Origin of the sequence: Mesoterricola sediminis, from assembly GCF_030295425.1 — a bacterium.
In the GTDB taxonomy this organism is placed as follows: Bacteria; Acidobacteriota; Holophagae; order Holophagales; family Holophagaceae; genus Mesoterricola; species Mesoterricola sediminis.
In genome coordinates this window covers 2806184-2918315 of record NZ_AP027081.1, presented here as the reverse complement: position 1 = coordinate 2918315, position 112132 = coordinate 2806184, and the positions used below count along the sequence as shown (strand labels likewise).

Annotated in this window: 98 protein-coding genes and 4 pseudogenes (2 of these 102 cut by a window edge); 39 read left to right on the top strand and 63 right to left on the bottom strand. The window is 70.5% G+C overall.

Annotated features, from left to right (window positions below):
- A protein-coding gene (locus R2J75_RS12840; RefSeq protein WP_243333040.1) for a thiolase C-terminal domain-containing protein crosses the window boundary here: on the bottom strand, positions 1 to 525 show its 5' end (the start). The gene continues 717 nt to the left of window position 1, outside the view; only the first 525 of its 1242 coding nucleotides appear in the window; the start codon lies at positions 523 to 525; its stop codon lies off the left edge, out of view.
- Between the two features lie 50 nt (positions 526 to 575).
- Positions 576 to 1568, bottom strand: coding sequence for a 3-oxoacyl-ACP synthase III family protein (locus R2J75_RS12835; RefSeq protein WP_243333038.1), 993 nt, complete (start codon positions 1566 to 1568; stop codon positions 576 to 578).
- 286 nt (positions 1569 to 1854) lie between these two features.
- Here R2J75_RS12835 and R2J75_RS12830 point away from each other — a divergent pair, with 286 nt between their 5' ends.
- Positions 1855 to 2649 carry an alpha/beta fold hydrolase gene (locus R2J75_RS12830; protein WP_243333036.1) on the top strand — a complete coding sequence of 265 codons (795 nt, stop codon included), beginning with the start codon at positions 1855 to 1857 and terminating at the stop codon, positions 2647 to 2649.
- Between the two features lie 876 nt (positions 2650 to 3525).
- Here the strand turns inward: R2J75_RS12830 and R2J75_RS12825 are convergent.
- Together R2J75_RS12825 and R2J75_RS12820 are read right to left on the bottom strand one after the other, a co-directional pair.
- On the bottom strand, positions 3526 to 4836 hold the full coding sequence (locus R2J75_RS12825; protein ID WP_243333034.1) for an acetyl-CoA hydrolase/transferase family protein: 1311 nt from the start codon (positions 4834 to 4836) through the stop codon (positions 3526 to 3528).
- 12 nt (positions 4837 to 4848) lie between these two features.
- A complete protein-coding gene (locus R2J75_RS12820) occupies positions 4849 to 6021 on the bottom strand; it encodes a TetR/AcrR family transcriptional regulator (protein ID WP_243333032.1) in 1173 nt (390 codons plus the stop codon).
- Between the two features lie 248 nt (positions 6022 to 6269).
- Here R2J75_RS12820 and R2J75_RS12815 point away from each other — a divergent pair, with 248 nt between their 5' ends.
- The gene (locus R2J75_RS12815) at positions 6270 to 7286 is read left to right on the top strand and encodes a 3-oxoacyl-ACP synthase (RefSeq protein WP_243333030.1); all 1017 of its coding nucleotides are present in this window, start codon (positions 6270 to 6272) and stop codon (positions 7284 to 7286) included.
- A 280-nt stretch (positions 7287 to 7566) separates the two neighbouring features.
- Here the strand turns inward: R2J75_RS12815 and R2J75_RS12810 are convergent, their stop codons facing one another.
- The 4 genes from R2J75_RS12810 to R2J75_RS12795 form a co-directional block, all read right to left on the bottom strand.
- Positions 7567 to 8466, bottom strand: a complete 900-nt coding sequence (locus R2J75_RS12810) for an alpha/beta fold hydrolase (protein WP_243333029.1) — start codon at positions 8464 to 8466, stop codon at positions 7567 to 7569.
- 124 nt (positions 8467 to 8590) lie between these two features.
- Positions 8591 to 9226, bottom strand: a complete 636-nt coding sequence (locus R2J75_RS12805) for a TetR/AcrR family transcriptional regulator (RefSeq protein ID WP_243333027.1) — start codon at positions 9224 to 9226, stop codon at positions 8591 to 8593.
- A gap of 53 nt (positions 9227 to 9279) precedes the next feature.
- Positions 9280 to 9738 carry a cache domain-containing protein gene (locus R2J75_RS12800; protein WP_243333026.1) on the bottom strand — a complete coding sequence of 153 codons (459 nt, stop codon included), beginning with the start codon at positions 9736 to 9738 and terminating at the stop codon, positions 9280 to 9282.
- An 85-nt stretch (positions 9739 to 9823) separates the two neighbouring features.
- Positions 9824 to 11629 carry an AMP-dependent synthetase/ligase gene (locus R2J75_RS12795; RefSeq protein ID WP_316410321.1) on the bottom strand — a complete coding sequence of 602 codons (1806 nt, stop codon included), beginning with the start codon at positions 11627 to 11629 and terminating at the stop codon, positions 9824 to 9826.
- Between the two features lie 60 nt (positions 11630 to 11689).
- Between R2J75_RS12795 and R2J75_RS12790 the strand changes: the two genes are divergently transcribed.
- The 5 genes from R2J75_RS12790 to R2J75_RS12770 all read left to right on the top strand — a co-directional run bounded on the left by R2J75_RS12790 (position 11690) and on the right by R2J75_RS12770 (position 18107).
- Entirely contained in the window at positions 11690 to 12604 is a 915-nt protein-coding gene (locus tag R2J75_RS12790; RefSeq protein ID WP_243333022.1) for a tyrosine recombinase XerC, read from the top strand.
- Between the two features lie 65 nt (positions 12605 to 12669).
- Positions 12670 to 15138 carry a Tex-like N-terminal domain-containing protein gene (locus tag R2J75_RS12785; protein WP_243333020.1) on the top strand — a complete coding sequence of 823 codons (2469 nt, stop codon included), beginning with the start codon at positions 12670 to 12672 and terminating at the stop codon, positions 15136 to 15138.
- Positions 15135 to 15725, top strand: coding sequence for a hypothetical protein (locus R2J75_RS12780; RefSeq protein ID WP_243333018.1), 591 nt, complete (start codon positions 15135 to 15137; stop codon positions 15723 to 15725). The genes R2J75_RS12785 and R2J75_RS12780 overlap by 4 nt, the downstream gene beginning before the upstream one ends.
- A complete protein-coding gene (gene lepB / locus R2J75_RS12775; protein WP_243333016.1) occupies positions 15722 to 16570 on the top strand; it encodes a signal peptidase I in 849 nt (282 codons plus the stop codon). The genes R2J75_RS12780 and lepB overlap by 4 nt, the downstream gene beginning before the upstream one ends.
- A 46-nt stretch (positions 16571 to 16616) precedes the next feature.
- A complete protein-coding gene (locus tag R2J75_RS12770) occupies positions 16617 to 18107 on the top strand; it encodes a Ppx/GppA phosphatase family protein (protein WP_243346287.1) in 1491 nt (496 codons plus the stop codon).
- A gap of 97 nt (positions 18108 to 18204) precedes the next feature.
- Here R2J75_RS12770 and R2J75_RS12765 read toward each other — a convergent pair whose 3' ends face one another.
- A complete protein-coding gene (locus tag R2J75_RS12765; protein ID WP_316410320.1) occupies positions 18205 to 18549 on the bottom strand; it encodes a hypothetical protein in 345 nt (114 codons plus the stop codon).
- A 279-nt stretch (positions 18550 to 18828) separates the two neighbouring features.
- Between R2J75_RS12765 and R2J75_RS19935 the strand changes: the two genes are divergently transcribed.
- Complete coding sequence (locus R2J75_RS19935) at positions 18829 to 19323, top strand: GxxExxY protein (RefSeq protein WP_394365843.1); 495 nt, start codon at positions 18829 to 18831, stop codon at positions 19321 to 19323.
- Here R2J75_RS19935 and ruvB read toward each other — a convergent pair.
- The gene (gene ruvB / locus R2J75_RS12760) at positions 19217 to 20236 is read right to left on the bottom strand and encodes a Holliday junction branch migration DNA helicase RuvB (protein WP_243333011.1); all 1020 of its coding nucleotides are present in this window, start codon (positions 20234 to 20236) and stop codon (positions 19217 to 19219) included. The two genes, R2J75_RS19935 and ruvB, sit on opposite strands and share 107 nt — an antisense overlap.
- A gap of 81 nt (positions 20237 to 20317) precedes the next feature.
- Between ruvB and R2J75_RS12755 the strand changes: the two genes are divergently transcribed.
- A complete protein-coding gene (locus tag R2J75_RS12755; RefSeq protein ID WP_243346285.1) occupies positions 20318 to 21844 on the top strand; it encodes an ATP-binding protein in 1527 nt (508 codons plus the stop codon).
- The gene (gene ispF, locus R2J75_RS12750) at positions 21841 to 22323 is read left to right on the top strand and encodes a 2-C-methyl-D-erythritol 2,4-cyclodiphosphate synthase (protein WP_243333007.1); all 483 of its coding nucleotides are present in this window, start codon (positions 21841 to 21843) and stop codon (positions 22321 to 22323) included. Before R2J75_RS12755 ends, ispF begins: the two co-directional genes overlap by 4 nt.
- On the opposite strand, the gene R2J75_RS12745 is transcribed toward ispF, so the two are convergent.
- Positions 22307 to 22774, bottom strand: coding sequence for an Hsp20/alpha crystallin family protein (locus tag R2J75_RS12745; protein ID WP_243333005.1), 468 nt, complete (start codon positions 22772 to 22774; stop codon positions 22307 to 22309). The two genes, ispF and R2J75_RS12745, sit on opposite strands and share 17 nt — an antisense overlap.
- Before the next feature lie 199 nt (positions 22775 to 22973).
- On the opposite strand from R2J75_RS12745, the gene R2J75_RS12740 reads away from it, so the two are divergent.
- Positions 22974 to 26069, top strand: a complete 3096-nt coding sequence (locus tag R2J75_RS12740; RefSeq protein ID WP_316410319.1) for a two-component regulator propeller domain-containing protein — start codon at positions 22974 to 22976, stop codon at positions 26067 to 26069.
- 20 nt (positions 26070 to 26089) lie between these two features.
- Positions 26090 to 26803, top strand: coding sequence for an efflux RND transporter periplasmic adaptor subunit (locus R2J75_RS12735; protein WP_316410318.1), 714 nt, complete (start codon positions 26090 to 26092; stop codon positions 26801 to 26803).
- Here the strand turns inward: R2J75_RS12735 and R2J75_RS12730 are convergent.
- Entirely contained in the window at positions 26775 to 28160 is a 1386-nt protein-coding gene (locus tag R2J75_RS12730) for a CCA tRNA nucleotidyltransferase (RefSeq protein ID WP_316410317.1), read from the bottom strand. The two genes, R2J75_RS12735 and R2J75_RS12730, sit on opposite strands and share 29 nt — an antisense overlap.
- Complete coding sequence (locus R2J75_RS12725; protein WP_243332996.1) at positions 28160 to 29149, bottom strand: HAD family hydrolase; 990 nt, start codon at positions 29147 to 29149, stop codon at positions 28160 to 28162. Before R2J75_RS12725 ends, R2J75_RS12730 begins: the two co-directional genes overlap by 1 nt.
- 69 nt (positions 29150 to 29218) lie before the next feature.
- On the opposite strand from R2J75_RS12725, the gene R2J75_RS12720 reads away from it, so the two are divergent.
- From R2J75_RS12720 to R2J75_RS12710, 3 genes are read left to right on the top strand one after another with little or no spacing between them, the layout of a single operon-like run.
- Positions 29219 to 30259: a cysteine desulfurase family protein gene (locus tag R2J75_RS12720; protein ID WP_243332995.1), complete on the top strand. Its 1041-nt coding sequence runs from the start codon at positions 29219 to 29221 to the stop codon at positions 30257 to 30259.
- A gap of 43 nt (positions 30260 to 30302) precedes the next feature.
- Positions 30303 to 31481: a class I SAM-dependent rRNA methyltransferase gene (locus tag R2J75_RS12715; protein ID WP_243346282.1), complete on the top strand. Its 1179-nt coding sequence runs from the start codon at positions 30303 to 30305 to the stop codon at positions 31479 to 31481.
- An 11-nt stretch (positions 31482 to 31492) separates the two neighbouring features.
- On the top strand, positions 31493 to 33652 hold the full coding sequence (locus R2J75_RS12710; RefSeq protein WP_316410316.1) for a S9 family peptidase: 2160 nt from the start codon (positions 31493 to 31495) through the stop codon (positions 33650 to 33652).
- A gap of 255 nt (positions 33653 to 33907) precedes the next feature.
- On the opposite strand, the pseudogene R2J75_RS19930 reads toward R2J75_RS12710, so the two are convergent.
- From R2J75_RS19930 to R2J75_RS12695, 4 genes and pseudogenes are all read right to left on the bottom strand, one after another.
- Positions 33908 to 34102 (bottom strand): annotated as a pseudogene (locus tag R2J75_RS19930) (GxxExxY protein); the annotation flags it as partial.
- Positions 34103 to 34238: 136 nt separating this feature from the next.
- Positions 34239 to 35007: pseudogene (locus R2J75_RS12705) on the bottom strand (IS5 family transposase).
- Positions 35008 to 35095: 88 nt separating this feature from the next.
- Positions 35096 to 35911 (bottom strand): tRNA 2-thiocytidine(32) synthetase TtcA, encoded by an 816-nt coding sequence (ttcA, locus tag R2J75_RS12700; RefSeq protein WP_316410315.1) that lies wholly within the window; start codon positions 35909 to 35911, stop codon positions 35096 to 35098.
- A 6-nt stretch (positions 35912 to 35917) separates the two neighbouring features.
- Positions 35918 to 36430: an RrF2 family transcriptional regulator gene (locus R2J75_RS12695; RefSeq protein ID WP_243331852.1), complete on the bottom strand. Its 513-nt coding sequence runs from the start codon at positions 36428 to 36430 to the stop codon at positions 35918 to 35920.
- A gap of 170 nt (positions 36431 to 36600) precedes the next feature.
- On the opposite strand from R2J75_RS12695, the gene R2J75_RS12690 reads away from it, so the two are divergent.
- Positions 36601 to 37029: a nuclear transport factor 2 family protein gene (locus R2J75_RS12690; protein ID WP_243331855.1), complete on the top strand. Its 429-nt coding sequence runs from the start codon at positions 36601 to 36603 to the stop codon at positions 37027 to 37029.
- An 11-nt stretch (positions 37030 to 37040) separates the two neighbouring features.
- Here the strand turns inward: R2J75_RS12690 and R2J75_RS12685 are convergent, their stop codons facing one another.
- Entirely contained in the window at positions 37041 to 37865 is an 825-nt protein-coding gene (locus tag R2J75_RS12685) for a sulfurtransferase (protein WP_243331857.1), read from the bottom strand.
- Positions 37866 to 37963: 98 nt separating this feature from the next.
- On the opposite strand from R2J75_RS12685, the gene R2J75_RS12680 reads away from it, so the two are divergent.
- From R2J75_RS12680 to R2J75_RS12670, 3 genes are read left to right on the top strand one after another with little or no spacing between them, the layout of a single operon-like run.
- On the top strand, positions 37964 to 39718 hold the full coding sequence (locus R2J75_RS12680; RefSeq protein ID WP_316410314.1) for a PAS domain-containing hybrid sensor histidine kinase/response regulator: 1755 nt from the start codon (positions 37964 to 37966) through the stop codon (positions 39716 to 39718).
- Between the two features lie 3 nt (positions 39719 to 39721).
- Positions 39722 to 40870 (top strand): SEL1-like repeat protein, encoded by a 1149-nt coding sequence (locus R2J75_RS12675; RefSeq protein WP_316410313.1) that lies wholly within the window; start codon positions 39722 to 39724, stop codon positions 40868 to 40870.
- On the top strand, positions 40867 to 41148 hold the full coding sequence (locus R2J75_RS12670; protein WP_243346612.1) for a GIY-YIG nuclease family protein: 282 nt from the start codon (positions 40867 to 40869) through the stop codon (positions 41146 to 41148). Before R2J75_RS12675 ends, R2J75_RS12670 begins: the two co-directional genes overlap by 4 nt.
- Here R2J75_RS12670 and R2J75_RS12665 read toward each other — a convergent pair.
- Positions 41117 to 41773 (bottom strand): HAD family hydrolase, encoded by a 657-nt coding sequence (locus R2J75_RS12665; RefSeq protein WP_316410312.1) that lies wholly within the window; start codon positions 41771 to 41773, stop codon positions 41117 to 41119. The genes R2J75_RS12670 and R2J75_RS12665 overlap by 32 nt on opposite strands.
- A gap of 60 nt (positions 41774 to 41833) precedes the next feature.
- Here R2J75_RS12665 and R2J75_RS12660 point away from each other — a divergent pair, with 60 nt between their 5' ends.
- The 4 genes from R2J75_RS12660 to miaA are packed head-to-tail and all read left to right on the top strand — an operon-like array spanning position 41834 to position 45078.
- Positions 41834 to 42433 carry a hypothetical protein gene (locus R2J75_RS12660; RefSeq protein ID WP_243331867.1) on the top strand — a complete coding sequence of 200 codons (600 nt, stop codon included), beginning with the start codon at positions 41834 to 41836 and terminating at the stop codon, positions 42431 to 42433.
- Between the two features lie 38 nt (positions 42434 to 42471).
- Positions 42472 to 43848, top strand: a complete 1377-nt coding sequence (gene purF / locus R2J75_RS12655; RefSeq protein ID WP_316410311.1) for an amidophosphoribosyltransferase — start codon at positions 42472 to 42474, stop codon at positions 43846 to 43848.
- Positions 43845 to 44195: a hypothetical protein gene (locus R2J75_RS12650; protein ID WP_243346609.1), complete on the top strand. Its 351-nt coding sequence runs from the start codon at positions 43845 to 43847 to the stop codon at positions 44193 to 44195. The genes purF and R2J75_RS12650 overlap by 4 nt, the downstream gene beginning before the upstream one ends.
- Positions 44188 to 45078 (top strand): tRNA (adenosine(37)-N6)-dimethylallyltransferase MiaA, encoded by an 891-nt coding sequence (gene miaA / locus R2J75_RS12645; RefSeq protein WP_243346607.1) that lies wholly within the window; start codon positions 44188 to 44190, stop codon positions 45076 to 45078. Before R2J75_RS12650 ends, miaA begins: the two co-directional genes overlap by 8 nt.
- Before the next feature lie 97 nt (positions 45079 to 45175).
- On the opposite strand, the gene R2J75_RS12640 is transcribed toward miaA, so the two are convergent.
- The 18 genes from R2J75_RS12640 to flgB form a co-directional block, all read right to left on the bottom strand.
- Complete coding sequence (locus tag R2J75_RS12640; RefSeq protein ID WP_243331875.1) at positions 45176 to 45922, bottom strand: lysophospholipid acyltransferase family protein; 747 nt, start codon at positions 45920 to 45922, stop codon at positions 45176 to 45178.
- A gap of 42 nt (positions 45923 to 45964) precedes the next feature.
- Positions 45965 to 46648: a hemerythrin domain-containing protein gene (locus R2J75_RS12635; RefSeq protein WP_243331877.1), complete on the bottom strand. Its 684-nt coding sequence runs from the start codon at positions 46646 to 46648 to the stop codon at positions 45965 to 45967.
- Between the two features lie 69 nt (positions 46649 to 46717).
- Positions 46718 to 46942 (bottom strand): membrane protein insertion efficiency factor YidD, encoded by a 225-nt coding sequence (yidD, locus tag R2J75_RS12630; RefSeq protein WP_308220515.1) that lies wholly within the window; start codon positions 46940 to 46942, stop codon positions 46718 to 46720.
- Between the two features lie 86 nt (positions 46943 to 47028).
- A complete protein-coding gene (gene ispG, locus R2J75_RS12625) occupies positions 47029 to 48126 on the bottom strand; it encodes a flavodoxin-dependent (E)-4-hydroxy-3-methylbut-2-enyl-diphosphate synthase (protein WP_243331881.1) in 1098 nt (365 codons plus the stop codon).
- A 54-nt stretch (positions 48127 to 48180) separates the two neighbouring features.
- On the bottom strand, positions 48181 to 48879 hold the full coding sequence (locus R2J75_RS12620) for a response regulator (protein ID WP_316410310.1): 699 nt from the start codon (positions 48877 to 48879) through the stop codon (positions 48181 to 48183).
- A 55-nt stretch (positions 48880 to 48934) separates the two neighbouring features.
- The gene (locus tag R2J75_RS12615; RefSeq protein ID WP_316410309.1) at positions 48935 to 50242 is read right to left on the bottom strand and encodes a flagellar hook protein FlgE; all 1308 of its coding nucleotides are present in this window, start codon (positions 50240 to 50242) and stop codon (positions 48935 to 48937) included.
- A gap of 12 nt (positions 50243 to 50254) precedes the next feature.
- Entirely contained in the window at positions 50255 to 50911 is a 657-nt protein-coding gene (locus R2J75_RS12610) for a flagellar hook assembly protein FlgD (RefSeq protein WP_243331888.1), read from the bottom strand.
- Between the two features lie 40 nt (positions 50912 to 50951).
- Complete coding sequence (locus R2J75_RS12605; RefSeq protein ID WP_316410308.1) at positions 50952 to 52805, bottom strand: flagellar hook-length control protein FliK; 1854 nt, start codon at positions 52803 to 52805, stop codon at positions 50952 to 50954.
- 169 nt (positions 52806 to 52974) lie between these two features.
- Positions 52975 to 53478 (bottom strand): con-10 family general stress protein, encoded by a 504-nt coding sequence (locus R2J75_RS12600; protein ID WP_243331893.1) that lies wholly within the window; start codon positions 53476 to 53478, stop codon positions 52975 to 52977.
- Between the two features lie 158 nt (positions 53479 to 53636).
- On the bottom strand, positions 53637 to 54170 hold the full coding sequence (locus tag R2J75_RS12595) for a hypothetical protein (RefSeq protein ID WP_243331895.1): 534 nt from the start codon (positions 54168 to 54170) through the stop codon (positions 53637 to 53639).
- Between the two features lie 7 nt (positions 54171 to 54177).
- Entirely contained in the window at positions 54178 to 54642 is a 465-nt protein-coding gene (gene fliJ, locus R2J75_RS12590; RefSeq protein WP_243346604.1) for a flagellar export protein FliJ, read from the bottom strand.
- A gap of 1 nt (position 54643) precedes the next feature.
- Positions 54644 to 55987 carry a FliI/YscN family ATPase gene (locus R2J75_RS12585; RefSeq protein WP_243331900.1) on the bottom strand — a complete coding sequence of 448 codons (1344 nt, stop codon included), beginning with the start codon at positions 55985 to 55987 and terminating at the stop codon, positions 54644 to 54646.
- On the bottom strand, positions 55987 to 56733 hold the full coding sequence (locus R2J75_RS12580; protein WP_316410303.1) for a FliH/SctL family protein: 747 nt from the start codon (positions 56731 to 56733) through the stop codon (positions 55987 to 55989). The genes R2J75_RS12585 and R2J75_RS12580 overlap by 1 nt, the downstream gene beginning before the upstream one ends.
- Positions 56723 to 57727 (bottom strand): flagellar motor switch protein FliG, encoded by a 1005-nt coding sequence (gene fliG / locus R2J75_RS12575; RefSeq protein ID WP_243331904.1) that lies wholly within the window; start codon positions 57725 to 57727, stop codon positions 56723 to 56725. Before fliG ends, R2J75_RS12580 begins: the two co-directional genes overlap by 11 nt.
- A 1-nt stretch (position 57728) precedes the next feature.
- Positions 57729 to 59408 carry a flagellar basal-body MS-ring/collar protein FliF gene (gene fliF, locus R2J75_RS12570; protein WP_243331907.1) on the bottom strand — a complete coding sequence of 560 codons (1680 nt, stop codon included), beginning with the start codon at positions 59406 to 59408 and terminating at the stop codon, positions 57729 to 57731.
- 31 nt (positions 59409 to 59439) lie between these two features.
- Positions 59440 to 59754: a flagellar hook-basal body complex protein FliE gene (gene fliE / locus R2J75_RS12565; RefSeq protein ID WP_243331909.1), complete on the bottom strand. Its 315-nt coding sequence runs from the start codon at positions 59752 to 59754 to the stop codon at positions 59440 to 59442.
- 121 nt (positions 59755 to 59875) lie between these two features.
- The gene (gene flgC, locus R2J75_RS12560; RefSeq protein ID WP_243331911.1) at positions 59876 to 60301 is read right to left on the bottom strand and encodes a flagellar basal body rod protein FlgC; all 426 of its coding nucleotides are present in this window, start codon (positions 60299 to 60301) and stop codon (positions 59876 to 59878) included.
- A complete protein-coding gene (gene flgB, locus R2J75_RS12555; protein WP_243346600.1) occupies positions 60301 to 60711 on the bottom strand; it encodes a flagellar basal body rod protein FlgB in 411 nt (136 codons plus the stop codon). The genes flgC and flgB overlap by 1 nt, the downstream gene beginning before the upstream one ends.
- A 121-nt stretch (positions 60712 to 60832) precedes the next feature.
- Here flgB and R2J75_RS12550 point away from each other — a divergent pair, with 121 nt between their 5' ends.
- A complete protein-coding gene (locus R2J75_RS12550) occupies positions 60833 to 61168 on the top strand; it encodes an STAS domain-containing protein (RefSeq protein ID WP_243331914.1) in 336 nt (111 codons plus the stop codon).
- Between the two features lie 18 nt (positions 61169 to 61186).
- On the top strand, positions 61187 to 64258 hold the full coding sequence (locus tag R2J75_RS12545) for a BamA/TamA family outer membrane protein (protein WP_243331916.1): 3072 nt from the start codon (positions 61187 to 61189) through the stop codon (positions 64256 to 64258).
- A 1-nt stretch (position 64259) separates the two neighbouring features.
- Here R2J75_RS12545 and R2J75_RS12540 read toward each other — a convergent pair whose 3' ends face one another.
- The 5 genes from R2J75_RS12540 to R2J75_RS12520 all read right to left on the bottom strand — a co-directional run bounded on the left by R2J75_RS12540 (position 64260) and on the right by R2J75_RS12520 (position 73297).
- A complete protein-coding gene (locus R2J75_RS12540) occupies positions 64260 to 67301 on the bottom strand; it encodes a serine/threonine-protein kinase (RefSeq protein ID WP_316410301.1) in 3042 nt (1013 codons plus the stop codon).
- 132 nt (positions 67302 to 67433) lie between these two features.
- Complete coding sequence (locus tag R2J75_RS12535; protein WP_316410300.1) at positions 67434 to 68843, bottom strand: hypothetical protein; 1410 nt, start codon at positions 68841 to 68843, stop codon at positions 67434 to 67436.
- A gap of 71 nt (positions 68844 to 68914) precedes the next feature.
- The gene (locus tag R2J75_RS12530) at positions 68915 to 69967 is read right to left on the bottom strand and encodes a metallophosphoesterase (protein ID WP_316410299.1); all 1053 of its coding nucleotides are present in this window, start codon (positions 69965 to 69967) and stop codon (positions 68915 to 68917) included.
- A 2-nt stretch (positions 69968 to 69969) separates the two neighbouring features.
- Positions 69970 to 72324, bottom strand: coding sequence for an ATP-dependent DNA helicase (locus R2J75_RS12525; RefSeq protein ID WP_316410298.1), 2355 nt, complete (start codon positions 72322 to 72324; stop codon positions 69970 to 69972).
- 19 nt (positions 72325 to 72343) lie between these two features.
- Positions 72344 to 73297: a diguanylate cyclase domain-containing protein gene (locus R2J75_RS12520; protein ID WP_316410297.1), complete on the bottom strand. Its 954-nt coding sequence runs from the start codon at positions 73295 to 73297 to the stop codon at positions 72344 to 72346.
- Between the two features lie 163 nt (positions 73298 to 73460).
- Between R2J75_RS12520 and R2J75_RS12515 the strand changes: the two genes are divergently transcribed.
- The 3 genes from R2J75_RS12515 to R2J75_RS12505 are packed head-to-tail and all read left to right on the top strand — an operon-like array spanning position 73461 to position 76677.
- Entirely contained in the window at positions 73461 to 74369 is a 909-nt protein-coding gene (locus tag R2J75_RS12515; protein WP_243331942.1) for a nucleotide-binding protein, read from the top strand.
- Entirely contained in the window at positions 74366 to 74896 is a 531-nt protein-coding gene (locus R2J75_RS12510) for a helix-turn-helix domain-containing protein (protein ID WP_243331943.1), read from the top strand. The genes R2J75_RS12515 and R2J75_RS12510 overlap by 4 nt, the downstream gene beginning before the upstream one ends.
- Entirely contained in the window at positions 74893 to 76677 is a 1785-nt protein-coding gene (locus R2J75_RS12505; RefSeq protein WP_316410295.1) for a TolB-like translocation protein, read from the top strand. Before R2J75_RS12510 ends, R2J75_RS12505 begins: the two co-directional genes overlap by 4 nt.
- Positions 76678 to 76724: 47 nt before the next feature.
- Here R2J75_RS12505 and R2J75_RS12500 read toward each other — a convergent pair whose 3' ends face one another.
- From R2J75_RS12500 to R2J75_RS12490, 3 genes are all read right to left on the bottom strand, one after another.
- Positions 76725 to 77231 (bottom strand): hypothetical protein, encoded by a 507-nt coding sequence (locus tag R2J75_RS12500; protein ID WP_243346594.1) that lies wholly within the window; start codon positions 77229 to 77231, stop codon positions 76725 to 76727.
- The gene (locus tag R2J75_RS12495) at positions 77225 to 78625 is read right to left on the bottom strand and encodes an Ig-like domain repeat protein (protein WP_316410294.1); all 1401 of its coding nucleotides are present in this window, start codon (positions 78623 to 78625) and stop codon (positions 77225 to 77227) included. The genes R2J75_RS12500 and R2J75_RS12495 overlap by 7 nt, the downstream gene beginning before the upstream one ends.
- 139 nt (positions 78626 to 78764) lie before the next feature.
- A complete protein-coding gene (locus R2J75_RS12490) occupies positions 78765 to 79865 on the bottom strand; it encodes an OmpA family protein (RefSeq protein WP_243331947.1) in 1101 nt (366 codons plus the stop codon).
- A gap of 108 nt (positions 79866 to 79973) precedes the next feature.
- Between R2J75_RS12490 and R2J75_RS12485 the strand changes: the two genes are divergently transcribed.
- Positions 79974 to 80534, top strand: coding sequence for an HD domain-containing protein (locus R2J75_RS12485; protein WP_243331948.1), 561 nt, complete (start codon positions 79974 to 79976; stop codon positions 80532 to 80534).
- A 3-nt stretch (positions 80535 to 80537) separates the two neighbouring features.
- Here the strand turns inward: R2J75_RS12485 and R2J75_RS12480 are convergent, their stop codons facing one another.
- Both R2J75_RS12480 and R2J75_RS12475 read right to left on the bottom strand, forming a co-directional pair.
- Positions 80538 to 80888, bottom strand: coding sequence for a nucleotide pyrophosphohydrolase (locus R2J75_RS12480; RefSeq protein ID WP_243331949.1), 351 nt, complete (start codon positions 80886 to 80888; stop codon positions 80538 to 80540).
- 23 nt (positions 80889 to 80911) lie between these two features.
- Positions 80912 to 83044 carry a S9 family peptidase gene (locus R2J75_RS12475; RefSeq protein ID WP_243331950.1) on the bottom strand — a complete coding sequence of 711 codons (2133 nt, stop codon included), beginning with the start codon at positions 83042 to 83044 and terminating at the stop codon, positions 80912 to 80914.
- 132 nt (positions 83045 to 83176) lie between these two features.
- Between R2J75_RS12475 and dmeF the strand changes: the two genes are divergently transcribed.
- Complete coding sequence (gene dmeF / locus R2J75_RS12470; RefSeq protein WP_243331951.1) at positions 83177 to 84106, top strand: CDF family Co(II)/Ni(II) efflux transporter DmeF; 930 nt, start codon at positions 83177 to 83179, stop codon at positions 84104 to 84106.
- 55 nt (positions 84107 to 84161) lie between these two features.
- Here dmeF and R2J75_RS12465 read toward each other — a convergent pair whose 3' ends face one another.
- From R2J75_RS12465 to R2J75_RS12455, 3 genes are all read right to left on the bottom strand, one after another.
- A complete protein-coding gene (locus tag R2J75_RS12465; RefSeq protein WP_316410293.1) occupies positions 84162 to 84986 on the bottom strand; it encodes an aldo/keto reductase in 825 nt (274 codons plus the stop codon).
- 46 nt (positions 84987 to 85032) lie between these two features.
- The gene (locus R2J75_RS12460; protein WP_243331953.1) at positions 85033 to 87300 is read right to left on the bottom strand and encodes a response regulator; all 2268 of its coding nucleotides are present in this window, start codon (positions 87298 to 87300) and stop codon (positions 85033 to 85035) included.
- 88 nt (positions 87301 to 87388) lie between these two features.
- Positions 87389 to 88021 carry a hypothetical protein gene (locus tag R2J75_RS12455; RefSeq protein WP_243331954.1) on the bottom strand — a complete coding sequence of 211 codons (633 nt, stop codon included), beginning with the start codon at positions 88019 to 88021 and terminating at the stop codon, positions 87389 to 87391.
- A gap of 264 nt (positions 88022 to 88285) precedes the next feature.
- Between R2J75_RS12455 and recD2 the strand changes: the two genes are divergently transcribed.
- Together recD2 and R2J75_RS12445 are read left to right on the top strand one after the other, a co-directional pair.
- The gene (gene recD2 / locus R2J75_RS12450; RefSeq protein ID WP_394365916.1) at positions 88286 to 90514 is read left to right on the top strand and encodes an SF1B family DNA helicase RecD2; all 2229 of its coding nucleotides are present in this window, start codon (positions 88286 to 88288) and stop codon (positions 90512 to 90514) included.
- Positions 90515 to 90640: 126 nt separating this feature from the next.
- Positions 90641 to 91276 (top strand): hypothetical protein, encoded by a 636-nt coding sequence (locus tag R2J75_RS12445; RefSeq protein WP_243331972.1) that lies wholly within the window; start codon positions 90641 to 90643, stop codon positions 91274 to 91276.
- A gap of 103 nt (positions 91277 to 91379) precedes the next feature.
- Here the strand turns inward: R2J75_RS12445 and R2J75_RS12440 are convergent, their stop codons facing one another.
- The 3 genes from R2J75_RS12440 to R2J75_RS12430 all read right to left on the bottom strand — a co-directional run bounded on the left by R2J75_RS12440 (position 91380) and on the right by R2J75_RS12430 (position 93494).
- On the bottom strand, positions 91380 to 91919 hold the full coding sequence (locus R2J75_RS12440; protein WP_316410290.1) for a hypothetical protein: 540 nt from the start codon (positions 91917 to 91919) through the stop codon (positions 91380 to 91382).
- Positions 91920 to 92162: 243 nt separating this feature from the next.
- Positions 92163 to 92792, bottom strand: a complete 630-nt coding sequence (locus tag R2J75_RS12435; protein ID WP_316410289.1) for a hypothetical protein — start codon at positions 92790 to 92792, stop codon at positions 92163 to 92165.
- A gap of 378 nt (positions 92793 to 93170) precedes the next feature.
- Entirely contained in the window at positions 93171 to 93494 is a 324-nt protein-coding gene (locus R2J75_RS12430) for a hypothetical protein (protein WP_316410288.1), read from the bottom strand.
- Positions 93495 to 93662: 168 nt separating this feature from the next.
- Here R2J75_RS12430 and R2J75_RS12425 point away from each other — a divergent pair, with 168 nt between their 5' ends.
- Positions 93663 to 94247, top strand: a complete 585-nt coding sequence (locus R2J75_RS12425) for a hypothetical protein (RefSeq protein WP_316410287.1) — start codon at positions 93663 to 93665, stop codon at positions 94245 to 94247.
- Positions 94244 to 95122 (top strand): hypothetical protein, encoded by an 879-nt coding sequence (locus R2J75_RS12420; protein ID WP_316410286.1) that lies wholly within the window; start codon positions 94244 to 94246, stop codon positions 95120 to 95122. Before R2J75_RS12425 ends, R2J75_RS12420 begins: the two co-directional genes overlap by 4 nt.
- 158 nt (positions 95123 to 95280) lie before the next feature.
- On the opposite strand, the pseudogene R2J75_RS12415 reads toward R2J75_RS12420, so the two are convergent.
- Positions 95281 to 95715: pseudogene (locus tag R2J75_RS12415) on the bottom strand (M28 family peptidase); the annotation flags it as partial.
- A 117-nt stretch (positions 95716 to 95832) separates the two neighbouring features.
- Here R2J75_RS12415 and R2J75_RS20040 point away from each other — a divergent pair.
- Positions 95833 to 95991, top strand: a pseudogene (locus tag R2J75_RS20040) (IS91 family transposase); the annotation flags it as partial.
- A 1194-nt stretch (positions 95992 to 97185) separates the two neighbouring features.
- Here the strand turns inward: R2J75_RS20040 and R2J75_RS12410 are convergent.
- The 6 genes from R2J75_RS12410 to R2J75_RS12385 form a co-directional block, all read right to left on the bottom strand.
- A complete protein-coding gene (locus R2J75_RS12410; RefSeq protein WP_316410285.1) occupies positions 97186 to 98286 on the bottom strand; it encodes a MutS-related protein in 1101 nt (366 codons plus the stop codon).
- Between the two features lie 314 nt (positions 98287 to 98600).
- Positions 98601 to 99725, bottom strand: a complete 1125-nt coding sequence (locus R2J75_RS12405; RefSeq protein WP_316410089.1) for an IS91 family transposase — start codon at positions 99723 to 99725, stop codon at positions 98601 to 98603.
- A 4-nt stretch (positions 99726 to 99729) separates the two neighbouring features.
- Positions 99730 to 100569 (bottom strand): tyrosine-type recombinase/integrase, encoded by an 840-nt coding sequence (locus R2J75_RS12400; RefSeq protein ID WP_316410090.1) that lies wholly within the window; start codon positions 100567 to 100569, stop codon positions 99730 to 99732.
- 91 nt (positions 100570 to 100660) lie between these two features.
- Positions 100661 to 101434 carry a hypothetical protein gene (locus R2J75_RS12395; protein ID WP_316410283.1) on the bottom strand — a complete coding sequence of 258 codons (774 nt, stop codon included), beginning with the start codon at positions 101432 to 101434 and terminating at the stop codon, positions 100661 to 100663.
- Positions 101435 to 101504: 70 nt separating this feature from the next.
- Complete coding sequence (locus R2J75_RS12390) at positions 101505 to 103484, bottom strand: ATP-binding cassette domain-containing protein (RefSeq protein ID WP_316410282.1); 1980 nt, start codon at positions 103482 to 103484, stop codon at positions 101505 to 101507.
- Positions 103468 to 105498, bottom strand: a complete 2031-nt coding sequence (locus R2J75_RS12385; protein ID WP_316410281.1) for a peptidase domain-containing ABC transporter — start codon at positions 105496 to 105498, stop codon at positions 103468 to 103470. Before R2J75_RS12385 ends, R2J75_RS12390 begins: the two co-directional genes overlap by 17 nt.
- Before the next feature lie 198 nt (positions 105499 to 105696).
- Between R2J75_RS12385 and R2J75_RS12380 the strand changes: the two genes are divergently transcribed.
- From R2J75_RS12380 to istB, 4 genes are all read left to right on the top strand, one after another.
- On the top strand, positions 105697 to 105987 hold the full coding sequence (locus tag R2J75_RS12380; RefSeq protein ID WP_243346735.1) for a hypothetical protein: 291 nt from the start codon (positions 105697 to 105699) through the stop codon (positions 105985 to 105987).
- A gap of 173 nt (positions 105988 to 106160) precedes the next feature.
- Positions 106161 to 107042: a ParB/RepB/Spo0J family partition protein gene (locus R2J75_RS12375; RefSeq protein WP_279342097.1), complete on the top strand. Its 882-nt coding sequence runs from the start codon at positions 106161 to 106163 to the stop codon at positions 107040 to 107042.
- Complete coding sequence (gene istA, locus R2J75_RS12370; protein WP_316410280.1) at positions 107035 to 108468, top strand: IS21 family transposase; 1434 nt, start codon at positions 107035 to 107037, stop codon at positions 108466 to 108468. The genes R2J75_RS12375 and istA overlap by 8 nt, the downstream gene beginning before the upstream one ends.
- Entirely contained in the window at positions 108458 to 109183 is a 726-nt protein-coding gene (gene istB, locus R2J75_RS12365; RefSeq protein ID WP_243346733.1) for an IS21-like element helper ATPase IstB, read from the top strand. Before istA ends, istB begins: the two co-directional genes overlap by 11 nt.
- Positions 109184 to 109231: 48 nt before the next feature.
- Here istB and R2J75_RS19925 read toward each other — a convergent pair whose 3' ends face one another.
- The 3 genes in view from R2J75_RS19925 to R2J75_RS12355 are tightly spaced (at most 2 nt apart) and all read right to left on the bottom strand, a layout consistent with a single transcriptional unit that may run on beyond the window.
- On the bottom strand, positions 109232 to 109519 hold the full coding sequence (locus tag R2J75_RS19925) for a cysteine peptidase family C39 domain-containing protein (RefSeq protein ID WP_394365842.1): 288 nt from the start codon (positions 109517 to 109519) through the stop codon (positions 109232 to 109234).
- Positions 109507 to 110715 carry an HlyD family secretion protein gene (locus tag R2J75_RS12360; RefSeq protein WP_316410279.1) on the bottom strand — a complete coding sequence of 403 codons (1209 nt, stop codon included), beginning with the start codon at positions 110713 to 110715 and terminating at the stop codon, positions 109507 to 109509. Before R2J75_RS12360 ends, R2J75_RS19925 begins: the two co-directional genes overlap by 13 nt.
- 2 nt (positions 110716 to 110717) lie before the next feature.
- A protein-coding gene (locus R2J75_RS12355) for a lantibiotic dehydratase (RefSeq protein ID WP_316410278.1) crosses the window boundary here: on the bottom strand, positions 110718 to 112132 show its 3' end. The gene runs 1807 nt beyond the window's last position; 1415 of the gene's 3222 nt are visible here — the last part of the coding sequence; its start codon lies beyond the right edge, outside the window; the stop codon is at positions 110718 to 110720.

The following is a 112132-nucleotide window of genomic DNA, read 5'->3' as shown; positions in this document are numbered from 1 at the left end:
CTGCATGGGGATCCCGTAGTGCTGCTGGTAGCCCTTGGCGTATTCCGCGAAAAGCATGGGGAAGGACCAGCCGCGGGAGCCCTCCGAGGGCCAGTGGGAGCAGCAGGCCAGGACGTGCGTCATCTGGGGGGTCGGCAGGAGGTTCATCTTCTCGACGCCGATCACGAGGACGTTGCGGGCCCGGCCGGCCTCGACGGCGTAGACGGCGTCGTAGAGGGCCACGGAGCTGGAGGCGCAGGCGCACTCGCAGCGGGTCATGGGCTTGAAGCGGAGGGCGGGGTCGATCTCCGCGGCGAGGGGGGCCACGTGCTCCTGGTTGATGAAGGAGCCCGGGGAGCAGGAACCCACGTAGATGGCGTCGATGTCCTTGGCCTCCAGGCCCGCGTCCCGGATGGCGCCGCGGCCGGCCTCGACCAGGAGATCGTAGTAGGTCCTGGTGTCGGTCATGAGGCCGGTGGCCTTGTCCTTCTTGACGAAGGCGCCGAATTCCGTGTTGTAGGCGCCGATGATGCTGGCTTTGCTCATGTTCTGTTTCCTCCGGTGGGGGTGGGGGAAGATGGGGGTGGAAGGGGGATTCAGGGCATGAAGAACGCGCAGGCGGCCTGGTTGTAGCCCACGCCGGAGCCGACCAGGACGACGCGGTCCCCGGACCGGATCTTCTGCTTCTCGATCGCGTCGTGGAGGGCCATGGGGATGCACGCCGAGCCGGTGTAGCCCCAGTCCTCCATGATGGTGTGGGTCTTCTCCATGGGCAGGCCGAGGTCCTTCATCACCAGCTCGATGGAGGCCTTGCGGACCTGGGTGAAGATGATGAAATCGATCTCCTCCAGGCTGAAGCCGCAGCTGGCGGCCAGCTTGCGGGTGAGCCGGGGCCAGCCCGCGTGGTTGATCTCGGGGGGGTAGCGCTCGAGCATCTTGACGGTGGTGCGGCCCGCCTGGACGGATTCCACGCTGGCCGGCTCGAAGGTGGCGCCCGAGTAGATGCCCCAGTGATGGTGGTAGGCGCCGCCGGCCTGGGCGGCCCCGCCGATGAAGCCCGGCTTGTCGTCGGCCACCAGGACCGCCGCGCCGGCGCCGTCGCCGTAGAAGAAGCCGGTGGGCTCCAGGTCGGCGGTGAGCTTGCTCATCATGTAGACGCCCACGACGAGGACCGTCTTGATGGCGGGGTTCGTGGCGATCCAGCCGGCGGCCGTGGCATAGGCCGTGGGGAAGGAGGCGCAGGCGCAGCCGATGTCGAAGGTCCCGGCGTTGACGGCGCCCAGCTTGTGCTGGAGGACGACGGACGTGGCGGGGGTGATGTAGTCGGGTGAATCAGTTCCCAGAATGATGAGATCCACATCCTCTGGCCGGAGGCCGGCCTTGGCCAGGGCCTGCTGGGCGGCGGGCAGGGCGATGTCCGAAGCCGCCCATTCGCGGGGGGCCAGCCAGCGGCAGGTGATGCCCGAACTGGCCTCCATCTTGTCCACGAACTCGGGGAGGTGGGCGAACTTCACCCGGAGATCGTCGTTGGTGACCTTGATCTCAGGCAGATAGCAGCCGGTTGAGAGAAGTTTGGCGTAGCGTTGCATGGGTGCTCCGAAGGGTTTTCGGCGCGCTGCCACAAGGTCTGGGGCCTCTGGACGCGCCTCGGGAAAGGACCTGGGAGGGGATTTCGAAAAACGAACAGTTGGTTTGCTTTAGACTGGAATTTGACCATGCCCCCCCCGAACTGTGTCAAGCAGAAAAATGAGGAACGATTCAGTATTTTTACATGCTGAAATCACGGTAGTTACAGTTGTGATTTCAGTCTCACCCACCCCGTTTCCAGCCCCGTCCGGGGCCTGCGTTCCACCTCAATCCATCCTGGGAGTTGCCATGCCCACCCTGCGCGTGAACGGCGTGAACCTCTACTACGAATGCCACGGCCCCGAGGACGGGGAACCGCTGGTGCTCAACAACGGTGTTTTCATGAATACCGCCTCCTGGGCCTGCCAGCTCCCGGCGCTCGCTCGCCGGTACCGCGTGCTGACCTACGACATGCGCGGCCAGGGCCAGAGCGAACATCCGGAAGGCCCCTACTCCCTGGAACAGCACGGCGAGGACCTGGACGCCCTCCTGACCGCGCTGGCCTTCGGGCCGGCCCACATGGTGGGGACCTCGTACGGCGGCGAACTGAACCTCGTCATGGGCATCCGTTACCCGCACCACTGCAAGTCGCTCTGCATCATCGCGTCCGTGAGCCACAGCGATCCGCTGCTGGCCGCGATGATCGAGCGCTGGGGCATCGCGGCGCGGCTCGGGGACGGGCCCGCCTTCTTCCGGCTCATCTACGCCGACACCTACTCCGAAGGGTTCCTGCAGCAGCGCCCCGAGCTCATCCCCATGGCCGAGGAGCGCTACGCGAGCCTCGACCTGCGGGCCGCCGATCTCCTCATCGACAGCTTCAGCCGCTTCAACGTGACCGCCGACCTGGGGAAGATCGCCCTGCCCACCTGCATCGTGAGCGCCGAGCTGGACATCCTCAAGCCCCGGAAATACGGCGAGCTCATGCACCAGGCCATCCCCGGCTCCGAGTTCCACGTCGTCCCCGGCGCCGGCCACGTGGTCGTCCTGGAGCGGGCCGCCGAGGTGAACACGATCATCCTCGGGTTCCTGGCGAAGCAGCGCTGACCCGGGGGTTTCGTCCGGGGGGTGGCAGATTGGAGGAGCGGAATCAGCTTGCCCATACGAGGTCTTTCGGCAACCTTCGCGAAAGGACGCGTGCCCGGCGTTCACGTTCTTCAGCCGAAGCTACCGAAACCTGGAATGGGGCGGAAACGGTCCCGCCGATCTGACCAGCCTGCACGCGCCAAGGCCGGGTGGGCCGATGGCGTCCCTGCCTTTGTCCAAGGCCTCCCCGTCCATCCCCGGCTGCTGAAATGGCAGGGATGGGACGGTGCACTCGGATTCCTGATGCGCCGCCCCATCCCAGCTTTTTTGCCGGGGATGGAGGAAATGCGCGGAAATGCCCCTGTTTCCCCGCCCTGAACTGGACCCGGCGGGACCTGGGTTTCTGGTGGCCACCCCTCGCAGCTTCCGCCCAGGAGCCTGGATCATCCGAGGGGAGCGGCCGCTGGATTTCCATCGGGGACAGGGCCCCCTGGGGGCCCCATGCCGGGCCTTGGGACTCCCGCAGGTGCTGCTCCCCTTGCCCCCAGCCCCATCCCCGTTGATCCCAGCCATCGGCGTTCATCCCTGTTGCGCAGGGCCAGTGACGGCATGGGTCGGCGCGCCCATGACCCGCATGCGCCGACCCCTCCGTGCCTCGGCCCTGCGTAACAGGGATGAACGCCGATGGTTGGGATGGAGGAGATGAAGCCGGTCATCACCGGCGGAAAGCGCTGGTTTTGGCACCACTTCTAAATCTGGATCCGGCATCTTGGGCTGAACCGCGAAGCTGACTCCGCGTGACTCGGCGTACGGGTTCCTTGCTTACCCTTGCCAGGACGAAGGATCGGAACAAGGAGGTGCCGGTGATTCGATATACCTGCACCAGCGGGCGCGGCCCTAGAGGTAGCCGAGCTTCTTGGCCTGCTCGGTCAGGTCGCCGCGGAAATCGGGATGGGCCACGGCGATGAGGGCCAGGGTGCGCTCGCGCACGGTGCGGCCCCTCAGGCGGGCCACACCGAACTCGGTGACGACATGGTCCACGTGGGAGCGGTGGAGGGTGACGGCGGAACCGGCCGGGAGGGTCGGGCAGATGGTGGAGACCGTGCCGCCCTTGGCGGTGGCGTAGCAGGCGATGATGCTCTTGCCGAGCCCGTCCGCGCCCGCCACGGCGCCCTGGGCGGTGTCGCTCTGGCCGCCGGTGCCCGAATACTGGTTGGGCCCGATGGATTCGCTGGCCACCTGGCCCGTGAAGTCCACGGAGATGCAGGTGTTGATGGAGACCATGCGGGAGTTCTGGGCCACCACCGCGGGGTCGTTGACCCAGCGGCCCCGCTGGAATTCCACGGAGACGTTGTCGTCGAGCCAGTCGTAGAGCTTGCGGGAGCCCATGGCGAACGTGGTGACGGACTTGCCCCGCTTGAGGGCCTTCCGTTCGTTGGTGATCACGCCCATTTCGTAGAGTTCCATCATGGAGTCCACGAACATCTCGGTGTGGACGCCCAGGTCCCGCTTGTCCTTGAGGGCGAGGGCGGCGGCGTTGGGAATGCCCCCGATGCCCAGCTGCAGGGTGGAGCCGTCCTCGACCAGCTCGGCGATGTGCCCGCCGATCAGGTGGTCCGTGGCGGAGGGCACGGGGGAGGGCAGGGCGGGCACCTCCTGGTCGTTCTCCACGAAGAAGTCCACCTGGGAGACGTGGATCTGGGTGTCGCCGAAGGTCCGGGGCAGGCGGGGATTCACCTCCAGCACCACGCACCGGGCGTGTTCGATGATGTCCTTCTCGTAGGTGATGCCCAGGGCGAGGGACACGAAGCCGTGCTTGTCGGGCGGGGTGCAGGTCCCGAAGAAGATGTCGGGACGCTTGGCGTGGATGCGGTCGGTGGCGGCCCGGTGGAGCATGTTGGGCACGTAGGTGACGAGGCCGGTGCCCCGCTTCAGGGACTCGCGGGAGCCCGGCGCGTGGAACCAGCTGGCCAGCTCGAAGTGGCCCTTCATCGCCGGGTCCATGTAGAACGTGTAGGGCTTCAGGGTGAGGCAGGAGAAGACGCGCACGTTCTCGACGCGGTCGGCGACGAGATGGAACTTCTCCATGCAGCCCTGGGGCTCGGAGGCGCACATGGCGACGATCACGTCGCTGTCCGTTCGGATGTTGGTGACGGCCTCCTCGGCCGCCACGAGCCTGCTTCGGTACAGGTCCTGGGGGGTGGGCATGGAAGGGCTCCTTCAGATGAGGTCGTCCGAGAATCCTCGGGAAAGGTAGGCTCCGATCGTCTCCACGAGGCTGCGCGCGCTGCCCAGGGAGTCGTCGAAGGCGGTCTGGATGCCGAAATAGTGGGCGAGGCCCATGAGGTACTGGATGGCGGTGTCCTCATCCACCTCGGGGGCCGCGAGGGTGGCGCGGTGCCGGTCCGCGCGCCGGTGGTAGCCCGCCCTGAAGCCGTCGTAGTACTCGGTCACGACGGCGGGCAGGACGAATTCCGCCTCGCGGACGATGTTGTAGCAGTTCCGGTCGATGGAGAGGTAGACGATCCAGAGCCAGAGCCCGCGGAGCTCCAGCTCCAGGGCGTTGAAGTCGTCGAGGCCCGTCTCGGCCAGGTTCTTCGAGATGAAGGCGCGGACGTCGTGGCTGACGAGGCGGATCAGCTCGGCGTAGAACGTCTCCTTGGACTCGAAATAGGTGTAGAAGGCGCCCACGGAAAGGTCCGCGCCCGCGGTGATCTCGTGGATGTTCGTCTCGAAGAAGCCCTTCTCCCCGAAGAGGCGGCGCCCGCTGCGCAGGAGGCGCTCCCGGGCGGTCTCCTCCAGGGGAACGGGAAGGGGCGTGGCGGTGCCGCCGAAGACCCGCGCCGGGTCGAAGCCCATGCGCCGGTAGAGGCCCCGGTTGAGGATGGCGCTGACGGAGGGGATGTCGACCTTCGCGCCCTGGAGGGCCTGGCCGACGGCGCAGAACCGGAGGCCGCCGAGGGCGAAGAGGTACTCCGCGAGGCCGACCTCCCGTCCCAGGGCCTCGCCGAGGCCGCGCTGGTAGATCGCGACGAGGCGCCGCTCGTAGTCATAGAACCGGTACTGCCCCTCGCGGAACACGGAGATGAGGTCCGGATGGTCCGCCGAGAACTGGATGATCGCGTCGGAGAAGGCGTGGAGCCGGTCCTCGGTCGAGGCCCCCTGGGCGCCCTCCACGGCCTCGCGGATCTGCTCCAGGACGCGGCCCAGGATGGCCTTGAAGAGGGTCTCCTTGCCGTCGTAGTAGCGGTAGAAGACGCCGTTGGACAATCCTGCCGCACGGCAGATCTCGGCCACCGACACGGTGCCGTACCATTTGCGCGCGAACAGGCTCACGGCCGCGGACACGAGGCGCTCCTCCGTCTTCGGATTTCCTCGGTTCTCCGTTGCCATGACTGGACTCCTTGGCCCACGGGCGCGGGCGGGGGGTGTGAGACCTGATTCGGTATTTGCAAAAGTGTAAAACCGGGGCCCAGAGCGGGCAAGGGATTCCTGGGCCGGGAGATCGCATAAATTTTAATTGCAGAAATCACAATATTAAACGCGTCAATCCTCGTTTTTTCCGCCGGATCGGCTTGACAGTCCGGCGCCGGAGGGGGTAGACAAAATGAGATCCGATTCACTTCTAACAGGGGGCGTTTATGCATGTGGGCATCATCGGCCACGGGACCTGGCTGCCTAACGGGCGCGTGACCGCCGCCGAGCTGGCGGCGGCCACGGGGGTCCCGGAGGCGGTCATCGCGGTCAAGTTCGGCGTCAAGGAGAAGCCGGTCGCCGGCCCCGGCGAGACGACCGCCTTCATGGGGCTCGCCGCCGCCCGGAAGGCCCTGGACCAGGCCGGGGTCGACCCCTCCAGCGTCGACCTGGTGATCTGGTGCGGCGCCCAGCACAAGGACTACCCCTGCTGGCTGGCGGGGCTCTACGTCGCGGACCAGCTCGGGGCGAAGAAGGCCTGGAGCTTCGACATGGAGGCCATGTGCGGCTCCATGATGGCCGCCCTGGACGTGGCCAAGAGCCTCATGCTCGCGCGCCAGGACCTGGACACCGTGCTCCTCGTCAGCGGCTACCGCAACAACGACCTCATCGACATCAGCGTGCCCGAGACCCGGTTCATGATGGACATCGGCTCCGGCGGCAGCGCCCTGGTGCTCAGGAAGAACGCCGGCCGCAACGCGGTGCTCGCCTCGGCCTTCCGCGGGGACGGCTCCCTCTCCGAGATGTGCGTGGTGCCAGCCCTGGGCTCCAAGGCCTGGCCCCCGGCGCCCGGCGACGAGGCCAGGGCCCATTTCGTGGTCCCCGACGAGGAGGCCTTCAAGGCCAAGCTCGGCGAAGTGACCATGCCCAACTTCTACGCGGTCATCCGCGAGTCCATGCGCCTCTCCGGTTTCGAGGGGGACGCCATCGACTACCTGGCCATCCTGCACTTCAAGCGCAGCGCCCATGACGCCGTGCTGGCCGAGCTCGGCCTGCGGCAGGACCAGACCACGTACCTCGACGACTACGGCCACGTGGGCCAGAACGACCAGGTGCTGAGCCTGGAGCTGGGCCTGCGCGACGGCAAGATCCAGGACGGCTCCCGCATCGTGTTCGTGGGCGCCGGACTCGGCTTCGTGTGGGCCTCCACGGTGATCCAGTGGGGCCCCTGGCAGGAAGCCTGACGAGAACCGCCGCCGGGACGGACGATGGCCCGAGGGGGGCCAAGGGCGATCCCGGCGGCGGCCACCCGGACCGCGCCCGAGGCAGGGGAACGCCAGGGCCGCGGCCTGGCCCGAAAGCCGGCCCCGGCCTCGGCGGCTCGGCGAGGGGCTTTCCGACAGGAGCTTCGGCGCGGATCCTCGTTGCGCCGACCGGCGCTTGAGCAAGCCCTCGCCGAGGTTGCCGAGGGCAAGCGGGAGGCCGGTTCGCCTCCAACCCCTGGGGAGGTCGTCCGAATGGCTGCTAGAGGGCCTGGCGGAAGGCCTCGAGGAAGCGGGCGGGGGATTCCTGGTGGGGGACGTGGCCGCAGCCTTCGATCCGGATGAGGCGGGCGCCGGGGAGGGCCTGCAGCATCCGGTCGGCGTAGGCCAGGTCCATCATCCGGTCGGACACGCCCCACACGAGGGTCACGGGGGTCTGGAAGGTGCGGAGCTTCGCCTCGTCCATGACCCAGGGCAGCATGGTGGCGGCGGTGGACGCGAACCGGGCCAGGGGGCTCGTGGGGGCGTCCCGCACCATCTCATCCAGGACGGCGTCGGGCACGGCGGGGCTGCCGGGATCCCGCAGGGCCGCGAAGGCTTCCCGGGCCTCCTCGCGGGTCCGGGGCAGGAGCCTGACGCTGCTGGTGCCGATGAGGGGGCCGCCGTTGATGGCGATGACGCGCTCGACCCAGTCGGGATGGCGGTCGGCGAGGACCATGGCCATCCAGGCCCCCAGGGAGTTGCCGGCGACCACGGCCTTCCGGCCCTTCAGCTCGGAGGCGAGGATGGCCTCCAGCCCGTGGTAGACGGCGGAGGTGTCGATGGGGCCTTCGGCGGGGGCGCTGTCCCCGTGCCCGGCCAGGTCGGGGAGGATCAGCGTGCGGCCTTCCAGGAGCTCCGGGGCCACCCGCGACCAGGTCCCGGCCTGGTCCCCGGCCCCGTGGAGCAGGACGAGGACGGGGCCCTCGCCGCCGACGAAGGCGCTCTGGGGGCCGGAGGGGGACGCCACCTGGATCTGCCGCAGGCCCTTGGAGACCAGGGACCGCCGGGCGGCACGGTTGTACAGCTTCAAGGGGTCTTTCATCACCTTGCGGCCGGCGGCGACGCCCACCGCGCAGACGGTCGCGGCCACGGCGGCGATCAGGATGGTCAGGGTGTTCATGGATTCCCCCCGGCGGCGGACCGGGAACGGAAGGGGCCCCGTCCGCGCCATGAAATAACGAGTGTTTGGTTTGTAGATTGGCGGGCGGGTTCCGGGGCGTCAAGTCCCGGCGTGGCCTGGGGCTTCACGGCCGGCGGGCGGCGTCCGCCAGCATGCCCTTGCGCAGGATCTCGGAGATCTCCGACACCGTTCGTTCCGTCCCCTGGCCGAACTGGTCCGGCACCCCGAAGAGGATTTCCACGGCGAAGTAGTGGAGGAAAACGCGGCTGGCCAGCATGAGGGCCGTGTTCGGCTGGATGCCGGGGGCCAGCTTGCCCTGGAGGGCGTCGTCCGGATAGCGGCGGTTGAGGAAGGCGTTGAAGCGGCTGGACATCTCCGCGTAGAACTTGCGGATGTGGGTGCCGTCGAACTCCACCACGTCGATATAGATGAGCGCGACGTAGGGCCGGAAGGTGCGGATGCTCTCCTCCGTGGCCCGGGCGAGGGCCTCCAGGTCGTCCGGGAAGGCTCCGGCGGCCAGGGCCTTGTTGAAGGGGAATTCAGGGCTTTCGATGGCCTCGAAGTATTGGCCCAGGAGCGTGGTGAAGAGGGTCTCCTTGTCGGGGAAGTGGTGATACACGTTCCCGGTGGAGAGGCCCGCCGCCTCGGCGATCTCGCGGATGCTCGTGCCCCGGTACCCCTGTTTGGAAAAAAGTCGAAGGGCCGCCTGGAGAATGGCGGCCTGGCTGCGTTCGGATTTCTCCCCCTGGGTGAGTTTCAAGGCAGGCTCCTGGTCCCAGGGTAGGTGGCCCTCCCGCCGGGGGTCAAGCTGGGCTACCGCCGGTAGACGCCGCAGCCGAATAAAAGTCCTTCATACCATTCGACATAGGAGGTCTTGGGGACCACCCGGCCGGTGACCGGATCCGGGTAGCGGTAGTCCACCCAGCCCCGCCCCTGGGTGCGGGCGACCCGGATCATCTCCTGGAGGTAGGCCTTCCCGTCCGAGTCCCGGAGGTCGATCCGGTTCTTCCCGACGAGGACGGCGGCGTTGAAGCCGATGGCCTTGCAGACCCCCTTCTCGTCGTAGACGAAGAGGTACATCTCCCCGCCGCTGCCCACGTTGAAGGTGCCGTTGGCCTCGTTGGTCTGGCGGAAGAGGGCCTCGAGCCCGTGGGTCCGGGCGTAGGCGATGGCCTTCCGCACGAGGGCCTGGGCCCGGGCGGGGGTGGCGGGCGGCTGGGCATATGCGACCAGACAAGCGAGCATGAGCGGGAACGGTACTGGGAGTCGCATGGATCGTGCCTCCAACAGTTAGCCGGTGACTCGGGCGGAAGGATGTCCCATGTTAGTCCGGCCCGCTGCCGTTGCAAGCCCGAATTCAGCCGCCGTAGAGGGCGTCGATGCGGTCCCGGAAGGCCTCGTCCACCGCCCGTCGCCGCACCTTCAGGGAGGGGGTGAGGAGGCCGCTGTCCGGGGTCAGCTCCGCGTCCAGGAGGGCGATCTTCTTGACCCGCTCATAGTTGGAAAAGCGGGCGTTGATGCGCTCGACCCTGCGCATGACCTTGGCCACGGCCTCGGGCCGGCCGGCCAGGTCCGCGTCGGAGGTGTAGGGGACCTTCCGGTAGTCCGCCCAGAGGCGCAGGTTGGCGAAATTGGGGACGATGAGGGCGCTGATGAAGTTCCGGCCCTCGCCGATCACGATGGCCTGCTCGATGTACTTGTCCGCCCGGAGGGCGTTCTCCAGGGGCTGGGGGGCCACGTTCTTGCCGCCGGAGGTGCAGATGATCTCCTTCTTCCGGTCGGTGATCCGGACCCGGCCGGCCGCGTCCATCTCCCCGATGTCGCCGGTGTGGAACCAGCCCTCGGCGTCGATGGCCTCCGCGGTGGCCTCCGGGTTGCGCCAGTAGCCCCCCATGATGGTGGGGCCCTGGACGAGGATCTCGCCATCCTCGCCGATGCGCAGGAAGGGGCGGCCCGCCCAGGTGTCCAGGATGGGCCGGCCGACGCTGCCGGGGCACATGTCGCCCTTGCGGGAGAGGGTCAGGAGCGGGCTCGTCTCCGTCATGCCGTAGCCTTCGAAGAGCGGGATGCCCGCGCCCCAGAAGAACTCCAGGATCCGGGGATGGATGGCGGCCCCGCCCACGGCGCACATGTTGATCCGTCCGCCGAGGCGGGCGCGCACCTTGCGGAAGACGAGGAGGTCGCAGACCGCCGCGGCCAGCCGCAGGGGGAGGGGCAGGGGCAGGTCCCGGTAGCGGTACTGGGCCATGCGGGCCCCGAGGGCGGTGATCCAGTGGAAGACGAGGCGCCGGGGCAGGCCCCCGGCGTTCACCTGCTCCCGGACCTTGGCGTAGAACTTCTCGAAGATGCGGGGCACGGCCAGGAGGATCTGGGGGCGGACCTCCTCCAGGTCCCGGGCCACGGTCTGCAGGCTCTCCGCGTAGTAGATGGAGACCCCCGCGTGGAACATGGTGTAGTGCCCGCCCATGCGCTCGAAGATGTGGGACATGGGCAGGATGGAGAGGCACCGCTGGCCGGGCACCACCTCCATGGCCTCCAGGCCGAGGCGGATGTTGGCGGTGAGGTTCCCGTGGGTGAGCATGACGCCCTTGGGGTCGCCGGTGGTCCCGGAGGTGTAGATGAGGGTCAGGAGGTCCTCGGGCCGGATCTGCGCGGCCCGCGCGCGGACCTCGGGGCGGCGGTCCTCCTGGGCCTGGCCCTCGGCGGCGAGGTCCGCCCAGGCGAGGACGGGGCGGGGGCAGCCGGCGGGGACGTCGCCGGCCATGAGCACGGCGGCCTCCAGGTCGGGCAGCCCGGGCCAGAGCTCGAGGACCTTGGCCAGTTGGTCCGGCGTCGAGCAGAAGATCCAGCGGGACCCGCTGTGGTGGAGGATGTGGGCGGTCTGGGGCAGGTTCAGGGTGGGGTAGACGGGCACCGTGACGATGCCCATGGCCGCGCAGGCGTAGTCGGCCACGGCCCATTCGGGCCGGTTCTCGGAAAGGACGGCCACCCGGTCCCCCCGGACCAGGCCCCGGGCGTCGAGGGCCAGGGCGAGGCGCTCCACCCGCGCCTGGATCTCCCGGTGGGAGAGGCAGGTCCAGACGCCGCCGGTCCGGTGCGCCAGGGCGTCGCTGTAATCCCGCTCCAGGGCCGTGTAGAACAGATCAGGGATCGTCTGGATCAATCGGGACTCCTCCTGTCATGGTATCACTCCGCGGGGTATCGTACCCTTCGAACAGGTCCCATGCCGACGCCCGCCCTTTCCGAAGCCCCCGCCGCGTTCCTCCTGGAGGAGCGGGCCCGGGGCGTCTCCCCGCACACGCTCCGCGCCCGGAAGGGCGACCTGGACAAGCTCGTGGCCCACGCCTGCGGCGAGGGCTGGGAGGGGTGGGAGGTGAAGCCTCGGGTCCTTCGGGCCTTCGCGCTGGAGCTCGGCGAGCGCGGCCTGGATCCCGCGAGCCAGGCCCGCATCCTCTCCACCACGCGCACCTTCTTCAAGTGGCTCTTCGAGACCCGGCGGATCGCGGCGGACCCGGCCGCGGGCCTCCGGAACCCCAAGCTGCCGCGGCGCCTTCCGGCCTTCCTGACGGAACCCGAGAGCGGGGCCCTGCTGGAGCTGGAGGAACCCCGGGATTTTCCGACCTCGCGCCTGCGCTGCATCCTTGAACTTCTCTACGCCTGCGGACTCCGGGTGTCGGAACTCACGGGCCTGGATCTCCAGGACATCCTGGCCGAGGCCCGGACCCTGCGGGTGCTGGGGAAGGGGTCCAAGGAGCGGCTCGTGCCCTACCACGAGACCGCGGGCCGCATGCTCGAGGCCTACCTCGTCCACCGCGGCGCCTTCCTCGCGGCCCGGGAGCTGCCGGCCACCCCGGCCCTGCTGATCAACCAGCGCGGGGGCCGGCTCACCCCCGCCAGCGTCCGGACCTTCCTGGCCAAGGCCATCGAGCGGGCCTCGGTCCGCGCCAAGGTCAGCCCCCACGCCCTCCGCCACAGCTTCGCCACGCACCTCCTCAACCACGGCATGGACCTCCGGGCCATCCAGGAGCTCCTGGGCCACGCCAGCCTCAGCACCACCCAGCGCTACACCCACCTCGACCTGGAGAGCCTCGCGCGGACCTACGAATCGGCCCATCCCAGGGCCCGGACCCGGTCCTAGCTCGTACGTGGCCCCTAGGGTATGATGCCCTTTCACCCGCTCAGGTGAGTTTGAAGGGACGTGTCGTGGAGTTGCTGGTCGATCGGATCTGTCAGGAACTTGCCCTGCCCAGGCCGGGCGTGGCCGCCGTGACGGCGCTCTTGAACGAGGGGAACACCGTCCCGTTCATTGCCCGTTACCGGAAGGAGGCCACCGGGTCCCTCGACGAGGTCGCGATCCGGGCCATCGAGGAGCGCCTCATCTATTTCAAGGAGCTCCTGGACCGCCGGGAGACGGTGATCAAGACCATCGACAAGCAGGGCAAGCTGACGCCCGAGCTCAGGGGCCGCATCGAGGCCGCCTGGTCCAAGACCGAACTGGAAGACCTCTACCTCCCCTACAAGCCCAAGAAGCGCACCAAGGCCACCGACGCCCGGGAGCGGGGCCTCGAGCCCCTGCTGGACGCCCTGCTGGCCGACACCTCGGGCGCCGATCCGCTCATGCTGGCCGCCGCCTATGTCAAGGAGGGCGCCGAGGGCCTGGAGACCCCCAGCCAGTGCGTGGAGGGGGCCGGCCACATCCTGGCCGAGCGCCTCGCCGAGGACGCCGACGTCCGCGCCTGGCTCCGCCAGGTCTTCCACGACACGGGCCTGCTCCACGCGGAGCTGCGCGAGGAACGGAAGGACGCCTCCGAGGCCCTCCGCTTCAAGCCCTACTGGCAGTTCCAGGAACCCCTCCGGAAGATGCCCGGCCACCGCATCCTCGCGGTCCGCCGCGGCGAGAAGGAGGAGATCCTCACCGTCAAGCTCACCGTGGACCGGGAGAAGCTGGTCACCGAGCTCGTGTCCCGGGTGAAGGTCGAGGCGGGCTCCGCCTACCGGAACCTCCTCCACGACGTGTGCGGCGACGCCTTCGATCGCCTCCTCGCTCCGACCCTCGAAACGGACGTGCGGGTGGAGGCCAAGAAGAAGGCCGACCTGGAGGCCATCAAGGTCTTCCAGACCAACCTGGACCACCTCCTGCTGGCGCCCCCCGCGGGCCAGCTCTGCACCCTGGGCGTGGACCCCGGCATCCGCACCGGCTGCAAGCTCGCGGTGATCAACCGCCTGGGCCAGTTCATGGAGACCGCCACCATCTATCCTCTGGAGCCCAAGCGGGACCTGGAGGGCAGCCGCGCCGTGCTCGAGCAGATCGCGGCCCGCCACCCCGTGGAGGCCATCGCCATCGGCAACGGCACCGGCGGGCGCGAGGCCGAGGCCTTCATCCGCGAGTGGCTGCGCGATTCCGGCCGGGACGCCGTCCTCTGCGTGAGCGTGAGCGAGGCGGGCGCCTCCGTCTACTCCGCCAGCGAGGTCGCCCGCGAGGAGTTCCCCGAGCAGGACGTCACCGTCCGCGGCGCCATCTCCATCGCGCGCCGCTTCCAGGACCCCCTGGCCGAGCTGGTCAAGGTCGAGCCCAAGAGCATCGGCGTCGGCCAGTACCAGCACGACGTGAACCAGACCGCCCTCAAGAAGGGCCTGGACGAGGTCGTCGAGTCCTGCGTGAACCGCGTGGGCGTCGACCTCAACTCCGCCAGCTACCGCCTCCTCTCCTACGTGGCGGGCATCGGCGAGTCCCTGGCCAAGAACATCGTGCAGCACCGCTTCGCCAACGGCGCCTTCCGGCACCGCGAGCAGCTCATGGACGTCCCCCGCTTCGGCGAGAAGGCCTTCCTGCAGGCCGCGGGCTTCCTGCGCATCCGGGACGGGGAGAACCCCCTGGACGCCTCCGCCGTCCACCCCGAGAGCTACCCGGTGGTGCAGCGCATCTGCCAGGTCACCGGGCGCACCGTGCCCGAGCTCGTGGGCAACGACGCCGTCCTGGACGGCCTCGATCCCGCCACCTTCACCGACGCCACCTTCGGCGTGGAGACCGTGCGGGACATCATCGCCGAGCTCAAGAAGCCCGGCCGCGACCCGCGCCAGCGCTTCGAGGCCGTCACCTTCCGCGAGGGCGTCCACAAGCCCAGCGACCTGGAGGTGGGCATGGAGCTCCAGGGCATCGTCACCAACGTGACGGACTTCGGCGCCTTCGTCGACGTGGGCGTCCACCAGGACGGCCTCGTGCACCTCTCCGAGATCTCCCACCAGTACGTGAAGAACCCCGCCGACGTCCTCAGCGTGGGCCAGGCGGTGCGGGTCAAGGTGCTGGCGGTGGACCTGCAGTCGAAGCGCATCGGCCTCTCCATCAAGGCCCTCCTGCCCGGCGCGCCCCGCCAGGCGGGTCCCCGTCCCGACCGGCCCGCCCGCGGTCCCCAGGGCCGTCCCGAGCGCGGCCCCCAGGGCGGTCCCAGGCCGGATCGCCGGCCCGAGGGACGCCGCGAAGGCCGTCCGGCCAACCCCGAGGGCGGCGCCCGCCCCCGGTCCGGCGCGCCCCGGCCGCCCGCAGGGAAGCCCGCCGGCCAGCCCCAGGGCAGCCCGAAGCCCCCCGCGCCCAAGCCGGCCCCCCAGAAGCAGGGCGGCGCCCCCGCCACCCTCTCGGACCTCATGGCCAAGTACAACCGGGGGCTCCGATGAAGGCCCTCCTCGCCGCCGGACTCCTGCTGGCGGCGGCCGTGGGCTGCGACCGCGCCGCCCGGGGCGAGCGGGTCCGGCCCTTCGCGCCGTGGGAGGCCGGGCGGACCCTGGTCTACCGGGATCCCGCCGACGCCTCCGGCAACCGCCTGCAGGTGCGGGTCGCCCGCACCGAGGACCGCCCGGACGGCCTGCGCGTCACCGAGACCTTCTCCACCCTCTCCGGCCAGGCCCAGTCGATGCTGCGCCTCAAGGACGGCGGCGCCTGGCTCGTCCTGGACGCCAGCGAGGCCCGGGTCCTTCCCGCCGGCTTCCCCGACAAGGTCACCGAATGGACGGACCGCGGCCTCGTGAACCGGGTCGTGGGCCGGGGCCGTCCCGACCTGCCCGGCGTCACCCTGCCGGATCCCGACGCCGTCGGCGTGTGGGTGGAATCCTCCCCCGTCCAGGGGGAGGGCTTCCGCCGCCGCACGCTCCTCCTGCCCGACCTGGGCGAGGTGCAGACGCTGACCTGGCGGAACGGGCGCTGGGAGACCACCAACATCCTGATATCCCAGGGATTCACCGACGAGCGCGAGGCCGTGAAATGAGCGACGAGAGCCAGGAACAGATCCTTCCGGCGGGCGTGGCCAAGGGCGCCGTCCGGGACAACGCGGAGGTCCTGCTCTTCGCGATGCTCCTGATCATGTTCTTCAAGACCTTCGTGGGCCAGCAGTTCACGATCCCGTCGGCCTCGATGCGGAACACGCTGATGATCGGCGACCACCTCCTGGTCAACAAGTTCATCTTCGCGGTGCCCCAGTGGTCCTGGGAGGAGAAGCTCTTCCCCATGCGCAGCCCGGAGCGGGGCGACATCATCGTCTTCCGCTACCCCCTCGAGCGCAACAACGACTACGTCAAGCGCCTCGTGGCCGTCGCCGGCGACACCGTCGAGGTCCGGGACAAGCGCCTCTACGTGAACGGCAAGCTGGTCACGGGCCCCTTCGAGCACCACGTCCTCGACCGCAAGGAAGGCCCCGTCATGGGCCCCTGGCCCCTGGAGCGCGATCCCGGCGTGCGGGACGACATGCCCCCCACCCAGCTCTGGCGCTACGCCGACCCCGAGGTGCTGGCCATGGACCAGCAGGGCCAGGAGCCGCTGCCCGGCGGCTACCGGGACACCTTCGGTCCCGTGAAGGTCCCCGCGGGCCACGTGTTCGCCATGGGCGACAACCGGGACAACAGCTCCGACAGCCGCTACTGGGGCTTCCTCCCCGCCGATCACCTGCGCGGCCGGCCCTTCCTCATCTGGTGGAGCTACCGCGAAGGCGGCAATGACGACACCAATTCCAACGTCCCCCAGGGGCCCACGGACGTCGTGATGAACTTCGTGGACGGCGCCCGCCACTTCCTCACCTGGACCCGCTGGGAGCGCACCGGGCACATTCCGCGCTAGCCACCGCCCCCGGGCGGTGCCACCCTGGCCCTGGACGGGGGACGCCATGCGCATCGCGGCCATCGACGTGGGATCCAACTCCATCCACCTCGTGGTGGTGGAGACGGACGCCCTCGGCAACCAGCGCGTGCTGGCCCGGGAGAAGCACATGGTGCGGCTCGGCCGGGGCCTGATGAAGACCGGGGCCATCGGCCCAGAGGCCTTCCAGGCCGGCCTGGAATCCCTGGCCCTCATGGCCGAGGTGGTGCGGGGCCTCCAGTGCGACACCCTCCTGGCCTGCGGGACCGCGGCCCTGCGGGAGGCGGCCAACGCCCAGACCTTCGTGCGGGAGGCGGCGCGCCTGGGCGTCCCCATCCGCGTGATCTCCGGCGAGGAGGAGGCCAGCCTCATCTACCTGGCCGTGAGCCGGGCCATCCCCTTCCCGGAGGTGCCCTCGGTCCTCATGGACGTGGGGGGCGGCTCCACCGAACTCACCTGGCTCGTGGCGGGCCGGCCCGAGGCCTCCGTCTCCATCCCCTGGGGCATCCAGCGCCTGGCGGACGCCGTGCCCACGGCCAATCCCCCCACCCCCGCCGACCTGGTCCGGGTCCGCAAGTTCCTGCGGAAGGTGGTGCGCAAGGCCCAGGCCGGCCTGCCCGAGGACCTGCCGAAGACCCCCGTCATCCTGGCCACCAGCGGCACCCTGCTGGACCTGGCCGCCGGATCGGGGGGACAGGACACCTTTGACCTGGACCGGCTCCTGGCCTTCAAGCGGCGCCTGTGGAAGACCTCCAGCCAGGCGCGGGTGGCGGAGCTGGGCGTGGACGCCAAGCGGGCCGAGGTGCTCCACGTGGGCGCTAGCTGGGTGGCCTGCCTCATGAAGTGGCTGGGGGCCACCCAGGTCCGATGCCTGCCCGTAGGCCTCCGGGAGGGCATGGTCTGGCAGGCCCTGGCGCGGGGCGGCATGGCCCTGCCGGTGCTGGGGGACCGCCGCCGGGCCTCGGTGGAGGCCCTCGCCGCCAAGCTGGACCCGGATCCGGGGCACAGCCGCCACGTGGCCTACCTCGCGGACCAGCTCTTCACGGACCTCATGCCCGAGTTCGAGCTGGGGGACCCGGAGCGGGAGCTGCTGGGCTACGCCGCCCGCCTCCACGACATCGGCCTTTCCCTGTCCGAGAAGGGCCACCACAAGCACGGCGCCTACCTGATCACCAACGCCAAGCTGGCGGGCTTCTGGCCCGCCGAGTGCGAGGCCATCGCCCAGGTGGTGCGGTACCACCGGGGCAAGGCCCCCCGCATGGCCCACGAGGCCTTCGCGGCCCTCAAGCCCTGGACCCGCCACGTGGTGGAGAAGCTGGCCGCCATCGTCCGCGTCGCCGACGCCCTGGACCGCACCCGCCGCCAATCCGTGCACCAGGTCCGCCTGGACCTGTCCGGGGACCCCGTGCGCCTCCACCTCACGGGCGCCGGCGACCTCAAGCCCGAACTGGAGAGCCTCAAGGACAAGGGCCGGCTCCTCTGGCGCTTGCTGGGCCGCGAGGTGGAAATCGTCCGCTAGCCCAATGTTCCGACCCACACGATCGATCACTCCCGATTACAGCGGATAACTCCACAGCCAGCACGACACTGGCCGATTGAGCGCGTAGAGGCGAGGGTCAGGGCGAGGAAGCAGGGGCAGCATCCCAGGCATCCCCGTTCATCCCCGTGCATCCCCGGCGAATGAAATCGCAGGGATGGGACGGCGCAATCGGGTAACGGATGCGCCGCCCCATCCCGGCTGTATTTCCAACGGGGATGAAGGGGATGCACGGCGATGCTTGGGATAAGTCCAGGGCCGCGGCCAGGTCCTTCCACCGCTCCCTGGGCAGGTCGAGGCTTCCAAGGTTCGTGATCAGGCGCTGCCGGGGTCCCGCTTCCGCCCGGTAGCTTTCAACCAGCTGATGATTGTTGAATGATGTGCCGACCTTGCCCTGGGAGGTCTGCACGGAACGAATGAACATGGCCCCAACGTAGGTCTCAAACCCTTATGAACAATGCCTCATTTCCATGTACCGTCCATCCAGCCGGCATGACTGCTTTTCGACTTTTCGGATTTCGGGGGCCACATCGACACGACTGCATCGTGATCTGGCTGAGGCTATGAGCGGAGGGTGACAAGCGTTCCGGATCCTCATTGATCCTATGAAACGCGGAGGCGCGGAGGATCTCGCAGAGGGTCGCGGAGGAAAGCGCTCCTGGAACCTGCCACCTCCCAATGACACGTCCCAACGGGAGGCGTGATGGGAAGGCATTGGGGAGAGGTCGACGGGGAGGATCATCCGCACAAGGAGATCACCCAGGCCATCATCGGGGAGGCCATCGAGATCCAGAAGGCTCTGGGGCACGGACTCCTGGAAGATCCCTACAAGGTCTGTCTGGCGCACTCCCTGAGACTGGCCGGCCATAAGGTGAAGCGGGAGGTTTTCCTGGATATCGAGTGGAGGGGGCTTGTGGGCTTGATCCTTTCTCCGCGAGCCTCAGCGAGATCCTCCGCGCCTCCGCGTTCCAATAGGATGCTGCGAATGCGCGGCGCCATCAGGCACTGCAGCACAGACTCACTATTCCAGCTCCTCCATGCTCCGGCACGGATGGGTATTAGCCATTACTATCCTAGATTACGAACACACCCTAGCCGAAGAGCCCCTGGGGGCCGGGCTGGAGGCCGAGGTAGCCGTAGGCGGCTTCGGTGGCCTTGCGGCCCTGCTGGGTGCGGTCGAGGAAGCCGATCTGCATGAGGTAGGGTTCGACGAGGTCCTCCAGGGCCCCGCCGTCGCTCTCGCCCAGGGCCGCGGCCAGCGTCCGCACGCCCACGGGGCCGCCGCGGAACTTCACGCAGAGGGCCTCCAGGTAGGCGCGGTCCAGGCCCTCCAGGCCCAGGTGATCGACCTCGTGGAGGGCCAGGCAGGCGTCCGCGGCCTCGGCGGTGATGGTGCCGTCCCCCTTCACCTCGGCGTAGTCCCGGCACCGGCGCAGGAGGCGGTTCACGATGCGGGGGGTGCCCCGGCTGCGCCGCGCGATGGCCTCGGCGCCCTCGGGGGCCATGTGCACGCCCAGGAGCTGGGCGCTGCGGGCGGCGATGACCGCCAGTTCCGCCCGGGTGTAGTAGTCGAGGCGGTGCACCATGCCGAACCGGTCGTGGAGGGGCTTGCTGATGAGCCCCGCCCGGGTCGTGGCGCCCACCAGGGTGAAGGGTCGCAGGTCCACCTTGAGGGTCTGGGCGGAGGGGCCCTGGCCGATGAGGATGTCCAGCTTGCGGTCCTCCATGGCCGAGTAGAGCATCTCCTCGATGGGGGCGGCGAGCCGGTGGATCTCGTCGATGAAGAGGAACTCCCCGTCCTCCAGGTTGGTGAGGATGGCGGCCAGGTCCCCCTTCTTCTCCAGGGCGGGGGCCTGGATCACCTTGCAGGGCACGCCCATCTCGTTGGCCAGCACGTGGGCCAGGGTCGTCTTGCCCAGGCCCGGGGGCCCGAAGAGCAGCACGTGGTCCAGGACCTCGCGGCGCCCCTTGGCGGCGCGAAGGGCGATCTCGAGGCGGGCCTTCACCTTCTCCTGCCCGATGTACTCGGGGAGGCGCTGGGGCCTCAGGCTGTATTCGAAGGGTTCCTCGGGGGCGGCGGGATCCAGGTCCGGATTGCGGTCGAATTCCATGCACCTAGTTTGACCCACGCCCCCCGGCCCCTGTCTAGTCCGGCCAGGGGCGATCCCTTATACTTCCTGACGGGGGGCAGGGTGCCAGAGCGGACTTCCATCGCCATCAAGGACCGGCACGGCTTCGAGCGGGCCGTCCCGGCGCTTCCCTCCATGGTCCTGGGCCGGCACAGCCAGTGCGACGTGATCCTCTCCGACAGCATGGTCAGCCGGAACCACGTGCGCATCTTCCGGGAGGAGGACCAGTGGTGGGTGGAGGATCTCAACTCCTCCCACGGCACCTACTTCCGGGACGAGCGCGTCTCCCGCATGCCCTGGGAGCCCGGCTGCACCCTCCGGGTGGCCGACGGCGCCTACTACCTCACCCTCCGCAGCGAATCCGCCTTCGCCTCGGAGGTGAACCTCCAGGCCATCCTCCGCACCGCGGGCCTGCTCACGGGCGAGGTGGAGCTGGACGACCTGCTGGAGCAGGCCCTGGACCGCCTCCTGGGCATTTCCGGGACCGACCGGGGGTTCATCATGCTGCCCGAGGGCGGGGAGCTGGTGGTCAAGGTCCAGCGCAACCTGGGCGTGAACATGGAGAAGGACATCCACCTCTCCATGAGCAGCGTCCACAAGGTCTTCGAGCAGGGCGAGGCGGTCTGGATCCGCAACGTGGCCGCCGACGAGTCCCTGATGGCCGCGAAGTCGGTGATCAACCTGCAGCTCAAGACCATCCTCTGCCTCCCCCTCCAGGTGCAGGGCGAGCGCATCGGCGTGGTCTACCTGGACAGCCGCCGCATCGCCACGGAGCCCGTGGACCGGCCCACCTTCGAGGCCATCGTCGCCCTTTGCGCCATCGCCATCGAGCGCACGCGCCTGGCCGAGGAGAGCCTGCGCAACCAGGTGCTGGCCACCGTGGGGCAGGTGGCCTCCTCCATCGTCCACGACCTGAAGAACGCCCTGTTCCTGGTGGCCGGCCACGCCCAGATGCTGGAGCTGACCCTCAAGGAACCCGACGGGAAGCACCACGTCGCCGAGATCCTGGCGGCCGTGGACCGGCTCCAGGGCCTCAGCGCCGACATCGTCGACTACGCCAAGGTCCGCGAGCCGCGCCGGGAGCGGGTGGACCTCGCGCCCTACCTGGCCGGCCTCCTGGAGCCCCTCCAGGCCCGGGTCCGGGACGCGGGGGCGAGGCTCGTGTGCCAGGGCGGATCCTGCGCCGCCCACCTGGACCGCCACCGCTTCGCGCGGGTCGTCGAGAACCTGGTCGCCAACTCCCTGGACGCCCTGGAGGGGGCGGAGGGCGGCGAGATCGTCGTCTCCTGGCACCGCCTGGAGGGCGGCATCCAGCTCGGCGTGGCCGACAACGGCAAGGGCATCCCCCGCAAGGTGCTCCGGCGGATCTTCGAGCCCTTCTTCAGCCACGGCAAGCGCAAGGGCACCGGCCTCGGCATGGCGACGGTCAAGAAGATCGTGGAGGAGCACGCCGGCACCGTGGAGGTGGCGAGCGAGGAGGGCTCCGGCACCGCCGTCACCCTCGTCATCCCCGACAGCGCCGCCTCGGTGCGCTCCGCGGGTGCCGCCCAGGATTCGACGGACGAATTCCGGGCCCTGGGGCCGTCATGAGGATCGGCCAGGGCTTCGACGTCCACCGCTTCGCGGATCCGGCCGAGGGCCGGCCCCTGGTGCTCATGGGCTGCGCCGTGCCCCACGACCGGGGCCTGGCGGGCCACAGCGACGCGGACGTCATGCTCCACGCCCTCATGGACGCCCTGCTGGGCGCCGCGGGCCTGGGGGACATCGGCCAGCACTTCCCGGACACGGATCCCGCCTACAAGGGCGCCGATTCCGCCCGCCTCCTGGAGCGGGTGATGGCGGACCTGGGGCAGCGGGGCTGGCGGGTCGTGAACGCGGACGTGTGCCTGATCGGCGAACGGCCGAAGCTGGCCCCCCATCGGGAGGCCATGCGCCGGCGGATCGCGCCGATCCTCGGGCTGGCGCCCGAGGATCTGAATGTGAAGGCCACCACCACGGAGAAGCTGGGCTTCACGGGGCGGGGCGAGGGCCTGGCCGCCCAGGCCGTGGTGCTCATCGACCGAGGCTGATCTCGATCTTGCGGGGCTTGACCTCGGGCACCTTGGAGAGCACCAGGGTGAGGACGCCGTCCTTCAGGTCGGCCCGCACATTGCCGGCGTCCACGCCCTCGGGCAGGTTGAAGGTGCGGGAGAAGGACCCGAAGGACCGTTCGAGCATGAAGGTGTGCTCCCCTTCGGTCCTGGCCTGCGCGTCGCGCTTCCCGGTGAGGGTGAGGCGGTTGCCGGTGAGGTTGATCTCCAGGTCCTCGCGCTTGATCCCGGGCATGTCGGCCTCGAAGACGTAGGCGTCGGGGGTCTCCTTGATGTCGAAGGAGGGGGTGAAGGCGGTCTGGAGGTCCATGTTGAAGTCCAGGTCGCGGAAGGGATCCCACCGCAGGAAGTTGCGCATGAGGCCAAAGGGTTCCAGCGCAGGGGCGACGGCGGTGGGGACGGTGCGGGCATCGCGGCGGATGAGGTTCATGGCAAGCTCCTTTCGGGATGGAAACCGAGGACTCCGGCCGGGCCCTGGACCGAAGCTCCGGTTGACGAAGAAAATATGAGTGTACGCAGCTAACGTGTCAAGCCCCCGGGATCGGATTTTGCCGCAGGGGCCTCCCGCGCACCCGGAGCTGGATTTCCCGGCCCAGGCGCGGCCGCCTGGGGTACATTTGGAAACATCTATGGACTTCCCGGCGAAATCCACGCCCCAGGGGCTCTCGACCGCGTGGAGGGCCCTCGCGCTCCTGGCCGCTCTGGCGGCGGGGTGCGCGCTCCAGGGACAGGTGCAGACCTTCCGGGCCTTCGACGACCGGGACGGGCTGCCCCAGAGCCAGGTGACGGCCCTGCTGGAGGACCGGGACGGCTTCATCTGGGCCGGGACCTCCGAGGGGGTGGCGCGCCTGGGCGCCGCGGGCCTGCAGGCCATCGGCTCCAAGCAGGGGCTCCGGGCCCTGGATGTCATGGCGCTCTTCCAGGACCGGGAGGGCGGCATCTGGGTGGCGGGGCAGGAGGGCGGGGCGGACCGCATCCAGGGCGGCCGGGTCACCCACTACGGCGAGGCGCAGGGCCTGGCCGTGAGTCCCGTCTACGCCATCGCCCAGGACCACGCCGGCACGGTGTACGCCGGGACCCGCCTGGGCGTGTACCGCCTCGTGGGGGGGCGCTTCGAGCCGCTGCCCCTGCCGGGGGACTGGAACCGGCTGCCCATCTTCGCCCTGGCCGAGGAGCCCCGGGGGGGCCTCTGGCTGGCCTCCATCAAGGACCGCCTCGGGCGCTGGGACGGGACGTCGGTGATCCCGGCCAGGCTGCCCACGCCCATGAAGACCCGCTTCCGGCAACTGGCCTGGGACGCCCGGGGCACGCTCTGGGCGCTCAGCTCCGACCTGCTCCTCCGCCGGGAGGGCCCCGGGCGCTGGGTCCGGGATCCCCTGCCGGGCCTGGGCGGCCGGAGCCGCCTGCGCCGCTTCCAGGTGACACGGGAGGGGGAGCTCCTCCTGGCCCTGGACACCGACGGGCTGTACCAGCGGGACGCCGCGGGCCGGGTGCGGGTGCGCACCTATCTGGACGGGCTGCCCAGGGAGGGGGTGGCCTCGGTCCTCCGGGACAGCCGCGGCGACCTGTGGCTGGGGACGGACGGCGCGGGCCTCCTGGCCGAGGCGGTGCCGGGCCTGCTGCGCGTGGACAAGGATCCCCGCACGGGCATCGGCCTGGGCCTCGGCACCGTGCTCACGTTCCAGGAGGACGGGGCCGGGCGGATGTACCTCGGCAGCACCTCCGGCCTGCACCTCCTGGAGCCGGGCCGCGGGATCGTGCGGAGCTGGGACCAGACCCGGGGCCTGCCCAGCAACGAGGTCTGGAGCCTGGCGCCCCGGACCGGGGGCGGGATCTGGGTGGCCACCCTCAAGGGCCTCGTCGCCCTGGACGGGGACCGCGTCCTCAAGGGCCCCCGCGAACTGGACCATGTCTTCGTCAGCGGCCTCGTCCACCAGGGGGGCCGCCTCTGGGTCTGCACCTTCGAGCAGGGCCTGGTCGCCATCGACGGGACGGGCCGCGTGGTAGGCCGCTACCCGGCCCCGGCCGAGGTGGGGGAACCCGCCATCCTCATGGCGCTGCCCTACAAGGGGGGCCTCCTGACGGCCACCCGAGCCGGTTGCTACCTTTTCAAGGACGGCGTCTTCACGCCCGCCCTGCGCGCCACGCCCGTCGGCACCCGCTCCATCGCGTCCCTGTACCTGGGCCCGGGCGGCGAGCTGTGGGTGGGCACGGGCAGCGACGGGGTCTTCGGCTTCCCCCAGGGGGAGGGAGGGCCCTGCGAGATCTGGAACGAGGCCAACGCCCGCATCCACGGCCGGGCGTCATGGATCGCCGGGCTGCCTGGAGGCGCCCTCGTGGTGGGCCACGCGCGGGGCATCGCCGTCCTCAAGCCCGGCGCGACCGGGCGCACCCCGGTCCAGCTCACCCGGAACCTGGGACTCCTGAGCAACGAGACCTCGGATTCGGCGGTGTACCTGGACCGCCAGGGCCGCCTCTGGGCGGGCATGGCCGGGGGCGTCTGCATCCTGGACTCCCGGGCGGACTTCCCCGACCCGGGCCTGCCCCGGCCGCACGTCGTGGAGGCCACGGCCGGCGAGACCCACGTCGGCCATCCCGAGTCCATCGTCCTGCCCCCGCGGTCCGGCACCCTCTCGCTGCGGTTCGACTGCCCCCTCCCCCTGGCCCCGGAGCGGCCCGCTTTCCAGGTCTGGCTGGACGGGGCCTGGCGCGCCGTGGACGACGGCACGCCGGTCTTCCAGATCGCGCACCTCGGGCCCGGCACCCTGAACCTGAAGGTGCGGGCCGGGGACGGGCTGGGCTGGGCCGAGTCGGAGCGCGTGGACATCCGGGTGCGGCCGGCCTGGTACCAGACGATCTACGCCTACCTCCTGTTCGCCCTGGGCGGCGTCCTGGCGGTGCTCCTGGCCATCCAGGGGGCTGTCCGCACCGTCCGGCGCCGGGCCAAGCTCCTGGAGGCGAAGGTGGCTGAGCGCACGGAGGAGCTCACCCTGCGCAACCGGTCCCTGGAGCGGCTCCATCACCAGCTGAAGCGCAGCCTGGAGGGGCGCGTCCAGCTCATGAACACCATCACCCACGACCTGCGCTCGCCCCTCACCACCATCCTGCTGTCCCTGGACCGGCTGGAGACCACGGAGGACCTGGGCCCCGCCGGGAAGACGTCCCTCAAGGTGGTCGGTCGCGAGGTCCAGCGGGTGGAGCACCTGCTCAAGCAGTTCCTCGACAGCGCCCGGAACGAGAGCCTCACGGACGGCCTCCACTTCCGGGTCTGCCATCCCGGGGAGATCCTGGAGGGCCTCGCCGAGACGCTGAAGCTCAAGGCCGAGGCCCGCGACCTCACGGCGCGCATCGACATGGCGCCCGCGGAAGGGGCCTGGGTGCTGGCCGACGCCGAGGCCATGCAGCAGGTGGTCTTCAACCTCATCGAGAACGCCCTCAAGTTCACCCCCGCGCCCGGCGAGATCGGCATCCGCAGCCGCCGGGAGCCCGCGCACTGGATGCTGGAGGTCTGGGACACGGGCCGGGGCATCGACCCCGCCCAGGCCGCCGACCTGTTCAAGCCCTTCGCCCAGGCCGCCGCGGCGGACGCGGGCATGGGGTGGGGCCTGGGCCTGTCCATCTGCAGGGCCCTGGTGGAGGCCCATGACGGTACCATTGACGTGGAGAGCGAGCCTGGACGCGGCTCGGTCTTCCGGGTCCGCCTGCCCCTGGTGTCGGCCCGCTGATCGCGCCCTGGAGTCCCCGCATGACCGCAAGACGAAGCCTCTTCCTCCTCCTCCTCGCCGCCGGGGCCCTGCGGGCCGGTTCCATCGAAGGGCGGCTGATCCCCTTCCGTCAGGCCGAAGTCTCGGCCCAGGTGTCCAGCTACCTGACGGAAGTCCTCGTGAAGGAGGGCGACGAGGTCAAGGCCGGGCAGGTGCTGGCGCAGCTGTTCGGGAAGATGGAGGAGATCGAGGTGCGGCGCGCCAATGCCCTCCTCGAGCGCAAGGAATACGAGGCCAAGGGCGCCACCAGCCTCTTCCGGGACCGGGTCATCCCCGAGAGCCAGGCGCGCGAATCCAGGATCGAGCTGGAACTGGCCCGCCTCAGCCTGGAGACGGCCCAGGAGAACCTCCGCCAGCGCACCATCGTCTCGCCCATCGACGGCGTCGTCCAGGCGCGGCTGCGGGAGGCGGGGGAGGCCGTGAGCACGGCGCAGGCCCTCTTCCGCATCGTCGACCTGGCCAAGGTCTACGTCCTCTTCAACGTCAAGGCCGAGCAGCTGCCCCGGGTGGCCCCCGGCCAGAAGGTGAGCCTGCGCCTGCCCCAGGTGGACGGCGCCCCCGCCCTCACCGGCGAGGTGGTGTTCGTGGACCCCAAGGCGGATTCCGACGGCTGCTTCAAGGTGAAGGCCCTGGTGGCCGAGCCGGGCCCCAAGGTCCGGGCTGGCCTCAAGGTGCAGGTGGAGCTTCCGTCCTGAGCCAGGCCCGCGCCTCGGCCTCCAGGGCCGCGGCCGTGTTGAGGCCGGGGTCCTCCAGGACCCGCTCCATCAGCTGGGCCTGAAGGCGGCCGAGCCACGGTCCGCCCTTGCGCCCCGCCAGCGCCATCAGGGCGCGGCCGTCCAGGGCCAGGTCCTTGACGGCCAGGGGCGGCTGGCCCTCGGCCAGGGCCTCCAGGCGGTCCAGGACCGCCCGGTGCTCCGGAAGCCAGGAGGCGGGGTCGAAGCCCTTGCCGGCCTGGTCCGCCCACCGGAAGGTCGCCCAGCGCGCCAGGGGAAGCCTATCGTCGGCCAGGCGCTTGAGGAAGCGCCGGCAGGCCGCGTCCCCCCAGGCCGGGGCGGGGTGGACCCCGTGGTGGCGCACGAGGGCCGCCACATCGTCCAGGAGCGCGTTGGAGGCGCGGAGGCGGGTGAGGATCTCCCGGGCCGCCGCCTCCGAGACGGCCTCGTGGCCGTGGAAGTGGGCGGCCCCGTCGGCGTCCACGAACCGCTTGGAGGGCTTGCCCACGTCGTGGAGGAGGGCCGCCCAGCGGAGGCCCGGGTCCGCCGGCGCCGCGGCCACCACGGCCAGGGTGTGCTCCCACACGGGGTAGCGGTGATGGCGGTTCTGGTCGCAGCCGATCATGGGGACGCACTCGGGCAGGAAGAGCCCCAGCAGGCCCGTCTCCGCCAGCGCCGCGAGGCCGCGCCCGGGTTCGGGTCCGCAGAGCAGCTTGGTGAGTTCGGCCAGCACCCGCTCCACGGACACCTTGGCGGCCACCGCCAGGCGCGGGGGGACGGCGGCCAGGGTGGCGGCCTCGATGGTGAAGCCCAGCTGGGCGGCGAATCGGCAGGCGCGGAGGGGGCGGAGGCCATCCTCCTGGAATCGGGCGAGCGGGTCCCCCACGGCCCGGATGAGGCCGGCGGCCAGGTCGGCCTGGCCCCCGTGGGGATCCACCAGGGCCTCCCGCCACCCGGGGGTGCCCAGGGCCTCCACGGGCAGGGCCATGGCGTTGATGGTGAAGTCCCGGCGGGCCAGGTCCTCCTCCAGGGTGACACCCAGGCGGACAGCGTCCGGCCGGCGGCCGTCCGTGTAGCCTTCGTCCCCCCGGAAGGTGGTGATCTCGAAGGGCCGGCCGCCCACCATGACCGTCACCGTGCCGTGCTGGAGGCCCGTGGGGATGGCGCGCAGCCCGGCCTCCCGGGCCCGGTCCAGGACGGCCCCGGGCAGGAGGGCCGTGGCCAGGTCCCAGTCGGGGCTGGGCCGCCCCAGCAGCAGGTCCCGCACCCCGCCCCCCACGAGGGCGAGGCCGGACCCCGGTCCCAGGGCGGCGCGGAGGGTGGCGACGGCGTCCAGCATCAGTGGGGCAGGTGGCGGGGCGCCTCGCCGACCTTGGCCTTGAGGGCCGAGCGGCGCTCGTCGATGATGCGCTCGGCGATGCGGTCCACCTGGAGCATGAGCCAGGCCGAGGTCGGACTGTTCTCCGTGAAGTCGGCGGGGCCGAAGTGGTCGATGCGCCCGTCCCGGCGGAGGCGGTCCACCTGCTTGAGGCTGAGGGGGTTCCGGGGGTCGTAGACCGCGTACCCCGTGCCCTGGTTCTGGCGCATGACGGAGAAGGCGGGGACGTCGGAGGGGCCGTCGGCCACGTAGATCATGTTGCGGAAGGGCACGCGGCGGTCCTCGGCGCGCATGGTCGCGTTCACCTCGATGGAGGCGTTCACGTTGCTGCCCTTGTTGATCTCGAAGAGGGCCCGCGTCTTGCTGGTGTTGTCGTAGGCCACGGCGATCTGGGAGATGCCCTCCACCTCCGGCAGCAGGGCCTCGTAGCGGGGCAGGTCCAGGTCCAGGGTGGCGTCGGGGTCGAAGCCCGGCGGGGCGGGGGACTCCAGGAACTCCGAGGCCCAGATCCCCTTCACGAAGGGGCGGATGGCGCTCCCCGCGATCATCTCCTTGAGGCCGGTGGAGACCACGTAGTGCTCCAGCTTCAGTTCGAAGCGGCGCGCCTCGGGATCCTCCTCCAGGTGGGCCTGGATGCGCTCGAAGAAGTCCGGCAGCCCCGGATGGAAGACGATCTCCCGGCCCAGTTCGCGCAGGCGGGCGTTCGTCAGCCCGGGCATGCGGCCGTGGTGCACGTAGGTGAGCAGGTGGTTCAGGTAGGCCGTGTCCGGGTGGAGGGTGACCCCCAGCCGCGCGAAGAACCCCGGCAGGGCGTTGACCTCCCGCCAGAAGGTGGGCTCGTCGATGCCGAAGGCCCGGAAGATCGGCTCCTGCATGTAGCCGGGGATCAGGGTCTTGTCGAAGTCCCACACGATGGCGATGACGTTCTGGGGGTGGAGCGGCGTGGACATGGGACCATCCTAGCGCGGGAAGGCCCGCCGCACCTCCACCGCCCGGGCCAACCCCGGTACCATGGGCGCATGGAACGGCTCTACTTCGACGCCAACGCCTCGGCCCCGCCCCTCCCGGAGGCCGCGGCCGCCGCGGCCCGGGCCGCCTCGGAGCTGTGGGCCAACCCCACCAGCACCCACCGGGAGGGACAGCGGGCCCGCCTCGAACTGGAGGAGGCCAGGCGCGCGGTGGCCGCGGGGCTGGGGGTCCCGGCCGCCCAGATCGTCTTCTGCGCCAGCGCCACGGAGGCCCTCCACCTCCTGATCCGGGGCCTGCGGGACGCCCTGGGCGCCCAGCCCGCCGCCGTCTTCCCCGGCGAGCACAGCGCCTGCCTGAACCCCTTCGCGGACTGGGAGGACGTGCGCTGGCTGCCCTGCGACGTGGCCGGGTGCGCGACCGTCGTCCAGATGGCCGCGAACAACGAGACCGGCCTCCGCTACGCCATGCCGGCCTGCCCCGGCGCGGTGCGGATCATGGACGCGGCCCAGGCCTGGGGCAAGGTGCCCCTGGACCTGGAGGCCTGCGACGCCGCCGTGCTCTCCGCCCACAAGATGGGCGGCCTCCGGGGGGCCGCGGTCCTGTGGATGCGCCCGGGCCTGCCCTGGAAGGCCGTGATGGAGGGCCCCCAGGAGCGGCGCCGGCGGGGCGGGACCGAGGACGTGCCCGCGATCCTGGCCTTGGCCGAGGCGGCCCGGGCCGTGCCGGCCCGCGTCGAGGCCAACGCCGCCCTGGCCCCCCTGCGGGACGCCCTGGAGGCCGAAGTCCTGGCCTGGTCCCCCGACTACGAGGCCATCGGGCGGGGCCGGGCCCGCCTCCCCAACACCTCCGCGCTGCTGCTGCGGGGCCACGCCGGCGAGGCCGTCCAGATCGCCCTGGACCTGGCCGGGTTCGCCGTCTCCACCGGGTCCGCCTGCCACAGCGGCGCCGTCAAGCCCAGCCACGCGGTCACCAGCCTGGGCTACACGGAGGCGGAGGCCCGCAGCGTGATCCGGGTCTCCCTGCTGCCCGGCGCCACCGCCGCCCAGGTGGAGGCCCTGGCGGCGGCCCTGCGGCGGATCCTCCGGCGCTGAGGCGCGGCCGGGGCTTCCGGGGCGTTGGTAGTAAGCTTGGGTCATGGAACGTTTCGAACTCGTCCGACTCCGGCCCGGCAAGGAAGGGCTTCTCTCCAAGCGGCACCCCTGGGTCTTCTCGGGCGCCCTGGCCGCGCCGCCCGCGGGGCACCTGGTCCGGCTCGCCGACGCCAGCGGGAACGTCCTGGCGGTGGGCACCGGCTCCCCCACCAACCCCCTGGCCGTGCGGATCTTCCGGTTCGGGGACCAGCCCCTGGACGCGGACTTCTTCCGGGAACGCCTCACCTCCGCGCTGGCCGCCCGGGACCTGCTGGGCCTGGACGGCCCGGAGGCGGGCTGCCGCTGGGTCTTCGGGGAAGGGGACGGCCTGCCGGGTCTCGTCGTGGACCGGTACGCCCAGGCCCTCGTCCTCCAGGTGGGCACCGCGGGCCTGGAGGCCCTGCGGGATCTGTGGTGGCCCATCCTCGCCGACCTCGCCCGCGCCCGGGGCATCACCGTCTTCGTGGAGCGCAGCCAGGCCGGGCGCAAGGAGGAGGGGCTGGCGCCCGTGAACCGCCTGCTCAAGGGGTCCCTGGCCGGCCCCGTCACCGTGCGGGAGGGCGATGCCCGTCTGTCCGTTGACCTCCTCAAGGGCCAGAAGACCGGCTTCTTCCTCGACCAGCGCGAGCACCGCCTCTTCCTGGGCCGCATCTCCCAGGGCTGCCGCGTCCTGAACGCCTTCGGCTACACGGGCGGCTTCTCCATCCACGCCGGGCTCGGCGGGGCCGCGGAGGTGGCCACCCTGGACATCTCCGGGCCCGCCCTGGACCAGGCGGAGCGGGACTGGGCCGCCCAGGGCCTGGACCCCGCCCGCCACGTGCGCATGGAGGGGGACGCCTTCGAGCTGATGCGGGGCCTGGAGCCCGCCACCTACGACCGGGTCATCGTGGATCCCCCCGCCTTCGCCAAGCAGCGCAAGGACGTGGACAAGGCCTTCAAGGCCTACAAGGATGTGTTCCGCCTGGGCGCCCGGGCCACGGCGCCGGGGGGCGTCCTGGGCTGCTTCTCCTGTTCCCAGCACCTGGACCGGGCGCGGTTCCAGGAGGCGGTGTGGACCGCCCTCCTGGAGGCGGGCCGGGAGGCCCAGGTCCTCGCCCACCTGGGCCAGCCCATGGACCACCCCTACGCCCTCAACCACCCGGAAGGCTTCTACCTGAAGGGCCTCTGGCTCCGCCTCGTCTGAAGGACCCCGCCATGAAACGCCTGATCCTGGCCTTCGCCTCGGCCTGTCTCCTGGCCGCGGCCCCGCCCCTGACCCCCGCGTGGATCCTCGGTCCCGAAGGCCGGGCCGCCTTCGAGCTGCCCCGCGCCCAGTGGCTGGCGGACGGCGGGCTGCTGCTGCAGGCGCCCCGGGCCGGGGACGCGCCCCGGGCCTGGCTCCGCCTGGATCCGGGCACGGGCGAACGCAAGCCCGTCCTGGAGCCCAGCCGCCTTCTGGACGCCCTCCAGGCGGCCACGGCGGCCCCGGTCCGCCCGGCGTCCCTCCCCTGGCCCCTGGCCCTGGACGCGGCGGGGCGCCGGGCCCTGGTCAAGTCCGGCGGGCGCTTCGTCGTGGTGGACCTGGCCGCGGGCACGGCCCGGGCCCTCCCCCGGGCCGACGCCGCGGCGCTCTCCCCCGACGGGGCCCGCGCCGCCTACGCCGCGGACGGCAACCTGCACGTGCTGGACCTGGCCTCGGGCGCGGACCGGGCCCTGACGGTCGACGGCGGCGGGACCGTCCTCAACGGCACCTTCTCCTGGGTGTACGGGGAGGAGCTCTTCGGCCGCACCGACGCCGCCTTCTGGTGGTCCCCCGATTCGCGGAGGGTGGCCTTCCTCCGCTTCGACGACGCGCCCGTGCCCGTGCACAGCTTCACGGATTTCCGCCCCTGGCAGGCGCGGACCCTCACCCAGCGCTATCCCCAGCCCGGCCAGCCCAACCCCCTGGTCCGCGTCGGCATCGCCGCCGTGGACGGGCCCGTGGTCTGGGCCGCCCTCCCCAGGGACGGCTGGGAGTACGTGGGGCGGCTGACCTGGACCCCCGCGGGCGACGCCCTGGCAGTGCAGGTCCTGGACCGGCCCCAGCGGAACCTGCAGCTCCTCCTGGCGGACCCCGCCACCGGGGCGGCCCAGCCGGTGCTGCGCGAGCGCGCCGACACCTGGCTGTACGTGTACGAACCCATCTTCATCCGGGGCGGCCGGGAGTTCCTGTGGCCTTCGGACCGCAGCGGTTTCCACCACCTCTACCGGTACGACCGGGAGGGCCGGCTCCTCAACGCCGTGACCCGGGGCGACTGGAGCCTCTGCCCCTGGGGCGGCGCCGCGGGCCTGGCCAGCGCCGTCGCCGCCGTGGACGAGCGGGAGGGGTGGGCCTACGTCACCTGCCGCGCCGCGGGCATCCTGCAGACCCAGCTCTACCGCGCCCGCCTCGACGGCACGGCCTTCGAGCGCGTCTCCCGGGAGGCGGGGACCCACGCCGTCACCTTCTCCCCGGACCGGCGCTGGTACGTGGACGCCCATTCCTCGGCGGCCGTGCCGCCCTCCCTGAGCCTGCGCCGGGTGGACGGCGGCGCGCCGCGCATCCTGGCCGCGCCCGCGGACCCCCTCGGCCTGGCCACCCCCGAACTGGCCACCTATCCCGCGCCCGGGGGGCTCGCGCTGCCCATCACCCTCCTCAAGCCGCGGTCCTTCGATCCGCACAAGCGCTACCCCGTGATCTTCTCCGTGTACGGCGGCCCCAGCGCGCCCCAGGCCGCGGACGCCTGGGGGCGGAACCTGCTCCTGGACAACCTGCTGACCGACGCCGGCTACATCGTCGCCGTGCCCGAGAACCGGAGCTCGGCGGCCCTGGGCATGAAGTACGAGGGCGCCATCGCGGGCCGCCTCCTGGGCCCCGTCGAGACCGCGGACCTGGAGGCCGCCGTGGCCTGGGTGACGGCCCAGCCCTGGGCGGATCCCGCGCGCCTGGGCGTCTGGGGCTGGAGCGGCGGCGGCACCAGCACCCTGGCCGCCCTCACCCGCACCCGGGCCTTCAAGGCCGGCGCCGCCGTCGCCCCCGTGACCGATTGGCGCTACTACGACACCCTCTACACCGAGAAAGTGATGGGCCTGCCCGCGGACAACCCCGAGGGCTACCGCGCCACCAGCCTCGTGGACGCCGCCCGGAACCTCCACGGCCGCCTCCTCCTCGTGCACGGCACCCACGACGACAACGTCCACCCCCAGAACGCCCAGGCCTTCGCCGACGCCCTCATCGGGCGCGGCCTCCTCTTCGAGCAGATGGTCTACCCCATGCGCGACCACGGCATGGGCGACGTGCCGGCCCTGGTCCACGTCTATGCGACCCTGCTGGACTTCTGGAAGCGGAACCTGTAGCGCCGGGACGGGAGGGTGGCCAAGGTGGGCCGGGCCCGGAAGGCCCTGGCGGCCTGCACTAGGGTGTGTTCGTAATCTAGGATAGTAATGGCTAATACCCATCCGTGCCGGAGCATGGAGGAGCTGGAATAGTGAGTCTGTGCTGCAGTGCCTGATGGCGCCGCGCATTCGCAGCATCCTATTGGAACGCGGAGGCGCGGAGGATCTCGCTGAGGCTCGCGGAGAAAGGATCAAGCCCACAAGCCCCCTCCACTCGATATCCAGGAAAACCTCCCGCTTCACCTTATGGCCGGCCAGTCTCAGGGAGTGCGCCAGACAGACCTTGTAGGGATCTTCCAGGAGTCCGTGCCCCAGAGCCTTCTGGATCTCGATGGCCTCCCCGATGATGGCCTGGGTGATCTCCTTGTGCGGATGATCCTCCCCGTCGACCTCTCCCCAATGCCTTCCCATCACGCCTCCCGTTGGGACGTGTCATTGGGAGGTGGCAGGTTCCAGGAGCGCTTTCCTCCGCGACCCTCTGCGAGATCCTCCGCGCCTCCGCGTTTCATAGGATCAATGAGGATCCGGAACGCTTGTCACCCTCCGCTCATAGCCTCAGCCAGATCACGATGCAGGCCAAAGCCACCTGGGCTGAGAAACTTCGCGCCGTTTTGTCGAACCTGGTGGCCAGCGCCCTGAACTGTTTGAGCTTGGCGAACCCATGCTCGATGGCATGGCGGGCCTTGTATAGGTGTGAGTCCCAGGCCGCCGGATTCTTGCGCCGGGGATGAGGTGGGATGACGGCTGTCGCACCCATGGCCTCGATCGCCTTCCTTACCGGGTTCCCATCGTAGGCCCGATCTCCGGACACGTACTCTGCCTGCCAACCGCACAGCAATCCTTCAGCAGACCGGCTTTCATGGGCTTGCCCCGGAGTGACTGCCCCGGAGTGACCAGGAAATCCAAAGGATTACCGTGGGCATCGCAGATCAAATGGATCTTGGTCGAGCATCCACCCCGAGATCGTCCGAGCGCCTGGTTCCAGAGCCCCCCCTTTTGCCTGCTGAATATTGATGAGCGCGAAGGATGGTGCCATCCAGCATGACCCACTCCAGGTCGGCTTCCTTGCGCAGGAACTCCAGGATCCTTTGCCACACGCCGCGCTTGGTCCAGGCCTCAAATCGCGTGTACACGCTTGTCCAAGGTCCAAATTCCTCCGGCAGGTCCCTCCACGGCGCCCCAGTCCTGTGCCTCCACAGGATCGCCTCCACCATGGGACGGTTGGGGTGACGGGATCGCCCCATCCCTCCACGCTCTGGCGGAAGGAGCGGTTCAAGCTTTGCCCACATGGCATCGGTCAGGAAACGTCTCGGCATCGTTACCCCAGGAAAATTCGTGGTGTACGAGCCTTTACGTATGAGTACAAGTTAACTATTTATCTAATCTATAGATTCCGAACACAGCCTAGGTGATCGGAGGGAGGCGCGCGTCCAGGAGGTGGCTGGTCTTGACGTTCTTCATGGCCTTCAGGAGGGAGAACTTCAGGTCCGGGATGCTCTCCTTCAGGGTGGCCACGAGGGCCTTGATCTGGGCGCGGCGGCTTTCGAGGACGGAGGCGCCGCAGAGGGGGCAGCCGCAGGGCACGAAGGGGTAGCCCTTGAGCCAGGCGAAGCGGCGCAGGTCCTCCTCCTCGCAGGTGCCCAGGGGCCGGATGACCGTGTTGGCCCCGTCGTCGCTGACCAGCTTCAGGGGCATGGTGGAGATGCGGCCCTCGAAGAACTGGTTGATGAGCAGGGTCTCGATGAGGTCGTCCAGGTGGTGGCCCAGGGCGATCTTGGTGAAGCCGTTCTCCTTGGCGTGGGAGTAGAGCACGCCGCGGCGCAGGCGCGAGCAGATGGCGCAGGGGGTCGTGTTGGGCCTGCGGCGCACCAGGGTGTCGATGGGGGCGCCGAGGATGCGGTGGGGCACCCCCATGCGTTCGCAGACCTCGGCGATGCGGTCGGGGTCGTAGCCGGGGAAGCCGGGGTCGATGGTGGCCCCGTGCACCTCGAAGCGGATGGGGGCCCGGCGGCGCAGGGATTCGAGGACGTCCAGGAGGGCCCAGGAGTCCTTGCCCCCGGAGAGCCCCACGAGGATGCGGTCCCCGTCCTGGATCAGGCCGAACTCATGGACGGCCATGCCGACCCGGCGCCGGATCCGCTCCTCGAGCTTCGGCAGGGTCCGCAGGTCCTCCTCGGTGGGGGGCAGGGCGAGGCTGGGGAGGGCGCAGGGGTTGCTCAAGCGGCCTCAGCCCAGCATGGCGGCGCAGCGGGGGCGCCTGCCGGAATCGAGCTGCTCCTGCACGCCCTTGGTGTACTCGGGGCAGGTGCAGTCCGGGCAGGTGTTGCTGCTGCTCTCCACGCAGAGGTCCGCGAGGGAGATGGTGTCCATGAAGTTGGTGATGTGGTTGCTGAGCTGCTTCCAGAGCAGCTCGTTCATCTTGGCGTCCGCGCGGAGGGCGGTCTTCGCGGTGACCGGATCCTCCTTGGCGGCCGCGTAGAAGCTGGAGTCCGTCAGGCGGAGCACGTCGCCCACCGTGACCTGGTTGCAGGGCCGCGTGATGACGTAGCCGCCCTTGGGACCGCGCACGCTGGCGACGATGCCGGCCTTCTTCAGCCGGTTGAAGATCTGTTCGAGGAACGGCAGACTCAGGTTCTGCCGCTGGGCGATGAGATGGAGGGGCACGGGCTGTCCGTGGCTGTGGTGGGCCAGGTCGAACAGCGCCTGCATGGAGTACCTGCCGCGGGCTGAGATCTTCAAGGGGCCTTCCTGTCGAACGGCTCAATATACTGTTCTTGATTGTTTTGGTCAAGTTAGGGGTCTCAACCCGGCTTTTGTCACCAAGAAGGAAAAACTCAAGAACGGTTAAACCCTTCCCGGCCCCGGCGCACTCATGGATCAGATGCCATTTGACAAGCGCGGAGGTCGCGATGCCCAGGGGTGAATCCAAGTACGTGGGGACCATCCGGGGAAACCTTGCCCTCTCGCCTGGGGCGGGACTGGCGCTGGGGCCCGAGGATGCCTGTCGAGCAATCAAGCGAACGGTCAGCGCTTTCACCGAGGCCTGGTACTGGGGCGACGAAGCCGCCCTGCGCGCCACCCTCCACCCCGATCACCTGAACCGGCTCCTGACCCTCGGGGACGACAAGCGCCCGCTTGGCGTCCAGGCCGCCCTGGGCGCGGGCATCGCGCCCGAGCGCCGCACGGCCTCCATCCGGGTCCTCGACCTTCGTCCCGCCTCCGCCAGCGCGGTGGCCGAGCTCCACGGCTGGGTGGTGCACCTCCACCTGGCCAAGGCCAGCGGCGCCTGGCGCGTCGTGAACGCCCTGTGGGAGACCCGCCCCGTCCAGGGCGCGTGACGGGGAAGGGCTCAGGCCCCCGTGGCCCGCTCCCGGCCGCTCCTGCACCATTCGCTCCAGGAGCCGACGTAGAGGGCCGCGCCGCCCAGCCCCGCCGCCTCCAGGGCCAGCAGGGTGTGGCAGGCGGTGACCCCGCTGCCGCAGTGCACGACGAGCCGCTGGCGGGGCGTGTCCCCCAGGAAGGCCTGGTACAGCTCGCGCAGCTCCCGGGCGGGCTTCATGCGGCCGTCGGGGCCGAGGTTCCGCTGCCAGGGCAGGTTGAGGGCGCCGGGGATGTGCCCGGCGACGGGATCGAGGGGCTCCGTCTCCCCCCGGTAGCGCTCCGGGGCCCGCACGTCCAGGATCTTCCAGTCGGGGTCCAGGCGGAGGCGGTCCACGAGGTCGATGTCGGCGCGGGGCAGGAGCCAGCGGTCCTCGGGATAGTCGGGGGCCGGCGGCGGCTGCACGCCCGGGGCGGGCAGGCCCGCCTCCAGCGCCGCCGCCATGCCGCCGTCGAGGACGGAGACGTCCTCGTGGCCGAAGGCCCGGAGCATCCACCAGAGCCGGGCCGCGCCGGCCCCGCCGGAGGCGCCGTCGTAGGCCACCACCCAGGTGCCGGGGACGATGCCCCAGGCCCCCAGTTGGCGGGCCCAGGCCGCGGGGTCGGGCAGGGGGTGGCGGCCGCCCCGCGCGGGGTCGGCGCCGGGCTCCAGGCCCGCGCCCAAGAACCGGTCCAGGTCCGCGTGGATGGCGCCCGGGAGGTGGCCGGCGGCGAAGGTGCCCGCGCCGGCGCGGCAGTCCATGAGGACGAAGGGGGCCGTCAGGTCCTGGGGGGCGACGAGGGCGGGTCGGGACATGGCTTCGCTCCTGCGGGGGTTCCCCCGGGGCGTGCACCTGGGGGACAATCATGATCGCACCTTCCAGCCCACTGCCGGACCCCGGACGAGTCGAGCCCATGACAGAACCGCACCAGCGCACGTTCGCCAACGCCTCCGCGATGCTAGGCGCTCTCTTCGTCCTCTTCGCCTGCGGCGCGGCCATCCTGCTCCTCCGGCCCGCGCCGAGCCCGGTGCTGCTGGGCGCGTGCCTCGCCGCCATGACCGCCACCGGGGTCCTGGGCATCCGCTTCGCCATGGTCCGCGCCCGGGAGGCCGACCTGGCCCTCGGCGAGGGCGAGCGCTACCTGGAGCGCATCGCCGAACTGGGCCGGGACCTGCACGCCATCGTCGACCCCGGCGAGGGGAGCTTCCTCTACGTGGGGCCCGCCTGCGAGGACCTCCTGGGCTTCCGGGCCGACTCGTTCATGGAAGGCGGGCTCGCCGCCTTCCACGCCCTCGTCCACCCCGAGGACCTGCCGGTCTTCGCTGGGCAGCTGGACCTGCTCGCGACGCCGCCCCCCGCGGGCGAGGAGGAGCCGGTGGTGGAGAGCCAGTTCCGCATCCGCAACCACCACGGCGCCTGGCAGTGGGTCCGGGCCCGGCGCACGGCCTTCGTGCGGTACCCGGACGGACGTCCCGCCGAGGTCCTGATGGTGGTGCAGGACGTCACCCGGCAGCGGTCCTTCGAGGCGGCCCTGGCCGAGGCCCACAAGACCGAAGGCCTCGGGGCCCTGGTGCGGGGCACGGTCCACGACCTCAACAACACCCTGATGGGCATCCAGGGCTTCACCGAGATCGCCCTGGAGGGGCACCAGCCCGCGGACGTGCTCAAGAACTCCCTGGAGAGCGTCCAGGCCGGGATCCAGCGGGCCTCCGGGCTCTGCCGCCAGATCCTCGCCTACTCCGGCCAGGGCCGGATCCAGATCTCGGCCCACCAGCTCAACGACGCCGTGCGCGAGAGCCTGGGCACCCTGGAGACCTTCGTGCCGGAGGGCGCCCACCTCGTCCTCGACCTGCAGAGCGACCTGCCCCCGGCCAGCGTGGACCTGACCCAGGCGCGGCACGCGCTGCTGATCCTCGCCTACAACGCCTCCCAGGCCCTGGGCATCCGGGGCGGGGAGATCACGATCCGCACGCTCCTGCGCCACCTCTCCGGGCAGGAGCCGGAGGCCCAGGGGCTCCGGGGCGACTTCGTGTGCCTCGAGGTCCGCGACACCGGGCCCGGCACCGCGCCGGACGTCGTGGCCGACCTCTTCGATCCGCTCTTCACGACCCTCCACCCGGGCCGGGGCCTGGGCCTCTCCACGGTCAAGGGGATCCTCGCCGAGCACCAGGGCGCCGTCCACATGAAGGCGGAGCCCGGCGTCGGCGACGCGGCGGCCCTCTTCTTCCCCGTGGCGGAAAAGGCGCCCAGAATCGACGAGGGGGACGAAGGCACGCCCCTGGCGGGGCTCTCGGGGGTGCTCCTCCTGGTGGACGACGAGCCCACGATCCGGGAGATCCTCCATCAGGGCTTCGAGAACGCGGGCTTCAAGGTCATCGAGGCCGCCGACGGCGTGGAGGGCTTCGCCGCCTTCGTGCGGCACCGCTCCAGCATCAGCGCCGTCCTCCTGGACCTCACCATGCCCCGCATGGGGGGGGACGAGGTCTTCGAGGAGATCCACAAGCTGGCCCCCGAGGTCCCGGTGGTCCTCATGAGCGGCTACAACCGGGACGAGGCCACCGCCGCCCTGGCGGGCCGCGGCCTGGCCGGCTTCCTCAGCAAGCCTTGCAGCATCAAGGAGGCGCTGGCCGCCGTGGTGCGGGCCATGGGCCCCGCCGCCGGGGCCTGATCCGTGGACGGCGCGGCCCTGGAACGGCGGCTCATCGGCCTCTGCCGGCGGCGCTGGTGGCTCCATCGCTGGCTGGATCCCCTTTACGCCCGCGCGGCCCGCAAGGGCGACCTGGCCCTGGTGCGGGAGGACGCGGACCGGCTCGGGGACGCGGCCGATGTCGCCCGGCTCCAGGGCCGGGCCGACGCGGAGGACCTGGCGGAGCGGGCCATGGCCCGCTGGCAGCAACTGGCGGACGGGGGGGACCCCGAGGCCGCCTTCCGCCTTGCGGAGGCCCACCGCACGGGCTTCGGCCGGCCGCGCAACCACTGGAAGGCCCTGGACCACTACCGGCTCGCCCTGGACCGGGGGCATCCGGAGGCCGCGGGGCGCCTCCAGGCCCTGGAAGCCGGTGAGCCCATCGTGGATGGGGCGTCGGAGGCGAAGGCCCGCCAGGCGCTTCTCCGGGCCGTGTACGGGGAGGCGGCGGGCGCCCGCCGGGCCCGGGCGGCGGCGGCCTCGTACCGGGAACTCCGGCGGGAGGGCGTGGGCTTCCGGATGGCCGCGTCCCTGCTGATCGGGGCCGGGGCCCTCTTCGCTTACGTGGCCCTGGACCTCTTCTTCTTCGGCCTGGGCGCCTGGCGACCGGATCCTGCCCGGGTCGCCTGGGGTGTCGTGGGACGCATCCATCCGCCCCGGGGCACCGGTCCCGGCCGGGCCATCCCGGGCTGGCTGCGCCCGGACGTGCGGAGCGTCGCCTTTTCGGTGGAGGACCACATCCACGAGCGCTCGGGCCGCTTTTCCCTGGGGGACTTCCGGGGCCGGGTGGTCTACCTGCTCGTGGTGGACGGCCGCCATCCGGCGGTGCGGGAGTGCCGGCCCTTCATGGCCCACCTGGCCCAGGGGGAGGACCCGGCCGTGGCCGGGTTCGTCCTCATGATCCCCTCCGGCCTGCCGATGGAGGACCTGGGCAGCTACACCCAGGGGTTCCAATGGGCCTTCGATTTCGCGCCGGCCATCGCCGAGGGGCCCAAGGGGGCCCGGCCCCTGGGGACGCTCAGCCGCTTCCCCATGAACTTCGTCATCGACCGGCAGGGCCGGATCCGGCAGCGCTGGCTGGGCTGGAGCGAGGACCTCACCCGGCGGGCCATCCAGGAGGCCCTGGCGGAATGAGCGCGGCCCTCTGGCACCTCTACCTGCTCCGGTGCGGCCGGTGCATCTACACGGGCATCACCACCGACGTGGCCGCACGCACGGCAGCCCATGCGGCTGGCCGTGGCGCCAAGTTCACCCGGGGCCGCGCGGACCAGGCCCTCCTCTTCCAGGCCCCCGTCGGCACCCGCGGCGAGGCCCTGCGCCTGGAGCGCGCCGTCAAGCGGCTCTCCCACGCGGCCAAGGAGGATCTGGCGGCGGGACGGCTCAGCCTGGAGACCCTGCGGACCGCGCCATGACGCGCAGGACGGCCGCCACCACCTCGGCGGCCTCGGCTTCGGGCGTCAGGCGGGGGTGGTCCCCCGGCACGGCGTCCCCCACGCCGATGAAGGGGAGGCCGGCGGCGTCCGCGGCCTGGCGATCGTGGGGCCGGTCCCCCAGGTAGAGGTGGGGTCCCGGGCAGCCCCGCATGGCCTGGCGCAGCAGGCCGGCGCGGTCCAGGGTGGGGAGGCTGCCCAGACGGCGGGCGCGCGGGTCGATGCCCAGCCGTTCGGCCTTGAAGGCGAGGACTCGGGGCGCATTGCCGGAGACCACCCAGATCGGGTGGCCGGCGTCCGCCAGGGCCGTCACCGCCGCCAGGAGTCCGGGGAAGGCCACGGGGGCGGGCTGGGCGGGGGTGAAGGCGGCCTCGAAGGCGCCCAGACAAGCGGCCTCGTAGTGGGCGTAGGCCGCCTCATCCATGGGGGCCCCGAACCGGTTGGCGTGCAACTGGCCGATGATCTCCCAGTCCGTGGACCCGGTGCAGGCCCGCAGCTCCGGCTCCGTGGGGACGCCGCCCCACAAGCGGCCGAGGGCCTGGCGGAGGAGGACGTAGCCCCCACCGAAGTGGCCGAGGGTTCCGTCGAGGTCGAAGCAGATGGGCATCGGACCATTGTGGGGCAAAAAGGGGTGGAGGGGCGGGGGGGCGGAGGCTAACCTGGAGGCATGCGGTTCTTTCAGTTGATCCTGGCTGCGGCATTCCTGTCCCTTCCCGTGACCGCCGCCGGATCGGTTCCCACCACCCTGGACTACCGGGTCAAAGTGCGCCTGCGCGACGCCGCCGCGCCCCTGGAGGGGACCCTCAAGGTGGCGACCCTCCCGCCGATCCAGACCCGCAACCGCGTCAAGAAACCCCGCTTCGTGGCCTGGCGGGTGACCCTGCAGCCGGAAGGCCGCTTCCCGGCCCCGGTGGCCGCGCGCCTGGCGCGCCTCCTCTACCTGGAGGGCCCGGGCCCCGGCCTCGTGCCGCGGGAGGGGGGCATCCGCGTCGGGAGCCGCTTCTGCCGCTTCTGGCAGGCCCAGACCCCCGCCTCGGTGGGGGCCTTCGTGTATCTGGCGGAGATCGGCCCCGATCTGCTCGCCCTGTCCTATCTGAGCGCCAGTCTGCCCGATGGGGAGATCGCCTCCGTGGAACTGCACCTGGACCGGGCGGCCTGCGCCCCGGGCGCGCTTCCCGCGGAGGAGGGCCGCGCGCTGCTGACCTCGCTCAAGCAGTGGGGGGCCCTCCTGGAGGAGTCCCCCATGCAGGAGGAGCGGATCAACTGACCGGCCCTGTTGGGCTATTCTGGATTCACGGGGGGATCATGGCATTTCGCGACGAATGTGGCGTGTTCGGGATCTGGCCGATGCCGGAAGCCTCCCGCCAGGCCTACCTCGGCCTGTACGCCCTCCAGCACCGGGGCCAGGAAGCCGCCGGGATCTGCAGCCGGGACAACGGCCGCCTCCACCTCCACAAGGCCCAGGGCTACGTGGCCGACGTCTTCTCCGAGGCGACCCTGGACCGCCTTCCCGGCGACGCCGCCATCGGGCACACCCGCTACTCCACCACGGGCGGCAACGTGGCCTCCGCGGCCCACCCCTTCGTCGTGGAGGGCCGCTTCGGACAGATCGCCCTCTGCCACAACGGCAACCTCACCAACACCGAGATCCTCCGGCACCGGCTCATCGAGGCCGGGCAGGTCTTCAGCAGCCCCTCCGATTCAGAGGTGATCCTCGCCCTCATCAACCGCGCCCAGGCCCCCAGCCTCGAGGACGCGGTGGTGGAGGCCCTGCGCCAGGTGGAGGGGGCCTTCTCGGTCCTGATCCTCACCGAGGACGCCCTCATGGCCGCGCGGGACCCCCACGGCTTCCGGCCCCTGGCCATGGGCCGGCTCGGGGAGGCCACCACGTTCTCCAGCGAGACCTGCGCCTTCGACCTGCTCGGCGCGGACTACGTCCGCGAAGTGGAGCCCGGCGAACTCGTGGTGGTGGACCGCCAGGGCACCCGCAGCCGCTTCCCCCTGGCGCGGGTCCAGGCCCGGCCCTGCGTCTTCGAGCACGTCTACTTCGCCCGGCCCGACTCGCTCGTCTACGGCCTTTCGGTCATGGCCACCCGCCGCGACATGGGGCGGCTCCTGGCGCGGCGCCACCCGGTGGCCGCCGACCTCGTGGTGCCCGTGCCCGACTCCGGGGTGTCCGCGGCGCTGGGCTATTCCGAGGAGTCCGGGATCCCCTTCGACTTCGGCCTCATCCGCAACCACTACGTGGGCCGCACCTTCATCGAGCCCCGGCAGAGCATCCGCAGCTTCGGCGTGAAGGTGAAGCTCAACCCCGTGCGCGAGCTCCTGCGCGGCAAGCGGGTGGTGCTCGTGGACGACAGCGTCGTGCGCGGCACGACGAGCCGGAAGATCGTCTCCATGGTGCGGGCCGCGGGCGCGGCGGAAGTGCACATGCGCATCTCCAGCCCCCCGACCACCCACCCCTGCTTCTACGGCATCGACACCCCGGACCGGGAGCACCTCCTGGCGGCCCGCATGGACGTGGAGGGCATCCGGACCTTCATCGGCGCCGATTCCGTGGGCTACCTGACCCTGGACGACCTGCAGGCCTCGGTGAAGGACGCCGGCGGCGAATCCTTCTGCTATGCCTGCTTCACGGGCGAGTACCCCGTGACGCCCCGGAGCAAGGGCACCTGCGGATGACGGGAACGGCCGCCGGCCCCGGCGGGAAGCTCCCCGCCCAGTTCGAGGATGGCCTCCGCCTGCTGGCGGCGGCCCTGGCCCTGCGCGAGGACGCCCGGAGCACCGGGGCCGCCGTCACCGCCGCCTGCGCCGCCCTCCAGTGCTTCCTGAAGATCCTGGAGACCGCCGCCGAACGGCGCCTGCCGGACCCCGGCGGGGAGATCGCGCGGCTCCGGGACCAGTGCGCCGCCCTCCTCACCCTCCGCCAGGATCCGGCCTCCGCCCTGGCGCACGCCCTGGAAGCCGCGCGCCTCGCCCGGGACGCGGCCTCCCGCCTCCTGGTGCTCCTGGAGGCCGACCATGGCTGAGGCCCCGGGTCCCATCGCCATCCTGGGTCCCACCGCCTCCGGCAAGTCCGCCCTGGCCGTGGCGGTCGCGGCCCGGACCGGGGGCGCGGTCGTGAACGGGGATCCCTTCCAGGCCTACGCGGGCCTGGCCATCGGCACCGGCCAGCCCACGGAGGCCGAGCGGCACGGCGTGCCCCACCGGGGCTACGGGTGCCTGGACCTGGCCACCGAGGTGAACCCCGCCGGCTTCGGCGCCCAGGTGCGCGCGTGGCTGGAGGAAGGCCCCGCCCCCGTCCTCGTGACCGGCTCCGGCCTCTACCTGCGGGGGATCTGGAACCAGCTGACGGACCTGCCCGAAGTGCCTCCGGCCCTCACCCTGCGGGTGCGGGCCTGGGCCGAGGCCCTGGGGGGCCCCGTCCTCCACCGGTACCTGGCCGCGGTGGACCCGGCCCGGGCCGCCGACCTCCACCCCAACGACCGGTCCCGCATCCAGCGGGCCCTGGCCCTGCACCTGGCCACCGGACAACGCCCGTCCAGGCTTCTGTCCGGCGTCATCCAGGGCGTGCCTCCCGGCTGGCGGGCGATCCTCGTCCTGCCGGGCCGCGAACGCCAGCGTGCCCGCGTGGCAGCTCGAGTCCGGGCCATGGTCCGGGCCGGGTGGCGCCGGGAGGCCGAGGCCGTCCGGGAGGCGGGCCAGGAAGCGGACCTGCGCCGCCTGAAGCCCCTGGGCTACCTCGACTGGCTGGATGCCCCCAGGGGCGCCGAGGCCCGCATCATCCAGGCCACCCAGGCCTACGCCAAGCGCCAGGGCACCTGGTTCCGGAACCAGTGGCCGGAGCTTCCCGTGTGGGACCCCGACGCCGAGCCGGTGGAGGTGGCGATGGCCCGGCTGGGCGTCGCCTGACCCCGCTTCCGACCCCCTCGATCGGTCCCGACCGATTCCGGCGGCCTCCAGGCGCGGGCTGGGCTCCGAGGGGGCAGGCCCCGCGCCCGGCCCCCGGTCAAAGCCGTTCGTGGGCCTGTTCGCGCAGGTTCGCGATCCGGGCGCGCACCTCGGCCATGAGCTCCTCCCGGTTGTCGTAGGCCGCCGGATCCACCGGCGCGCCCACGGCGATGACGTAGGTGCAGGGCCGAACCAGGAGGCTACCGGGCGGGAGCATGGTGTAGGCCCCGCCGATGCCCAGGGGGACGATGGGGGTGCCGGCGTCCTGGGCCAGGGCGAAGCCGCCCTTCTTGAAGGGCAGCAGGTCCCCGGTGCGGGTGCGGGTGCCCTCCGGGAAGATGACGACGCTCTTGCCGCCCCGGATCTGGCGCGCGGCCTCGGCGATGCTGGCCACGGCCTTCTCCCGGTTGCTGCGGTCGATGAAGATGGTGCCGCCCATGGCCGCCGCCCAGCCCACGGGCACCATCCACTTGAGTTCCTTCTTGGAGATGTAGACGGCCGGGATGGGCAGGGCGCCCATGAGGACGGGGGGGTCCAGGATGCTCTCGTGGTTGGCCATGAAGACCACGGGCTGGCGCTGCTCCCGGATCTCTTCGGGAAGGGCCTCCCAGCCCAGCACCACGTTGTGCATGCCGAAGAACCCGAAGACCGAGCGGCTCCACAGGGGCGCGAAGGTCCAGAAGCTGCGCTTGGGCCCCAGGAAGGCCGCGCCCAGGATGATCGCCACCGCGGCGAGGGGGAGCGTGACCAGGCCCCACGCCGTCACCACGACCCGCCAGGGCCAGCTGCTCTTCCATCCTCGCACGGGTCGCTCCTGTGCCATTCTTGCCCGAAAACCGGCTTTTTGCTACCGGGGCAGGGAGCGGGGGAAGAGGATGTGGTTCTCCAGGAACAGGTGGAGGTGCAGGTCCTCCTCCAGGTTCCGGAGGGCGAGGCAGATGAGGCGGTAGTCCCGGCCGGCCTCCGCGGGGATGGCGTAGTCCCCGGTGAGCATGCGGATGGTGTGGAAGAGCTCCTCGGCCACCTCGTGCTCGGCGGTGATGGTGCGGGCCTGTTCCGTGGGGGTGCTCAGGGAGAGGGGCGGCTCGGCGCCGTGCTCGATGGCGCGGATGGCGGGGAAGAGGTTGCGCTCCTCCATCTGGAAGTGGGCGACCAGGTCCCGGGTGAGGGCCGCGATGTGGACCTTCACCTTGATGAGCGTCACCTGCCCGGGGCCGGGCACGGCCAGGGCGCGGTCCACGAGCTTCTGGATGCGGACCAGTTCGTCCCGCGTGAAGGCGTGGTGGTGGGTGACGATGTGTTCGATCAGCTCGGTCAGGGGCGCGTGGGTCCAGTCCCGGCGGGGCTGGGGCGGGTGGGCCGCCAGGTCCCGGGCGGTGGCCTCGGGGTCCAGCCCAAGGGGGGCGCAGGCCTCGGCGAGGGTGAGGGATCCATCCTGGAGCGGGTCGAGACCCAGGCGGATGAGATGGCGAAGGGCCGCCGGGGAGGCGGAGGCCAGGGTATCGAGGGTCGGGGTGGGGTCGAGGGGCATGCCAGGGATCCGGGTCAAGGGCAGGTTTCCAGGATGGACGGTCGGCGTCCGGGATTCAATGGCCGACCCTCAGGGGACCGGATCGGGGCCGTGGCCCCCGAAGGGGTTGCAGCGCAGGATCCGCCAGGTGGTGAGGGCGCCGCCCTTGAGGGTGCCGTACTTCCGCACGCACTCCAGGCCGTACTGGCTGCAGGTGGGCGTGAAGCGGCACTGGGTGGGCAGGAGGGGGCTCAGGGTGCGCTGGTAGGCGCGGATCGCCCCCCGGGCCGCCCAGGCCGTGGGCTGCCAGGGCACCGGCAGGAGGGCCTCCAGGAGGAGGAACCCGCCGAGGGCGAGGAGGGGGTGGGACAGGGCCGCGTCGATCACCCGGCGGCTCCCGCTCACGGCACCTGCTCGGCCTTGAACTTGCGGGCCTCCTCCAGGAAGGCGGGGACGAGGTCGACCTCCTTCACCTTCCGGATGAGCACGCCCTTGCGGTAGATCAGGCCCTCGCCGGCGCCGCCCGCCACGCCCAGGTCGGCGTCCCGGGCCTCGCCGGGGCCGTTGACCACGCAGCCCATGACGGCGTAGGTGACGTCCTCGTGGTTGATCTGCCGGAGCCCCTCCTCGATCTCGTGGGCCACGCGGTTGAGGTCGATCTGGACCCGGCCGCAGGAGGGGCAGCTGACCATGTGGAAGCCGCCGCTGCGCAGCTCCAGGGCGCGCAGGAGCTCATGGCCGATGCGCACCTCCTCGGTGCCTTCGCCGGTGAGGGAGACGCGGATCGTGTCGCCCAGGCCCTCCGCCAGGAGGATGCCGAGCCCGGCGCTGCTGCGGATGGTGGCCCCCCAGGGGGTCCCGGCCTCGGTGATGCCCAGGTGGAAGGGGTAGTCCACCTGCTTCGCCAGGAGCCGGTAGGCCTGCACGGTGCGGACGACGTCGCTGGCCTTGAGGGAGATCTTGGTGGCGTAGAAGCCTTCCTTCTCCAGCATCTCCAGGTGGCGCAAGGCGCTTTCCACCATGGCCTCGGGGGTGGCGCCGGCGAACTTCTCCACCAGGTCCTTCTCCAGGCTGCCGGCGTTGACGCCGATGCGGATGGGGATGCCCTTCTCGCCGGCCTTGTCCACCACGGCCCGGACCCGGTCCTGGCCGCCGATGTTGCCCGGGTTGATGCGCAGGCAGGCGGCACCGCCGTCGGCCGCCACGAGGGCGAGGCGATAGTCGAAGTGGATGTCGGCCACCACGGGGATGGGGCTGCGGGCCGTGATCTCGTGGAAGACCTCGCCGGCCTTCTTGGTGGGAACCGAAACGCGGACGATCTCGCAGCCGGCGGCGGCGTACTCGTAGATCTGGTTGACGGTGGCCTCCACGTCCCGGGTGTCGGTCTTCGTCATGCTCTGGACGGAAATGGGGGCGTCGCCGCCCACCGGGACACCGCCCACGTGGATCTGGCGGGTGCGGCGGCGGGGCGAAAGGGGCTGCAGGGGGAAGTCGGGCATGGGGTCCTCGGCCAGCGGGGCTGGACCTCCAGTCTAGGACATGTTCGTCCGGAACTAACCTCTGAAGGGGGGCCTGCTGGACAGGTCCAGGTCCAGGATGCGGCCCGAGGCGTACGGCTTGGTGATGTACGTATGCAGGTTCTGGATCTTCCGCAGCACCTGGGAGGTCTCCTCCAGGCAGGCCCGGAGGTCCTCCAGGTCCTGGACGGACGGCGCGGTCCGGGCGTGGATGAGGCGGTCCAGCTGGATCTGGGCGGCGGACAGGGGCTGGGCCAGCTCGTGGGCGGCGCCGCCGGCCACCTCGAGCAGGGCGCGGTTCCGCTCGCCCGCAAGGGCGGCCTCCCGCTGTCGGGACAGGCGCACCAGCATGCGCAGCTTCACCAGGAGCTCGGACAGCACGTAGGGCTTGGTGAGGTAATCGATGCCGCCCGATTCGATGCCCGACTTCACCCAGTCCTCGCCGATGCGCACGGCGCTGATGAAGATGAGCGGGGTCGCCGCGTTCAGCGGTCCCTGGCGGATGCGCCGGCAGGTCTCGATGCCGTCCATGCCCGGCAGGCTCACGTCCATGAGGATGCCTTCGAAGACTTCCCGGGCGCAGGCCTCCAGGGCCTCGGCGCCGCTCTGGGCGAGGGTCGTCTGGAAGGGCTGGCCCCGGAGCTCCCGGGCGTGCACCTTCAGGTTTTCCGCCAGGTCGTCCACGATGAGGATGCGGCCGGGGCGTTCGGGGCTGGGGGTGTACAAATCAACCATGGGGCTCCCGGGAAAGGGTAATCCCCCGGGAGCCCCAGATGGTCAAGAATCTTTACTACCGGACGAGGTTGAGCACTTCCTGGAGCAGCGTGTTGGCCGTGGTGACGACGCGGCTGTTGGCCTGGTAGCCGTTCTGGTTCACGATCATGCGGGTCAGCTCGGTGGCCACGTCCACGTTGGACAGTTCCAGGTTGGAGCCGAGGACGCCGCCCCGGCCGCCCTGGTTGGCCGCGCCCACCGCGGCGGTGCCGCTGGCGACGGTGGCGATCCAGTTGTTGCCGCCCACCTTGGAGAGGCCGTTCTCGTTGAGGAAGGTGCTCACCGCCACCTGGCCCATGGGGATGGTCTGGCCGTTGGTGTAGTTGCCGATGATGACGCCGTTCTGGTCGACGGTGAGGCTGTCCACGGTGCCGGCGCCGTAGCCGTCCTGGCTGGTGGCGGACGTGGTGGAGGCGGAGGCGTAGCTGGTGAAGTAGGCGGTGAAGCCGCTCCCCGTGGTGTTGGGGGTGGCCAGTTCCCACTTGACGCTGGCGTCGGCGGCGCCGTTGGCGAAGCCGGTGAAGGAGATGCTGGGGTTGTTGTTGCCCGTGATGGTGGTGGGGGTGTCGGTGGCCAAGCCTCCGGCGGGGATGTAGCCCGTGAGGGCGCCCGTGTTGTCGAACTGGAGGTAGGCGGGGATGCCGGCCACGGCCGCGCCGTCCACGGTGGCGGGGCCCGTCACGGCCCACTGGCCCGCGGTGCCGGTGGGCTGGAAGCTGAGGGTGACGCTGTGGGTGGCGCCCAGGGAGTCGTAGATCTGGACCGTGGACGTGAAGACCGACGTGGTGGCCGCGGCGGAGTTCAGGTTGGCGATGATCTCCACGTTGCGGGTGGCGACGCCGCCGGAGGTCCCGGCCATGTTGAGCTGGATGGGCGTCGGCAGGCCGCCGGGGTTGACGACGCCGTTGGTGGCGTTCCAGCCCATGACCTTGTTGCCCTGGGAGTCGACCAGGAACCCGCTCTTGTCGATGGTGAAGTTGCCGTTGCGGGTGTAGACGGCGCTGCCCTGCTTGTTCTGCAGGGTGAAGAAGCCGTTGCCCTGCATGGCCATGTCCGTGACGTTGCCGGTCTGCTGGAAGGAGCCCTGGGAGAAGTTGGTGGCCACCGACCCGAGGGAGGCGCCGAGGCCCACCTGCATGGGATTGCCGTTGCCCTGGGTCCCCTGGTTGGCGATGGCCGCCGCGAAGAGGTCCTGGAACTCGGAGCTGGCGCCCTTGAACCCGGCCGTGTTGAGGTTGGCCAGGTTGTTGCCGATCACACTGAGCGCGGAGGCGTTGGTGGAAAGGCCGGAGAGGCTCGCGTAGAAGGAAGAATAGAGGCCCATGGCGCGCTCCTGTCAGTTGGAGATCCGGGTGATGTTGGAAAGGGAGTACTGGCTGCCGCCGGCGGTGACCTTCACCTCGTTGTCGACGAAGGAGACGGCCGTGACGGTCGCGGTGGTCGTGGTGGAGGCGCTGATGCTGGTGCCCGCGCCGTTCTTGGCGGTGACGCTCACCGTGTAGGTGCCGTCCGCGAGCTGGTTGCCGTAGGCGTCCTGGCCGTTCCAGGCCAGGGTCGTGTCTCCGGCGGAAAGGGTCACGGGGCCGAGGGTGGCCACCGTGCTGCCCTTGGCGTTCTTGATGGTGAGGACGGCGTCGCCGGCGCTCGCCATGTTGATGCCGATCTGGGCGGAGCCGCCGGAGAGGGCCACCTTGCTGGAGGTGAGCTGGATCTTCTTGCCGATCAGGTCCGCGCTCTGGGCCTGGTAGAGGGCCGCGTTCTGGGTCTGGATGCTGCCGAGCAGGGTGTTGGTGTTCTGCTGGGCCTCCAGGCTCGAGAAGGTGGCCATCTGCTGCACCATCTGGGCGGGGTCCTGGGTGTTGGTCGGATCCTGGTGCTGCAGCTGGGCCACCAGCAGTTTGAGGAAGGCGTCCTTGCCCAGCGTGTTGCTGGCGGTGGTGGACGAGCCCGAGGACGTGGTCGACGAGGTCGTTGGAACGCTGGCGGTCTGCATGGTCAGGTCCTCCGGGGGATTCAAAGCAGGAGTCGTGCCGTCAGGCGACAATCTCGATCCGGTGCGGGTTTGCGGGCGAAGGGGCCGCGGCGATGGGCGCTTCCTGCCCAATTTCGGCGGTCTGGACCCGGGGCGCGGCCGGCGCGGGGGCGGGAGCGGGGGCGGCCTGCTCGCCCTGGCGGCCCTGGTGCAGGTCGAAGCTGCCCAGGGAGAGCCCCTGGTCCCGGAGCGAGGCTTCCAGGGCCGAGCGATGCTCCTGCAGGAGGGGCAGGCTGCTGGGCTCGGTGGCCCAGACGCGGGCGTGGACCTCGGTGCCCTCCACCTTGATCTGGATGCGCACGGCGCCCAGGGATTCGGGGTGGAGCTGCAGGTCGGCGGAGGGGGTCTGGGCCTTGAGGAGCCAGCGCACGCTCCCCTCCAGTTGGGCCGCCACGGGGTTGCGCAGGAAGGCCGCCGTGTCGGAGGCGGCGGCGTGGGCCGCCGGGGCCGGGACCGCCGGCGGGGCGGAAGCCGGCGTGGCCGGGCTCCCGGAGGCCAGGCCGGGCGCGTTGGCGAGGGCCTCATGGGCGGCGGGGGCCGCCGGGGCGGGCAGGGTGGGGGCGGTGGCGGCGCTGGCCGCGGCCGGGGTGGGGCCCGGCGTCTCGCCATCCTGGGAAAGGATTGCCGGGGTTTCCACCGTGGGCTTGGGCCGGTTCAGGAGTTCACTGAGGGCGGGCTTCGACGGGGCGCCGGTCGCGGCCCCCGCGGTGGCCCCCGTGCCTTTGACGGCCTGGAGGCGGAGGCCCGGGAGCTCCGCCTCCAGCGCGGCCTGGGCCTTGGCGGCGGTCAGGGCCGCGGGAACGTCCGCGGACGGCTCGGTGCGGGGCTGGGCCTCCGCGGCCACGCGGGCCTCCGGCGCCTCGGGGACCGCGGTCCGGGGCAGGTCCGTGCGGAGCCCGCCGTGGGCCGGCTCCGGGGCCGGCGTGTCCTCGGCCGCCCCGGGGGCGGGGGGCTGCGCGTCCACCTCGGTCTTCTGGGCGGGGGCCGGATGGGAGTCAACCGGGCGTGCGGACCCCGGCGTGGCGGCGGGCGCTCCCGCTCCGGCGGACGGGGCCTGGGGCGGAGCCGCCTGGGCCGGCGGCGCGCCGGGCTCGGCGGGGGTCTCCGGCGCGGCCGGGGCCTCGGCCCGGGGCGGCAGGGCCGGCCCCCCCGCGATCGGAGCGGGTTCGGAGGGTGGAGCGGCGGCCGGCGTACCGGCGGCAGGCGTACCGGCGGTCGCCGGGGCCGGGGCATCCGGCGCCCCCGCGGCCGGGCTCGCGCTGGTCGGCGCGCCCGGCGTGGGCGCCGGGCTCCCCGGAAGGGCGGCCAGGGCCGCGTCCCCGGTGGGAGGCGTGGGGGCCGCCGACGGGGCGGAGGCGGCGCTTGCCTGGACACCCGTGACGCTGTCCGCCGGTGGGGCGGGGGTTCCGGCGTCGGCCGGGGCGGGCGGGGTCGCGGCCGCCTGGGCGGCCAGGGCCGCGGCCAGGGGGTTGGGCTGGAGGGTTTCCAGGGGGGCCTGGGGTTCCCGGGGGCTGGGATCGATCCCCGATTCCGGGTCCGAGGACGTGGGCCCAGGCGGGGTCGCCTGGGCAGGATCCGCATCGGTCCGGGCCGGCTGGGAGGGGGCCGGCTGAGGTGCGGCCGGCTGGGAGGGGGCCGGCTGAGATACGGACGACCGAGCAGTGGCCGCCGGGGCCTTGGCCTGGGAGGCGTTGGCTGCCGGCTGGGCGGGGGCCTGGGTCCCGGCGTTGGGGGCGCTGGCGCTGGCCAGGGCCCCCATGATGCCGGAGAAGCCGGGCGTGGCCTGGGAGGAGGCGGCTTCGCGGCCCGGCAAGGCCGGGGGCGCTTCGACCGCGCTGCTGATGGCTGGAAGCATGGAACCTCCACCCGGCTCTCGACCGGGTGGCCATCCTCCGCACAGGTTGTGCCGGTTCAACCCGGCAGAATGGGCCGGGTGAAGGGCCCCAGACACAAGCCCCGGTCCCCGCGGGGGGCCGCGGGGACCGGGGCGGTTCGGGGCCGCGGCGGGCGCCGCCCCCGTCGGATCAGGCCAGGCCGGACCCGGGTTCGCCTTCGGGAGTGCCCTCGCCAGGCGCGGCCTTGCGGCTGCGGGAGGCCTCGCCGCCCTTGCGGCCGATCTCCTCCATGTGGGTGCGGTCCTGGCTGACCGCCTCACCGCCCTTCCGGCCGATCTCCGCCATGTGGGTGCGGTCGCGGCTGACGGTGGTCCCGCCCTTGCGGCCGATCTCCTCCATGTGGGTGCGATCCTGACTGACCGCCTCGCCGCCCTTCCGGCCAATGGAGGCCATGTGGGCCCGGTCCTGGCTGACGGCTTCGCCGCCCTTCCGACCGATGGCGGCCATGTGCTCCCGGTTCCGGCTGACGGACTGCCCGCCCTTCCGGCCGATCTCGGCCATGTGCTCGCGGTTGCGACTGACGGACTGACCGCCCTTACGACCGATTTCGGCCATGTGTTCGCGTCCGACGGCCTCACCGCCCAGGGGGGGGGTGGTGTTCATCTGGATATTTTCATCGTTGTTGGCTGCCATGGTGACCTCCACTTCTTCATTTTTCTGGGACCGACCGGGAAAAGGTTTCCGGGGGACTCGTATTAATTGTTTAAAAAAAGAACTAAAAAGGCCCTGCTGATGAAATTATAGGTCGTTCAGTCCAATCCGCCTCCTTGAATGATAGTCCGCTTGGTTTCTCAGGCCTTGGGCCGGGTGATGCCCACCTTTTCGGAAAGCACGGCGGCCAGTTTGGCGTCCTTGGCCGGGTTGTCCTGGCTGGCCAACTGGTCCAGGATCTTGGCCGCCTTCTTCGCCTGCATGCCTGCCAGAAGGCTCACGGCCACCTCCTGGTTGAGGGCGGCCAGCTCCTTCAGGGCCGGGGCGGCGGAGATGGGGTTCATCTGCTCGTAGGTCCGGATGAGCTGGCTGTCGATGGGGGGCCGGGTCCGCAGGGCCTCCAGCTTGGCCATGCCCTCGGCCAGGGTCTTCTCGCGGTTCTGGAGGTCGGCCCGGTCCCGCTCCAGGGTGCCCTGGAGGGTGGCGAGGCGCTCCTCCATCTGGCGGAGCTCGGTCTCCTTCTGGAGGACGGCCTTCTCCCGGACCTGGACCTTGTCGGCCAGGTCGCCGACCTTGATGCCCTCCGCGGGGGTGGGGGTCTGGGCGGACAGCCAGATCACGCCCGCCGAAAGGGCGAGAGGCGCGGTGACCCAGGCGATGTTCTTCATGTTCATGTCAGCCTCACTGGTTGGATGCTCCTGGCGGCCGGATGTGATGCCTCAGGACAGCAATTTCATCCATCTCCTTCGCTTCCTCGCGGAGGACCTCCAGGGCGTGCTGGGCCTGGCGGCGCTCCTTGAGGCGCTGGAGGATCAGGTGATCCTGGTGCGCCTTGACGAGCTGGGCGCGGGCCTCCCGCACCCGTTCGTCTGCTTGACGGACGGCCTCCACGGCCTCCTGGATGCGGCGTTCCACCACCACCAGCCAGCGCTCGATGTCCCGGAGGCGCTCCAGGTCGATCGTCTGGTTGGTTCCCATGCGGCGGCCTTCGATGGCCTGCCGTTGGGTCTGCCGGAGTTCGCCCACCCGGAGCTGGGCCTGGTCCCGGGCGGTGACCGCCCGGGCCATCGCTCGTTTGGCCTCTTCCTCCAGGCTGCGCCGGACCCTGAGCAGGGCTTCCAGGCGGAAACGGAAGCGGGCGGCCACCCTACACCTTGCCCGCCGGCTTCAGGAAGGGCGCCAGGTCGATGCCGAAGATCTGGCCCATGGCCAGGAGGGTCGCGGCCTGGTCGGACCCCTCCGCCACCGCCTGGCGGAGGAAGGCCTGGATGGCGGGCTGGAACTGGATGGCCTGGTCGATGGAGGGGCTGGACCCCTTGGTGTAGGCGCCGATCTGGATGAGGTCCTCGGCGTCGTCGTACGTGGCCATCAGGTCCCGCATCTTGGCGCTGAGCTGCTTCTGCTCGGGGGAGGCCAGGGCGGAGAAGAGCCGGCTGATGCTGGGGAGGACGTCCACGGCGGGGAAGTGGTTCTTGGCGGCCAGGCGCCGGGAGAGGACCACGTGCCCGTCCAGGATGCCCCGGACGGCGTCGGCGATGGGCTCGTTCATGTCGTCGCCCTCCACCAGGACGGTGAAGATGCCGGTGATGGACCCCATGCCCTCGAAGGCGCCGGCCCGCTCCATGAGCCGGGGCAGGAGGGCGAAGACGGAGGGGGTGTAGCCGCGGGAGCTGGGGGGCTCGCCGGCGGACAGGCCCACCTCCCGCTGGGCCATGGCGAAGCGGGTGACGCTGTCCATCATCATGAGGACGTCCTTGCCCTGGCGCATGAAGTGCTCGGCGATGGCCATGGCGGACAGGGCGCAGCGCAGGCGGAGCAGGGGGGTCTGGTCGCTGGTCGCCACCACCACGACGCTCCGGGCCAGGCCCTCGGGGCCCAGGTCGTTGTCGATGAACTCCTTCAGCTCGCGGCCCCGCTCCCCCACCAGGGCGATGACGTTCACCTGGGCCGAGGTGTTCCGGGCGATCATGCCCATGAGGGTGGACTTGCCCACGCCGGACCCGGCGAAGATCCCGATGCGCTGGCCCTTGCCCAGGGTCAGGAGGCCGTCGATGCTCCGGACGCCGGTGGAGAGGACCTCGTTGATGCGCCGCCGCCGCATGGGGTTGGGGGGCTGGCCGTGGATGGGCACCCGGTCCTGCACCTCGATGGGGGGACCGCCGTCCAGGGGGCGCCCCAGGGGATCGATCACACGACCTAGCAAGCTGGCGGACACCGGCAGCTCGGGCTGGTGGCCCAGGGCCTCCACGAGGAGGCCGGGGCGGATGCCCTCCAGATTCTCCACGGGCATCAGGAGGACGCTGCGCTCCTGGAAGCCCACGACTTCGGCGGTGACCTGGCGGCCGTCGGGCATGTGGATGGCCATCTGCTCGCCCACGGAGCCCTCGGGGCCCCGGGATTCCACGATGAGGCCCACCACCTTGGAGACCCGGCCCAGGACATCGCCGGGGGGGAGCTTGGCCACGTCCCGGGCCAGGGCGGACAGGTCCATCAGTAGCCCTCCTGCTCCCGGATCCGCTGGATCAGCTCCAGGAGGTGGCCGCGGCGCCGCTCCACCGTCGCGTCCAGGACGCCGGAGGCGCTTTCCACCCGCAGGCTGCCGCGGGTCAGGCCCTCGTCCTCGCGCAGGGTGACGCCGGCGGGGGCGGCGGCGGAGCCGCCGATCTCCTCCAGGTCCCGGGGGTGGATGAGGACGGTGATGCCCGGGCGGCCCTCCGGATCGTCGGGGCTGGCGGGGAAGGGGTGGGCCTCCAGGACCCGCTCCAGGAGCGGTCGAAGGGTCTGGATGCCCTGCTGGATCTCGCGGCCCGCCAGGTATTCGCCGAAGGCCAGGGCCAGGCCCAGCAGTTCGTCCTGGGCCGCCTTGCCGTGCAGGGACAGGGAGGCGGACAGTTCCCCCAGGGCCTTGTCCAGGCGCTGGATCTGGGCCCGGTACTGGCTCTCCCCGAACGCGCGGCCCTCGGTCTCGCCGGCGGCGAAGCCCTGTTCGTAGGCCTTCCGGGCCACGTCCTGGGCGTCCCGCTCGGCCTGCTGGAGCTTCTCGTAGATGATCTGGTCCACGGAGGCCAGGCGCCGGGCGTCCTCCTCGGGCGTGGTGAACGTGGCGCTCAGGGGGGTGTCGTCGCCGGCCTCGTCCTCGTCCTCCAGGGGCGGGGGGGCCTGGGCCGCGAAGTACGGGAAGGCCTCGATGGCCTCCAGGTCCACCCTGCGGGCCGGGATGAACCGCTCAACTGACATAGTCGTCCCCGCCGCCGCCGCCGATGCTGATGACGCCCTCTTCCTCGAGCTGGCGAACGATCTCGACGATCTCGTGCTGCGCCTTCTCCACGTCCTTGAGCTTCACGGGCCCCATGAACTCCATTTCCTCCTTCATGAGTTCCACGGCCCGGCTGGACATGTTGCGGAAGAACTGGTTGCGCAGCTCCTCGCTGGTGCCCTTGAGGGCGGTGGTGAGGCTCTTCTTGTCCACCCGCTTGAGGATCTCGGCGATGCCCAGGTCGTCGATGAGGAGGATGTCGTCGAAGACGAACATGAGGTCCCGGATGCTGGCGGCCAGCTGGGGGTTCTCGTTCTCGATCTTCTCCAGCACCACCCGGCCCGTGGTCCGGTCCATGCGGTTGAAGAGCTCCGCCACGGCCCGGACGCCGCCGTAGGCCTCGGTGGCGAAGGAGCCCAGGGCCTCCAGCTTCTGCTCCAGGATGAGGGAGATGCGGCGCACCACCTCGGGGCTGATCTCCTGGAGGTTGGCCATGCGCATGGCCACGTCGGCCCGGAGGGTCTCGGGGAGGCTGGCGATGAGGTCGCCGGCCTGGCTTGCGTTCAGGTGGGCCAGGATCAGGGCGATGGTCTGGGGGTGCTCGTTCTGGATGAACTTGGAGAGCTGCTGGGGGTTGGCCCGCTCGATGCTGGAGAACCCGGCCGAGGACTCCAGGGCCTTGGTGAGGCGGTCGATGATCTTGCGGGCGGCCTCGGGGCCCACCGACTTGATGAGGAGCTTCTTGGCGTACTCGATGCCGCCCTGGGCGATGTAGGTCTTCGCCAGGGTCATGGTGTGGAACTCTTCCAGCACCTCGTCGGCCGTCTCGGGCTGCACGTGCTTGGTGAGGGCGATCTCCTTGGAGATGTTCTGGATCTCGTCCTCTTCCAGGAACTTGAAGATCTGGGCGGCGGTCTCGTCGCCGAGGGCGACCATGAGGACGGCGGCTTTCTGGGTGCCGGAAAGCTTGGTCATGCTATCTCCCGTCCTCGATCATCCAGCTCCGCACCAGGCTGGCGATGGTCTCGGCGTCGCCCAGGGTGCTCTCCTGGATGCGCTTCTTGATGAGGCTGCGCCGCTGGGCCTCGGGGGCCGAGGAGGCGCCCTCGGCGTTGAGTTCGGCCTCGATCTCGGCTTCCAGCTCGGCCATGGACTTGACGGGGGTGAACTTGCGGGGAGCCGCGGCCCCGCCTTCGCCCGCTTCACCACCGCCCACGCGGACGCGCAGGGGGGCGGGACGGTTCAGGGCGGCGGAAATGCGCTTGAGCATGGGCAGGATGATGAGGAAGAAAACAGTCAGTCCCAGGATGGAATATAGGACGAACGGCAGCGCCTGCTTGCCCTGGTCGATCCAGAACTGCTTCTTGGCCTCCGCCTCCTCCCGGGGGTTCGTGGTGGGCGCGAAGGGCATGTTCTCCACGGTGATCTTGTCGCCCCGCTTGGGATCCACCCCCACGGCCGCGGCCACCTGGTCGCCGATCTTCTTCAGCTCCTCGGCGGTGCGGGGGGCGGTCTTCTCTACGGGGTTGCCCTTGGGGTCCTTCTCCCACTTGCTGGCGTCGTCCACGATGACGGCCAGGCTCAGGCGGCGCACGTTCCCGGGGGCCTGCTCCACGGACTTGAGGGTCTTGGAGATCTCGTACTGGGTGGTGGTCTCTTCCTTCTTCTTGGTGTCGGTGCCGGGCTGGCCGGGGGTGCCCTGGTTGATGGGGGGCACGTTGGAGGGGGTCCCGGGCACGCCGGCGACGCCGTCGCGCTTGTTCTCCTCCTCCTTGAGGGTCTTGACGCTCCGCTCCACCTGGCCGGCGGGGTCGAAGATCTCGGAATTGGTCTTCACCTTGTCGAAGTCCAGGTCCACCCGGGCGGTCACCCGCACCTTGCCGATGCCCACGACGGGCTCGAGGAGCTCGGTGACCTGGCGGACGAGGTGCTCCTCCTCCTCCCGCTGGGCCTTCTTCTGGGTGTCCGAGGCCCCCACCATGGGATCCCGGCCCGTCCGGCTGAGGATCCGGCTGAACTGGTCGATGACCACCACCTGCTCGGGCTTGAGGCCCTCCACGCTGGCGGCCACCAAGTTGACGATGGCCTGGGTGTTCTCGTCGGGCAGGGCCCGGCCCCCCTTCAGCTTCAGGAGGACGGAGGCCTTGGCCTCCTCCTTCTCGGTGGCGAAGGGGCTGTCGTTCTGGGGGGTGATGTGCACGGTGGCGCCGGCCACCTGCTGCAGGGACTTGATGGTGTCCGCCAGGGTCCCCTCCAGGGCCCGGCGGTAGAGGATCTTCTGGGTGAAGTCCGTGGTGGTCAGGCCCGGGTTCTCCAGCTTGTCGAACCCGATGCCCTCGCCCTGGGGCAGGCCGTCGCCGGCGAACTTGAGGCGGAGGTCGCCCACTCGCTTCGCCGGCACACTGACCGTCCGCTGGTCCTGGCTCAGCTCGTACTTGATGTTCTGCTTCTTCAGCTCCTCCACGATGCGGTTGGCGTCCGTGGGGGGCAGGTTGCTGAAGAGGACCCCCATGGTCTCCTGGCTGGCGAAGATGCCGAGGCCGGCCAGCACGAGGAGGGCGGTCAAGCAAATGGCAGCCACCATCCCCTTCTGGGTGGCGGTCATGTTCTCGAGGGCCTGGGTGAATTGCTGGGTGACGCTGGGTTCGTCGGCCATGGGGTCCTTTCGATGGCCGGAACGCTAGGCGTCACATTTGCATTCGCATCACTTCCTGGTAAGCCGAGACCAGCTTGGAGCGAACGGCCATCATCATCTGGAAGCTGACATCGGCTTTCTGGACCGCCAGAATCGCCGTGTGCATGTCAGTGGAATTCCCACTAATCAAGTTCCGTGCCTCCTGGGTGGAGGCGTCCTGGGCCGCGTTCACTTCCTGGAGGGCCTGCTTCAGGATGTCGGCGAACTGGGAGCCTTCCTGCCCGTCCTGGCCCGGAACCTGGGACTTCGTCCCGGCCTGGGCGAGGGCGTCGAGGGAGGGGAGCTGGCTGGACGAGATGGGGTTCATGGGGAACCTTGACCTTGGACGGATTCAGGATGGGTGCTTTCGGGCCCGAAGGCCAGTCAGTTTTCCGTCACCGGATCCGGGGACCGGACCACGGGCGGCCGAAGCCGGCGGAAATCGCCCACTAGGTAACCCGAAGCAAATCCTGGGCCGAAAGTGTCATGGTCCGGACGGCCCGGATGACGGCCACGTTGGCGTCGAAGCCCCGGCTCGCCTCGGTGAGGTTCACCATTTCCTCCACCGGATTGATGTTGGGGTACTGGACGGTGCCGCTGGCGTCGGCGTCCGGATGGCCCGGATCGTACTTGGTGATGAAGGGTTCGTTCGAGGCCTGGATGGAGGCAACTTTGACCCCCATGAAGGCGGCGCCGTCGGCCGAGGTGCCCAGGTCGGCCACCTGGAAGACGGCGTCCTTGCGGCGGAAGGGGCCCCCCTGGGGGGTGCGGGTGGTCTCGGCGTTGGCGATGTTGGAGGCCGCCAGCTGGGCCCGGAGACGCTGGGCGGCCATGCCGGAGGCGGCGATCTGGTTGATGGCGTCGAAGGTGCTCATTACTTGGCGGCGTCGCGGATGGCGCCCAGGACGAGCCGGAGCTCGGTCTGGGCCAGGTTGGAGGTGAACTGGTAGATCTGCTGGGTCTTGGCCAGGGCCGCGGTCTCGCGGTCCAGGTGGACGTCGTTGCCGTCGTTGCGCTCGTCGGTGATGTCCAGGGGATGGGTGGCCGGGGGGGTGTCGACAGGGCCCGCCACTTCGGCGGCCTGGCCAGGACTGGGACGGAACTGCCTATCCAGCTTGTCCATCTCCGCCTTGAAGGCGGTCTCGAAGTCGAAGTCCCGGGTGCGGTAGCCCGGGGTGTCGATGTTGGCCAGGTTCGAGGCGATGAGGCCCATGCGCTGGGAGGCCAGGGTCATGCCCCGGGCGCTCAGCTGGATCATGGGGTTGTTGGAGACGAGGTCGAACATGGGGTCCTCGGGTGTCCGGAACGGAACCGGTCCCGGGAGGGAAGCAGGGTTCGTGCCGCATCCAGGCCTGTTCCCGCCGGCGCTCCGCCTTGTATACTCGGGGAAACAGCGAGGACATCGCATGAACATCACCCACAGAGACCATCAGGGCATCACGATCATCTATCCCGAGGGGAAGATCACCCTCGGCGACGGGGACCAGGAGCTGGGCGAGGCCGTGCGCACCGCCCTCGAGCGCGGCAGCCGCAAGGTCATCCTCAACCTGAGCAAGGTCAGCTACCTGGATTCCTCGGGCGTGGGCGAGCTGGTGGGGTGCTACACCTCCATCAAGAACAAGGGCGGGGACCTGCGCATCTGTGGCATGAACGCGCGCATCTTCAACCTGATCACCATGACCAGCCTTCATTCCGTCTTCGACGTCAAGGAGACCGAAGAGGAAGCCCTGGCCGGTTTCTGATCCCAGCGGCCGATGCGGATGTCCCGGCCGGCCTTGGTGCTCCTGGCCGTCCCCTTCGTGGGGACCGGCCTGGCTGGGGCGGCGGGTGAACGCATCGAATGGATAGGCGGCAGTGCGGACGATCGAGCTTTCGCCCGCGCTGCCGCCGGCCTCGTACCCGGCAGTGACCGCCTCCCGGACGGGGCCGACCTGGCCACGGTCCTCGCCGCGATCCGGGCCACGGACCGGTTCCGGAGCGTGACCGCCGAGGGGGGCCGCATCCGCCTGGAGCCCTGGCCCCCCCTGGCCGCCCTGGTCTGGCGGGGCGATGCCCCCGCCGGCCTGCGGAAGGGCCTGACCGGCCTGCCCCGCAAGGGGGAGCGGGTCGGGGACGCGCGCCTGGAGGCGCTGCGGGCCCAGGTCCAGGAGCGTCTCCAGGCGATGGGGTGGCCCCAGGCCCAGGTCGCCGCGCGCCACGAGGACGGCGGGGCCCGGGCCGTGCTGGAGGTGGCCGCGGGGGCGCCCCAGGTGGTCCGGAATGTGGAACTCGCGGGCCGGCTCGGGCCCTTCACCCGGGAGGCGCTCGTCGCGGCCGCCCAGGTCGCCCCGGGCCGGACGCTCTGGTGCCGGGAGGTGGAGATCGAGGTCCACCGGCGGCTCCGGAAGGCGATGGTCAAGCGCCGGCGCTTCGAGGCCAAGGTCGAGCTGGCGTGGGATCCCCAGGGAACCCTGCGGATCCAGGTGGACGCGGGCCCCGAGGTGCGGCTCGCCTCCAAGGGGTCCGGCCTGGGCTGGACGACCTCCATCAAGGACATGGTCCCCCTGGCCCGGGCCGAGCGCTACGGACCCGAGCTCCTGGACGAGGGGGAGCGGCGCATCGTGCGCCTCCTGCGCGCCTCGGGCCACCTGGACCCCCAGGTCTCCTACGTGCGGGAGGTGGTCAAAACCGGCCCCGAGGGCCCGGAGGAGGTGCTGGTCACCTACACGATCGTGCCCGGCCCCAAGGCCCGGATCGCGTCGATCGCCTTCGAGGGCAACCGCGCGGTGCCCGAGGCCGACCTCCGCAAGGCCGTCGAGCTGGGCGGGCTCTTCCGGCCCAAGGCGCGGCCCGAGACCCTGGACGCCCTGGAACGCCGGGTGGAGGCCCTCTACGAGGGCCGCGGGTACGTGGACATCCGGGTGCGGCGGCACATCGATCTCAAGGGGGACCAGGCCCACGTGACGCTCCGCGTCCGCGAGGGCCAGCAGCGCCTGATCTCCGCCCTGCGGCTGGAACTGCCGGAGGACGGGCTCGGCGATCCGTGGGGGCTCGCGGAGTGCCTGCCCCTGATGTTCTCCGACAAGGTGGTCCTCGAGGGCGGCGGCGAGATCCGGCGCTACCGGAGCGACCGCCCCGCCATGGCCGGGATCGAGGGCACCCTGAGCCGGGTGCCGGACCCGGGGGGCCAGGTCTTCGAACTGCGGCCCTCCAGGCCGCTGCCCCTGCTCAAGGCCGACGTGTTCCGCGTCTACACCGCCATCCGCCAGCAGCACCTCGTGGCCCTGGGCGTGGTGCGCCCCGTGGTGCGCACCGAGACCGCCGCGGCGCCGGACGGCACGTCGGTGGTGAAGTTCATCGTGCCGCCCCAGGCCCGGGAGACGGTGCGCCGCATCGTGGTCCAGGGGGCGGACCGCACCCGCTCCGACGCCGTCCTGCGCGAACTGGACTTCCACCCCGGCGACCCCCTCGACCAGGAGCGCCTGATCGGGGCCCAGGGCCGCCTGGGCGCCCTCGGCGCCTTCTCCCGGGTGGACGCCTCCAGCCTCGCCGAGCCCCAGGAAGGGCAGCCGGCGCCGGCGGGACCCCCGGTCCCGTGGAAGCCGGGGGACCTCCTCATCCGCGGCGAGGAGCGGTCGCCCTGGGTCATCACCAATGCCTTCGGCTATGACAGCAGCCAGGGCTACTACCTGGGCCAGGGCATCCAGCGGCTGAACGTGGGCGGCATGGGCCGGACCCTGGACCTGAACATCCGCGCGGGCGACGGCACCATCAACAACCCCACCCTCCGGGACATCTTCCGCACGGGCAAGTACACCCGGAGCCTGGATTCGTACACCCTCGGCTATACGGACCCCTGGTTCGCGCCGGGGGCCCTCACGGGCATCCTCCCCGACCGCACGGCCTTCCGGGCCGAGGGCGCCTACATCCAGGAGCAGCGCTACATCTACAACGTGCACCGGCGGCGGGTGCTCTCCAGCCTCCGGTGGAACGTGTCGCCCCGGGTGAGCGTGGAGGCCGGCTACCGGTTCGAGCGGGTGGAGGTGGCGGCCAACGTCCAGGGCATCGATCCGGGCATCCTGGCGACGATCGCCCGCAACCCGGCCCACGCCATCATTTCAAGCCCCTACCTCCAGCTGGTCCGGGATACCCGGGACAACGCCTTCGATCCCACCAGCGGCGCGTTCTCCCTCGCCCGTTTCGAGGCGGCGGGGCAGGTCTTCGGGACCAGCCCCAACGCCAGCTTCCTCAAGCTCGACGTGCGCAACCAGTGGAACTGGGCCCTGGGCTACAAGGCCTCGGCCGGGGTGGTGAGCCTGGGCCTCCGCCTGGGCGTCGCCCGCCCCACGGCCAGCACCTCCCAGGACCTGCCCCTCGCCGAACGCTTCTTCGGCGGCGGCTCGGGCACCCAGCGCGGGGTCCAGACCGACTACCTCGGTCCCGTGGGGCACGTGCCCCTCCTCAACGCGGACGGCAGCACCCCGGTCAACCCCACGCTGCAGGCCATCCCCCTGGGCGGGCAGGGGCTCGTGGTGGCCAACCTGGAATACCGCTTCCCCCTGATCGGGCAGACGGTGTGGGCGGAGGTGTTCGTGGACAGCGCCCAGGTGTACGAGCGCCTGACCCGCTCCGAAGTGGACGCGGACGGCGGCGGCAAGCGCATCACCAACTTCCCCCCCCTGCGCACCTCCCTGGGCATCGGCCTCATCTTCAAGATCGGCGTGCCCATCAAGGTGGAGTACGCCCAGGATCTGAACCGGCTCCTGAAGCGCTACCCGAGCGCGGCCGACCAGCAGGCCGCGGAGGAAACCCAGCTGCGGAACGTCCTGATCTCGGCCGGCTTCCAGTTCTGAGTCAGGCCCCCTGGGCCTGGGCGCGGAGGCGCTTCAGGAGGGCCAGGCCGGGATCGAGCTGGGCCGCGCCGGCGAGGACGGCGCGGGCTTCCGCCTTCAGGGCCGCGGCCCTGCCTGGGCGGGCCTCCGCCTCCTGCAGGAGGCCGGCGGCGTAGCTCAGCTCCGTCTCCCAGCCGTGGCGGCTGTTGAGGTCCCGGGCCCGGCGGAGGTCCAGGAGGGCCTGGGCGAGGACGGGGCCGGGATCCTGGCGCTGGGCGGTCCTCCAGCGGGCCTCGACGAGGCCCAGGAGCCCGGCCTGGAGGGGGTTGTCGTAGAAGCCCCGGTCCAGGGCCTCGGCCTTGCGGCAGGCCCGGAGGCCCTCATGGAGGCTCGCCAGGGGGCTCCGTCCCCGCTGGAGGTCCCACTGGGCCTGGACCCGGCAGGCGAAGGCGAAGGTCCCGTACACCAGGGCCGGGTTCCGGTTCTCTGCGATGCCCCGGCGGGCGAGGTCCAGGGCCCGGGCCAGGGCGGGGCCGGGGTCGCGCCTGGACTGGAGGTCCCATTCCGCCTTGCGGGCGTTGTAGTAGGCGATGTTGTTGAGCAGGGACACATCCTTGGGGTTGATGGCCAGGGCGCGGTCGAAGCTCTCGAGGGCCCGGGTGAACCACGGGCCGGGATCCTGGGCGTGGTCCAGGAGATACTCGGCCTGGGCCCCGGCCAGGCCTCCCATCCAATCGTGGTTGCTGGCCAGGCCGGGCTGGAGCACGACGAGGCGCTGGCCCAGGGCCAGGCCCTCCTCCACCGTCGGCCGGGGGTCCCGGCCCTTGCGCCGGGCGTCGTCGGCGGCGACGAAGCACAGGAGGATGTGGCCGCGGAGGGCGGTGGTGTTGCCGGGCTCCAGCTCCGCGGCTCGGCGGAAGATGGCGGCGCCTTCCTGGATCCAGGGGGTGGGGTCGCCGCCGTGGTAGCGGACGTACTCGGCGTTGGCCCGGAGCAGGCTCGCCATGGCGATGAGGGGGCCGGGGCCGGCGTCGCCCTCCGCGGCCCGCTTGGCGGCGACGAGGGCCCGGCCGTTGGCCACCAGGGGGGACTGCCCCTTGTGCCGCAGCTCCTCGCCCCAGAGGCTCCAGGCCTGGGAGATGGCCAGCTGGATGCCGGAGGCGGCGGGGTCGCAGGCCAGGGCGTCGTCCAGATGGCCGAGAGCCTCGGTGAGGGCGCGGTCGTCCACGCCGGTGCTGTGCCGGCTGGCCAGGCGCATGTTGAGGAGGCAGCGGCGGACATCGGCGAGGAAGACGTCGGGATGGCTCCGGGCGATGTCCATGGCCTGGTGGTAGGCGCGCCGCGCGCGTTCGGAGGCCGCCTCCGCCCCGGTCGTGTCCCCGTGCTGGAAGGCGGTCTCCGCCTCCGCCTGGGCGGCGTCGCCCTGGAGCTGGAAGGCTTCGAAGGAGGTGGGGTCCGCCGCGAGGGCGCTCCGGGCGAAGGCCGCGGCGTCGGCGGGGCGGCCCTCGTAGTAGGCCAGGAGGCCCTTGAGGTAAGGTTCGTCGCCGGCCAGCCGGATGAATTCCAGGGCCGGATCCCGGTACAGCCGCACCAGATCCGCCTCCATGGCCTTCCGGGCGTCCCCCACGGGCTCCCGCGCGGCCTCCGCCAGGCCGCGCCGGTAGAGTTCGCCGAGGGTGAGGCCGAGGGCCTCGGCGACCCGGGGGCCCCGGGCCCCCAGGTTCCAGGCCTGGAGCAGGCGTTCGCGCGCTTCCCGGTACTCCCCGAGGGCCAGGTGCCCGCGGCCCAGGGCGTAGGCGCCGGGGGCGTCGGCCAGCCCCTTCTGGGCCGCCATCTGGACGCGGATGGTGTCCATGGCCCGGCGCACCCGGGCCAGGTCCCGGCTGAGGTCGTGGCGGGGCAGCAGGTGGGCCATGCGCAGGGTGAACTCCAGGTCCTTGACCTGCTCGCCGAACTGGCGGGCGAGGTCGGCCTGGGCCCGGGCGCGCCACTGGAGCCGCAGGCTCCAGCCCACGGTGCCCAGGCCCAGGAGGAGGGCCACGCTGGCCGCGAGGGAGAGGGCCCAGTGCTTGCGGACCCGCTTGGTCATGACGTAGGCCAGGGACGGGGAACGGGCGAGGATGGGCTCCCCCTGGTGGAAGCGGCGCAGGTCCTCCGCCAGGAGCCGGGCGCTGGCGTAGCGCCGGTCGGGCTCCTTCTCCAGGCACTTGTGGACGATGACCGCCAGGTCCAGGGGCAGGTCCGGCACCAGCTTCCGGAGGGACGGCACCTCCCCGTCGGCCAGGGCCGCGAGGGTCTGGGCCGCGTCGCCGCCCTGGATCGGGGGCCGGTTGGCCAGGAGGAAGTAGAAGGTGGCGCCCAGGGCGTAGACATCAGCCCGGGCGTCCACCCGGCCCGTGACCCCCATGGCCTGTTCGGGGGCCATGTACGAGGGGGTGCCCATCACTTTGCCGTCCAGGGTGAGGGCGGCGCCCTCCTCCTCCTTGGCCAGGCCGAAGTCGGTCAGGTAGGGGCGCCAGCCGCCGTCCACCCGCTCCAGCATGATGTTCGAGGGTTTGATGTCCCGGTGGATGAGCCCGGCGTGGTGGGCGGCGTCCAGGGCCTCCGCGGCCAGGGTGATGATGCGCACCTTCTCGGGGAGGCTGAGGTCCTTGCCCAGCACGGCGAGGTTGTCCCCCTCGATGTACTGCATGGCGATGAAGGGCAGTTCCTCGATGTGGCCGACCTCGTAGACCTTGCAGATGTTGGGATGGTCCACCCGCGCCTGGGCCCGGGCCTCCTGCTGGAAGCGGGGCAGGTGGGCGGGGTCGCGGCCCGCCACCAGTTTGAGGGCCACGATGCGCCGCAGGGCCGGGTCGTAGGCCTGGTAGACGAGGCCCATGCCGCCCCGGCCGCGGAGGGGGCCGAGGATGAAGCGCCCGATCTGCTTCCCCGGCTTGCCCTGGCTCTCGGAGATCCAGGGGGGCAGGGGCCCGCTGCGCTCGCCGGCGGGCGCCGGGCCCAGGTGGGTCGGCGCGTCGTCCCCGAAGAGGGGGGGTGGGAAGTTGGCCAGGGTCCGGGCCACGGTTTCCTCCGCCCATCCGGCGGGAAGCTGTGGATCGGAGTCGCTCATCAAGGGTTCCAGGGGGGGGTGGGATCCTTCCATCCTATCCAAGGCCCGGGCGCCTGCCCACGCCTGTGTCAGGCGGGGCCGGCCTCAGGGCCCCTGGAAGAGCCAGGCCACGGCCTTCCGGACCTGGTCGCCGTCCAACTGGACGATCAGGGACAGGAAGAGACGGCGCTCCTGGAGGGTCTCGAACCCATAGGCGTACGAGGTCAGGCCGCCCAGGGGGGCGTCCGCGTTCAGGCGGGAGGCGAAGCGGGTGCTGCGGCTCTCCCGGTAGGCCGCGTCCACGGTCACGGGACCGCGCTTGACGCCGAACCCGACGGTCCAGCCGAGCACCACGCGCTGGGCGCCGGTCCGGGTGTCCACCATGGGCTGGGGCTCCCGGAACCAGCCCACCCGCAGGGGCAGCACGGTCCGCTCGCCCAGGAAGGTGACCCACTCCGCGCCGGTGTGGAAGGTGGTGACCGTGGGGGTCCGGGTGTCCACGGCCAGGTCGAAGTAGTTGCGGCCGTCGTAGTCGGTGCCCTGGTTGGCGAAGGTGGCCTGGGACCAGGGGGTGCGGCTCCAGTCCGCGGTGAGGAGGAGGGTGGGCAGCGGGTGGAGGCCCACGCCCCAGCCCAGGGTCTCGGGCCAGCGCAGCTCGTAGGGGGTCCGGGCGCCGTGGGTGGTGGTGATGAGGCCGGTGGCGGGGTCGGGCTGGGTGAGGTAGTTCTCGAAGGTGTAGGTGGCGGTGAAGGGGGAGCGGTAGACGAGGCCCAGGTTCACGTACTGGGAACGCCAGATGAGGCCGGCGTTGACGTTCCAGCCCCGGAACTGGTTGCGCTGGGCGAGGACGGAGTCGAAGACGGCCGCGCCGGAGGCCGCCTTCTCCGAGGCGGAGCTGAAATCCCAGCGGCCCCGCCAGAAGTTCACCGAGGCGCCCGCGAGGATGCGGGGGCTGAGCTCCAGGCCCAGTCCCGCCGAGTACATGTCGATGCCCCCGGCCTGGAAGATGGCCTGGGTGACGGTCTGGGGCGCGCCCCCGCCGGGGGGCTGCGCGGCGTAGGCCCGTTCCGCGCCGAAATCGAAGTCGAGGATGCGCTGGTAGCTGAACTGCACGGCCGTGTTCAGGCCGTGGCGCTTCCAGGGGATGGCGATGGACACGAAGGAGGGCCGGGTGTGGCTGTCCCCCCGGGAGGCGTCCTCCCGCGTGGTGGGATCCGTTCCTGCGGGATCGGCGAAGCCGGTGAGCCGGAGGCTGCGGCGGTAGCTCTGCCCCGCCAGGGAGACCTCGGGCAGCAGGAGCTGGCCGAGCCCGGCGGGGTTGAAGGACATGGCCGTGGCGTCGTCGGCGACGGCGATGAAGGCGCCTCCCGTTCCCGCCGCCCGGGCTCCGGCGCCGCCGATGGTGAAGGCCGTCCGCGACTGTTCCGCGATGACCGAGTAGACGCTCTGGGCCCCCAGGCCGCCTCCCGCCAGGAGGAGCGTGGCCAGCGTGCGGATCCGGGGACGGGAAGCCATGGCTCCATTGAACGGGAACCCCGCGGCGGGGCGCAAGCGGCAAGTGCGGCGAACCGGTCCCCCCGGGAGGCTCACGGGTCCAGGGGCGACCGCTTGCCGTCGGCGGTGCCGCGCCAGCGGCGGCCGTCGATCTGGAGCCAGAGCTCGCCGGGCTTGCCATCCTTGAGGCCGGCGTCGATGACGTGGACCTTGCCGCCGTGGAAGGCCGTGATGCGGTCGAGGGTGGTGTGCCCGACCACGACCCGCGCGGCCCCGTAGGCGGCCAGGACCGCGTCCACCTCGGCCGCCGTCGCGTCCTTGGCGGACCCGCCGGGCACGAGGCCGCGGTACCACTGGGGGCCGTAGCGCCCGGTGACGGGGCCGGGGCCCTCCTTCAGCTCCTTCCGGAACTGGGCGTTAACGGCTTCGACGCCGGGATAGGCGGCGGCGAAGGCCGCCGACGGGCCCCCGTGGGTGAAGAGGGTGTCCCCGATGCGGATCATCGCCGGCAGGGACCGGAACCAGCGCCCGAACTCGGTGTCGGGGCCGGTCAGGTAGGGGATGGAGAGGGGCAGGGCCTTGTACTTGGGGACCACGTACCGCAGGTCCCCCCGCATGTCCATGAACTCGTGGTTGCCGATCAGGACGTGGACGGCGCCCCCGGCGGCCCGGGCCTGCTGGGCGAGGCTGCGCAGCAGCCAGAGCGCCTCGGTGACCTGGTCCCCGTAGTCCACGGTGTCCCCGGCCACCACGAGGTGGCCCGCGCCGAAGGCCCAGGCGCCCCGGGCGTCCAGGATCCCCTGGGCCTTCAGCAGCGCCACGAGCGCGTCGCGCTTGCCGTGGATGTCGCTCACGGCGGCCAGGGCGCGCACCGCCGGGAACACCGCCGCCTCGGGGGCGGGGGGCGCGGGGTCCAGGCGCAGGGGGGGCAGGCCGTCCACGGCCAGGAGCCCGGAGGGGGGCAGGTCCGCCACGTCCACCTTCCCTTGGCGCCACCGGAGGACGCGGGCCTGGGCCCCTTCCCAGATGACGTGGGGGCCGTCCTCCACGGAGGCCGAGGCCGCGGGGAGGAGGACCGGGGGCGCCGCCGGCGCCAGGGGCGCCAGGAGGGCGGCGAGGACGAGGGCCAGGAGGGATGGGCGCATGGTCAAGGATCGCAGGAAGCCCAGAAGGCCGCCACGTCCGCCAGGATGGACCGGGACACCAGGGCCCGGGGGTTCCCTGGGATCCAGCCCTCCGGGAAGCCGCAGGTGAAGGTGGGATCCAGGAACCGGCCGTCGAGGAAGATGAGGAGGCCCGCGTCCGTGGGGGTGCGGATCACCCGGCCCGCGGCCTGGACCGCCCGGGCCGTGGCCGGGTACGCGTAGGCGTACTCCCGGCCCCGCCCGTACCGGGCCTGGAAGTGGCGCTTGATGGCCTCCCGCTCCAGGTCGAAGGGGGGCAGGGGCGGACCCACGATCACGCACCCGATGAGGGCCTCCCCGGGCAGGTCGATGCCCTCGGCGAGGGAGCCCCCCTGGACGGCGAGGACCACCACGCCCCGTTCCCCCCGCAGGGCCTCCAGGAGCCCCGCCACCTGGGCCGCGGCGGCCCGCCGGGGCTGGGCCCGCACCCGGAAGTCCGGCAGGTCCAGGTGGGGCAGGGTGCGCTCCAGGAGATCGAAGCTGGGGAAGAAGACGGCGTAGTTGCCCCGGCGCAGGGGCAGCACCCGGGACAGGAAGCCGGCGATGCGGGGCGCCTCCTGCTCCCGGCGGCGCCAGAGGGTGCTGATCTGGGGCACGACGAGGAGCTTCCGGCGGGCGGGAGGGAAGGGCGAGGGCACCTCCGCCTCCCGGGGGGCGGCGGCGTCCAGGCCGCAGAGGCGGCGGTGGTATTCGAAGGGCTTGAGGGTGGCCGAGAAGAGCACCGCGGACGCCAGCCCCGCCATGCGCTCCGCCAGGTGCTCCGAGGCCTCGGCGCAGGTGATCTGGAGGCGACCCGGGGGGATCCAGGTGAGGATGTGCTCGGGGCCCAGCTGGCGGAGGACGCCGCAGAACTCGGACCACCCGCGCTGGAGCTCCGCCAGGGGGTGGGAGGGGCGCAGGTCCTGGCCCCGGGCGGCGGCCTCGGCCACGAGCCGGACGAGGCGGGTCTCCTCGGCGAGGAAGGGGCCCGGCTCCACCATCACCTCCCGGTGGGGGCCGTCGAAGCCCTGGAGGAGGGCGGCGCAGCGCCGGGCCTGCCGCGTGAACCTGCCGCGCAGCCCCCGCTCCCAGCCCGGGGTCCGCCGCTTGCGCAGCTCCTCCAGCCAGGCCAGGTCCAGGCCGGGGCTGAACCAGTCCGCGGCCCGGGCCGGGAGGTTATGGGCCTCGTCCACGAGGACGACGGTGCGCCGCGCCTCCTCCGGCGTCCCGAAGAACCGTGCCAGGGTGGCTCCGGGCGCGAAGGCGTAGTTGTAGTCCCCGATGACGACGTCGGCGTTCCGGGCCGCGTCCAGGGCCAGCTCGAAGGGGCAGAGGACGTGGCGGTCCGCGGCCTCGGCGAGGCTGGGCGGATCGGCGCACCCCAGGGCGGCCAGCTCCTCCAGGACCCCGCAGGTCCGCAGGCGGTCGTAGTAGGCCTCCGCCCGGGGGCAGACCTCGGGCCGGCAGTCCACCTCCGGCTGGGGGCAGACCTTCTCCTTGGCCCGCAGGGTGACGGAGCGCACCGGGTGGCCCTGGGCGCGGATCCGCCGCACGCAGTCCTCGGCCACCTCGAACTGGCTGTTGCGGGGCGTGGCGTAGAAGACCCGCAGATCGTCCCGCAGGGCCTTCTCCAGGGCCGGGTAGAGGACGGCGGCGGTCTTGCCCAGGCCGGTGGGCGCCTGGAGGAGGAGGCGTCCGCCCGCTTCCAGGGTGGTCCGAACCTCGTCCAGGAGGGCGGCCTGCCCGGGGCGGGGGTCCGCGAAGGGAAAGGTCAGCGCCGCGGCCAGCTGCCGCCGTTCCGCCCGCCGGGCTTCGGCCCGGAGCCAGGCCGCGTGCAGGGCCCGCACCCGGGCCTCCACCCAGGCGCCGAAGGTCTCCGGGTCGAAGGCCACGGGGAGCACGGTCTCGGCGCCCTCCAGCAGGTCCACCACGCGGATCCGGCAGGCGGGGGCGAGGCCCGTCCCCCGGCCCTGGATCCAGGCGTAGAGCCGAGCCTGCTGGGCGAAGGGATGGTCCGGTTCCTCCGCCAGGGCCTGGAGGAGGAGGGCGGGCCGGAGCGTGGTCTTGATCTCCTCCACCACGGGGGGGTCCAGGGCCAGGAGCAGGTCCATGCGCCCCCGCACCCGCACCTGGAAACCGTCGGCCTCCAGCTCCGCCAGGACGGGCACCTCGGATCGGCTGCCCGGGTGCTCCCGCTCCAGCCGGCGCTGCACCCGCGCGTGGGCCCGGACGCCCAGGGCCATGGGCTCCTCCTCCAGCACCAGGGCCCGCCGGACATCGATGCTGCCGGTGGGTTCCAGGTCGGCGACGAAATCGCGCACGGAGAGGGAGAGGTCCATCCCCTCCATCCTCCCACGGCTATCCCACGGTCTCCCCATGGAACCGGATGCCGCCCCGGCCGGCGCGCTTCACCTGGTAGAGGGCGCCGTCGGCGGCCCGCAGGAGGGCGTCGCTGTCGGTGCCGTCCGCGGGATGGCAGGCGATGCCGATGCTGATGCCCACCCGGCATTCGGCATCGCCGTGGGGGAAGGGGGCGGCGAGGGCGGCGCGGATCTGCTCCGCCACCCGGAGGGCGTCCTCGGGGCTGTGGATGTCCTCCAGGAGCACGGTGAACTCGTCCCCGCCCATGCGGGCCACGGTGTCGGAGGCGCGCACGGCCTCCTGGAGGCGCCGGGCCACGGCCCCGAGGAGGGCGTCGCCGGCGGCGTGGCCGCAGGTGTCGTTGACGTCCTTGAAGCCGTCCAGGTCCATGTAGAGCAGGGCGAAGGCGGTCTCCCGCCGGTGGGCCCGGGCCAGGGCCTGGGCCAGGCGGTCCATGAACAGGGCGCGGTTCGGCAGGTCCGTGAGCGCGTCGTAGTGGGCCAGGCGGGTCAGCTGGTCCTGCAGGCGCTTGAGCTCGGTGATGTCCTCCTTGACGCCCACGTAGTGGGTGATGCGGCCGTCCTCGTCCCGGATGGGGGAGATGGAGCCGAGCTCCCACACGAACTCGCCCGCCTTGGTGCGGTTGTGGAAGAGGCCGCGCCACTCCTCCCCGGCCCGGATCACGTTCCACAGGTCCCGGTAGAAGCTCTCCGTGTTGTAGCCGCCCTTGAGGACGGAGGGCTTGCGGCCGATGATCTCGTCCGGGGTCCACCCCATGAGGCGGGTGAACTTGGGGTTCACGTACTGGATCACCCCATCGGGATCCGTGATGATGACGGACACGGGACTCTGCTCCACGGCCCGCGTGAGGATGCGGAGGGCGTCGAGCGTGTCAGCTGGCAAGCCGGGTCCGTCGGGGTTGAGTCGGGCGGGCGAGGCGTCGGGGTCCATGGTTGATCCCTAGGTTGACTGAGAGCTTAAGGCAAAAGGTGACCAGATTGATCCAATTTAGTTAAAAATTTACAAGTCCTTTAGGCGGACCTCTCCGAACCCGCGCGATTCGTGGAATAAGCCTTTTCTGATAGGGTGATGGCAACAACCTCACAGGGAGCGCATGCTGATCTGGGCCGTGGGTGGAGGCAAGGGGGGGACGGGCAAGAGCCTGGTCACCAGCGGTCTCGGCCTCAAGCTCGCCGAGCGCGGCCAACGGGTGATCCTGGTGGACGCCGATTTCGGCGGCGCCAACCAGCACACCTACTGCGGCCTCCGCCACCCCGCGGCCAACCTGGGGCGGTTCTTCGACTACAAGGCCTCCCTCGACGAGATCATCCAGGAGACGCGCGTGCCCGGGCTGCGGCTGGTCCCGGGCAACCTGAACTCCGCCAACACCGACGGCCTCAACTCGGCCCAGAAGCAGAAGTTCTTCCGCCACCTCAGGGCCCTGGACGCGGACCACGTGATCCTGGACCTGGGCGCGGGCACCCAGTACGACACGCTGGACAGCTACCTCCTGGCCCAGGTGAAGGTGGCGGTGATCACCCCCGAACCGCTCGCCCTGGAGAACTTCTACCTCTTCGTGAAGAACCTGCAGTTCCGGCAGCTGAGCGGCGTCCTCGCCCACCTCAAGCTCCGGGACCGGGCGCGGGAGGTGTGGAAGGCCCGGGCCGCCCACGGCATCGCCACCGTCCAGGACCTGGCGGCCTTCGTGGGCGCCGAGCATCCCGAGTTCGCGGACCTCTACGCCCAGGCCCGGGGCAACCTGCGCATCCACCTGGTGCTCAACGAGGTCCGGGAGTTCAAGCAGGTGGAGATGGCCTCCGCGGCCCGCAGCGCCGTGCAGAAGTTCTTCGGGATCCCCGTGGACTTCGCCGGGTTCGTCCACCACGACAAGGAGCTCTGGCACCTGTTCGGCCAGGGGGCCAGCCCCGTCCTCAAGGGGGCCTCCTTCGCCATGAACCACGATATGGAATCGGTCCTGGAGGGGATCCTCAAGGCCCGGTCGCAAAGGAGCGGCGAGGCATGACCCGGCTGGGCGAGGCGAAGTGCAGGGAGATCCTGGAGGTGGACGCCTCCGCGGGCCTGGAGGAGATCCGGAGGGCCCACGCCTTCCTCCGCGCCCTCTACGGCGGGGGGGACAGCCCCTTCCCGATGCCGTCCATGGACGAGTTCAGCCCCGAGGCCCGGGCCCGCGTCCTGGAGGAGGTCGAGGCGGCCTTCCAGGAGCTCTGCAGCCTCGTGGAACCGGCGCCCCCGCCGCCTCCCGCCGCCCGGCCCCGGGCCCCCGAGCCCCGGGGGATCCTGGACGGTCCGGCGCTGCGGGCCCTGCGCGAATCCCAGGGCCTCACCCTGGAGCACCTGGCCCAGGAGACCAGCATCCGCATCCCCTTCCTGGCGGCCCTGGAGGCGGAGCGCTTCCAGGACCTGCCCGGCGCCGCCGTCATCGTGCGGGGCTACCTCACGGCCTACCTCGCGGCCCTGGGCGTGGACGCCGAGGCCACGGTGGCCGACTACGCGCGGCGGTGCCAGGCCGCCCAGGGGCGCCGGCCTTGACGCAGGGCGGGGCGAACCTGAGGCAGCGCCTGGCCCCGTGGGCCCTGGGCGCGGTGGCCCTGGCCCTGATGGGGGCGGCCATCCTGGACATGATGCCCGCCCGTCCTGCCCCAGCCTTCCTGCGGCTGGACATGCCCCGGGGCTCCCTGGAATCGGCGTTCTTCGGGCCGGATGGCCGGACCGTCTATGTGTCCGTGCGGGTGGGCGGCAAGGAGCCCGAATCCTTCGCCCTGGCCCCGGACGGGGACGGCTACCGGGGCCTGGGCCCGGGCCCGAGCCGCGTGGTGGGGGTCTCGCCCGAAGGCCAGCCGGCCTTCCTTCGGAACCTGCGCCGGAGCCCGGAAGGCCTCTTGGCTGGGCAGCTGGCGGATCGTGCCGGCCGACCCCTGGCCGAGGGGGACGGGGTGCTGGATGCCGCCTGGTGGGCGCCGGGCTGGGCCCGGCTCCGCCTCGCCGGCGGCCGGCTCCGCCTGGAGCATCCCTCCGGCCGGGTGCTGGTCGAGGCCGACGCGGCCCAGACGACCCTCACCTGCCTCCGGGTGGACCCGACCGGCCGCCAAATCGCCTTCATCGCCACGTCGCCGGAGCGGACGGCGGTGCACATGGTGCGGGAGGACGGCCGGGACCGGGAGCTCCTCATCCGCCCCGCGGGGGCCCCGGGTCCCCAGCCCACCGGCCTGGCCTGGGGACCCGACGGCAGGCTCTGGATCTCCGAATGGGAGGGGGACCAGACCTCCCTGTGGGCCGTCGCCGGCTGGGGCGGGCGCAAGCTGATCTGGCGGGGCGACGGCCTGCGCCAGCTCCTGGACGTGGCGCCGGACGGGCGCTTCCTCCTGGCCAACCAGCGGATCCGGCGCCGCGTCATCCTGGTCCGGGGCGGGACCTCCCGGGAGTTCTCCCTGTTCGAGGGGACCCAGGCCGCCGGGCTCAGCTCGGACGGCCGCACCCTCCTCCTCCTTGAATCCCCCGTGCTGGGCGGAGGCCTGGCCCAGGACCGGGGCTACCTGTGGCGGGAGGGGGAGGAGGCGCCCGCCCAGCTGGGCCAGGGCCGGCCCGTCGCCCTTTGGCCGGCCGGCGACCGCTACCAGTGCGTGCTGGCCCACCTGCGGCCCGAGGTGCGGGAGCCGCGCCTGGGGGACGCCCTCCGGGATGCGGACCTGGAGGCGGGCCACCTCCTGGCCTCGGATCCGCGGGGCCAGCGCACCCTCTGCATCCTGCCCACCGCCCAAGGGCGCGGCCAGGTCCTGTCCCTGCCCGAGGGCTTCCAGGCCCTGGGCCCCGTTCACCCGGCGGGCGAGGCCCTCCTCCTGGCGGCGCAGGGCCCGGCCGGCAAGGCCTGGTACCGATGGGTGCCGGAGGCGGGGGCGCCCGTCGCCCTGGGGCCCTTCCTGGACGGCACCGGTGCGGTCGCCCGGGTTTCGCCCGACGGCCAGCACCTCGCGGTCCCCGCGGCCGGCGGCGGCTGGCGCCTGCTGGCGGCGGCGCCCAGCGCCATCGCCCGTCCGGTGCGGGGCCTGCGGGAGGGCGAGCGTGTCGTCGGCTGGACGGCGGACAGCCGGGGCCTGCTCGTGGCCTCCCCCGCCTGGGCCCTGCCCCTGACCCTGGCGCGCCTGGACCCGGACACCGGCGCCCGGACCCCCGGCAGCGCCACCCGCCTGCCGGACGTCTCCGGCCACCAGGCCATCCCCACCGTCTGGGCCACCCCCGGCGGCGGCGCCCTCGCCCTCACCTGCGAACGCCGCATCTCCGAGCTGTTCCGCGTTGAAGGCGTGGGCCGCTAGCCATCCTGTATTGGCCCCGCATTCATTGCGGGGCCAATACAGGATGGCTAGCGGGGTTCGAGGCGGAGCGTGATCGTGGTCGCGGCCGTGAGGTCGACGGAGGTGGTGCCGGCAAGATCGATGGCGGCGACCCCGCGGAGGGCGACGTTCGCGGAGGCCTGGAGGTCGGCGGCGGTGACGCGGAAGCCCGGGAGGACGCGGAGGTCCACGGCCACGAAGGGGCCCTCCCAGGCCTTCCGCCGGAGGTTGACCAGGGCGAGGTCCAGCTGGCCCCGCGCGCGCTGGAACCGCGCCGAGGCCAGGATGGGCCGGCCCTGGGGGGCGATCAGGGCGTCCTCGAACACCCGGTCCGTCTCGGGGTTGGCGGCCACCAGGACGCCAGGGGGGAGCTGGAGGTCCAGGGCCAGGCCCGTCACGGGAGTCGGCGGCGGAACGGCCCAGGTGGCGTTGAGCCACAGCCGGTAAGGGCCCGGCGGGAGCGGCGGGGCCGGCGCGGCGGGACCCGCCGCCACCGCCGCCGCCAGGATCCAGGGGAGGAGGGGCGGCCCTACCATAGGCCCAGGGCGAAGGTGAGGGCCATGGCGGCGTCGTCGACGCCGAGCTGGTGATCGCCCCACAGGGGCCCCTCGCCCAGGGGGGCCAGATCGTAGTCGAAGACCTCGTCGGGGGTGGCTTCAGCCAGCCCCGTGATGCAGTCCAGGATGCGCTTCACGTCCGCCATCCCGTAGGCGGTGGAGACGGGGGCGGCGGCCCGGATGATCTGCCGGTGGGCGCGCAGGGGCACGCCGTCCGGGCCCGGGGCCTCCAGGGTCGCGGTGTAGAGGCCGACCCCCTCGAAGCTCATGGTGCCATTCACCTGCGTCCGGTCCGGGGCGGCCTCGAGGGCCTGGTGGAGGCCCGGCGCCCGCAGGGTCACGGCGAGGCCCGGGGCGGGCGCGGCCGTGGCGGCCACCAGGTCCAGGGCCTCCAGGCTCGTGACCCGGTCCTCCCGCGGGGTGGGGAAGGCCAGGAGCGGGCCGGGACGGAGGAAGACCGTGCGGTGGGCCCAGCCGGCCTCGTCCCCATCCCCGATGCGGAAGTCGAGGCTGTTCGCCCCCGGGGCCAGGCGGAGCCGCAGGGTGAAGCGCTTGTCCTCCAGGGGCACCGCGAAGGGGACCCCCTGGTTGAGGGTGCAGGTGAGGAGCAGGGAATCGGAGGGGGTGCCGGGGGCGTGGACGTCGCCGGCCAGGGTCAGGTCCGCGTCCGGGGTGCCTGCCCCGTCCCCGAGGTCCTCCAGGAAGAGGCGCGGGGCGCGCGCCCGGACCGTCACCGTGCGGGTGGCGCGGGTCTCCTGGCCCGCCCGGTCCCGGGCCACCACGGTGATGGGGTTGGCCCCCTCCCGGCCGAGGAGGGCCCAGGCGAAGGTGCCGTCGGGGTCCACGGGGACCTTGGCGCCGTTCACCCAGACGCTGGGCTGGCCAAGCGGGCTGGCCGCGCGTCCCCGGAGGGTGATCACGGGGGCCGCCTGGACCGCGCCGTCCGGGAGCATCCACAGGTCCAGGCGCGGGGGGGGCTGGGCGGGGCGGACGCGCAGGCTCAGGGGGGCCGAGGCCGCGGGGGCCTGGGTCGCCGTGCCGGGGTAGAGGGCGGTCAGCACGTGGAGGCCCTCGGCCAGCCGGGGCAGGGTGAACACCGCGGGGCCGGAGCCGGCGGGGCGGATGGCGACCACGCGGCCCCCGTCCAGCAGGGTGAGGGGGGGGCGCCGGGTCCCCTCCGGCTCCCGGGAGGCCAGGGTGGCGACCACCTCCACGGGCTGGCCCCAGAGGACGTCCGAGGCGTCCGCCGCCAGCTGGAGCTGGGTGGGCGCCGGCTCCCGGGCCCCGAGGAGGGTGGCGGCCAGCAGGAGGGGCCAAGCGAGGCGGAGGGGGCCAAGTCCCCATCCTGCCGCTTTTCCGACCGCTTCAAGCACCGCCTCGCCACCCTGGAGTCAACGCTCCCAAGTTAGGCGGGACGGCCGAACTGTCAAAAATTATTTATAATTCGATGGGTCCCGGTACGCGAACGGGGCCGGCTGAGCCGGCCCCGTGGCGGGAAGCGTTCGACCAGGCTCAGTCCTTGGCCTTGCCCTCTTCCAGGTCGGTGGTGATGGTGCGGGTTTCAACCTGGGCACCCTTGGCCTTCACCTCGATCTCCACCCGGCGGTTGCGGGCCTGGCCTTCGGCCGTCTTGTTGTCCGCGATGGGCTCGTCGGGGCCCACACCGGCGGTGGTGACGTTGGCGGCGGGGATGCCGGAGGCCACGAGCACCTTGGCGACCGCGTCGGCCCGGCGCTTGCTGAGGGCCTTGTTGAAGGCGGCCTTGCCCACGGAGGAGGTGTGGCCGGTGACGTGGAGGGTGTACTCGCCCTTGAACTCCTTGAGCTTCCCGGCGACCTTCCGGATGGCGTCCACGCCCTTGGCGGGGAGGACGTTGCTGCCGTTGGCGAAGTGGAGGACCGCGTTGTCCAGGGTGATCTTCACGGGCGCGGGGGCCGGGGGCGGCGGGGGAGGAGGCGGCGGCACGGGCTTGGCGACCACCGGCGGCGGCGGCGGCGGAGGCGGGGGCACGGGCTTCTCGACGACGGGCGGCGGAGGCGGAGGCAGGGGCGCAGGGGCGGGCGCGGGCGCCGCCACGGGGGCGGTCTTGACGCCCCAGCGGTAGCCCAGGCCGACCAGCGCCTGGAACTCGGAGCGCTTGGTGGAGCTCGCCAGCTTGACGCCGCGGCCTTCCAGGGTCGCCATGAAGTTGGCGGGCAGCAGGTACTGCAGGCCGACGCCGGCGGCGCCGGTGAAGGTGTTCACGCTCTTGGTGTCCTCGGACCAGGGCACCGTGGTGCGGGTGAGGCCGGCGCCGAGGCGCAGGAAGGGACGGACCTTCTCGGAGGAGGTGTCCCAGCAGTACAGGCCCGACAGGAAGCCCTGGTATTCGCGGCCGCTGAAGTAGGTCAGGGTGTTCTCGGCGGCCATGGTCGCCTTGAGGGCGGAGGCCTCGATGCCCCAGCGGTTGGTGATCCACCAGCCGAGAGAACCGCCGTAACCGGGGCCGTCCTTGACGGGGGAGTAGGAGGGGACGATATAGGCCGCCTGGGCGGAGACCCACTTGGCACCTTCCTGGGCCTGGGCCCCCGTGGCCGCGGCCACGAGCAGCAGTACGCACGGGTTGAATTTCAAGGAGACCTCCTCGGAAAAAGCGGATGGATGGCCTTTAGACTAAAACCAACCTATCCAGTGTCAATTATTTTCACTTCCCTGGTCTATGCTCGAAGACGGGAGGACGCCATGCTCACACGGGACGAGGCGCTGTCGCTCATGCACGAATGGACGCCGTCGGAGCGGCTCCGCATCCACGCCCTGGGGGTGGCGCGGGTGATGGAGGACCTCGCCCGGCGCCTGGGCCAGGACCCGGAGGTCTACGGCGTGGCGGGCCTCCTGCACGACGCCGACTACGACCGCTGGCCGGAGGAGCACCCGGCCCGGATCGTGGCGTGGCTGGAGGCCCGGGGGGAGGCGGAACTCGCCCGGGCCATCGCCGCCCACGCCACAGTGCGCACCGGCGTCCGGGCCGAATCCCTCCTGGAGCGGGCCCTGGTGGCCTCGGACGAGGTGACCGGCTTCGTCACGGCCTGCGCCCTGGTCCGCCCCCAGCGCACCGAAGGCCTCGAGCCCCGGAGCATCCGCAAGAAGATGAAGACCCCCGCCTTCGCCGCCGGCGTGGACCGGGAGGAGCTGATCGAAGGCTTCCGGCGCCTCGCCGAGCTCATCGGCGGCACCGAGGACGAGCACTTCCAGCGCGTGGTGGACGTGCTCCACGCCCACCGCGCCGAACTGGGCCTGGCCTGAGGCTCAGAGCTCCCCGTACTTGCGCGCGTTGCCCCGGGCCTTGTCGGCGGGGTAGCGCGCGGCGTTGAGGACCATCTTGGCCCGGGCGGCCTCCACCAGATCGAAATCCAGCCGGTCCGCGAGGCGCGTGAGGTACAGGAGCACGTCGGCGGCCTCCTGGCGCACCCGCTCCAAGTGGGCGGGCGCCAGGTCCCGGCTTTCGGCCTCCGTGAGCCACTGGAACTCGGCGGCCAGCTCCCCGGCCTCGCCCGTGAGGGCCATGGCCAGGTTCTTGGGGCTGTGGTAGACCTCCCAGTCCCGCTCGGCGGCGAAGGCCCGGAGGGCGAGGGTCAGGTCGGCGAGGGAATCGGCCATGACCCATTATGGCAGGGGCGGGATCAGCGGCGGAGGCCCACCTGGTCGAGGATCCAGGCCAGCTCGAAGGCGCGGTCCTTCAGGGCGTCGTAGCGGCCCGAGGCGCCGCCGTGGCCGGCGGGCTCCATCTTGATCTTCAGGAGCAGGGGGTTGGCGTCCGTCTTGAGGGTGCGCATCCGGGCCACGTACTTGGCGGGCTCCCAGTACATCACCTGGCTGTCGTTGAAGCTCGTGGTGACGAGGATGGAGGGGTAGGCCTTGCGGGCCAGGTTGTCGTAGGGGCTGTAGGCGCGCATGTAGTCGAAGGCGGCCTTCTCGTTGGGGTTGCCCCACTCCAGGTACTCGCCGACGGTGAGCGGCAGGGTGGCGTCCATCATGGTGTTCATGACGTCCACGAAGGGCACGGCGCTGTGCACGGCCTTGAAGAGCTCAGGCCGCAGGTTGGTGACGGCACCCGTGAGGAGGCCGCCGGCGCTGCCGCCCTCGATGACGAGCCGGGAGCTCGACGTCCACTTCTCGCGCACGAGGTACTCGGCCGAATCGATGAAGTCGTTGAAGGTGTTCATCTTCTTCATCAGCATTCCGTCCCGGTGCCAGCCCTCCCCCAGTTCGTTCCCGCCGCGGATGTGGGCGACGCAGAAGACCATCCCCCGGTCCAGGAGGCTCAGCCGCTGGCTCTGGAAGGAGGCCGGCATGCCGTACCCGTACGATCCGTAGCCGTAGAGGAGCAGCGGCGCCGAGCCGTCCCGGGGCGTGCCCTTCCGGTAGACGATGGAGAGGGGGACGCGGACCCCGTCCCGGGCGGTGGCCCAGAGGCGTTCGGTGGCGTACTTGGAGGGGTCGTAGCCGCCCAGGACCTCGGTGGCCTTCAGGAGGGTGCGGTTCCCGGTGGCCATGTCCACGTCGTAGACGGCGGGGGGGGTCACCATGGACTGGTAGCTGATCCGGTAGGTCCGCGACCCGAAATCGGGGGTTCCCGCGGGCCCGGCCGCGTAGACCTGCTCGGGGAAGGCGATCTCGCGCCAGGCGCCCTTCGCGGGGTCGAAGACCCGGAACCGGTCGAGGCCGGCGGTCTTCTCCTGGGCGACGACGAAGTCGCGGTAGCAGTCGATGTCCTCGAGCAGCACGTCCTCGCGGCCCGGCAGGACCTCCTTCCACGCCCGGGGGCCGGGGTTGGCGGCGGGGGCGGTGACGAGGCGGAAGTTGACGGCGCCCCGGTTGGTGCGGATCCAGAAGGCGCCGGCCCGGTGGTCCACGGCGTACTTGTGGCCCTTCTCCCGGGGCGCCACCGCACGGAAGGCGCCCTTGGGCCGATCGGCCCGGAGGCAGCGGGTCTCCCAGGTGTCCGTGCTTCGCGTCTCCATGAGCAGGAAGGCGCCGTCCCGGGTGCGGCCGATGCCGGTGGTGAACAGTTCGTCCGGCTCGTGGCGCACGAGGGTGGGCCGCTTGGCCCCGGGATCCAGGCGCCAGACACGGTCCGACCGCTTGGTGACCGCATCCTCCGTCGCGAAGAACAGGTGCCGGCCGTCGGCGGCCCAGGCGACACTGGTCACCCGCTCCGCCACCCGGGGGCCGACCGCGCCGGTGCGCAGGTCCTTCACGTAGAGCTCGTACTGCCGGTAGCCCGTGGTGTCGAGGGCGTAGGCCAGGCGGTGCCCGTCGTCGCTCACGGCCGTGGCGCCCAGGCCCAGGAACTTGCGGCCCTGGGCCAGGGCGTTGAGGTCCAGGATCACCTGCTCGGGGGCGGCGGGGTCGTAGGCGCCGTCCGCGCCGGCCCGGCGGCGGCAGCGGATGGGGTACTGCTTCCCCTCTTCCGTGCGCTGGTAGTAGTACCAGCCCCGGTTGACCTGGGGCACGGACAGGTCGGTCTGCTTGATCCGGCCCAGCATCTCGGCGTAGAGGGCGTCGGCGAAGGGCTGGAGCTCGCGGGTGACGGCGGCCGTGTAGGCGTTCTCCGCCTCCAGGTAGGCCACCACCTGGGGGTTCGCCTTCTCCCGGAGCCAGAACCAGGGATCGTGGACCTGCTCCCCGTGCCACACGGACACGTGGTCGATCTGCGGGGCGACGGGCGGGGTGGGGGTCTGGGCCATGAGGCAACCGTAGGCGAAGGTGGCCGCGAAGGCCAGCAGGTTACGGGAGGGGCGGGATCGCAGCACGACAGACCCTTTCAAAGGCAGGAATGCCCCATTCTCCCCCCAGGAGAGGGCGGTCGTCCACGGGGACGAAGCCTCCCCGGCGGGGTGGTGCCCGGGATCCGGGTTTCATGGTTTCCTGGGGGGGAGGAACCCATGAACGCCCTGTCCGGTCCCCCCCTCCACAGCCACGCCTTCGATACCGGCAACGCCGCGGGCGAGCGAGGCACCCGCCTCGTCCTGGGCATCACCCTGGCCACCATGGTGGTGGAGATCGCGGCGGGGTGGTGGTTCAACTCCATGGCCCTCCTCGCCGACGGCTGGCACATGAGCTCCCACGCGGTGGCCATCGGGGTCAGCGCCCTGGCGTACCGGGTCGCCCGGCGTCAGGCGGGCAGCGGGCGGTACGCCTTCGGCACCTGGAAGATCGAGATCCTCGGCGGGTTCGCCAGCGCCCTCTTCCTCCTGGTGGTGGCCGCCCTCATGGTGGGGGGCAGCCTCGAGCGCCTCTTCGATCCGCGCCCCATCGCCTACCGGGAGGCCATCGCCGTCGCCATCCTGGGCCTCCTCGTCAACCTGGCCTGCGCCTTCATCCTCGGCCAGTCCCACGGCGGCCACGACCACGGCCACGACCACGGGCATGGCCACGCGGACCTCAACCTGCGCTCCGCCTACCTGCACGTCCTCGCCGACGCCGCCACCTCCGTCCTGGCGATTCTCGCCCTCGCCGGGGGCCTCGTCTTCGGCTGGCGCTGGCTGGACCCCGCCATGGGCTTCGCCGGGGCGGTCCTGGTGGCGGTCTGGGCCCGGGGCCTCCTGCGCGACACCTCCCGGGTGCTCCTGGACGCCGAGAACGACGCCCCGGTGGCCGGCGAGATCCGGGAGGTGGTGGCCGCCCATCCGGCGTGGGGGCCCGCCGTCCAGGTCGCGGACCTGCACGTGTGGCAGGTGGGCAAGGGCCGTTTCGCCTGCATCCTGGCCCTGTCCGGCACCGACCCCGGCCTCGCGCCCGAGGCCGTCCACGCCGCCCTGGCCATCCATGAGGAGATCGTGCACCTCACGGTGGAGCTGAGGGAGGTCCGCTAGGCGGTCTCCCCGCATCCGTCCGGCCGACGCGGGCCTTCGGGGACAGGGCCCGGGTTCAGCGCCGGGGGACGGTGCCGGTCAGGCCATCGAGCCAAGCCATGTCCTCGGCCGAAAGCTGGAAGTCCACCTCCAGATTCTGGCGGATGCGGGCCGGCGTCACCGACTTGGGCAGGACGATGAGGCCCTTCTGGAGGGCGTGGCGGAGGCAGAGCTGGGGGAGGGTCACGCCCAGGCGCTGGGCCAGGCTGGCGAGGTCGGGGTTCGCGAGGAGGCGCCCGGTGGCCAGGGGGGAGTAGGCCTCCACGGCGATGGCCCGCGCCTGGCAGAAGGCCACCAGGGAGGGCTGGGTGTCGCCGATGAAGAACCGGATCTGGTTCACCATCGGCGCCACGTCGCACACCTCCAGGAGGCCGCCCAATTCGGCCTCGTTGAAGTTGGAGACTCCGATGGCGCGGACGCGGCCGTCGGCGTAGAGCCGCTCGAACACCTTCCAGATGGCCTTGTTCTGGGCCATGCAGTCCAGCCCGATGCGGCTCCAGGGCCAGGGGGCGTGGATGAGGTAGAGGTCCAGCTGGTCGAGGCCCAGGGCCGCCATCGTCGCGTCGAAGGCCGCCAGGACCCGGCCGGAATCCTTCTCCTCCGCCGGGAGCTTGCTGGTCACGAAGACCTCCTCCCTGCGCAGGCCGCTGGCGCGGAGGGCCCGGCCCACGCTGGCCTCGTTCCCATAGGCCCGCGCCGTGTCGATGTGGCGGTACCCGCTGGCGAGGGCGCAGGTCACGGCGTCGAAGGCGGCGGGGCCCTCGGGGATCTGCCAGGTCCCGAAGCCGAGGGCGGGCACGGCGACGCCGTTGGAGAGGAGGATGGGGGGCGGGGTGGTCATGGGGCCTCCGGCAGGGCTCCAGCTTGGGGCAGGGCCGGGTCCCGTTTCAAGCGCCCGCGCCGTACCGCCGCCGAAGACCCCCGGCCACCTCGTCCAGGCACGCCCGGAAACGGGCCAGGGCCTCCGCGGGATCCTCCCCCCGGTCCAGGGTCTGCTGCAGGCCGCGGGAGGCCTCCGCGAGGGCGCGGGCCCCGATGCTGCCCGAGGAGGCGATCATGGTGTGGGCCAGGAGGCGGGCCTGCTCCCGGTTCCCCGCCGCCAGGGCGACCCCGATCTCCTCCGCGGCCCCGCACCGGAGGTCCAGGAAGAGGCGCAACATGCGATCGAACAGGTCCAGGTTGCCCGCGAGGCAGGCCAGCCCCGCCTCCGCGTCGATGCCGGGGAGGGCCGGGACGGCCGCCGGTTCCGGGCCCACCCAGCGCGCCAGGCGCGCGTACAGGTCCGCGGGGTCGATGGGCTTGGTGATGTAGTCGTTCATGCCCAGCTGCTCGCACCGGGCCCGTTCCTGGGCCATGGCGTGGGCGGTCATGGCCAGGATGGGCAGGCCCGCCAGGGCGGGGTCGGCCCGCACCCGGCGGGTGGCCTCGTACCCGTCCATGACGGGCATCTGCAGGTCCATGAGCACGGCCTGGAAGCGCCGCTGGCGCAGCAGCTCCAGGGCCTGGGCCCCGTCGTCGGCGAGGGTGACCTGGACGCCCTTCAGGGCGAGGAGTTCGCTGGCCACCTGGCGGTTGAAGGCGTTGTCCTCCACCAGGAGCACCTGGGCCCCCGCCAGCCGCGCGTCCACCTCCGGCTCCGGGGCGGCCTTCGCGGGCTCCGGGGCGCGGGCCCCCCGGCCCCGGTGGACGGCCACGATGGCGTCGAAGAGGCTCGAGGGGGTGACGGGCTTGGGCAGGAGGCCGTCCAGGCCCTCCTCCTGCACCCGGCGCCGCATGGTCTCGTCGCAGAAGGCGGTGACCATGATGACCTTGGGCCGGTGGGGCAGGCCCGGCTCGGCGAGGATCCGGCGGGCCGCCTCGAAGCCGTCCACCTCCGGCATGTTCCAGTCCATGAGGACCAGGTCGAAGGGGCGGGCCGGGCCCGCCTCCCGCAGCCGCGCCAGGGCCTCCCCGGCGGAGGCGGCGGTGGTGCAGAGGTACCCGAGGCTGTGGGCCAGGCCCTCCAGGATGGCCCGGGCGTTGGCGCTGTCGTCGACCACCAGGACGTTCAGGCCGGCGAGGTCCGGCATCTGGACCACCCGGTGCTCCGGCCGCAGGTCGCCGACAGGGAAGGGCAGGGTGAACGCGAAGACGCTGCCCCGGCCCGGTTCGCTCGTGACCTGGATGGTGCCCCCCATGAGCGCCACGAGGCGGTGGCTGATGGCCAGGCCCAGGCCCGTGCCCCCGAAGCGCCGCGTGCTGGAGGCGTCCACCTGGGTGAAGGGCCGGAACAGCTTCGCCGCCTCCTCCGGGGTCATGCCGATGCCCGTGTCCCGCACCGTGAATCGGAGCGCCACGCCCTCGCCGCCGCCGGCCTCCGCCCGCGCCACGGCGACCACCACCTCGCCGGCGTCCGTGAACTTGACCGCGTTGCTGCAGAGGTTCAGGAGCACCTGGGCCAGCCGCAGGGGGTCCCCCACCAGGGAGGGCGGCACGTCCGGGGCCACGTCCAGCATCAGGTCCAGGTGCTTCTCCATGGCCCGGACCCCGGCGACCTGGATCACCCGGTCCAGCACCTCCTCGAGCAGGAAGGGCCGGGCCTCCAGGTCGATGCGCCCCGCCTCGATCTTGGAGAAGTCGAGGACATCGTTGAGGATGCCCAGCAGGGATTCCGCCGCGCGCTTCACCTTGTCCAGGTACTGGCGCTGGGTGTCCGTGAGCTCCGTCAGCAGGGCCAGGTGGGTCAGGCCGATCACCGCGTTCATGGGGGTGCGGATCTCGTGGCTCATGTTGGCCAGGAAGGTGCTCTTGGCGCGGCTCGCCGCCTCCGCGGCGTCCCGGGCCAGCTCCAGGTCCCGGGTGCGCTGGGCCACCTCCCGCTCCAGGTGGGCCTCGCTGCGGGCGAGGCGCTCGAAGATGTCCTTGATGAGCCAGACCGCCAGCACCATGGCCAGGGAGATCGCGAGCCCCAGCACGTCGTCCAGCGCCACGGGCCGGCCCGGCCCCGCGAGGAGGCCCCCCAGCAGGACGATCCGCCGCAGGGCCTGGAGCACCATGGCCACCGAGAAGAGGATCCACGCCGCCATGCGCCCCGTGGTCCGGACGAGGCGCAGGGCCAGGCCCGCGGCCGTGATCTGGAGCACCGCCGACACCGCGAGGAGGAGGATGGATGCCATGGGGCCTCCGGAATCCTGATCTGAAGCGTTGAATCCGCTCTGGATAATAGCGGAATGTCCGCGGATGGGCGAACCCGGTCCAGGCCGGCTAGAACCGCGCCCCCGCGTACAGGGCCACCTCGGACCGGGGCCTCAGGGAACCCGCGGGGTGGGCCGCGTCGGAGGTGGTGAGGAGGGCCAGCCCCGCCTCCACGCCCACGATCGGCCGGATCCAGCCGGCGCGCGCGGGGAGGTAGAGCCCCCCCCGGATCCAGGGCACCGCGGTGGTGGCGGTCTCGGCGGCGTTGGCGGCGCTGGCGGGCAGGTCCACGCGCTGGAAGCGCAGGTCCAGGCCGACCCCCGCCCGGACCCGGCCCGGCGTCCGGTACGAGACGCCGAGGGCATGGTAGCCGCACCGGTAGTTCAGGGGCCCGGAATCGATCCGGGGCAGGCCCGGGGCGGTGGTCGGCTGCACGGAGAACCGCGCCGTGGCGGTGGTGGTGGGCTGGAAGGCGCAGGCGACCTGGAGCTCCCCGCCGTCCGTGTCCAGGATGGTCCAGGCGAGCCGGGCGGACACCACCGTCGTGCCCGCCACCGAGCCCGAGGGCGCGTAGCCCGGCATCCCGTCCGAGGCGGACAGGGAGCCGAAGGTCTGCCGGCCGACCGTCATGCCGTACTCCCACCCCTGGGCGGACAGGGCACTGGCGAGGGTGAGGAAGCACAGGCATCGCAAGGGGAACACGGGAGCCTCGGGGGATGGGGGAGCGCCCTGATTCCACCACGGAACCCGGGGGCGGGGAAGGGGGACGGCCTGGACGCGACGGCAGGTTCCAAGGGGTCCACGCCCTGGCTGCCCAAGGCCTCCTCGGCATCACGGCCCCAGGTCTTTCAGGACCCCGCCCCCTGGGGGGGCATGTTTGCGCCGGGCCGCCCAGGGGTGCCGCGTTCCCGGAACCGCCCTACCATGGATGCGGGAACCCCTCCCGCGCCCCTGCCCATGACCTGGATGCCCGACGCCCCCCTGACGCCCGAACCCGGCGCGGAGCCCCGGCGGGAGCCCCTCGCGGGCCTGGTGGAGCGCGTCACCTTCCACAACCCGGACACGGGCTTCTCCGTGCTGCGGGTCCTGGTGCGGGGGCGCCGGGAGCCCGTGACCGTCATCGGCACCGTGGCCGCGATCCAGGCCGGGGAGCAGATCCAGGCCAGCGGCACCTGGGAGAACCACCGGGACCACGGGCCCCAGTTCAAGGCCGCCTTCCTGAAGGCCACCCTGCCCACGACCCTGGCCGGGATCGAGACCTACCTGGGCAGCGGCCTGATCCCCGGCATCGGCCCGGTCTACGCGGAGAAGCTGGTGAAGGCCTTCGGGGAGCAGGTCTTCGACCTGATCGAGTCGGACCCGGGGCGGCTCAAGGAGATCCCGGGCATCGGCCCGGTGCGGGCCCGGCGCATCATCGCGGGCTGGGCGGAACAGAAGGCCGTCCGCGAGATCATGCTGTTCCTCCAGTCCCACGGCGTCAGCACCGCCCGGGCCGTGCGCATCTACAAGACCTACGGGGCGGACGCCATTCCGCTGGTGACCGAGAACCCCTACCGCCTGGCCAAGGACATCCGCGGGATCGGCTTCAAGAGCGCCGACCAGATCGCGCGCCAGCTGGGCATCGCGCCCGATTCCATGCTCCGGGCCCGGGCGGGGGTCACCTACGCCCTCCTGGAGGCCCTCCACGACGGCCACTGCGCCCTCCCCGAGGACGACCTGTTGGGTCTGGCGGCGCGCCTCCTGGAACTCCCCCGGGAACCCCTGGCGGAGGCGCTGGCCGAGGAAGTCGCCGAGGGGAACGTCATCCGGGACACCCTCGGCGGGCGCTGGTGCGCCTTCCTGCCGCACCTGTGGCGGTCCGAGCGGATCCTCGCAGGCCGGATCCGGGCCCTGGGCACGGGGGCTCCCCCCTGGCCGGCCATCGATCCGGCGAAGGCCCTGCCCTGGGTGGAGGGCACCCTGGGCGTCACCCTCGCCGCCAGCCAGCGGGCCGCCGTCAAGCAGACGCTGGCCTCCAAGGTCATGGTCATCACGGGCGGCCCCGGTGTCGGCAAGACCACCCTGGTGAACGCGATCCTCCGGATCCTCGGCGCCAAGGGCGTCGAGGTGGCCCTGGCCGCGCCCACGGGCAGGGCCGCCAAGCGCCTCTCCGAGAGCACGAACCTGCCCGCCAAGACCCTGCACCGCCTCCTGGAATTCGATCCGGCCGGCGGCGGCTTCAAGCGCGGCCCCGATCACCCGCTCCCCGCGGACCTGGTGGTGGTGGACGAGATGTCCATGGTGGACGTGCCGATGATGGCCTCCCTCCTCCAGGCCGTGCCGGACCGGGCGGCGGTGCTGCTCGTGGGGGACATGGACCAGCTGCCGTCGGTGGGGCCGGGCCAGGTCCTGGCCGATCTCATCGGTTCGGGGACCCTCCCCGTGACCCGCCTCACGGAGATCTTCCGCCAGGCGGCGGAGAGCCGGATCATCGTGAACGCCCACCGCATCAACCGGGGCCAGATGCCCGAAGGGGACGTGCCCCGGGACCGGCCGACGGACTTCTACCTCGTCGAAGCCGACGCGCCCGAGACCGCCGTGGCCCGGATCCTCGAGATCGTGCGCCACCGGATTCCCGCGCGGTTCGGCCTGGATCCCGTCCGGGATGTCCAGGTGCTCTGCCCCATGAACCGCGGCGCGGTGGGGGCCCGGGCCCTCAACGTCGCCCTGCAGGAAGCCCTCAACCCCGGGGGGCCCGGGCAGCCCGCGGTGGAGCGGTTCGGAAACACGTACCGGGTGGGCGACAAGGTCATGCAGATCGTCAACGACTACGACAAGGAGACCTTCAACGGCGACATCGGCCGGGTCGCGGCCGTGGACCTGGACGCCGGCGAGGCCGCCATCAGCTTCGACGGCAGGCTCGTGCCCTACGCCTTCGGCGAACTGGACGAGATCATGCTCGCCTACGCCGCGAGCATCCACAAAAGCCAGGGCTCCGAGTTCCCCGCCGTCGTCATCCCCGTGATGACCCAGCACTACGCCATGCTGGCCCGGAACCTCCTCTACACCGGCGTCACCCGCGGTCGGAAGCTCGTGGTCCTGGTGGGCCAGAAAAAGGCCGTGGCCATCGCCGTCCAGGGCGTGAAGGCCCAGGGCCGCTGGTCCAAGCTCCGGGAGTGGCTGATCGCCGGGGACGCCCCCCACCCGGGCGCCTGACTCCGGGCGCTTCTCCCCTCCGGGCGGGTTTGATAGGCTGGTCCTTCCAGCCGAACAACACACGATCCAGGACGACGGGGACTGCCCTCCTGGCGCATCCGGGATCGTCAAACCCATGGAGAACACATGGCCCTCGTGGATTGCCCGTCCTGCGGACAGGACTTCCTGGATACCTGCAATGGCTGCCCGTACTGCGGCCACGGCAAAGCGGGTCCGGACCCAGCGCCCGCGAGCCCGTCCGCGTCCAGCGGCCAATGTTTCTGCCCCCGCTGCAAGACCACCGCGAAGCCCCGGCTGATCGAGCCGGACAAGCGCAATCCCATGGCCACAGCCACGGTCATCTCCTTCGTCCTGGCCGGCGTGTCCCTCCTGGTCAGCTACGGCAGCGGGAATTCCTCCAACCTGGGGGCGGGCCTCCTGGGCATGGCAGGCGGCTGCTGGCTGGCGGGCCTGTTCATCCCCCTTGGCATCATCTGTTCGGTCTTCGCCGTCTCCCGGTCAGCCAGCAACGCGAAGCTCAAGGCCGTCCTCGTCTGTCCCGCCTGCCAGAACCCCGGGATCGTTCCCGCGGACACGCCCCTCGCCCAGCACCACGCCAAGGACGGGGAACCGGCCGGCCCCGCCTCCGGGGACCCGGGCGCCCCCGCCCCGCGCCCTGGCATGAAGGTCTGTCCCTATTGCGCCGAGGACATCAAAGCGGCCGCGATCCTCTGCCGCTATTGCGGCAAGGAACTCCCCGCCACCGAGGCGGCTCCGGAATAGGAAGCGCCGACAAAACACCGTGTACCTCGGCCAAGGGGAAATCCCGGACGCTAACTTGCGGAAACCTTTGTACACAACCAATCCGGATCACGGTGGACGAAGTTCAACGGGCCTCCCGGATGGCGTCTTCCACGAAATGGCGATGGAAGGCCGTCGCATACGCCGCTGCCATTGCCTGCAGGCGAAGCGGGTCCAGGCGCCCTGAGCGGAGCGCATCGACCAGCCTGGGCCTGAGTTCCTCCAGGGACAGCCCGACGGAATCCCTGGATTCGAGGAGATCAACGGCGAACCATTCTTTGGGCGGACGTTCCGGAAAGCGGACCCTCCGGAACCGAACGCGCTGGTTGCCCAGCATGAATTCGCCGGACCGCTTGGTGTTGTAGACCAGGGAATGGGACCACAGGGCCATCGAACCCAGTCCAAGGGTGTTCCACGCCGATGGGCCGGTCTCGACGAATGGAGAGCCTTCCAGGAACGCGGCCACCAGCGTGGGCAGGTCCGGTGGGACGAAGCCGAAGCGGCCACGCTTGGGGACCGCAAAAAGTCCGTGGGACAGCTTCAGGAGGTGGCCGTCCCGAACCAGACGTTGAGCCAGCCGCACGGGATTGGCCGACCATGCGGACAGCTGTTTTGTGCGCAGCACTTGACCCGGGTGCAAGGTGGGGGTGGCAGGACGAGACACCGTATTAATTCTCCCGTAAATATAATACGGTTGCGAAGAACCTCGCGCAAGGACCGCACTTTTCCTCTGCAGGATCAACAGATGCAGTCATGGAATCTGGCAATCCGCCATTTAGAAGGCTGTCCAGGATCATCCCGCCTGGGGCGTGCGCAAGGTTTGGGCGCTGCTGCGCTCGGAGGGCCTCCAGGCCTCCCAGAAGCGGATCTACGCCCTCATGCGCGGCCTGGGCCTGCTGCTCCCTGTGAGCGGCGGAGAACGCCTCCCCGGCCCCCGCGGGCATGGGGTGGTCCCGGACAGCAATCGCCGGTGGGCCACCGATCTGGCCTCCGTCTGGACCAAGCAGGACGGGGTCGTCGCCGTCGCCCCGGTGGTGGACTCGGGGTGTTCCAAGGTCCGGCGCGGACCATTCCGGTTCACTGCCGTCGTCTTCAGCAGGAAATGGTACGACCGCAACACCTCCCTGAGGCCCGCTTCGGGAAACTCCTCACGGAGCCAACCAAGCAGATCATCGGCATGTCCCCCTTTCCGGGCGAACCGGTGCCCGACGAGTTTGTCGGAAAGGGGGATACGGAAGGTCTTGGGCGGTGGCACAAGTGCGGCTGGCTCCGGGTTGGCCCGGTTGTAGAATGCCTCCGACAGCCACACCGCGATGGACGATCCGAACGGTTCCGTGTCCCGGGACTCCACGGCCTCGATGATGCCCATTACCACCAAGTCGCCAGGTTCCGTCTGCTTATCCTTGGGCGTGAACCGTTCCAGGAGTTCTACGACTTCGCCATGCGTATGGCTGTTGTAGCGGCACAACTCCTCCATGAGGTCGAAGTTATCGGCCATGAATCCGAGAAGGGATTTCGGGCTTGGTGACATCGCCTCCTCAAGGCGTAGTTGGTCAGGATCTCTTGGTCTTGAAGGGAAAGGCAAACCCAGGGTGCTGGCTATGCGGAAGCCTTACGTGGTCGAGGATTGGCCAGGAAGGGCGAGAAGGGAACATGGAAGATGAACCAATAAGTATACAATGGACCTGGAAACCCGACGTTCAACGAACCGACTCCCCTTCAGGTGACAAGGATGCCTCCATGGCCTCCGCAAAATTTTCCGCAGGTTCCTATCCTCGCAATGTTCCTGTCCCTATCCGGTGCACCTGGGGCATGCCAGTCGGCGCCTGTCCGCCAAGAGGCGCCAACCGGTCAACTCGCCGGGACTCTGCTCGAATTACGAAAAGTCCATCAACCCAATGAATTCAAACTTCCAGAGGTTGCGGTCGCCCTTCTGGTAACCCTTCGCGACCAGGTTCGATACACCCTTGAGGCCTGCATGGTGGCGGCGCCGGCAGATGAATCCGTGGCGCACCTTGCCGCGCGGCTTCAAGGCGCCATGGGAGGCACCCAGAAGCCCGGAAGTGAGGACCGCCTCGGGGATATTCCCCACGTTCTGGTTAAACGCCCTGAAGGGCACCCAGGCATCTTGCTGGTGACGGTCGATTATCCGACCCTTTGCGGGCGCACAACGTCGCTTTTCCTGTTCCGGTTCGACCATGGGACCTGGCGCTTATCCTGGGCCCGTGAACCTGGAAATCATCCTGAAAAAGATCCCGGCCAGGAAGACCTGGAAGTCGTCCTTTCCGAGCCGATGCCGAATGGCTCCTTCTATCTTGCCACCTGCCACAATCCGCCATGGTGCACCTCCTGCTGGAGCGTCCTCAGGATGACCATCGTCCATTTCGATGCGGCCGGGCGGTTCAAGGAGACGGCCTTGGCGAGGGAGATGGGGTTTTACCGCTGCGACGAAAAGAACGTCCCGCATCTCGAATCCTCGAAGTCCGGCTTCATTCTCCGATACGAGGCCATGAGCAGTGATCCCGGGTTATGGGGACGCCAGGTCCGGATTCGATTTGCGACGAGCGCCTCCGGGATTCGGATGGAGCCGATGCCCGGCTTGCGTCCCGACGAAACCGTCGACTTGTGGAAGGACCTGGATGCCGGCAGTGCCATCCAATGGTCTGAGGGTTCGGCTTGGCCAAGTCTCAAGCCATTCCATGCCCGTATCCACAAACTCGCCACTGGCACCTTCCTGTATACCAGGCAGGAGAAGGGGGCCTCCAACCGGGTCCTTGTTGCCTTCGAGCCCGATGGGGTGGAAGGGGAGATGGATGGGAAGCAGGTCTGGTATTTCACCCTCACGGAGAGGGGCGGCATCTACCGGGTTGCGAGCATTTCCGAAGAACTTCCAGCAGGTTTCGGTGAAGAGGAGCCCCCGAGGAGGGGGAAGGACGACGAGGAGGAGGGTTGAAGCATGCAGATGTCCGGGACCCTGGAACGATGAGCGAAAGGAAAGGCACCATGGGAATGCTCGTGAGCGGATTTGTGGGCAAGGGGTTGAGACTCCTTGCATGGATCCTTCTGTCCTCACTTCCTTTGGCGGCGGGGAGCTTCAACCCATTTGAAGGGCCAAAGCCCCTCATCGTCATGCTTGTCTCGGACCCCTGGATCTGGGTGGTGGGGTCCGACACGCCGAAGTTCGTCCTATACGAAGACGGTCAGGTCATCCAGTTGGTGAAGGAATCGGAGAGGAAGGCGACGTACTACTGGAAACAAATGTCGCAACAGGAGCTGTCTCAGTTCCTGGGTAAGGTCAAGGCTTGTGGACCATTCCCGAAGAAGGCCGACCGGATTGTGCTGACGGAAGCCACGGACATGCCTGAGACCAGCCTCTTCGTGGATCTTGAGGGTGCCCGTTACGTCAGATCTGTGTACGGGCTCTCCTGGGGCGGTGGGGGCGATGTCCCGGGCCGGAACCGCGCCGTGAAGATCCCGAAAGAGGTTGGGGCTCTGGCGAGCCTGCTGACGCAAGCGAAAATCCCCGGGATGCAGATTTGGGTGCCGCGTTACGTCGAGGCCATGATCTGGCCCTATGAATATGCTCCGGAAGCATCCATTTACTGGCCGAAGGAGTGGCCTGGCCTGTCCTCAGAGAAGGCAATCAAGCGCCAGAGCTCATATTCCATCTTCCTTCCAGGGGCAGAACTTCAACGGATTTCCGCCTTCCTGGGCAATCGGAAGGAGAAGGGCGCCGTGGTGATAGATGGACGGAAGTGGGCCGTTTCGGTGCGGAACGTATTTCCCTGTGAGCCAGTTTGGAGATCGGCCTTCAACGGCGGTGAATAGGCAGGCTCTACGGGCTCAATCGTCGCTTCGTCCCAGGGCCGCGACGACCACCCTCACCCCCTTTACGACCATGGCCATCCGACGGTAATCAAGCCGTGCGGGGGTGTCTCCGGCTTCATGGTACTCGTGGTTACGGTTGAAGGCCGTGTCCGTCACCATTACGGCCGGGAAGCCTTCCTTCCAGTAATTGAGATGATCCGAAAAGTCGATGCCGGGAATGGCTTTGGGGGATTGATGGACTGGACCGGCAGGGGCGTGGCGGCCCGCATGGCCCCCTTGACCAGTCGAGTCAAGCCGAAGCCGCCAAGGTTGCCCACCACTGCGATGAAATCCCCCTGGGAGGGATAGAACAGTTTCAGGAGGCCGATGGGATAGCCCTGGCTTCGGGGCGCGTCCGAGAAATACCCGATCATCTCCAGGGCGACCATCGCCTTTACCTCCCTGCCCGCGTCCCTGAGGCCTTTGGCGTGGTGGGCGCTGCCCATGTGCTCCGTGCGGAAGAAGGGTGGTTCCTCCAGCGTGAAGGCGACCAGGTCGATGGCCTGGTGCTGGCCTTCTTTCCCCATGAGGCTGGCCAGTTCAAGGAGCCCTGCGACGCCGCTGCCGTTGTCGTCGGCTCCCGGCTTGGCCCCGCAGGTGTCGTAATGAGCCCCACCACGATCAAGGGGCCCTCATCGGGTCCGAAGTGCGCGATGACGTTCCGGTAGCTACGACCCATCGTCGGCACCTGCAAGAAGCCCAGGAAGGATCCCTCCGACCTGGAGCGGCTCGAGCGGGAATCCATGGCCTGCCCGGTCTGCGGCGGGGCCATGCGCCGGACGCCCCTGCCGGCCGCTATTCGCGCACCTCCCGAGGACGAACCATGCTGACCGTCCCCACAACATCCATAATCTCGGTTCACCGCCCGCCTCCACAAGGTGGGGCGCCCGGGGTCTGCCTGCGCCGGGTCGCTGCCTCGTCGCTGGGCCCGAGAACCTGGGGGTCAGCGGCCCTGACCTCGACCGACGCGCCCATCGGGTCCCATCCCGGCGGCCGACCAGCTCCGAAATCCCCATAGCCCGGTCGCGCCGGCCCCCTGCCGCTACGGGCGTGTCCAAGAACGTAAGATCGGACTGCGCGCGAGCGCCCCGTCACACCTGTACGCTCGTGTCCCGCGAGCCCGATTTACTAACTATCTGGCCATCGTTTTCCGCTCCTATGTTGTTCCCGCAAAAACAAACATACGGGGAACGGTGGCCAACTGTATGCCTACCCGGCTCTTACACCACTCTCTGGGACTCTATCCACCGGGATCCAGAAGGATTTAGGAAAAGAAGGTGGCCACCCTGCCGTGGTGCCAACGTGCCTTGCAGCCGTCCACGTTCTGGCCAGTTTCCTGTACCGGCGACCCGGATGGCCGGCCATGGAACCTTGTACCCACCTTGAATCACGTTCAAGGACGCCGGGCAACGTGCATCCGTGGCACGCGGCTCAAGGTCCTTTCCAACACATGTCAGCTCTCCTACCACAGGTGCCGCCATGCGAAAACTTTCCCTCGAAACCGAAGTCATCATGCCACTGAGTGGCCAGGTGGTCAGCGAGACCGACGCAGTGGCCGGCGGCACCACACCAGCGACCCCGACCATCGTTCGTTGGTCTCAGATCAACTGCGTTTATACCCCCCAGAATCTGGATAACTGGAGGCGGAGAATCCAGAACCATACGCAGGGTTGCCCGCCGCCACCTCCCTATTCTTCTGCCACGAACTGTACCCGAAATAGGGTCTGTTGAGTCCCAAAGCCCATTTTTGCGATCCCCGGCGAATCGTTCTGTGGTGGTGATGCGTACCAGACAACCGACAGAGGCATTGATTGGAAGCATCTCGTAGACCCGCCACCACACGCTGGGCCCTCCCGAAAAGGGTTTTCCTTTTTCGGCCAAGTGACGGCTATGCGTGGTCCGTGCTAAAGGCCATCCTTGCCATGGAAACGCCTGGCTGGATGCTGGTCATGGCTGTCGCATGGGCGCAATCTAAAGGGCTCGTCCACCTCGCCGGGGAGACGTGCCCGACATTCACGTGGCCCCTATGGCTTGTGGTGCTTCTGGGCCCCGTTCTGGAAACCTTCATGGTCGTCGGGCTGGCCTCCTTGCTGGCCCCCCAGATCACCAACATCGTGGTTCTCTCCGGGATATCCGCGCTGGTGTGGGGGGCCCTCCATTTCAACGGGTTCCACTTGGGATTCCTGAACCCGTACTGGGCCTTCTTCATCATGACGGCGGCCTTCCTCTCCTGGCGCCCCCGGTCCTTCTGGCTGGGCTGGGCCGCCGCGGCGATTCCCCATCTGGTCCATGACGTGTTGTGGCACGTCGTTGCCCATCTCGGATCGACTTGAGTTGGCGAGGCGGCGGGCTTCCTCGGTGATGGAGGCAGGGAATCCGCGGAGTTCCAGGAGCCGGATGGCGTTGCGCGTGTAGACGGGCCCGGGGCGCAGTTTGAAGTCGAACCCGAAGGTCCCTTCCACGACCTGTTCGGAGAAGTGGTAGAGATCGAAGCGGCCTGCGAGGGCATCGCCCAATTCCAAGTCATGCGTGGTGACCAGCACCAGGTGCTGCTGCTGGAGGTGCCAAAGAACCGCGGTGGCAGCCGCGAGGCGCTCAAGGGTGTTTGTTCCCCGGAAGATCTCGTCGATGAGCAGGACTTTCGGTGGACTGCCCGGCTCGACCTCCACGAACTCCCGCAAGCGGTCCACCTCCGCCAGATAATAGCTCTGGCCTGCTTCGAGGTGATCGCTGCGCCAAATGGAGGATTGCACCTGGAGTCGGGAAAGGCGTGCGCGCCGGGCCAGGCAGAAGTGCAGGGTCTGTCCGAGCAGGATGTTGATGCCGATGGTCTTGATGAAGGTGGTCTTGCCGGCCATGTTCGAGCCGGTGATGAGGCAGGATCGGTTTCGGAGGGCCAGGTCATTGGGCACGGGCCGGGAGAGCAGGGGGTGGTAGGCACCCGCGATCTCCACTTCTCGGTCCGGCGTGAACACGGGTTCGACATGGCCTTCTGGAATCCCATCCAGGTAGCGGACCAAGCCCATGGCGGCATCAAGGGACCCGAGGGCTTCCAGGAGAGCCAGCAGTTCCTCACGGTCCCGGCGCAGGGCTGGAACGGCCCGGAGGAAGCAGATGATGTCCAACAGGAAAATAGTTAGTAAATCGGGCTCGCAGGAACACGAGCGTACGCCTTGACCGGCGCGCTGACGCGCAGCCCGATCTTACGTTCTTGGACAGGCCCGTAGCGGCAGGGGGCCGGCGCAACCGGGCTATGGGGATTTCGAAATGGGTCGGAGCCCGGGAGGGGACCCGATGGCTCCCTGGATCGTTCCGTGGGGCTCAGATTCGCCCTTCGGGATCACCGTTCCCGGCGGGATGCTGAGGTGCAGGCAGACCCCGGTCCAGCCACCCCAACCGGGCAGGCCGGGAGTTGATGTCATGGGCGTTGTGGGGACGGTCAGCATGGATCGTCCTCGGGCGGTGCGCGGATGGTGGCGGGCAGGGGTGTCCGACGGAGGGCCCCGCCGCAGACCGGGCAGGTCTGGGATTCGCGTTCCACCCGTTCCAGGTCGGATGGATCCTTCCGGGGCTTCTTGCAGGTCCCGACGATGGCCCTGGCCTTCTCCAGAAGGCCGCCAGCCTGGAGGGAGCCGTAGAGGCCGGCATGACGGATCTTGTGGAAGCCCGGGGGGAGGACGTGCTGGACCAGGCGCTCGAGGAACTCCACGGGGTGGACCGTTGCAGTGTTGCCGTTCTTGGTGGCGAACGTCACCCGGTCCTCGGTGACGTCCAGGAGCCGGGAGTTGGCGATGCCGACCCGGTGGGTGTACCGGGCCAGGTAGCCGGCCACATGGCTGGAGTGCCCGAACGGCTTCTTGGCGTGGACGCCCCAGTCCAGATCGCTGACCGTGGCCATCCGACTGGCGTAGAGTTCCTTCGGGACCTCAGGGAAGGCGCCCTTCGCCTGGAGCCGGCCCAGGGCGTTGAGCATCTTGGCCCGGAACACCTCACCCATCATGGCCACCGGGAACAGGTAATTCTTCCCGCTGGGGATGAAGCCTCCGCCGTCGAGGGCGAGGCCCCCGGCGGTGACCAGCACATGGAGGTGGGGGTGGAAGGTCAACTCCCGGGTCCAGGTGTGCAGCACCAGCAGCAGGCCGGGAATGGCCTTCAGTCGGCTCCGGAACAGCTTCAGGAGGGTCTTCGTCGCTGCCCGGAACAGGGCGCCGTAGAACTTGGCCGGATACTGCCGGGCCAGGAACCGCAGTTCCGCCGGGAGGGTGAACACCAGGTGGAAGTGGGGCACGTCCAGGAGGCGCTGGGTCTCCTTGTCGAGCCAGCGTTCCTGGGCCAGGGCCTGGCACTTGGGGCAGTGCCGGTCCCGGCAGGAGTTGTAGGCGATCCGCTCGAAGTCACCGTGCTCGCAGACCTCCTTGTGCCCGCCCAGGGCCGCGGTGCGGCATTGGCCGATGGCCGTGAGGACGCGGCGCTGCTGCCGGTTCAAGGCAACCCGGCTTTCCAGGGCGTCGCGGTGGAGGCGGACGATGTCGGCGATGTCGAAACGGGGTCGGGTGAACCCCACCGCCCTACTCCGGCAGGTCCTCCAGAGGGCTTCGCACGGCGGCGATCTGGCCTGGCGCCACCTGGGTGTAGATCTGGGTGGAGGTGATGCTGGCGTGGCCCAGGACCACCTGGATCTTGCGCAGGTCCTCGCCGCTCTCCAGCAGGTGGGTCGCGAACGCGTGGCGCAGAAGGTGGGGGTTCACGAACTTGCCGATGCCGGAGACGGCCGCTGCGCAAAGGAGGGCGCGCCGGGCGGTGTCCGCGCAGAGGGGCCCTCCCGACTTGGAGGCGAACAGCCAAGGCTTCGGGGGCTGCATGTGCTTGTAGTAGGTCCGCAGCGCCCGGTAGAGCTTGGCCCCCATGGGCACCATCCGGTCCTTGCCGCCCTTTCCATCGCGGACGTGGATCACCTGCTGCATGGCGTCGATGTCCCGGGTCTCGAGCCGGCAGGCCTCGTTGATCCGCAGGCCGGTGGCGTAGACCAGAGTGAAGAAGGTGCGGTATTTCGTGGTGGTGAACCCGTCCAGCAGCCGCGCAACCTCAGCCTGGCTCAAGGTGGAAGGCAGGTGGGCCTTGGCCTTGGGGACGGTGATCCAGGCCACCTTCTCGGGCTGGCCCAGGGTCCGGGCATAGAGGAACTTCAAGGCTGAGTAGTGGAGGGCCAGCCGGGAGGCTCCGATGGCCTGCTGCCGGAGGACGTCCACCCACCGCCGCACCGATTCCTGGCTGGCGTCGCATGGGTCGTGGCCAAGGAATTCCTCGAAACGCCTCACCGATGCGACGTACTGCTGGATCGTCTTATGGGCGCGGTTCGCCATTTGAAGGTCCCCGGCGAACCGGGACAGAGATAAACTGACCGCCATTGCAGTCCTCCATGAATGTGGGGCTGGTGCTGTAACACCGCCACATCCATGGGGACTGCAAGCTGTAGATCCCGCAAGCCTTATTGGACGATCAGGCTGGACGGACGCTGATCACCCCTGCCGCGAAGCGGCTTCGTCCAAGCATGTTCAGGTAGCCGAAGATCGCCGCGGCCAGTTCTGACAATTGGCTGCGGTCCACGGAAAGCGTGCTCAGGCGCGCCTGCACCCGTGCCATGGCCGGGCGGCACTGACGCAGGCGGTCGATTTCCGGAAGGGGAGGTGCTTCCCGTAGGGCCGCGAGGGTGTCGCCCACCTCGATCAGGGCGTGGATCCTAGAGAAGGCCGGATAGTACGGGGCCAGCTTCGGCCCGAGGATGGTGTTGATGAGGATATTCACGCAAAGAAAGGCCAGTCCCGGAAGGAAAAGCCAGGGAGCCAGGAAACATCCCAGGAAGCAGGGCAGGGGGACCAGGGCGCAGAGAATGTAGAGCCATGGACGCGGGAGCTGGTCCGGCAGCCCGACGATCAGGAACGGGGCCAGGAAGGCGCCGCCGGATTCCCCGAGGGGCTTCAGGATTGCCCTGGCCCGGTCCATCCATGCCCTGTGGTTCCGGAGGGTTTGGTAGTTCCGGGACCGGGCCTCCAGAATCCGGTCCTCGGGTTCAAGAACCCTCATCCACCGGTAGAGGATCTGGCTTCCGGCCCAGCTCGCGGTGCGGTCCATCTTGCCGAAGACATCATCCATGGCCAGGTCTTGCCAGGTTGCCTCATCCACGGTTCCGGGCGGGTCTCCTAAAGCCTGGTGATAGAGCCGCACCAAGTCCAGGTCGTGTTCAGGCGGGGCATCGGCGGGCGTGTTCGTCATGGGATCTCCGGAGGCTACCATGCCTGGAATCGGACCTTCCCCTGAACATGCCTCGACCCGGCGTGCGGCTTCACAGGTCCACAACCCTGAAGACGTTGCCTTCCTTCCTTGCGTGGCGGTGAGTGAGGTCATGGCTGGCCATGATCACGGTTTTGGCTTTAAACAGGGCGCCTTGAAGGAGGGCGGCCTTGGCCATCGGGTCGAGGTTGGCCAGGGGCTCGTCCAGGAGCAGGACGGGCCTGGGCGTTGCGATGGCCGCGGTCAGCGCGATCAATTGGCGTTGGCCTCCGGAGAAGTTGTCCCCTCCAGGGCTCACCAGGGTCTCCCAGGCCATGGGCAGGGTCGCCACCAGGCGGGCCAACCCAGTTTCCAGGGCGGCCGCTTCCAGCTCCTCGCGCCCGGCACCCCCGGACAGCAGCCTCAGGTTTTCCCGCAGGGAGCCATTGAAGAGCTGGACGGACTGCGGAAGGTAGGCCACCAGGCCCCGGGCCCGCCTCGGCGGCAGGCCCCCGAGCACGACTAGGCCCCGCTCGGGGAGACAGAGCCCGGCCAGGATCTTGAGGAGGGTCGATTTGCCGCATCCGGACAGGCCGCTCAGGAGCACCTTCTCCCCGGGGGGCACCACCAGATCCAGCCCCTTGAAGACCCAGGGCCGCTCCGGCCTGTAGCGGAAGGCCAGGTCCTGGACGTCGATCCCTGCGGGTTGGCGGGCGCTTGCGGTCAGGACCGGCGGCACGGGTTCGGCTGGCGTCTCCAGGATGGTTCGGACTTCTGCGAGCTGCGGTTTGAGTGTGCACCATTGGAGCAGGGTGTCCCCGAGGCCGGAGATCGCCTGCTGGAGGGAGGCCGCCAGCATCAGGAAGGCCAGCAGTTCCCCGAGGCGCAGGTTTCCCTGCAGAACCTGTAGGCCTCCCCAGAGGGTCAAGCCCTGGACGCCGAGAATCTGGATGAAGGCCACACTGGCCCCTGCGGAAGCCGCGGCGCGCCGGGTGCCGAGGTTAAGGCTCCAGCGCCGGGAGGCCATCCGGGCCCAGTTCTCCCCTACGTGTCGTTCTGCGCCGGAGGCCTTGAGGGACGTGATGCCACGGAGGATCTCGATCAGGAATCCACGCTCGCGAACCTGGGCTTCCACCACCTGCGCCTCCAGGTTCACGACCCGGAACCCGGCCAGGAGGGTGAGGCCCAGGCAGAGCAGGGCCAGTCCAGCGAAAAGTCCGGTGGCGCCTGGCAGGATGCTCACCATCATCCCCAGGCAGGCCAGGGTGGTGAATCCTTCGCCAACCGCCTCCAGGAAGTGGCCGGTCAGCAGGGTCTGCGCGGCCTGAAGTCCAGCGATGCCCTGCAGGAGCTGGCCCTGGCTTCGGCCGCGGATCCAGGCGCAGGGAAGGCGCAGGAGCCGGCACAACAGCCCCTGCTCCAGGACCAAGCCGAGGCGTGCGCCGAGAAAACGCTCGTACCGGCCATGAAGCCAAAGGATCCAAGCCTGGTAGACGCCGGTGAAGGCACTGGCCCAGAGGACCAGTTGGAAGGTGGACTTTGCCCCCGAAGGGAAGACCCGGTCCACCAGGATCCGCGTGAACTGGGGAACCAGGAGTGCGACGGCCTGGACCGCCACCATCGCGGCCAGGATCTCCAGCACCCTCCGTTTCTGGGCCAGGAGGGTCCGGATGAGGGTCCGGACCAGACTTCCCTCCGCCAGACCCGCCGCCAGATCGAGGTAGGCCGCTTTCGGCAGGGCGCGGATTTCCATGGTCTCTTCTGAAGCGGAGCCTTGAACATGGATCCGGCCGTGTCGCGTGGGCAGGATCAGCAGGTAGGTGCCGTTGGCCAGGGCGGCCAAGGTGGGCAGTTCCAGGCATGGAACATCCTGGGGCTCCAGATCCACCCAGCGACCCTGGAGTCCGTGGCGCTCCAGTTCGGTGGCCAGGCCCTCGCGGTCCAGGGCCATGGCTGGCGGTCCGGGCTCCAGCCCCCGGGCCGCCAGCAGCCGGCGCAGGGCTTCCTGGGCCCGGATTCCCTCCAGCCGTTCCGGTTCAGGGGTTCGGGCCACGTTCGCATTCCACCATGGTCCGGAAAAGCCCGGGACATTCCGCCAGCTCACGGTACCGGCCGCGCTGGACCACCCGGCCCCGTTCCAGGACCAGGATCAGATCTGCATCCGCCAGGGTCGCCAGACGATGCGCGATGACGATTCGGGTGCACCCTAGTCCGGCGAGATTCCGGTGAACGGCCGCCTCGGTTTCTGGGTCCAAGGCGCTGGTGGCCTCGTCGAGGAGGAGGATGGCCGGTCGTGGTGCCAGGGCCCTGGCCAGGGCCAGGCGCTGGCGCTGACCTCCGGAGAGCGTGAGGCCGTTCTCGCCGATTACCGTGTCGTACCCCTGGGGCAGTGCGGAGAGGACCTCATGGACGCGGGCTGACCGTGCTGCCTCGATGAGGCGCTCGCGGGGAAGATCCGGTGCCTGCAGGGCCAGGTTCGCCCATACGGTGTCGTTGAGCAGGAAGGTGTCCTGGTGGACCACGCCCAGATTCCGGCGCAGGTGGGGCAGGTCCAGGGTGCGCAGATCGAGGCCGTCGAATCGGATGCTGCCTTCATCGGGAACGTGCATCCCCAGCAAGAGCCGCGCGAGGGTGGATTTGCCGGCTCCGGTGGGTCCGGCCAGGGCGACCATGGATCCGGCCTTCACCTGCAGGTCTACTCCAGCCAACGCGGGCTCTGGGCACCCCGGGAAGTGGTAGCTGACGCCGGCAAGGTCGATGGCGCCGGTCAGCTTGCCGGGATCCCGGTCCCCCCCCGGCTCGGGGCGGGCTTCCATGACATCGTCCAGGCGCGCCAGATGGCTCCCCAGACCTTGAAGTTGGCCCCAGGCCTCCAGCAGGGCTGACAGTGGCACCAGGAGGAGGGTCTGGAGGGTCAGGAAGGCGGAAAAAGTGCCGAGGGTCATGGAATGGTTCAGGACCTCCCAACCGGCGGCCAGGAGCACCAGGGTGGCGCCGAGGTGGCCAAGGCAGGCATCCACGGCGCCCAGGTTCGCTTCCAGGCCCTGGCGCTCCAGCGCGGCGTTGAGGCTCGGGATCCGCGCGTCGGCCCAGCGTTGGACGAACACCCTTCCGGCGCCAGCGACCTGGATGGTTTCCAGGGTGGAGAGGGATTCCACCAGGACGGAACTGGCATTGCCGGCGGCGGCAAGTTCGGCCGCCATCAGGCGCGCTTTCCGTTCCCGGATCGCCCACCGGCAGGCCACCTGGGTCAGGCTCAAGAGAATAACCAGGGCGCCCAGCCTTGCGTGAAAGGCGACCATCAGGGTGGCATACCCTGCAAGGAGGAACGCATCGAGCAGCGCCGCCACGCTGCGCTCGGTGAAGAGGTTCTGGACCTCCCCTTGGCTGTCCAGGCGGTGTACCAGGTCGCCGTTTCCGCGCTGCAGGAAGAACGCGATGGGCAGGGCCAGCAGGTGTCCCATGAAGCTCCGGGCCAGGGCCAGGTTGGTGGTCGCCTGCAGGTTCTGGAGCACCCGGATGCGGCTGTAGCTGAGGAGGGCTTGGGCGGAGGCCGCTCCGGCCAGGGCGGCGGCGAGACCCCACAACCAGCCTTCCCGCCGGGGCAGGAGCACTTGGTCCACCAGCACCTTCTGGCCCAGCGGAAGCACCAGACCAAGGGCCTGGAGCCACAGGCTGCCCAGGAGCACCAGCCCGAGGGACGGCAGGTGCTCGCGGATCATGGCGAAGTAGCGATCCCTCGACGGCAGGCGCTTCCTCCGGGGCCGGAAGGCGGGTCCGGGGCTGAAGGTCATCGCCACACCGGTATAGCTTTCGCGGAACCGCCCATGGTCCAGGCTGCGGCGCCCCTGGGCCGGGTCCATCAGGACAACCTTGCGCCCCGTGATCCGCTCCAGGACCAGGAAGTGGCGGAATTCCCAGTGAAGGATCAGGGGCATGGGCAGACCGGCCAGTTCCTCCACCTCCGCGTGGTAGGCGTCGGCCTCCAGGCCGTATCCCACCGCGGCGCGGAGGATGCCCGCGGCGGTGGCGCCGTCGCGGCCTTCGACGCTCTCCAGAATCGGCATAGGCCTGCTCTCCAAAACCAGGCCATCGGCGGCTGAGACCTGAGCATCCCTGCTCTCCAGAATCGGCCACCTCTCCTTGTTCCCCCTGGTCCCGAGCGTGGAGGCCGGACAGGCTTGAGCACCCCCTTTCCAAGGAGGCCCGGCATGCTCAAGGCTCGGCCCTGCCTTATTTGCAGGAAATGGTTCCACCCAGACCGGATGGTTGGGGAGCGGCAGCGCGTCTGCGGGGCCCCCTCCTGCCAGAAGGAGCGGCACCGGCGGGCCTGCGCCCGGTTCCATGACCGGGACCCGGACTACGACCGCCACACCCGGTTCACCGCCAAGTTGGTGCAGGTGGGGGCCGGGGGAAAGGGGACGGTGCCTGCGGAGGCCATCGACTGGCGCTACGCCCGGAAGGTGGTCGGGCTGGAAATCAGCGCCCTGGTCGAGGAGAGCGGCAAAGTCCTCCTGCGCCAGGCGCGAGACGCAGTTCTCGTGCAACTCAAATGAAATCACGAGGTATCGACAAACATGATATTTCCCGGCCGCGAGACGCAGCTTCCGCCCAACCTCCTATGGAATCAATAAAATAAAGACATACTTCCCCCCCTCCACCTGCGAGACGACCTCGAAAGGCTCCCCCGGGGTTTCCTACCCTGTTGGCCGTCCTTTCGGGTGGCGCCATGGACCTCGAATTCCACCAGATCGATCTCCGCTACGAGCATCTGCGTCGCCGTGATCCCCAGGGCGAGCGTCAACTGCTGGCCTCCCTGGCCGCGGATGGCCAGAAGGTGCCGGTGGTGGTGCTGGCCCTGGGGCAGGACCGTTACGCCCTCCTGGACGGCTACAAGCGTTTCCGGGCCCTGCGCCGCCTGAAGCGGGACACGCTGGAGGCCGCCCTCTGGTACCTGGGCGAGGTCGATGCCCTGCTGCTGGAGCGGATGATGCGGACCTCTGAGCCGGACAGCGCCCTGGAGGAGGCATGGTTCCTGTGCGAGCTGCGGGACCGGTTCCAGATGCCGCCCGAGGAACTGGCCAGGCGTTTCGGGCGCACCCCGAGCTGGGTATCCCGGCGGCTGGCCCTGGTGGAGGAACTGCCCGGCGAGGTGCAGGAGCACGTGCTATTCGGCCGGCTTTCCGCCCACACCGCCATGAAGGTCCTGGTCCCGTTGGCGCGCGCCAACCGCCGGGACTGCCTGAACCTGTGCACGGCCCTGCTGAAGGCCCCGTTCACCACCCGGGAGGCCGTGGCCCTCAAGGCCGCCTGGCAGCAAAGCCGGGCCGAGGCCCGTGAACGCCTCCTGGCCGATCCCGTGCTGTTCCTCCGCTCCCAGCGGGCCCTGGCGGCCCCGGAGGGCCTGGCCAACCCGTTCCATCTCTGGCTGGAGGACCTGGGCACCCTGGCGGCGGTGGCCCGCAGGGCCAAGCAGCACCTGGGCCGCGGGGCGCTGGTCCTGCACCACTCCGCGTCGGAGGTCCAGGAGGCCAGCGCCGCCCTGCGCCAGGCCGCCGGCGACTGCCAGGCCCTGTTCCAGCGCAGCGAGCGAGAGCTGCCCCATGCTTGACGAGTCGAAACGGACCGCCATCCTGGTGCTCCGCGAGCAGGGGCACACGATCCGGGGCATCGCCCGGGCCGTGAGGGCCTCGCGGGACACCGTGGGCCGGGTGCTGGCGGCAGGGGCCCCGACGATCCCCGAAAACCAGCGGCCGGAGAAGGCCGAGCCGCACCGGGAGGAGATCCTGGAACTGTTCCCGGCCTGCAAGGGCAACCTGATCCGGGTCCACGAGATCCTGCGCGAACGCGGCGCCGACCTGTCCTACCAGGCGCTGACGGGGTTCTGCCGCCGCCACGGCATCGGCCACCCGGGACCCCAGCCCTCCGGGGAATACCATTTCCAACCCGGCGAGGAGATGCAGCACGACACCAGTCCGCACCGGGTGCGGATCGGGGAGCGGATGCTCCTCATCCAGGACGCAAGCCTGGTGCTCTGCCATTCCCGGATGCTGTTCCACCAGTACTACCCGACCTTCAACCGCTTCTGGTGCAAGGTGTTCCTCACGGAAGCCCTGCAGTTCTTTGGTGGGGCCTGCGCCCGCTGCATGATCGACAACACCCACGTGGTGGTGTCCCAGGGCACGGGGGCGTCCATGATCCCCGCGCCGGAGATGGCGGCATTCGCCGAGCGGTTCGGATTCGAGTTCCGCGCCCATGCGCTGGGCCATGCCAACCGCAGCGCCCGGGTGGAGCGGCCATTCGATTACATCGAGAACAACTTCCTGGCCGGCCGCGAATTCCGGGACTGGGACGATCTCAACCGGCAGGCCCGGGACTGGTGCGAGAAGGTCAACGCCACCCGCAAGCGCAGCCTCCAGGCCAGCCCGAGGGAGCTGTTCCTGGAGGAGCGGACCCAGCTCAGGCCGCTGCCCATCTGGGTCCCCACCGTCTACCAGCTCCACCAGAGGATCGGGGACATCCAGGGCTTCGTCAGCATCGGAGGCAACCGCTACTCCATCCCCTATGCGCTGATCGGCCACCAGCTCGAAGTGCGGGAGACCCGCGACCAGATCGAGGTCTTTGTTGGTCCAAGGCAGGTGGCTACCCACCGCAAGGTGCTGGACGCCTCCGGCCAGCGGGTGATCGATCCCGCCCACCGGGCCCCTCGCGGCCAGGGCCGGAGCAAACGAACCACCAGCCCTGAGGAGGTGGACCTGCTGCTGGCAGAGCCGGCCCTGGCCGGGTACGTCGCCGCCTTCCGGGTCCGGCATCCGGGCCGGATGCTGCGCATGCTGAGGCGGCTGCAGGCCATGGTCCGGGACTACCCCCGCGCCCCGCTGCTGGCCGCCATCGGGACCGCCCTGGAATACGGCCTGTTCGACCTGGAGCGGCTGGACCGGATGGTGCTTCGGCACATCGCCCGGGAGTACTTCGTACTCGGAGACACCGCCGGCGACCCCACCCCTGATCCCAAGGAGGACGACCATGAAGGATGACTTGGAGCAACTGCTCAGAAACCTGCATCTGGGGCGGATGGCCGAGATCCTGGACCAGGAGTTGGCGGAGGCCGCCAAGGAGGAGCCCTCCTACGAGGAGTTCCTGGCGCGGCTGCTGCGGGCGCAATGGCATCACCAGCAGGAATCGGCGATGGCCTACCGGATCCGGCAGGCCAGGCTTCCGGAGAACTGGACCCTGGAGAGCTTCCCCTACAAGCAGCAGCCCTCCGTCAACCAGCGCCAGATCCGGTCCTTCGGTGAACTGGACTTCATCGCCAAGGCCGAGAACATCGTGTTCATCGGCCCGACCGGGGTGGGCAAGACGGGGCTGGCGTCCGGGATCCTCCTCAAGGCCCTGCAGAACGGGCACCGCGGCCTGTTCATCCGCGCCCAGGACCTGTTCGACGAGATGTACGCCTCCCTGGCGGACAGGTCCTCCCGCAAGCTCCTGACACGCCTGTCCCGGATCCAGGTCCTCCTGATCGACGAACTGGGCTACCTGAACATCAAGCCGGAGCAGACCAACATCTTTTTCAAGCTCATGGAGGAGCGTTACAACCGCTACCCCACGATCATCACCACCAACCTGGACTTCCCTGAGTGGCAGAACTTCCTGGGCAACCCGGGACTGGTGGAAGCCCTGCTGAGCCGGCTGCGGCACCGGTGCAAGACGGTGCGCATCAACGGCGTGTCCCTGCGTGACCCACAGGGCTGAGCCCTGAGCCCCCAGACCCCGGGCCAGGACAGCACTCGGCGCTCCGGCCTACGGCCTCCGCCCCGAGTGCTGCCCTGGCCCGGAGTTTCGCTGATGGCTGCCATCCGCCCAGGATTCCGATCCTGTTTCAGGTGTGGACTGCTTCTGGAGAGCAGAAGCGGCCTGGTTTTGGTTAGCATCCAAGTCGCGGCCCACATTGCATGCCTGGCGCACCTCCGGCAACGGCGCGTGATGGCCCAGGCGGCCCAGGATCATGGCGAGGCAGGCGGCCCCGCATTCCGCGTTCTCCATCTGGGGGATGAAGGGGACCCGTGCGCGCCGGCTCAACGCAGCCACCGGCGGAGCGGGTCAAGGACCAGGGCCGCGAGACGCTGGCGGCGCAGGGTGAACCGGGCCTCGAGCAGCATGCCCGATCGGAGGTTCCATTGATTCCCCTGACCCGGGTCGAGCTGGATTTCCACCCGGAAGCTGGGACTGGCCACCGGTCCTTCGGGAACGCCGAAGGCTTCCTGGATTTCCGCCGGGCCCGCCAGATCCGTGCCCACCCGCACCACCTGTCCCTTGAGGGTCCCGAATTCGGCGTGGGGATACTGCGCCAGTTCCAGGGTCACCGGATCGGTTTCGCGCACGAAGGCCCTGTCCTTTTCCCGGAGGAAGGCGATGACCCTGAGGGGCGTGCCGAGGGGGATCACCTTGGCTGTCACGGCACCTGGGCTGACCAGATCCCCCGCCCGCAGGACCAGGCCGTCCACGATCCCGTCCACCGGGCTGGCAATGAGCGTCTGCCCCAGGCGGTGTTCCAGGGATACGCGCCGTGCCTGGGCCAGGGCAACCCCGGTCTTCTGCTGCCACACCTGCTGCCGCCGCTGGGTCTCCAGCATGGCCAGCTCCTGGCGGGCCCGGCTCAGCTCGCTCTCGCCGGAAGCGACATCCCGTTGGGCGGCATCGAACCGGTTTTCATGATCCAGCATTTCCATCCGGCTGATGAGGCCCTGCCTGTGCAATTCCCTTTGGGCGGAGAGCTGATCGGCGGCGCGGTCACGGGTGCGGAGGAAACTCGCTGTCTCCCGCTCAAGATGCTCGACCCGGACCTGGGCCATGGCCCTCTGTTGCGCGAACAGGGACGCCTGGTTGTCGGCGACCTCTGCCTGTTCGCGAACGTGCGCAGCCAGGGTCAGGTCCGCTTCCTGGATGGCGCCCTTGAGCTGGGGGGCCTCCAGCCGCAGGATGGGATCCCCCGCCTTGACCGGGTCGCCGGTCCTGGCCAGCACCTGGGAGATCACCCCTTCCGCCTGGGCCGAGAGGAGGCGCACACCGCCCTGCGGCCGCAGGATGCCCGGGCCTTTCTCGATGACATCGACCTTCCCCAGGAAGGCGAAGGCAAGCGCGGCCGCCAGCAGGCAGGCGAGAGTCACCGTGACGGTCCAACTCCAGAGGGGGCTCACCCGCAGAATTTCCCGGCCGTTCCGGTCGCGAAGATAGGCCTCCAGCGCTTCCTGGCGGAACAGGGGGGCACCGGCGGGGGCGGGCATGGCTAGGGTGCCTTCCGGTCCCGGCCCAGCCAGGATTCGTACCAGCGGACCAGGAAATCATGGATCACTGCCTCCTGGGGCCGCTGGGCCGAAGCCAGGAGCCGGTTGATGGACATGTGCAGGAGGCTGGCCAGTACGGCCTCGAAGGAGCCCTCCAGGCCGCCTGAAGCCTCCAGGGCCCGCATGGCCTCAAGTTCCACCCTCAACCGGGAATTCCGGGCTTCCAGGATGGCCAGGGCGGGGCCGCCGGGCTCGAGTTCCGGGCCGGCCAGGATCCGGGACAGCGCCGGCCGCTCCCGCCGGAACGCCGCACCCAGGCGCTGGCGGCGTTCCGGGCGGTGGAGGCCGAATTCCACGCGGAAGTCCTCCCTGCGCGCCCGGGCCTGGGCCAGCCGTTCCTGCAGGGTGAATCCTGCGGCCTCGTAGTAGCCGTCAACGCTGACCATGGCAAGCCTCCAGCGGTCGGCGCCGGGGCTGCCGGCGCCGGACCCGAGCCATTCCAGGACTGCATCGCTGTCCAGTTGGAAGACCCGTTCCGCCCGCTCCAGGTTGTCCGTGCCGCCATAGCGGCCGGTTTCTGGAACATAGGCATCCAACTGGAACCCCCAGGCGGAGCCTTCGGCGAGCCAGGGTTGCGCAGCGAGCTTGAGGCTGGGAAGGAGGTGCCCCCACAGGATCCCTGGATCACCGTGGAAGCGCAGGCGCAGGTGAGGCTCAGGATCCGAGTAGCGAAGGAAGAACCAGCGGTCCGCCATGCCTGACCGCATCACATCCCGGATCCATCCACCCAGGGCGCCGGCCAGGAGTCTGTCCGCGGTGTGCCGGCCCATGTAGAGCCTGGCGTACAGCCACTCGGAACCTGGGGCATGAAGGACGGGGTTTCGGCCGAGCCGAGGCGGAGGCTCGGGTAGCGGAACCTGTCCGTGCTCCCCCAGGAAGGTCAGGATGAGTTGATGCCGGTAGGCGCCATCGGGGCCACGCGCCGGCAGGAGGTCTGCGGAGGGGAAATCCTCCAGCAGCACGGCCCCCTTCCGGACTCGGAGCAGGGACCACAAGGCCTCGACGCTCAGGGGGTTGTCCAGGTCCACCGGCAGTTCCTGGTCGCTGTCCGCCAGTACCAGACGCCGGGGGAGCCTCCGCCCCTGCCGGAGTTCCTGGAATGCTAGGAACCGGCCCTGGGCGTCATAAGCGCGCCGGATGGGGTCAAGATCCGCCGTCTCCAGGCGCCATTGGGCGCGGGCAAACACCATCCGCCCGCAGGTGAGCCGGGGCAGGCAGGGCTCGGTTTCGAGCCGTCCCCAGGAGAAGCCCAGGAAGTTCTGGACGCCCTGGTCCTGAAGAAGCCCTAGGAATCGGTAGATCTCGTTGCCGCGGTCCTGGTAGGCGGCGGCGCTGGCAAGGCGCGGCAGCACCTCCC

Excerpts from the sequence above, each read along its gene's own strand:
- R2J75_RS12690 (WP_243331855.1), top strand. The coding sequence starts at position 36,601 with ATGCCCAGGGGTGAATCCAAGTACGTGGGGACCATCCGGGGAAACCTT.
- R2J75_RS19935 (WP_394365843.1), top strand. The coding sequence starts at position 18,829 with ATGGGAAGGCATTGGGGAGAGGTCGACGGGGAGGATCATCCGCACAAG.
- R2J75_RS12425 (WP_316410287.1), top strand. The coding sequence starts at position 93,663 with ATGACCATCGTCCATTTCGATGCGGCCGGGCGGTTCAAGGAGACGGCC.
- R2J75_RS12395 (WP_316410283.1), bottom strand. The coding sequence starts at position 101,434 with ATGACGAACACGCCCGCCGATGCCCCGCCTGAACACGACCTGGACTTG.
- R2J75_RS12585 (WP_243331900.1), bottom strand. The coding sequence starts at position 55,987 with ATGGACCTGTCCGCCCTGGCCCGGGACGTGGCCAAGCTCCCCCCCGGC.
- R2J75_RS12385 (WP_316410281.1), bottom strand. The coding sequence starts at position 105,498 with ATGCCGATTCTGGAGAGCGTCGAAGGCCGCGACGGCGCCACCGCCGCG.
- R2J75_RS12510 (WP_243331943.1), top strand. The coding sequence starts at position 74,366 with ATGACCCGGCTGGGCGAGGCGAAGTGCAGGGAGATCCTGGAGGTGGAC.
- R2J75_RS12725 (WP_243332996.1), bottom strand. The coding sequence starts at position 29,149 with ATGTCCACGCCGCTCCACCCCCAGAACGTCATCGCCATCGTGTGGGAC.
- istB (WP_243346733.1), top strand. The coding sequence starts at position 108,458 with ATGAAGGATGACTTGGAGCAACTGCTCAGAAACCTGCATCTGGGGCGG.
- R2J75_RS12790 (WP_243333022.1), top strand. The coding sequence starts at position 11,690 with ATGCCGACGCCCGCCCTTTCCGAAGCCCCCGCCGCGTTCCTCCTGGAG.
- istA (WP_316410280.1), top strand. The coding sequence starts at position 107,035 with ATGCTTGACGAGTCGAAACGGACCGCCATCCTGGTGCTCCGCGAGCAG.
- R2J75_RS12530 (WP_316410299.1), bottom strand. The coding sequence starts at position 69,967 with ATGCGCCCATCCCTCCTGGCCCTCGTCCTCGCCGCCCTCCTGGCGCCC.
- R2J75_RS12685 (WP_243331857.1), bottom strand. The coding sequence starts at position 37,865 with ATGTCCCGACCCGCCCTCGTCGCCCCCCAGGACCTGACGGCCCCCTTC.
- flgC (WP_243331911.1), bottom strand. The coding sequence starts at position 60,301 with ATGAGCACCTTCGACGCCATCAACCAGATCGCCGCCTCCGGCATGGCC.
- R2J75_RS12660 (WP_243331867.1), top strand. The coding sequence starts at position 41,834 with ATGCGGTTCTTTCAGTTGATCCTGGCTGCGGCATTCCTGTCCCTTCCC.
- R2J75_RS12650 (WP_243346609.1), top strand. The coding sequence starts at position 43,845 with ATGACGGGAACGGCCGCCGGCCCCGGCGGGAAGCTCCCCGCCCAGTTC.
- R2J75_RS12360 (WP_316410279.1), bottom strand. The coding sequence starts at position 110,715 with ATGCCCGCCCCCGCCGGTGCCCCCCTGTTCCGCCAGGAAGCGCTGGAG.
- R2J75_RS12600 (WP_243331893.1), bottom strand. The coding sequence starts at position 53,478 with ATGGCAGCCAACAACGATGAAAATATCCAGATGAACACCACCCCCCCC.
- R2J75_RS12605 (WP_316410308.1), bottom strand. The coding sequence starts at position 52,805 with ATGCTTCCAGCCATCAGCAGCGCGGTCGAAGCGCCCCCGGCCTTGCCG.
- R2J75_RS12430 (WP_316410288.1), bottom strand. The coding sequence starts at position 93,494 with ATGGTCGAACCGGAACAGGAAAAGCGACGTTGTGCGCCCGCAAAGGGT.
- R2J75_RS12610 (WP_243331888.1), bottom strand. The coding sequence starts at position 50,911 with ATGCAGACCGCCAGCGTTCCAACGACCTCGTCGACCACGTCCTCGGGC.
- R2J75_RS12835 (WP_243333038.1), bottom strand. The coding sequence starts at position 1,568 with ATGCAACGCTACGCCAAACTTCTCTCAACCGGCTGCTATCTGCCTGAG.
- R2J75_RS12665 (WP_316410312.1), bottom strand. The coding sequence starts at position 41,773 with ATGCCCATCTGCTTCGACCTCGACGGAACCCTCGGCCACTTCGGTGGG.
- R2J75_RS12400 (WP_316410090.1), bottom strand. The coding sequence starts at position 100,569 with ATGGCGGTCAGTTTATCTCTGTCCCGGTTCGCCGGGGACCTTCAAATG.
- R2J75_RS12770 (WP_243346287.1), top strand. The coding sequence starts at position 16,617 with ATGCGCATCGCGGCCATCGACGTGGGATCCAACTCCATCCACCTCGTG.
- R2J75_RS12480 (WP_243331949.1), bottom strand. The coding sequence starts at position 80,888 with ATGGCCGATTCCCTCGCCGACCTGACCCTCGCCCTCCGGGCCTTCGCC.
- R2J75_RS12380 (WP_243346735.1), top strand. The coding sequence starts at position 105,697 with ATGGTTGGGGAGCGGCAGCGCGTCTGCGGGGCCCCCTCCTGCCAGAAG.
- R2J75_RS12730 (WP_316410317.1), bottom strand. The coding sequence starts at position 28,160 with ATGCTGGACGCCGTCGCCACCCTCCGCGCCGCCCTGGGACCGGGGTCC.
- R2J75_RS12580 (WP_316410303.1), bottom strand. The coding sequence starts at position 56,733 with ATGTCAGTTGAGCGGTTCATCCCGGCCCGCAGGGTGGACCTGGAGGCC.
- R2J75_RS12375 (WP_279342097.1), top strand. The coding sequence starts at position 106,161 with ATGGACCTCGAATTCCACCAGATCGATCTCCGCTACGAGCATCTGCGT.
- R2J75_RS12515 (WP_243331942.1), top strand. The coding sequence starts at position 73,461 with ATGCTGATCTGGGCCGTGGGTGGAGGCAAGGGGGGGACGGGCAAGAGC.
- R2J75_RS12635 (WP_243331877.1), bottom strand. The coding sequence starts at position 46,648 with ATGCCCCTCGACCCCACCCCGACCCTCGATACCCTGGCCTCCGCCTCC.
- ruvB (WP_243333011.1), bottom strand. The coding sequence starts at position 20,236 with ATGGAATTCGACCGCAATCCGGACCTGGATCCCGCCGCCCCCGAGGAA.
- R2J75_RS12485 (WP_243331948.1), top strand. The coding sequence starts at position 79,974 with ATGCTCACACGGGACGAGGCGCTGTCGCTCATGCACGAATGGACGCCG.
- R2J75_RS12435 (WP_316410289.1), bottom strand. The coding sequence starts at position 92,792 with ATGGCCGATAACTTCGACCTCATGGAGGAGTTGTGCCGCTACAACAGC.
- R2J75_RS12595 (WP_243331895.1), bottom strand. The coding sequence starts at position 54,170 with ATGAACATGAAGAACATCGCCTGGGTCACCGCGCCTCTCGCCCTTTCG.
- R2J75_RS12815 (WP_243333030.1), top strand. The coding sequence starts at position 6,270 with ATGCATGTGGGCATCATCGGCCACGGGACCTGGCTGCCTAACGGGCGC.
- purF (WP_316410311.1), top strand. The coding sequence starts at position 42,472 with ATGGCATTTCGCGACGAATGTGGCGTGTTCGGGATCTGGCCGATGCCG.
- R2J75_RS12715 (WP_243346282.1), top strand. The coding sequence starts at position 30,303 with ATGGAACGTTTCGAACTCGTCCGACTCCGGCCCGGCAAGGAAGGGCTT.
- R2J75_RS12710 (WP_316410316.1), top strand. The coding sequence starts at position 31,493 with ATGAAACGCCTGATCCTGGCCTTCGCCTCGGCCTGTCTCCTGGCCGCG.
- R2J75_RS12615 (WP_316410309.1), bottom strand. The coding sequence starts at position 50,242 with ATGGGCCTCTATTCTTCCTTCTACGCGAGCCTCTCCGGCCTTTCCACC.
- R2J75_RS12765 (WP_316410320.1), bottom strand. The coding sequence starts at position 18,549 with ATGTTCATTCGTTCCGTGCAGACCTCCCAGGGCAAGGTCGGCACATCA.
- R2J75_RS12520 (WP_316410297.1), bottom strand. The coding sequence starts at position 73,297 with ATGGACCCCGACGCCTCGCCCGCCCGACTCAACCCCGACGGACCCGGC.
- R2J75_RS12680 (WP_316410314.1), top strand. The coding sequence starts at position 37,964 with ATGACAGAACCGCACCAGCGCACGTTCGCCAACGCCTCCGCGATGCTA.
- fliF (WP_243331907.1), bottom strand. The coding sequence starts at position 59,408 with ATGGCCGACGAACCCAGCGTCACCCAGCAATTCACCCAGGCCCTCGAG.
- R2J75_RS12740 (WP_316410319.1), top strand. The coding sequence starts at position 22,974 with ATGGACTTCCCGGCGAAATCCACGCCCCAGGGGCTCTCGACCGCGTGG.
- R2J75_RS12465 (WP_316410293.1), bottom strand. The coding sequence starts at position 84,986 with ATGACCACCCCGCCCCCCATCCTCCTCTCCAACGGCGTCGCCGTGCCC.
- R2J75_RS12670 (WP_243346612.1), top strand. The coding sequence starts at position 40,867 with ATGAGCGCGGCCCTCTGGCACCTCTACCTGCTCCGGTGCGGCCGGTGC.
- R2J75_RS12825 (WP_243333034.1), bottom strand. The coding sequence starts at position 4,836 with ATGCCCACCCCCCAGGACCTGTACCGAAGCAGGCTCGTGGCGGCCGAG.
- R2J75_RS12620 (WP_316410310.1), bottom strand. The coding sequence starts at position 48,879 with ATGGTTGATTTGTACACCCCCAGCCCCGAACGCCCCGGCCGCATCCTC.
- R2J75_RS12550 (WP_243331914.1), top strand. The coding sequence starts at position 60,833 with ATGAACATCACCCACAGAGACCATCAGGGCATCACGATCATCTATCCC.
- R2J75_RS12820 (WP_243333032.1), bottom strand. The coding sequence starts at position 6,021 with ATGGCAACGGAGAACCGAGGAAATCCGAAGACGGAGGAGCGCCTCGTG.
- miaA (WP_243346607.1), top strand. The coding sequence starts at position 44,188 with ATGGCTGAGGCCCCGGGTCCCATCGCCATCCTGGGTCCCACCGCCTCC.
- R2J75_RS12500 (WP_243346594.1), bottom strand. The coding sequence starts at position 77,231 with ATGGTAGGGCCGCCCCTCCTCCCCTGGATCCTGGCGGCGGCGGTGGCG.
- R2J75_RS12445 (WP_243331972.1), top strand. The coding sequence starts at position 90,641 with ATGGCCCTCGTGGATTGCCCGTCCTGCGGACAGGACTTCCTGGATACC.
- ispG (WP_243331881.1), bottom strand. The coding sequence starts at position 48,126 with ATGCCCGACTTCCCCCTGCAGCCCCTTTCGCCCCGCCGCCGCACCCGC.
- fliG (WP_243331904.1), bottom strand. The coding sequence starts at position 57,727 with ATGACCAAGCTTTCCGGCACCCAGAAAGCCGCCGTCCTCATGGTCGCC.
- R2J75_RS12830 (WP_243333036.1), top strand. The coding sequence starts at position 1,855 with ATGCCCACCCTGCGCGTGAACGGCGTGAACCTCTACTACGAATGCCAC.
- R2J75_RS12525 (WP_316410298.1), bottom strand. The coding sequence starts at position 72,324 with ATGGACCTCTCCCTCTCCGTGCGCGATTTCGTCGCCGACCTGGAACCC.
- R2J75_RS12745 (WP_243333005.1), bottom strand. The coding sequence starts at position 22,774 with ATGAACCTCATCCGCCGCGATGCCCGCACCGTCCCCACCGCCGTCGCC.
- R2J75_RS12535 (WP_316410300.1), bottom strand. The coding sequence starts at position 68,843 with ATGGCTTCCCGTCCCCGGATCCGCACGCTGGCCACGCTCCTCCTGGCG.
- fliE (WP_243331909.1), bottom strand. The coding sequence starts at position 59,754 with ATGAACCCCATCTCGTCCAGCCAGCTCCCCTCCCTCGACGCCCTCGCC.
- ispF (WP_243333007.1), top strand. The coding sequence starts at position 21,841 with ATGAGGATCGGCCAGGGCTTCGACGTCCACCGCTTCGCGGATCCGGCC.
- R2J75_RS12810 (WP_243333029.1), bottom strand. The coding sequence starts at position 8,466 with ATGAACACCCTGACCATCCTGATCGCCGCCGTGGCCGCGACCGTCTGC.
- R2J75_RS12720 (WP_243332995.1), top strand. The coding sequence starts at position 29,219 with ATGGAACGGCTCTACTTCGACGCCAACGCCTCGGCCCCGCCCCTCCCG.
- R2J75_RS12780 (WP_243333018.1), top strand. The coding sequence starts at position 15,135 with ATGAAGGCCCTCCTCGCCGCCGGACTCCTGCTGGCGGCGGCCGTGGGC.
- dmeF (WP_243331951.1), top strand. The coding sequence starts at position 83,177 with ATGAACGCCCTGTCCGGTCCCCCCCTCCACAGCCACGCCTTCGATACC.
- R2J75_RS12545 (WP_243331916.1), top strand. The coding sequence starts at position 61,187 with ATGTCCCGGCCGGCCTTGGTGCTCCTGGCCGTCCCCTTCGTGGGGACC.
- lepB (WP_243333016.1), top strand. The coding sequence starts at position 15,722 with ATGAGCGACGAGAGCCAGGAACAGATCCTTCCGGCGGGCGTGGCCAAG.
- R2J75_RS12800 (WP_243333026.1), bottom strand. The coding sequence starts at position 9,738 with ATGCGACTCCCAGTACCGTTCCCGCTCATGCTCGCTTGTCTGGTCGCA.
- R2J75_RS12460 (WP_243331953.1), bottom strand. The coding sequence starts at position 87,300 with ATGGCATCCATCCTCCTCCTCGCGGTGTCGGCGGTGCTCCAGATCACG.
- recD2 (WP_394365916.1), top strand. The coding sequence starts at position 88,286 with ATGCCCGACGCCCCCCTGACGCCCGAACCCGGCGCGGAGCCCCGGCGG.
- R2J75_RS12735 (WP_316410318.1), top strand. The coding sequence starts at position 26,090 with ATGACCGCAAGACGAAGCCTCTTCCTCCTCCTCCTCGCCGCCGGGGCC.
- flgB (WP_243346600.1), bottom strand. The coding sequence starts at position 60,711 with ATGTTCGACCTCGTCTCCAACAACCCCATGATCCAGCTGAGCGCCCGG.